Origin of the sequence: Streptomyces sp. NPDC001933 (assembly GCF_042890955.1) — a bacterium.
Taxonomy (GTDB): domain Bacteria; phylum Actinomycetota; class Actinomycetes; order Streptomycetales; family Streptomycetaceae; genus Streptomyces.
In genome coordinates, this window is sequence record NZ_JBIASS010000005.1 from 436515 (window position 1) to 524202 (window position 87688).

88 protein-coding genes and 1 pseudogene (1 of these 89 running past the window's edge) are annotated in these 87688 nt (G+C 70.3%); 51 read left to right on the forward strand and 38 right to left on the reverse strand.

The window, feature by feature from the left end; all coding sequences use genetic code 11:
* From ACFYY7_RS15870 to ACFYY7_RS15880, 3 genes are all read right to left on the reverse strand, one after another.
* Positions 1-664, reverse strand: partial view of a GNAT family N-acetyltransferase gene (locus tag ACFYY7_RS15870; protein WP_388661868.1) — the 5' portion only. The gene continues 593 nt to the left of window position 1, outside the view; the window shows 664 of its 1257 coding nt (coding positions 1-664); it begins with the start codon at positions 662-664; its stop codon lies beyond the left edge, outside the window.
* Between the two features lie 80 nt (positions 665-744).
* Complete coding sequence (locus ACFYY7_RS15875; RefSeq protein WP_388661870.1) at positions 745-1728, reverse strand: asparaginase; 984 nt, start codon at positions 1726-1728, stop codon at positions 745-747.
* Positions 1729-1774: 46 nt separating this feature from the next.
* Positions 1775-2389: an ABC transporter substrate-binding protein gene (locus ACFYY7_RS15880; RefSeq protein ID WP_351258384.1), complete on the reverse strand. Its 615-nt coding sequence runs from the start codon at positions 2387-2389 to the stop codon at positions 1775-1777.
* A gap of 117 nt (positions 2390-2506) precedes the next feature.
* Here ACFYY7_RS15880 and dtd point away from each other — a divergent pair, with 117 nt between their 5' ends.
* The gene (gene dtd / locus ACFYY7_RS15885; protein ID WP_388661872.1) at positions 2507-2956 is read left to right on the forward strand and encodes a D-aminoacyl-tRNA deacylase; all 450 of its coding nucleotides are present in this window, start codon (positions 2507-2509) and stop codon (positions 2954-2956) included.
* Between the two features lie 24 nt (positions 2957-2980).
* Here the strand turns inward: dtd and ACFYY7_RS15890 are convergent, their stop codons facing one another.
* The 6 genes from ACFYY7_RS15890 to ACFYY7_RS15915 all read right to left on the reverse strand — a co-directional run bounded on the left by ACFYY7_RS15890 (position 2981) and on the right by ACFYY7_RS15915 (position 8219).
* Positions 2981-3946, reverse strand: a complete 966-nt coding sequence (locus ACFYY7_RS15890) for a folate-binding protein (RefSeq protein ID WP_351258380.1) — start codon at positions 3944-3946, stop codon at positions 2981-2983.
* A 227-nt stretch (positions 3947-4173) separates the two neighbouring features.
* Positions 4174-4647 (reverse strand): Fur family transcriptional regulator, encoded by a 474-nt coding sequence (locus ACFYY7_RS15895; protein WP_388661874.1) that lies wholly within the window; start codon positions 4645-4647, stop codon positions 4174-4176.
* 68 nt (positions 4648-4715) lie between these two features.
* A complete protein-coding gene (locus tag ACFYY7_RS15900; protein ID WP_356083680.1) occupies positions 4716-5288 on the reverse strand; it encodes an FABP family protein in 573 nt (190 codons plus the stop codon).
* Between the two features lie 326 nt (positions 5289-5614).
* Complete coding sequence (locus ACFYY7_RS15905; RefSeq protein WP_388661877.1) at positions 5615-6598, reverse strand: hypothetical protein; 984 nt, start codon at positions 6596-6598, stop codon at positions 5615-5617.
* Positions 6595-7425 carry a hypothetical protein gene (locus ACFYY7_RS15910; RefSeq protein ID WP_388661879.1) on the reverse strand — a complete coding sequence of 277 codons (831 nt, stop codon included), beginning with the start codon at positions 7423-7425 and terminating at the stop codon, positions 6595-6597. The genes ACFYY7_RS15905 and ACFYY7_RS15910 overlap by 4 nt, the downstream gene beginning before the upstream one ends.
* On the reverse strand, positions 7422-8219 hold the full coding sequence (locus ACFYY7_RS15915) for a hypothetical protein (RefSeq protein WP_388661881.1): 798 nt from the start codon (positions 8217-8219) through the stop codon (positions 7422-7424). The genes ACFYY7_RS15910 and ACFYY7_RS15915 overlap by 4 nt, the downstream gene beginning before the upstream one ends.
* Positions 8220-8325: 106 nt before the next feature.
* Between ACFYY7_RS15915 and ACFYY7_RS15920 the strand changes: the two genes are divergently transcribed.
* On the forward strand, positions 8326-8688 hold the full coding sequence (locus ACFYY7_RS15920; protein WP_351258367.1) for a DsrE family protein: 363 nt from the start codon (positions 8326-8328) through the stop codon (positions 8686-8688).
* Positions 8689-8708: 20 nt separating this feature from the next.
* On the opposite strand, the gene ACFYY7_RS15925 is transcribed toward ACFYY7_RS15920, so the two are convergent.
* From ACFYY7_RS15925 to ACFYY7_RS15960, 8 genes are all read right to left on the reverse strand, one after another.
* Positions 8709-8966: a DUF3099 domain-containing protein gene (locus tag ACFYY7_RS15925; protein WP_266730944.1), complete on the reverse strand. Its 258-nt coding sequence runs from the start codon at positions 8964-8966 to the stop codon at positions 8709-8711.
* Positions 8967-9144: 178 nt separating this feature from the next.
* Positions 9145-9432 carry a DUF1416 domain-containing protein gene (locus ACFYY7_RS15930; protein WP_018490348.1) on the reverse strand — a complete coding sequence of 96 codons (288 nt, stop codon included), beginning with the start codon at positions 9430-9432 and terminating at the stop codon, positions 9145-9147.
* A gap of 50 nt (positions 9433-9482) precedes the next feature.
* Entirely contained in the window at positions 9483-10328 is an 846-nt protein-coding gene (locus ACFYY7_RS15935) for a sulfurtransferase (RefSeq protein ID WP_360928658.1), read from the reverse strand.
* A 160-nt stretch (positions 10329-10488) separates the two neighbouring features.
* Positions 10489-10596, reverse strand: coding sequence for a putative leader peptide (locus tag ACFYY7_RS15940; protein ID WP_350983699.1), 108 nt, complete (start codon positions 10594-10596; stop codon positions 10489-10491).
* A 250-nt stretch (positions 10597-10846) separates the two neighbouring features.
* Positions 10847-11536 (reverse strand): DUF2993 domain-containing protein, encoded by a 690-nt coding sequence (locus tag ACFYY7_RS15945; RefSeq protein ID WP_388661883.1) that lies wholly within the window; start codon positions 11534-11536, stop codon positions 10847-10849.
* A gap of 130 nt (positions 11537-11666) precedes the next feature.
* Positions 11667-13082: a hypothetical protein gene (locus ACFYY7_RS15950; protein WP_388661885.1), complete on the reverse strand. Its 1416-nt coding sequence runs from the start codon at positions 13080-13082 to the stop codon at positions 11667-11669.
* A gap of 10 nt (positions 13083-13092) precedes the next feature.
* On the reverse strand, positions 13093-13347 hold the full coding sequence (locus ACFYY7_RS15955) for a MoaD/ThiS family protein (RefSeq protein ID WP_072488004.1): 255 nt from the start codon (positions 13345-13347) through the stop codon (positions 13093-13095).
* Positions 13348-13388: 41 nt separating this feature from the next.
* The gene (locus ACFYY7_RS15960) at positions 13389-14285 is read right to left on the reverse strand and encodes an alpha/beta hydrolase family protein (protein WP_388661887.1); all 897 of its coding nucleotides are present in this window, start codon (positions 14283-14285) and stop codon (positions 13389-13391) included.
* A 276-nt stretch (positions 14286-14561) separates the two neighbouring features.
* Here ACFYY7_RS15960 and ACFYY7_RS15965 point away from each other — a divergent pair, with 276 nt between their 5' ends.
* The 6 genes from ACFYY7_RS15965 (at position 14562) to ACFYY7_RS15990 (ending at position 20195) form a co-directional block, all read left to right on the forward strand.
* Positions 14562-15365 carry a winged-helix domain-containing protein gene (locus ACFYY7_RS15965; protein WP_376305821.1) on the forward strand — a complete coding sequence of 268 codons (804 nt, stop codon included), beginning with the start codon at positions 14562-14564 and terminating at the stop codon, positions 15363-15365.
* Between the two features lie 24 nt (positions 15366-15389).
* The gene (locus ACFYY7_RS15970; RefSeq protein WP_388661889.1) at positions 15390-16427 is read left to right on the forward strand and encodes a LacI family DNA-binding transcriptional regulator; all 1038 of its coding nucleotides are present in this window, start codon (positions 15390-15392) and stop codon (positions 16425-16427) included.
* A 229-nt stretch (positions 16428-16656) separates the two neighbouring features.
* Positions 16657-17781 (forward strand): S1C family serine protease, encoded by a 1125-nt coding sequence (locus ACFYY7_RS15975; RefSeq protein ID WP_388661891.1) that lies wholly within the window; start codon positions 16657-16659, stop codon positions 17779-17781.
* Between the two features lie 30 nt (positions 17782-17811).
* Complete coding sequence (locus ACFYY7_RS15980; protein ID WP_376415178.1) at positions 17812-17982, forward strand: hypothetical protein; 171 nt, start codon at positions 17812-17814, stop codon at positions 17980-17982.
* Positions 17983-18039: 57 nt separating this feature from the next.
* Positions 18040-18771, forward strand: a complete 732-nt coding sequence (locus ACFYY7_RS15985; protein ID WP_388661893.1) for a response regulator transcription factor — start codon at positions 18040-18042, stop codon at positions 18769-18771.
* Positions 18768-20195, forward strand: coding sequence for a sensor histidine kinase (locus tag ACFYY7_RS15990; protein ID WP_388661895.1), 1428 nt, complete (start codon positions 18768-18770; stop codon positions 20193-20195). Before ACFYY7_RS15985 ends, ACFYY7_RS15990 begins: the two co-directional genes overlap by 4 nt.
* Positions 20196-20258: 63 nt before the next feature.
* Here the strand turns inward: ACFYY7_RS15990 and ACFYY7_RS15995 are convergent.
* From ACFYY7_RS15995 to ACFYY7_RS16005, 3 genes and pseudogenes are all read right to left on the reverse strand, one after another.
* A pseudogene (locus ACFYY7_RS15995) lies at positions 20259-20522 on the reverse strand (hypothetical protein); the annotation flags it as partial.
* A 31-nt stretch (positions 20523-20553) separates the two neighbouring features.
* Positions 20554-21000, reverse strand: a complete 447-nt coding sequence (locus ACFYY7_RS16000) for a helix-turn-helix domain-containing protein (RefSeq protein WP_388661897.1) — start codon at positions 20998-21000, stop codon at positions 20554-20556.
* Positions 21001-21137: 137 nt separating this feature from the next.
* Positions 21138-21728: a TetR/AcrR family transcriptional regulator gene (locus ACFYY7_RS16005; protein WP_388661898.1), complete on the reverse strand. Its 591-nt coding sequence runs from the start codon at positions 21726-21728 to the stop codon at positions 21138-21140.
* 222 nt (positions 21729-21950) lie between these two features.
* On the opposite strand from ACFYY7_RS16005, the gene ACFYY7_RS16010 reads away from it, so the two are divergent.
* Complete coding sequence (locus tag ACFYY7_RS16010; RefSeq protein ID WP_388661900.1) at positions 21951-23837, forward strand: serine/threonine-protein kinase; 1887 nt, start codon at positions 21951-21953, stop codon at positions 23835-23837.
* Positions 23838-23899: 62 nt separating this feature from the next.
* Here the strand turns inward: ACFYY7_RS16010 and ACFYY7_RS16015 are convergent, their stop codons facing one another.
* Complete coding sequence (locus ACFYY7_RS16015) at positions 23900-24793, reverse strand: phosphatidylinositol-specific phospholipase C (RefSeq protein ID WP_328512369.1); 894 nt, start codon at positions 24791-24793, stop codon at positions 23900-23902.
* A 297-nt stretch (positions 24794-25090) separates the two neighbouring features.
* Here ACFYY7_RS16015 and ACFYY7_RS16020 point away from each other — a divergent pair, with 297 nt between their 5' ends.
* Both ACFYY7_RS16020 and ACFYY7_RS16025 read left to right on the forward strand, forming a co-directional pair.
* Complete coding sequence (locus ACFYY7_RS16020) at positions 25091-25267, forward strand: hypothetical protein (protein ID WP_388661902.1); 177 nt, start codon at positions 25091-25093, stop codon at positions 25265-25267.
* Complete coding sequence (locus tag ACFYY7_RS16025) at positions 25252-25560, forward strand: hypothetical protein (RefSeq protein WP_388661904.1); 309 nt, start codon at positions 25252-25254, stop codon at positions 25558-25560. The genes ACFYY7_RS16020 and ACFYY7_RS16025 overlap by 16 nt, the downstream gene beginning before the upstream one ends.
* Here the strand turns inward: ACFYY7_RS16025 and ACFYY7_RS16030 are convergent.
* Entirely contained in the window at positions 25550-27394 is a 1845-nt protein-coding gene (locus ACFYY7_RS16030; protein ID WP_388661906.1) for a bifunctional metallophosphatase/5'-nucleotidase, read from the reverse strand. The genes ACFYY7_RS16025 and ACFYY7_RS16030 overlap by 11 nt on opposite strands.
* Positions 27395-27712: 318 nt before the next feature.
* Between ACFYY7_RS16030 and mshD the strand changes: the two genes are divergently transcribed.
* From mshD to pstB, 11 genes are all read left to right on the forward strand, one after another.
* Entirely contained in the window at positions 27713-28636 is a 924-nt protein-coding gene (gene mshD, locus ACFYY7_RS16035) for a mycothiol synthase (RefSeq protein WP_388661908.1), read from the forward strand.
* Positions 28637-28738: 102 nt separating this feature from the next.
* Positions 28739-29149 carry a GntR family transcriptional regulator gene (locus tag ACFYY7_RS16040; protein WP_388661910.1) on the forward strand — a complete coding sequence of 137 codons (411 nt, stop codon included), beginning with the start codon at positions 28739-28741 and terminating at the stop codon, positions 29147-29149.
* Positions 29146-30051, forward strand: a complete 906-nt coding sequence (locus tag ACFYY7_RS16045; RefSeq protein ID WP_388661912.1) for an ABC transporter ATP-binding protein — start codon at positions 29146-29148, stop codon at positions 30049-30051. The genes ACFYY7_RS16040 and ACFYY7_RS16045 overlap by 4 nt, the downstream gene beginning before the upstream one ends.
* A complete protein-coding gene (locus tag ACFYY7_RS16050; RefSeq protein ID WP_388661914.1) occupies positions 30048-31007 on the forward strand; it encodes an ABC transporter permease in 960 nt (319 codons plus the stop codon). The genes ACFYY7_RS16045 and ACFYY7_RS16050 overlap by 4 nt, the downstream gene beginning before the upstream one ends.
* 270 nt (positions 31008-31277) lie before the next feature.
* Entirely contained in the window at positions 31278-33533 is a 2256-nt protein-coding gene (locus ACFYY7_RS16055; protein ID WP_388661916.1) for an RNA degradosome polyphosphate kinase, read from the forward strand.
* Entirely contained in the window at positions 33520-34524 is a 1005-nt protein-coding gene (locus ACFYY7_RS16060; RefSeq protein ID WP_388661918.1) for a CHAD domain-containing protein, read from the forward strand. Before ACFYY7_RS16055 ends, ACFYY7_RS16060 begins: the two co-directional genes overlap by 14 nt.
* Positions 34521-35012, forward strand: coding sequence for an NUDIX hydrolase (locus ACFYY7_RS16065; RefSeq protein ID WP_388661920.1), 492 nt, complete (start codon positions 34521-34523; stop codon positions 35010-35012). The genes ACFYY7_RS16060 and ACFYY7_RS16065 overlap by 4 nt, the downstream gene beginning before the upstream one ends.
* 235 nt (positions 35013-35247) lie before the next feature.
* Positions 35248-36381 (forward strand): phosphate ABC transporter substrate-binding protein PstS, encoded by a 1134-nt coding sequence (pstS, locus tag ACFYY7_RS16070; protein ID WP_388661922.1) that lies wholly within the window; start codon positions 35248-35250, stop codon positions 36379-36381.
* A 182-nt stretch (positions 36382-36563) separates the two neighbouring features.
* Entirely contained in the window at positions 36564-37553 is a 990-nt protein-coding gene (pstC, locus tag ACFYY7_RS16075; RefSeq protein ID WP_388661924.1) for a phosphate ABC transporter permease subunit PstC, read from the forward strand.
* Positions 37550-38635, forward strand: coding sequence for a phosphate ABC transporter permease PstA (gene pstA, locus ACFYY7_RS16080; protein WP_388661926.1), 1086 nt, complete (start codon positions 37550-37552; stop codon positions 38633-38635). Before pstC ends, pstA begins: the two co-directional genes overlap by 4 nt.
* 27 nt (positions 38636-38662) lie before the next feature.
* Complete coding sequence (gene pstB, locus ACFYY7_RS16085) at positions 38663-39439, forward strand: phosphate ABC transporter ATP-binding protein PstB (RefSeq protein ID WP_388661928.1); 777 nt, start codon at positions 38663-38665, stop codon at positions 39437-39439.
* A gap of 258 nt (positions 39440-39697) precedes the next feature.
* Here pstB and ACFYY7_RS16090 read toward each other — a convergent pair whose 3' ends face one another.
* Both ACFYY7_RS16090 and ACFYY7_RS16095 read right to left on the reverse strand, forming a co-directional pair.
* Positions 39698-40696: an anion permease gene (locus ACFYY7_RS16090; protein ID WP_388661930.1), complete on the reverse strand. Its 999-nt coding sequence runs from the start codon at positions 40694-40696 to the stop codon at positions 39698-39700.
* Positions 40697-40701: 5 nt separating this feature from the next.
* Entirely contained in the window at positions 40702-41322 is a 621-nt protein-coding gene (locus tag ACFYY7_RS16095) for a DUF47 domain-containing protein (RefSeq protein ID WP_072488031.1), read from the reverse strand.
* A 200-nt stretch (positions 41323-41522) separates the two neighbouring features.
* Between ACFYY7_RS16095 and ACFYY7_RS16100 the strand changes: the two genes are divergently transcribed.
* Positions 41523-41873, forward strand: a complete 351-nt coding sequence (locus ACFYY7_RS16100; RefSeq protein ID WP_266730986.1) for a metal-sensitive transcriptional regulator — start codon at positions 41523-41525, stop codon at positions 41871-41873.
* A 42-nt stretch (positions 41874-41915) separates the two neighbouring features.
* Here the strand turns inward: ACFYY7_RS16100 and ACFYY7_RS16105 are convergent, their stop codons facing one another.
* Together ACFYY7_RS16105 and ACFYY7_RS16110 are read right to left on the reverse strand one after the other, a co-directional pair.
* Positions 41916-42098: a hypothetical protein gene (locus ACFYY7_RS16105; protein WP_388661933.1), complete on the reverse strand. Its 183-nt coding sequence runs from the start codon at positions 42096-42098 to the stop codon at positions 41916-41918.
* A gap of 185 nt (positions 42099-42283) precedes the next feature.
* Positions 42284-43240: a hypothetical protein gene (locus ACFYY7_RS16110; protein WP_388661935.1), complete on the reverse strand. Its 957-nt coding sequence runs from the start codon at positions 43238-43240 to the stop codon at positions 42284-42286.
* Positions 43241-43373: 133 nt separating this feature from the next.
* Between ACFYY7_RS16110 and ACFYY7_RS16115 the strand changes: the two genes are divergently transcribed.
* Positions 43374-43562, forward strand: coding sequence for a hypothetical protein (locus ACFYY7_RS16115; RefSeq protein ID WP_388661937.1), 189 nt, complete (start codon positions 43374-43376; stop codon positions 43560-43562).
* 120 nt (positions 43563-43682) lie between these two features.
* Positions 43683-45311: an FAD-binding oxidoreductase gene (locus ACFYY7_RS16120; protein ID WP_388661938.1), complete on the forward strand. Its 1629-nt coding sequence runs from the start codon at positions 43683-43685 to the stop codon at positions 45309-45311.
* A gap of 12 nt (positions 45312-45323) precedes the next feature.
* On the opposite strand, the gene ACFYY7_RS16125 is transcribed toward ACFYY7_RS16120, so the two are convergent.
* From ACFYY7_RS16125 to ACFYY7_RS16160, 8 genes are all read right to left on the reverse strand, one after another.
* Positions 45324-46055 carry a phosphatase PAP2 family protein gene (locus tag ACFYY7_RS16125; RefSeq protein WP_388661940.1) on the reverse strand — a complete coding sequence of 244 codons (732 nt, stop codon included), beginning with the start codon at positions 46053-46055 and terminating at the stop codon, positions 45324-45326.
* Positions 46056-46320: 265 nt separating this feature from the next.
* Complete coding sequence (locus ACFYY7_RS16130) at positions 46321-47331, reverse strand: NlpC/P60 family protein (RefSeq protein WP_388661942.1); 1011 nt, start codon at positions 47329-47331, stop codon at positions 46321-46323.
* 183 nt (positions 47332-47514) lie between these two features.
* Positions 47515-48120, reverse strand: coding sequence for a hypothetical protein (locus ACFYY7_RS16135; RefSeq protein ID WP_388661944.1), 606 nt, complete (start codon positions 48118-48120; stop codon positions 47515-47517).
* Positions 48117-50411 (reverse strand): alpha/beta hydrolase, encoded by a 2295-nt coding sequence (locus tag ACFYY7_RS16140; protein WP_388662030.1) that lies wholly within the window; start codon positions 50409-50411, stop codon positions 48117-48119. Before ACFYY7_RS16140 ends, ACFYY7_RS16135 begins: the two co-directional genes overlap by 4 nt.
* 264 nt (positions 50412-50675) lie before the next feature.
* A complete protein-coding gene (locus tag ACFYY7_RS16145; protein ID WP_388662032.1) occupies positions 50676-51131 on the reverse strand; it encodes a hypothetical protein in 456 nt (151 codons plus the stop codon).
* A 101-nt stretch (positions 51132-51232) separates the two neighbouring features.
* A complete protein-coding gene (locus ACFYY7_RS16150) occupies positions 51233-53020 on the reverse strand; it encodes an alpha/beta hydrolase (RefSeq protein WP_388661946.1) in 1788 nt (595 codons plus the stop codon).
* Entirely contained in the window at positions 53017-53316 is a 300-nt protein-coding gene (locus ACFYY7_RS16155; protein ID WP_388661947.1) for a hypothetical protein, read from the reverse strand. The genes ACFYY7_RS16150 and ACFYY7_RS16155 overlap by 4 nt, the downstream gene beginning before the upstream one ends.
* Positions 53317-53590: 274 nt before the next feature.
* Positions 53591-53803 carry a hypothetical protein gene (locus ACFYY7_RS16160; protein WP_388661949.1) on the reverse strand — a complete coding sequence of 71 codons (213 nt, stop codon included), beginning with the start codon at positions 53801-53803 and terminating at the stop codon, positions 53591-53593.
* Positions 53804-54007: 204 nt separating this feature from the next.
* Here ACFYY7_RS16160 and ACFYY7_RS16165 point away from each other — a divergent pair, with 204 nt between their 5' ends.
* The 8 genes from ACFYY7_RS16165 to ACFYY7_RS16200 all read left to right on the forward strand — a co-directional run bounded on the left by ACFYY7_RS16165 (position 54008) and on the right by ACFYY7_RS16200 (position 62908).
* Positions 54008-54751: a DUF4232 domain-containing protein gene (locus ACFYY7_RS16165; RefSeq protein ID WP_388661951.1), complete on the forward strand. Its 744-nt coding sequence runs from the start codon at positions 54008-54010 to the stop codon at positions 54749-54751.
* 517 nt (positions 54752-55268) lie between these two features.
* On the forward strand, positions 55269-56093 hold the full coding sequence (locus tag ACFYY7_RS16170; RefSeq protein ID WP_388662034.1) for a serine/threonine protein kinase: 825 nt from the start codon (positions 55269-55271) through the stop codon (positions 56091-56093).
* Positions 56090-57721, forward strand: a complete 1632-nt coding sequence (locus ACFYY7_RS16175; protein ID WP_388661953.1) for a serine/threonine-protein kinase — start codon at positions 56090-56092, stop codon at positions 57719-57721. The genes ACFYY7_RS16170 and ACFYY7_RS16175 overlap by 4 nt, the downstream gene beginning before the upstream one ends.
* Positions 57722-57848: 127 nt before the next feature.
* Entirely contained in the window at positions 57849-58322 is a 474-nt protein-coding gene (locus ACFYY7_RS16180; RefSeq protein WP_388661955.1) for an RICIN domain-containing protein, read from the forward strand.
* A gap of 88 nt (positions 58323-58410) precedes the next feature.
* Complete coding sequence (locus tag ACFYY7_RS16185; protein WP_388661957.1) at positions 58411-59436, forward strand: LGFP repeat-containing protein; 1026 nt, start codon at positions 58411-58413, stop codon at positions 59434-59436.
* Positions 59437-59536: 100 nt separating this feature from the next.
* On the forward strand, positions 59537-60499 hold the full coding sequence (locus ACFYY7_RS16190) for a hypothetical protein (RefSeq protein WP_388662036.1): 963 nt from the start codon (positions 59537-59539) through the stop codon (positions 60497-60499).
* Between the two features lie 68 nt (positions 60500-60567).
* Positions 60568-61557, forward strand: coding sequence for an alpha/beta hydrolase (locus ACFYY7_RS16195; RefSeq protein ID WP_388661958.1), 990 nt, complete (start codon positions 60568-60570; stop codon positions 61555-61557).
* A gap of 88 nt (positions 61558-61645) precedes the next feature.
* Positions 61646-62908: a DUF4185 domain-containing protein gene (locus ACFYY7_RS16200; RefSeq protein WP_388661960.1), complete on the forward strand. Its 1263-nt coding sequence runs from the start codon at positions 61646-61648 to the stop codon at positions 62906-62908.
* A gap of 104 nt (positions 62909-63012) precedes the next feature.
* Here the strand turns inward: ACFYY7_RS16200 and ACFYY7_RS16205 are convergent, their stop codons facing one another.
* Positions 63013-63447, reverse strand: coding sequence for an ATP-binding protein (locus ACFYY7_RS16205; RefSeq protein ID WP_388661962.1), 435 nt, complete (start codon positions 63445-63447; stop codon positions 63013-63015).
* A gap of 213 nt (positions 63448-63660) precedes the next feature.
* Between ACFYY7_RS16205 and ACFYY7_RS16210 the strand changes: the two genes are divergently transcribed.
* From ACFYY7_RS16210 to ACFYY7_RS16250, 9 genes are all read left to right on the forward strand, one after another.
* Positions 63661-64512 (forward strand): Scr1 family TA system antitoxin-like transcriptional regulator, encoded by an 852-nt coding sequence (locus ACFYY7_RS16210; RefSeq protein WP_388661963.1) that lies wholly within the window; start codon positions 63661-63663, stop codon positions 64510-64512.
* Positions 64513-64523: 11 nt separating this feature from the next.
* Complete coding sequence (locus ACFYY7_RS16215) at positions 64524-64727, forward strand: DUF397 domain-containing protein (RefSeq protein WP_388661965.1); 204 nt, start codon at positions 64524-64526, stop codon at positions 64725-64727.
* Complete coding sequence (locus ACFYY7_RS16220) at positions 64708-64914, forward strand: DUF397 domain-containing protein (protein ID WP_388661967.1); 207 nt, start codon at positions 64708-64710, stop codon at positions 64912-64914. The genes ACFYY7_RS16215 and ACFYY7_RS16220 overlap by 20 nt, the downstream gene beginning before the upstream one ends.
* Positions 64914-65933, forward strand: a complete 1020-nt coding sequence (locus ACFYY7_RS16225; RefSeq protein WP_388661969.1) for a GNAT family N-acetyltransferase — start codon at positions 64914-64916, stop codon at positions 65931-65933. The genes ACFYY7_RS16220 and ACFYY7_RS16225 overlap by 1 nt, the downstream gene beginning before the upstream one ends.
* Positions 65934-66024: 91 nt before the next feature.
* Positions 66025-66258 (forward strand): DUF397 domain-containing protein, encoded by a 234-nt coding sequence (locus ACFYY7_RS16230; protein WP_388661971.1) that lies wholly within the window; start codon positions 66025-66027, stop codon positions 66256-66258.
* A 323-nt stretch (positions 66259-66581) separates the two neighbouring features.
* Positions 66582-67007: a DUF6507 family protein gene (locus ACFYY7_RS16235; RefSeq protein WP_358949485.1), complete on the forward strand. Its 426-nt coding sequence runs from the start codon at positions 66582-66584 to the stop codon at positions 67005-67007.
* A complete protein-coding gene (locus ACFYY7_RS16240; RefSeq protein WP_388661973.1) occupies positions 67004-69889 on the forward strand; it encodes a hypothetical protein in 2886 nt (961 codons plus the stop codon). The genes ACFYY7_RS16235 and ACFYY7_RS16240 overlap by 4 nt, the downstream gene beginning before the upstream one ends.
* Positions 69886-70752: an immunity 49 family protein gene (locus ACFYY7_RS16245; RefSeq protein WP_388661975.1), complete on the forward strand. Its 867-nt coding sequence runs from the start codon at positions 69886-69888 to the stop codon at positions 70750-70752. Before ACFYY7_RS16240 ends, ACFYY7_RS16245 begins: the two co-directional genes overlap by 4 nt.
* A gap of 95 nt (positions 70753-70847) precedes the next feature.
* Positions 70848-71699: an immunity 49 family protein gene (locus ACFYY7_RS16250; protein WP_388661977.1), complete on the forward strand. Its 852-nt coding sequence runs from the start codon at positions 70848-70850 to the stop codon at positions 71697-71699.
* 146 nt (positions 71700-71845) lie between these two features.
* On the opposite strand, the gene ACFYY7_RS16255 is transcribed toward ACFYY7_RS16250, so the two are convergent.
* Positions 71846-75964, reverse strand: coding sequence for a hypothetical protein (locus ACFYY7_RS16255; RefSeq protein WP_388661979.1), 4119 nt, complete (start codon positions 75962-75964; stop codon positions 71846-71848).
* A gap of 87 nt (positions 75965-76051) precedes the next feature.
* On the opposite strand from ACFYY7_RS16255, the gene ACFYY7_RS16260 reads away from it, so the two are divergent.
* From ACFYY7_RS16260 to ACFYY7_RS16295, 8 genes are all read left to right on the forward strand, one after another.
* Positions 76052-76486, forward strand: a complete 435-nt coding sequence (locus tag ACFYY7_RS16260; protein WP_388661981.1) for a DUF6892 domain-containing protein — start codon at positions 76052-76054, stop codon at positions 76484-76486.
* 121 nt (positions 76487-76607) lie between these two features.
* On the forward strand, positions 76608-77246 hold the full coding sequence (locus tag ACFYY7_RS16265; protein ID WP_388661983.1) for a DUF402 domain-containing protein: 639 nt from the start codon (positions 76608-76610) through the stop codon (positions 77244-77246).
* A 303-nt stretch (positions 77247-77549) separates the two neighbouring features.
* A complete protein-coding gene (locus tag ACFYY7_RS16270) occupies positions 77550-77858 on the forward strand; it encodes a hypothetical protein (RefSeq protein ID WP_018101695.1) in 309 nt (102 codons plus the stop codon).
* Positions 77859-78036: 178 nt separating this feature from the next.
* Entirely contained in the window at positions 78037-78903 is an 867-nt protein-coding gene (locus ACFYY7_RS16275; protein WP_388661985.1) for a hypothetical protein, read from the forward strand.
* Positions 78893-80248 carry a hypothetical protein gene (locus ACFYY7_RS16280; RefSeq protein WP_388661986.1) on the forward strand — a complete coding sequence of 452 codons (1356 nt, stop codon included), beginning with the start codon at positions 78893-78895 and terminating at the stop codon, positions 80246-80248. Before ACFYY7_RS16275 ends, ACFYY7_RS16280 begins: the two co-directional genes overlap by 11 nt.
* Complete coding sequence (locus ACFYY7_RS16285) at positions 80245-81795, forward strand: SCO6880 family protein (RefSeq protein WP_388661988.1); 1551 nt, start codon at positions 80245-80247, stop codon at positions 81793-81795. The genes ACFYY7_RS16280 and ACFYY7_RS16285 overlap by 4 nt, the downstream gene beginning before the upstream one ends.
* A 129-nt stretch (positions 81796-81924) precedes the next feature.
* Complete coding sequence (locus ACFYY7_RS16290) at positions 81925-83343, forward strand: ATP-binding protein (protein ID WP_388661990.1); 1419 nt, start codon at positions 81925-81927, stop codon at positions 83341-83343.
* Between the two features lies 1 nt (position 83344).
* Positions 83345-85003: a type IV secretory system conjugative DNA transfer family protein gene (locus ACFYY7_RS16295; protein WP_388661992.1), complete on the forward strand. Its 1659-nt coding sequence runs from the start codon at positions 83345-83347 to the stop codon at positions 85001-85003.
* A 56-nt stretch (positions 85004-85059) separates the two neighbouring features.
* Here ACFYY7_RS16295 and ACFYY7_RS16300 read toward each other — a convergent pair whose 3' ends face one another.
* On the reverse strand, positions 85060-85707 hold the full coding sequence (locus tag ACFYY7_RS16300; protein ID WP_388661994.1) for a LuxR C-terminal-related transcriptional regulator: 648 nt from the start codon (positions 85705-85707) through the stop codon (positions 85060-85062).
* Positions 85692-86951 carry a sensor histidine kinase gene (locus tag ACFYY7_RS16305; RefSeq protein WP_388662038.1) on the reverse strand — a complete coding sequence of 420 codons (1260 nt, stop codon included), beginning with the start codon at positions 86949-86951 and terminating at the stop codon, positions 85692-85694. The genes ACFYY7_RS16300 and ACFYY7_RS16305 overlap by 16 nt, the downstream gene beginning before the upstream one ends.
* Positions 86952-87130: 179 nt before the next feature.
* On the opposite strand from ACFYY7_RS16305, the gene ACFYY7_RS16310 reads away from it, so the two are divergent.
* Positions 87131-87580, forward strand: coding sequence for a hypothetical protein (locus ACFYY7_RS16310; protein ID WP_388661995.1), 450 nt, complete (start codon positions 87131-87133; stop codon positions 87578-87580).
* The last annotated feature ends 108 nt before the right edge of the window (positions 87581-87688 follow it).

Genomic DNA, 87688 nt, shown 5'->3' on the forward strand with positions numbered 1-87688 from the left:
TGCTGTGGACCGCGTAGAAGGGCTCCGTCCAGGTCCCGGGACCCAGGTGGGCCTCTCCGGTGTTCACGGACCACCAGCGCGCGTCGCGGTCGACCACGCCGTGCTGCCGGGCGCGCAGCCGGTCGTGGAGGGCCGGGCCCAGCTTGCGTACGTCCGCGGCGCTCATCAGGTCGATCCGGCCGCCGTCCCGCTCGGACGGGCCCGACCAGCGCGGGTCGAGGCCCGCCCTCGGTACGTCGATCTCCCACTCGGTGGTCCAGGTCGCCGGGCCGAAGCCGTACCGCCCGTAGATCGGGTACTCGGCGGCGATCAGTGTGGCGACCACCTCGCCGCGCTCCTTCGCCGTCGCCAGGTCCGTGGCCATCATCCGGCTGAGCAGCCCGCGACGGCGGTGCGTGGGCGACACCGTGACGTTGGAGATCGCGTCGGCCGGTACCGCGGCGCCGCCGACGGCCGTGAGTTCCTGCGCGAACGAACGGAACGTGGCCACGCACCGTCCGCGGTCGAACGCGCCCTGCGTGCGGGAGAGATCCGTGTGCGGAAGGCGCCTTTCCGCCTCCTGCTCCGTGCCCGCGTCCGTCGCCGGTTGCAGGAAGCCGGTGTGCTTGGCGCGCAGCCAGTCGGGAAATTCGGCGGCGGTGACCGTGCGGATGTCGAGAGCCATGCGAGCCACGCTAGGCACAGGGCTCACGGGATGTCTCCCGGTTTTCCGCCGCCGTGGAGCCGACGTGGGGACGGGCCGTGTCAGAAGGCCGCCCGGATCTCGCCGACCTCCCCGCCGCCGCCCAGCAGCGGCGCGTGTCCGATCCTGGCGACCACCGGGGCGTCGATGCCGAGCAGCCGCAGCGAACGGGCCAGCACCGGCCCGAGCGCCCGCGTCGCACCGTCGTCGACCTTGAAGGCCAGCGCCCGGCCGTCCGCCAGCGCCACCGCCTGCACCGCCTCGGCACCCATCTTGGAGAGCGTGCCCGGCACCTCCCGCATCAGCCAGGTGTCGGGGCGGCGGGTCCCGGCCACGTACTCGGGGTGGGCCCGCATCGCGTCACCGACCCGGCGCTCCGCCGTCCCCGGATCCGCCATCACGAACGTACGGAAGGACCGCGCCAGGCCCACCAGGCTGATCGCCATCAGCGGCGCCCCGCACCCGTCCGTGCCGACCGCCGTGACCGGCTCGCCGGCCGCCTCCTCGACGACCCGGAGGACCAGCTGCTGGAGCGGGTGCGACGGGTCGAGGTAGGACGCCCGGTCCCAGCCGTTCAGCGCGCACACCGCGAGCATCGCCGCGTGCTTGCCGGAGCAGTTCATGGTGATCCGCTCCCGGACGTGGCCGGCGGCGAGATACGTCTCCGCCTCGACCGGGTCCAGCGGCAGATCGGGAGGGGTCTGCAGATCGTCGGGCGTCAGTCCGTGCTCGGCGAGCATCGTGCGGACGAGTTCGAGGTGGAAGCCCTCGCCGGAGTGGCTCGCGGCGGCCAGGGCCAGCCGCTCCCCGGACAGGTCCAGCCCGGCCCGCAGCACGGCCGCGGCCTGCATCGGCTTGTTGGAGGAGCGCGGGAAGACCGGCACCGTCGGATCGCCCAGGACCCGTTCCACGCTGCCGTCGGCGGCCAGCAGGACCAGCGAGCCCCGATGGTGGCCCTCCACGAAGCCGGACCGTACGACCTCGGCCAGGACGGGGCGAGCTGGGGATATGACGGACGGTGCAGCGGGGGCGGCGCTGGAGGTCATGGTGGCCTTCCGGGGACGAGCGGGGCCCGCCCCCGGAAGGATCGCTTCAGGCGAGCAGGTCGTCTACTTGTGCTTCACCATCACGGTACCTGCGGGCGATCTCCGCGCTGCAATCGTCAGTGGTGCGTTGCAGCTGGTGACGGCGGCGGGAGACCTGCTGCTCGTAGCGGACCAGGCGCCCCATCGCGGTGTGCAGCTCCTCGTCCGTACGGGCATCGAGATCGGACAGCTCGACCTCGGCGAGCGTCTCGGCGGCCAGCCGGCGGTACTCGTCGCTGCGGGGCGTGGTCAGCGTGACGTGCCGGGCGGAGGAGCGGTGCCGGGACGGAGTGTCGGCAAGGATCTCCGAGAGCCGGTCCACCACCGGTTTCTCCGGATCCAGCCGCCGGGCCAGCTCGGCCCGCAGGATGTCGATCCGGCCCTGGACGAGCCGGCGCACATAGCTGAGGTCGGCCTCGTCGCGCTGCGCGTCGCGGCGCAGCGTGCGCAGCTCCGGCAGGCGCAGGGTGCCCAGCTCGGGCTGCGGCCCGGCGGACAGGCCGTCCTCCAGACCGTGACCGGTTCGCTGGACAGGTGGCCGCATGGTGCTGGTGCTGGTACTGGCGCCGGTTCGTGTGACCGGTACGGCGCCGGGGGACTGCCCGGTTCCATAGGTACTCATGCTTGTGTCCATCCCCTCGACCGGTGCGTCGGCACACCGCCTCCCGAGCATGGTGCCACTTGGGTGGGGCCTATGTGGATGCTCTGTACCCGTTCAGCCCAAGATAGGTTGGTCTGTATGCGTGCAGTGATACAGAGGGTGGACGGCGCGAGCGTCACGGTGGCCGACGGCGCGGACGGGGCCGGCGGGCCCGAGGTGGTCGGCGAAATCGTCGGCGAAGGGCTGTGCGTGCTGGTGGGAGTCACCCACGGGGACACCCCGGAGAAGGCGGCGCAGCTCGCCCGCAAGCTCTGGTCGCTGCGCATCCTGGAGGGCGAGAAGTCCTGCTCCGATGTGAATGCACCACTTCTGGTGATTTCGCAGTTCACTCTCTACGGGGACGCCAGGAAGGGCCGCAGGCCCACCTGGAACGCGGCGGCGCCCGGCGAGGTCGCCGAACCGCTGGTCGACGAGGTGGTGAAGCAGCTGCGGGCGCTGGGCGCGCAGGTGGAGACGGGCCGGTTCGGGGCGGACATGCGGGTCTCGCTCACGAACCACGGCCCGTTCACCGTCATCGTCGAGGTCTGAACCTTCGAGGTCTGAACCGGGGCCCTACGGCTCGACGACCGTCTCCTGGGCCGCGGCCGTGTCCCCGGCGAGCAGCTCGGCGTCCACCGCGACGTTCCGCTTGACCAGGGCCAGCGCGATCGGCCCCAGCTCGTGGTGGCGGGCGGACGTGGTGATGAAGCCCAGCTGGCGCCCCTCGGCGCCGTCCGCGGCGAGCCGTACCGGGGTGCCGTGTCCGGGCAGCACCACCTCGCTGCCGTCGAGGTGCAGGAAGACCAGCCGACGCGGCGGCTTGCCCAGGTTCTGCACCCGGGCCACGGTCTCCTGGCCGCGGTAGCAGCCCTTCTGGAGGTGTACGGCGGTGCCGATCCAGCCCAGCTCGTGCGGGATGGTGCGGTGGTCGGTCTCGAAGCCGAGGCGCGGGCGGTGCGCCTCCACGCGCAGCGCCTCGTACGCCAGGATGCCGGCGACCGGGCCGTGCGCCGCCGCGTACTCCTCCAGGTCGGCGCGGGGCAGGAACAGGTCCCGGCCGTACGCCGTCTCCCGTACCGTCACGCCGTCCGGGACCTCCGCGATGGAGCCGGCCGGCAGGTACACCACGGCGAAGTCCTCGGTGCGGTCGGCGACTTCGACCCGGTAGAAGAACTTCATGGACTCCAGGTAGGCGATGAGGTCGCCCTGGGTGCCCGGTTCGGCGTGCATCCACACGGTCTCGCCGTCGTCGACGAGGTAGAGGGCGTGCTCGATGTGCCCGTTGGCGGTGAGGATCAGGGCCTCGGTGGCCTGGCCCGGGGCGAGTTCGCTGACGTGCTGGGTGAGCAGCAGGTGCAGCCAGGCCAGCCGGTCGCTGCCGGTGACCGTGACGACGGCGCGGTGCGAGAGGTCGACGAGGCCGGAGCCGTCGGCGAGGGCGCGCTGCTCGCGGAACAGGTCGCCGTAGTGCGCGGCGACGCCTTCGTCGCGGCCTTCGGCGGGGACGGCGCCGGGCAGGGACAGCAGGGGGCTCTTCATGCGACCAGCGTACGACGCGGCATGGGACGCGGTATGAACGGTATGACCGGAGAGGCCGCTGTCCTAAGGGCTGTCCCGTAATCCCTGGTGGATCAGCGTGCGGCGTCAGACGCGGTGCATCGCAAGGCGGAGGGACGCCCGAATACTGGATGTATTCGGGCGTTCCGACAACGCGGCGAGGTGCCGTGGCTGTCGTCGCACGCCCACCAGGGATTACGGGACAGCCCTTAGGCAGCGCCCTCGGAGTTCTCGGAGTTCTCGGCGCCCCCGGGGTTCTCCGCCGCCTTCGCCGTGCAGTCGGCGCAGCGGCCGAAGATCGCGAAGTGCTTCATGTCCGTCTCGAACCCGAAGCCGTCCCGGAGTTTCGCGGTGAACTCGGCGACGACGGCGACATCGGCCTCGATGACGTCGGTGCAGTCGCGGCAGACCAGATGGATGTGGTGGTGACGGTCGGCCAGGTGGTACGTGGGTGCCCCGTGCCCCAGATGGGCATGGCTGACCAGCCCGAGCTCCTCCAGGAGTTCGAGCGTCCGGTAGACGGTGGAGATGTTCACGCCGGACGCGGTCCTGCGCACCTCGGAGAGGATGTCGTCGGGTGTCGCGTGTTCCAGCGTGTCGACGGCTTCCAGGACAAGCTGCCGCTGCGGCGTCAGCCGATAGCCGCGCTGCCGGAGATCTGTCTTCCAGTCGGTGCTCACCACACGCCCAGTGTAGGACCGGGTGAGCACCTGCCCGCGGACCGTTCGAGGAAGGACTGCTCGAAGACGGACTACTTGAAGAAGGCGATGCCGTCGTCCGGGAGGTCGCCGAGGCTCTTCGCCATCGCCTCGACCTCTTCCGGGGTGACGACCTTCTTCAGGTGCGCCGACATGTACGGGCGCAGCTCCACCTCGGGGGTGGCCTTCTCGCCGACCCACATGAGGTCGCTCTTCACATAGCCGTACAGACGCTTGCCACCGCTGTACGGGCCGGAGGCCGCGGTGCGGGCCACCGCGTCGGTGACCAGGTCGATCTGCGGCTTCTTGTCGGCCAGCTCGCCGTACCAGATCTCGATGACGCCCTGGTCGCGGGACATGACGACCTCGACCTTGCGGTCCTTGTCGATGCGCCAGTAGCCGGACTCGGTCTCCAGCGGCCGGACCTTCTCGCCCTCGGCGTCGAGCACCCAGGTGTGCGAGACGTACTCCAGGAAGTCCCGGCCGTCGTGGCTGAAGGAGACCTCCTGGCCGAAGTTGCACTGCTCGGCGCCGGGGAAGTCGGAAACACCGGCGCCCGCCCAGTTGCCGAGGAGGAAGGCCAGCGGGACGAGGTCCGGGTGGAGGTCGGACGGAATCTCGATCATGAGCGGCTCAGACGATCTGTGAGGTGGGGGTGGCTGCGGACGTGACACATCGGGTGCGAGGTGTCACGTTGTCGTGACGGGTACCCGCGCGGACGGAGGCTGCGCGCAGGGTCAGCGCTGACCCTGGTACAGCTTCTTCACGGTCAGCCCGGCGAAGGCGAGCACGCCGACGCAGACCAGGACCAGCAGGGCGGAGAAGAATGCCTCAAGCACGGGAACTCCTTGCAACGAGCGTTATGGCAGCAGTACGGGGCCGGGCCCCAGCCTAATGGGTTGGGGCCCGGCCCGCCGGTTCGGGGTTTGCCCGGGGACCGCCCGGGGGCAGGTCAGCCCAGCAGCTGGTTCTGCAGGATCACCGTCTGGTGGAACGGAACGCTCCGGGTGCTCTCCTCGCCCTTGCGGGACTGGACGACGAGGGCGAGCGTGTCCCCGGCGACCACGTAGCCGTGGCGGACCCGCGCCTCGCCGTACGGCTTCGCCTCGTCGTACACGTAGGACGAGGTGCCCGCCACCTTGCCGGCACCGCTCCAGCCCTCGTCGAGAACCGTCTCGGGCGCCCCGACGAGCGACACCTCGGATCCGCTGCCGGCGATCGAGTCCATGAAGGCCTGGGCGAAGGCCGTCGAGTTGAACCGGACGAGATAGATCCGGGTCGACGTGCCGTCCGGCATGGTCCAGCCTCGGGCGGCGACGTGGCGCGGAGCCGAGTCCTTCAGCGTCTGCGCGAGATCGGGGCGACCGCTCTTCGCGTACTCGGAGAGGTACTGCTCCGTGCTCACCCAGCCGCCGTCGAGCTTCTTGTCCACGACGGCCCCGGCCGGGGCGGGCAGCAGCAGACGCCGCAGGTCGGCGTGGTGGATCTCGGCGACGTTGCCGTCGCTGTACGGGCGGGGCGAGCCGGCCGGGAGCGCGGGCAGGCTGAGCTCGGGATAGTCCCAGCGGCCGTCGCTCTCGGTGGCCAGACCGGGCACGTCGGTGCGCTCCATCGAGGTGATGCCGAAGGCCGTACCGGTACCGAGCCCCCCGAGGACCAGCGCGGCGGCGGTCCACCGGGCGACGGCCCGCAGCACCCGCCGCGGCGGCTTCGGCGACAGGGCCGGGGCCTGGTCCGGGGCCTGGTCCGGGGCCTGGTCCGGGACCTGGTCCGGGGCCTGGTCCGGGACCTGGTCCGGGACCTGGTCCGGGGCCTGGTCCGGGGCCTGGTCCGGGACCTGGGCCGGGAGGGGCTCGGGCGGCTGCGGCACGGAGGTGGCCTCGGCGGGCTCGGCGGGCTCGGTTCCGTCGGGCGCCGTCGTCGTCTGCTCGGTCATATGTACTCCCCCGGGGACGCGATGTGGTCGAGCTGGTCCTTCAGGAGTTCGGCAACGGCAGCCCGGTCGAACGGCTTGGTGCCGGACGCCGAGAGGCTGATGCTCAGCTCGCCGTCGTACGCCAGGCAGTTCATCGACGTGATGGAGTCCTCGTCCTTGCGCAGGACGTAGCACCTGGCGTTCCTCGTGTGCTCCTTGATCTTCGGCTCCGTGCGGAAGATGCCGATGGACTCGAAGAGGCCCGTCTTGAAGGCGTAGTGGTTCCGGACGGCCTTCTTGTCCTTCATCCGCATGATCTCGGTGCTGATCGACAGGGTGTTGTCGTCCCCGGTGTAGGACCGGGCGGCGATGCCCTCGATGCGGAGCTTGTCGATCCGCTTCTCGTAGGCCCGGCGCTCCTTGCCCGCGAGACCGCGGGCGTTCAGCTTCATGGCGGCGGTCGCCTTCTTGCCGCTCAGCTCACCGTCGTTGCCCAGCTCCCCGTTGTCGGGGCCGAGCCGGTAGCCGGCCGGGACCGGCAGCAGCAGCTTGCTGAGCCCGGTGGAGACCCGGCCCCGGGCCACGTCACCGGCCGGGTCCTTGCCCGGCTTGTGCGCGGGCTCCTCCCAGAGGCGGGTCCGGGCGCTGCGGTCGGCGGCGTCCACCGAGTTCTTGGTGTACACGGCCGCGCCCGCGACCGCGGCGGCCACCAGCACGACGGGAAGCGCCATGAGGATCACCCGGCGCGGGCGGCCGGATGCAACGGTCCCGGAAACGCCACCGCTCTCGTCGGCGTTCTCGTCGGCGCTCTCGTCGGGCGTGGACGCCTGTGCGGTCACGTCGTTCACAGGCGCTCCAGCTGTCTCTCGGCCAACGTCCGGATGTCCTTCTTGCTGATCGGTGCGGTGTCGTAGATGTGGATGTCGGCCGCGATGTCACCCCGGTACACGGTGGCCCTGGCGTGGTAGGACGGCAGATAGCCCGGCTTCCGGTCGACCTCGTAGAGGTAGTAGCGGCCGTTGCCGCTGCCCTTGATCGCATCGCCGCTGTTGCCCGCGCCGTTCGCGGATCCGGGCATGTAGTCGAGCTGGCCCTCGGCGAAGTCCTGGGCCCCCTGGACGGTCCCCGAGCCGAACTGCACGAGATGGATCTCAGCGGTGCGGTACTGCCCGCGCTTCCAGGCGGCGGCCGCGATCCGGCGTACGTCGTACTCCAGGAAGTACTCGTACATGGAGCCCTCCTCCTTGTACGAGGAGCGGGCGTAGACGTCCGGGTCCAGATAGCCGTCGCTCAGGCCCGGCACCGAGTTGTCGTCGTCGCTCCAGCCCGCGGGCCTGGCCACGATCAGCTTGCGCAGGTCGCCGTCCGTCCTGACCCGGCGGTCCTGGGACGCGGGCAGCGGATCGGGGGCCTTGCCCGGGGGCAGTGCCTTCGCCGGGTACGCCAGATCGGGCTGCGACAGGGCGGGCAGCGGGGTCGGGGCGCGTCCGGCCTGCACGTCGTAGCCCACGGCGGTGCCGCCCGCGATGCCGAGCACCGCGGCAGCGGCGAGAAGCAGCGCCGTACGCCCGCGCGGGCGCTTCGCGACGGGTGCGGCGACCGGTGGCGCCGACCCGTCAGAAATAGTGTCTTTCGGTTCCAATCGGGATCCCCCCACGAGACCAGAGGCGCTGATTCCGTTATCCGCGCACACACCTGACCACCGCCGGGGAGATGAGGTTGCCCGCCCGCCGATTACAGTTCGGCATATGCAGAAGAAGCTCGTGATCAAGGTGACCGCAGGTGCCGACTCCGCCGAGCGCTGCTCGCAGGCGTTCACGGTGGCCGCGGTCGCCGTCGCCAGCGGCGTGGAGGTCTCGCTCTGGCTGACCGGGGAGTCCTCGTGGTTCGCGCTGCCGGGGCGCGCCGCCGAGTTCGAACTGCCGCACGCCGCGCCGCTGCCCGATCTGATCGAGTCGATCCAGGCGGGTGGCCGGATCACCCTGTGCACGCAGTGCGCGGCCCGTCGTGACATCACCGAGCAGGATGTCCTGGAGGGCGTACGGATCGCCGGTGCCCAGGTCTTCGTCAGCGAGATCATGGCCGACGGCGTGCAGGCCCTCGTCTACTGACGCGAGAACGCCGGGGAGCGTTACCGCCGCTTCTTGCCGTCGAGTTCGTCCCACCACTCGTCGGACTTCGGGTCGCCGGACGGGTCGTCCCACCAGCGGTCGTCCGGCCCCCGCCGGTTGGCGACCATGGCCGCGATGGGCGGGATCACCATCGCGACGAGGCACATCGCTATCGCGGCGGGCATCGACCACAGCCGGACAAAGGCCCAGGCCGATACGAACAGGACGATGCAACCGCCCATCATCAGGAAATAGCCGCGACGGCGTCGGGCGTACATGTATCCAGCGTAGGCCCGCCCCCGCCGGTGGGGCAGGCCCCCGTTCATGCCCGCACGGAATGGCCCTTCGTGCCCGTGCCCGTACGAATGGCTCGAAGGGCCGTACCCCGTTTCAGGAAGGCGTCCAACCCCCTGGGGTACGGCCCTTCGGCCGATCTTTGTCGCGGCGCGGGGCGCCCTAGACGGCGATCGCGACCTCGGAGAGGCCACCGGTCTGCGCGACGACCGTGCGGTCGGCGCTGCCGCCGGGGACGAGGGCGCGCAGCGTCCACGTGCCCTCGGCCGCGTAGAAGCGGAACTGTCCGGTCGCCGAGGTCGGGACCTCGGCGGTGAACTCGCCGGTCGAGTCCAGCAGGCGGACGTAGCCGGTGACGGGCTCGCCGTCGCGGGTCACGCTGCCCTGGATGGTGGTCTCACCGGGCTTGATGGTCGAAGCGTCGGGGCCGCCGGCCTTTGCTCCACACATGTGTTTCGTCCTTCTGGGTCGGGGGTCGTGCTGGTCCGGGTCGTGCGGAGTTACTTGTTGGCGCCGAGCTCGATCGGCACGCCCACGAGGGAGCCGTACTCGGTCCACGAACCGTCGTAGTTCTTGACGTTCTCCTGGCCGAGCAGCTCGTGCAGCACGAACCAGGTGAGCGCGGAGCGCTCACCGATGCGGCAGTACGCGATGGTGTCCTTCGCCAGGTCGACCTGCTCGGCCTCGTACAGGGCCTTGAGCTCGTCGTCCGACTTGAAGGTGCCGTCGTCGTTGGCGTTCTTCGACCACGGGATGTTGCGGGCGCTCGGCACGTGGCCGGGGCGCTGGGACTGCTCCTGCGGAAGGTGCGCCGGGGCGAGCAGCTTGCCGCTGAACTCGTCGGGCGAACGCACGTCGACCAGGTTCTGGCTGCCGATCGCCTTCACGACGTCGTCGCGGTAGGCACGGATCGACTCGTCCTGCGGCTGGGCCTTGTACTCGGTGGCCGGGCGGGACGGGATGTCGTCGCCGTCGACCAGGTCGCGGGAGTCGAGCTCCCACTTCTTGCGGCCGCCGTCGAGCAGGCGGACGTCCTGGTGGCCGTAGAGCTTGAAGTACCAGAACGCGTAGGACGCGAACCAGTTGTTGTTGCCGCCGTACAGGACGACCGTGGTGTCGTTGCCGATGCCCTTCCCGGACAGCAGCTTCTCGAACCCGGCCTGGTCGATGAAGTCACGACGGACCGGGTCCTGGAGGTCCTTGGTCCAGTCGATCCGGATCGCGTTCTTGATGTGGTTCTTCTCGTACGCCGAGGTGTCCTCGTCGACCTCGACGAGAGCGACCTTCGGGTCGTCGATGTGGGCCTCGACCCAGTCGGCGTCTACCAGGACGTCACTGCGGCTCATTCTGTTCTCCTCCGGGGCAGTCTGCGGCGAGATGATGCGAGACGGTGCGTGATGCGGGTGTACGGCGGCGCGGCGTGCGGCCCACGTACAACGGCGATCGGGATGGGCCCTGACTTCGGTCGAAGGGCCGGGGGAAATGCGGGGTGCCGAAGGCTCCCGCTCAGACAGTGCGACAGAGCATGGCGGCGACGCGGCACAGGTCCACTGCCCGCCGCTTCGTGAGATCCGCCCGTCCCCGCTGCGGGAGACCGCCAATAGAGCACTGCATGGGACCGATCGTAGGGACGTACCGGCGGCCATGTCACCGCTGTTTCGTATTTTGATACGCGATCGTCCGCGATGCGGGACGGGACCGAGGGCGAGGCGCCCTTCGCACCGCCCCCGCATCGTCGCCGGGCCCCGGCCATCTACGGATCGGACAGGGCCGTCTCAATATGTGGCGCACTGTTGCGCGTCCGGGCGCGCTGGAGCGCCGCGCCGGACAGGGAGGGCGGCGCGGGGCCCAGGCCCGGGAGGCCCTAGCCGGCGAGCTGTACGTCCGTGCCGGTGACCGAGATCTCCAGGCCGTCCGCGGTCGGCTGGATCTTCTGGAGCTTCAGGCCGCTCGGCAGGCCGCCGACCTCGCGGTCGAAGTCGGTCTTCTTGCGCACCAGCCCCTCCAGCCCGGGGATGCCCTCACCCGGTACCTCGTCCGCACGCACCCGGACGGTGTGGCCGTCGACCAGGGTGACGGTGGAGAGCACGCTGCGCGAGATCGGGCGGCCGAGGACGTCGACCGTGCCGGTCACCTTCACCTTGTTCTTGCCGCCGTACTCGACCACGACGTCGTCGCTGGCGGCCTTGGTGAGGTCCTCGTACGAGATGACGGCGGTGCCCGTGGCGCGGGCGGCTGTGGCGCTGGAGTAGCCCTCGGACAGCTTCACCTCGTGCAGCGCGGCGTCCATCCTGCTGATCCGGAGCCTGCGGCCGTTGGCGTCGGTCTCGATGCCGGTGATCTCCACGTCGACCTCGTCGAGCTGATCCCCGGCGACCTGTGTCAGGAACGGGAATCCCTTGATGGAGACGTCCGTCGAACCGATCGTGGCACCGGTGACCCGGATCCGTCCCTCGGCCTCCGACTCGGCGAAGTACACCGCCGCCCGGTCCACGGCGACGAAGATCCCGCCCAGAACCACCACGATGACCAGCAGTATTCGCAGTGCACGCATGCCCGCTCTTCCCCCACCCTGCATTCCGGCCGGACCCCTGGCGCCCCGCACGTCCGTCGGACATGCACGGCGCCCCGGGTGATCGACGAGCGGGCACCCCTCTTCGGTTCCCGGGGCGGCCGGTCCGGCGTTACGAGAGTGCGCGGCCGAGCAGGTACACGGCGGGCGCGGCGGCGGTGAGCGGCAGCGCCACACCGGCGGTCATGTGGACGAAGCGCGACGGATAGTCGTAGCTCGCCACCCGCAGCCCGATCAGGGCGCAGACTCCCGCCGCGAGGCCGAGCAGCGCACCCTTCGCGCCCAGGTCGGTCAGCACCCCGGCCACGGCGCCACCGCCCGCGGCGGCCAGCAGCGCCACCACGACCGAAGCCGGTCCGGGCAGCGGCAGCGCCCGTACGAGCGCGGCGACCGCGACGGCCACCGCGCCCACCGTCACCGCGTCCGGGACCGCCGCGAGGTGTCCGGCGGCCAGGACCGAGAGCGCGGCCGAGGCGACGGTGGCCATCAGGCCCTGCATCCGCTCGTCGGCGCTCGCGTGGCTGCGCAGCTGGAGGACCACGGTGAGCAGCACCCAGACGCCGAGGGTGCCGAGGATCGCGGCCGGTCCGTTCTCCCGGCCCGCGGCGAGCAGCGCGATGTCGGCGACCAGGCCGCCCGCGAACGCGAGCGCGATGCCCTGCCGGGCCGGCCACATGCCGTTGAGCCGGAACCAGCCGGCCGCGGTCACGGCCTGGAGCAGCACCAGCGGTACGACCAGGGCGTACTGCCCGATCGCGGCGCCCAGGGCGAGCAGCAGCCCGAGCCCGGCGGTGAGCGCGGCCTGCTGCATGCCCGGCGCGATGATGGGCGAGCGGCCCTCGGCACGGGCTCGCTGGGCATCGGTGACGCGGCTGTTGCCCAGGGTGGTGGGGGCGCTGTAGCCGGCCGCGTCGTGCCCGGCGGCGGGAGCGGAAGCGGGGGCGGGCGCGGGCTCGGCCGGTGCCTCGGGCGGGAGCGGATGCCCGCCCGTGGCGCCCAGCGGCGGCAGATAAGTGGTCTCGGCGGCGGCCGGAACGGGCTGCTGCACGGGCTCCTGCACAGGCTGCGCCGGCTGGGCGGAGTGGATCACCGGCTGGTACTGGGTGTCCCAGGTCTGGCCCTCCCACGTCTGCGCGACGCCGGGGTCCTGCGGACCGTGCGCGGCAGGCGCGGCGGGCTCCTGCGGATACCCGGCCGGCCACGCCTGCCCGGGGTTCGCCTGGGGCGCCTGGTTCGGGTCGTACTGGCCCTGCGGCTGCGCCTGCCGGCCGTACGGCTGCTGCGCACCGTAGGACTGGTGGCCGTAGCCCTGATCACCGTACGACTGACCGCCGTAGGACTGCGCACCGTACGACGCCTGACCGCCGTACGCCTGATCGCCGTAGGACTGCGCACCGTACGACGCCTGATCGCCGTAGGACTGATCGCCGTGCGGCTGCGGCTGCCCGCCGTGCGACGGGTCATGGCCGGGGACGTGCCCGTAACCCTGGTCCTGCCCGTACGGATGCTGCTGATCGTTGCTGCTCATGTTCTGCGGTTCACCCTCCTGCGAACGGCGGGAGCACCTCGACCGTGCCGCCCTCGGCAAGGCGTACGGTCTCATGGCCGCGGGTGCCCACGGGGTCACCGTCGATGAGGAACGAGCACCTTTGAAGCACTCGGGTGAGCTCTCCGGGGTGCCGTTCACGCACCGCGTCGAGCGCCTCGGCGAGGGTCGCAGCCGTGTACGGCTCCTCCGCGGTCCCGGCCGCGGCCTTGGCGGCGGCCCAGTAGCGGATGGTTACCGCAGGCATGGCGCCACTCCTCTCGTCTCTCGTCAGCTGTCCATCATGGGTCACCGCGCCACCGCCCAGTCGGCGATGCGGGTGAGCAAGGTCTCGTCCGCGGCGTTCTCCGCGTGCCCCATCCCGCGCTCCAGCCACAGCTCGGCGCCGTCGCCCGCCGCGTCGGCCAGCGAACGCGGATGGTCCAGCGGGAAGTACGGGTCCCGGTCGCCGTGCACGATCAGCAGCGGCGCCGGGGCGATCAGGGCGGCGGCCTCGACCGGCGGGAGCGGCACGGGGTCCCATTCCTCGCGGTCGATCCGGGTGTGCAGGCCGTAGCGGCCGACCAGCCGGCCCAGGGGCCGGGTGACCACCCAGTGCAGCCGGCGCATCGGGGCCGTGCCCCGGTAGTACCAGCGGGCGGGGGCGCTCACGGCCACCACCGCATCCGCGTGCGCCTCCGCACGCGCTCCGGTGCGCCCCTCGCGCTCCAGGACGTCACCGGCTCCCGCGTCGCCGTCCGGCCGGACGGCGTACAGCGCACCGTGCCGCAGCACCACCGAACCGCCCATCGAGAACCCGACGGTCACCACCCGGCGGTGTCCGAGCGACCGCGCCCACTCCACCGCCGCCGCCAGGTCCAGCACCTCGCGGTCACCCACCGTCGACCGCCCGCCGGAGCCGCCGTGCCCCCGGAACGAGAAGGTGACCACGGCCGCACGCCCGGCGAACACCTCGGCGGCACGCCGCACCGCGGGCCGGTCCACCGAACCGGTGAAACCGTGCGCGAGCACGATCGCAGTACCGTCGAAGGATGATTCCGCAACGGCCCCGGCACCTGCCGTGCACGGCTCGTACACCGCCTCGATACGCACCCCGTCATCGGCACGCAATGTGGTGCGCAGGGGACCGGGCGTGATCGAGGGAACAGCGGAACTCCGAATTCGCCCCTCGGACACAGAACTCATGTGGGCTATTGTGCTGGGAAGAGGATCCGGGCAGAGCAGCCCCCGGGTCCTTTTGTGCTTTCCAGGCGTTGTTACGGCGACGTTTCCACAAGCTCAGCGGCCCCGGGGCGCGGGACCGCAGCCGTGGGACCAGCACGAAAACGTACGAAGAAGTGCCGCATACTCCCCCGGGCCCGGCCCGGGAGTGCCCCTCTCGCAGGGAACGAGGAGGACCGACGTAATGGGCGAGCGAACCGTGCACGATCATCGACCGACGACCCAGGCAGGTGGGCGGCGATGAGTTCACTGCTGCTCCTGACGAATGCCCTTCAACCGTCGACGGAGGTGCTCCCCGCCCTCGGACTCCTGCTCCACAGCGTGCGGGTGGCGCCGGCCGAAGGCCCCGCTCTCGTCGACACCCCCGGTGCCGACGTCATCCTGATCGACGGCCGCCGCGACCTCCCCCAGGTGCGGTCGCTCTGCCAGCTGCTGCGGTCCACCGGACCGGGCTGTCCGCTGATCCTCGTCGTGACGGAGGGCGGCCTCGCGGCCGTCACCGCCGACTGGGGCATCGACGACGTGCTGCTGGACACGGCGGGACCGGCCGAGGTGGAGGCCCGGCTGCGGCTGGCCACCGGACGGCAGCAGATCAGCTCCGACGACTCCCCGATGGAGATCCGCAACGGCGACCTCTCGGTCGACGAGGCCACGTACAGCGCGAAGCTGAAGGGCCGGGTCCTGGACCTGACCTTCAAGGAATTCGAACTGCTCAAGTACCTGGCGCAGCACCCGGGACGGGTCTTCACCCGCGCCCAGCTGCTCCAGGAGGTCTGGGGCTACGACTACTTCGGCGGTACGCGGACGGTCGACGTCCATGTGCGGCGGCTGCGCGCCAAGCTCGGCCCCGAGCACGAGTCGCTGATCGGCACGGTCCGCAATGTCGGCTACCGCTTCGTGGTGCCCGAGAAGGTGGAGCGCGCGGCCGAGGAGGCCAAGGACCGGGCCGCGACGAAGGCGGCCGCCGAACCCCTAACCCGTTCGGAGCAGTCGCGGGCTGCCGCGATGAGGGAAGAAGCCCCGGTCCGGCCTGCCGGGAGGTAGGTATATCCGCGTAGACTGCCGCGCGTGGCCAAGGTGACGCGGGACGATGTGGCGAGACTGGCGGGGACGTCGACCGCGGTCGTCAGCTACGTCATCAACAACGGACCGAGGCCGGTCGCCCCGGCCACGCGCGAGCGGGTGCTCGCCGCGATCAAGGAGCTGGGCTACCGGCCGGACCGGGTTGCCCAGGCGATGGCGTCGCGGCGGACCGATCTCATAGGGATGATCGTGCCGGACGCCCGGCAGCCGTTCTTCGCCGAGATGGCGCACGCGGTCGAACAGGCCGCCGCCGAGCGCGGGAAAATGGTGCTCGTCGGCAACTCCGACTACCGCGACGAGCGCGAGGTCCACTATCTGCGGGCCTTCCTCGGCATGCGGGTCTCCGGCCTGATCCTGGTCAGCCAGGGCCCCAGTGAGCGGGCGGCGGCCGAGATAGAGGCGTGGGACGCGCGGGTCGTGCTGCTGCACGAGCGGCCGGAGGCGATCGACGACGTCGCGGTCGTCACCGACGACGTCGGCGGCGCCCAGCTCGCCACCCGGCACCTGCTGGAGCACGGCAACGAGTACGTGGCGTGTCTGGGCGGCGTGGAGTCCACCCCGGCGGTCGGTGACCCGGTCGCCGACCACGTCGAGGGCTGGCGCCGGGCGATGCACGAGTCGGGGCGCTCGACGGAGGGCCGGCTCTTCCAGGCCCCGTACAACCGTTACGACGCCTATCAGGTGGCGCTGAAGCTGCTCGCCGGGCCGGACCGGCCGCCGGCGATCTTCTGCTCGACGGACGACCAGGCGATCGGGGTGCTGCGGGCCGCGCGCGAGCTGCGCATCGATGTGCCCGGGGAGCTCGCGGTGGCGGGCTTCGACGACGTGAAGGAAGCCGGGCTGACCGATCCGCCGCTGACGACGGTCTCCTCCGACCGCCCGGCGATGGCGCGGGCCGCGGTGGACCTGGTGCTCGACGACTCGTTGCGGGTGTCGGGGTCGCGGCGGGAGCGGCTGAAGCAGTTCCCGTCGGCGCTGGTGGTGCGGCGCTCGTGCGGCTGCGGGGAGCCATCGGTCAGGTAGCGGAGGGTCGGGCGGCGGACCGTCCCCTGGGCGGACCGGCCCCCGGACGGGCCGTTCCCTGTCCGGCCGGGGCCGCGCTCCTCACCGTGCCGGGGCCGCCTTCCCATCGGGCCGGGGCCGCGCCTCCAGCGGACCGGGGCCGCCTCCTTATATCGGGCATACGAGCTTCTGCCGGGCTTCTCAGCGCGTGCTCAGGCTTCTCTCATCTTCGCCCGACACGCTCATATGCATGACAGAGAGCCAGCGCCCGAGCGGCGAGTACCCGATGTACCCCTCGTACGGCAACGGCGACGCGGCCTACCCGCCGCCGCCGTCATACCAGCCCGCGCAGCCGATCGCGACGGGCCCCGGAACCACCGTGTGGCCCAGCGGGAACGACGGCAGCAGCGGCAACGGCAGCGGCGGCAACGGGGTCGGCGGACCGGACTTCCCGCCGCCCGCACCCCAGGAACCGGCCGCGCCCCGGAACCGGGCCAGGCGGCCGGTCGCCCTCCTCGCGGCCGTGGCGATCGTGGCGGCGATCGTCGGCGGCGGCACCGCCACCGTCATCGAGCAGCTCACCGGCGACAGCTCGAACAGCGCGAGCAGCGTCATCCCCGGCACCACTGTCTCGCAGAGCAGCAAGGGCACCGTCTCCGGTGTCGCCGAGGCCGTCTCGCCGATGATCGTCGAGGTCAACGCGACCTCGACGGCGGGCGAGTCCACCGGCTCCGGCGTGGTCATCACGTCCGACGGCGAGGTCGTCACCAACAACCACGTCATCTCCGGCGCCTCGTCGATCAAGGTGACGCTCAGCACCGGCAAGACGTACACCGCCGATGTCGTCGGCACCGACCCCGACAAGGACCTCGCGCTGATCAAGCTCCGGGGCGCGAGCGGGCTGAAGACGGCCACGCTGGGCGACTCCTCGGCGGTCTCGGTCGGCGACCAGGTCGTGGCGATCGGCTCGCCCGAGGGCCTCACCGGCACCGTCACCAGCGGCATCGTCTCCGCCCTCGACCGCGATGTCACCGTCGCCAAGGAGGACGGCAGCGGTCAGGGCCAGGGCGGACAGAGCGGCGGCGAGCAGTGGCCGTTCGAGTTCGGCGGCCGGCAGTTCAACGGCGACACCGGTGAATCCACCACCACGTACAAGGCCATCCAGACCGACGCCTCGCTCAACCCCGGCAACTCCGGCGGCGCGCTCATCAACATGGACGGCGAGATCATCGGCATCAACTCCGCGATGTACTCGGCGAGTTCGTCCGGCGGCTCCAGCAGTTCGAGCGCCGGCAGCGTGGGCCTCGGCTTCGCCATCCCGGTCAACACGCTCAAGGCCGACCTCGACACCCTGCGGGCCGGCAACAGCTCCTGAGACTCCTGAAGCTCCCGAGGAGACCGAAACATGCACCACCCCGCCCACACCCCCACCGGCCCGGCCGACCTGGCCCTGCCCCTCGCACTGCTCGCGACACTCGCGACGCCCTCCGGGGCGGGCCGCGCCCCGGAGGTCCGTGCCGCCGCCGCCCGCAAGCGCCGGGCCGCACGACGACGCGCCGCGGCCGTGCGAGGCTGAGAGCACAACGCCCCGGAACGCCCGGGGACGCACGGCCCGAGAAGAGGACGACGAGCGATGAGCCCCGCCGAAGACGATCCGCAGCGCATCCTGATCGTCGACGACGAGCCCGCCGTGCGCGAGGCCCTGCAGCGCAGCCTCGCATTCGAGGGCTACGGCACCGAGGTGGCCGTCGACGGCCTCGACGCCCTCGCCAAGGCGGATTCGTACGCCCCCGACCTCATCGTCCTCGACATCCAGATGCCCCGGATGGACGGCCTGACCGCCGCCCGCCGGCTCCGCTCCACGGGCACCACCACGCCCATCCTGATGCTCACCGCCCGCGACACCGTCGGCGACCGGGTCACCGGTCTCGACGCGGGCGCCGACGACTACCTGGTCAAGCCCTTCGAGCTGGACGAGCTGTTCGCCCGCATCCGGGCCCTGCTGCGCCGCAGCTCCTACGCGGCCGCGGCGGGCGGCGCCGTCCCCGACGACAATGTGCTGGCCTTCGCGGACCTGCGCATGAACCTGGCCACCCGCGAGGTCACCCGGGGCACCCGCCGGGTCGAGCTGACCCGTACCGAGTTCACCCTGCTGGAGATGTTCCTGGCCCACCCGCGCCAGGTGCTGACCCGCGAGCAGATCCTCAAGGCGGTGTGGGGCTTCGACTTCGAGCCGAGCTCCAACTCCCTGGACGTGTACGTGATGTACCTGCGCCGCAAGACGGAGGCGGGCGGCGAGCCGCGCCTCGTGCACACCGTGCGGGGTGTCGGCTACGCGCTCCGCTCCGGCGGCGGTGACGGATGACCGGCCCCCTGCGCCGGCTCCGCGCCCTGCCGCTGCGGTCCCGGCTCGCACTGCTGGTGGCGACGGCGGTGGCGGTCGCGGTCGCGGCGGTCGCGGCGGGCTGCTGGTTCGCGACGAAGGCGCAGCTGGAGAGCCAGCTGGATGCCTCGCTGCGCAATGTCACGGTCAGCGACGACTACCTGCAGAAGCTGTTCATCGCCTGCACCCACCCCGACCGGGCGACCGTCCCGCCGATCGCGGGGACGTACACCGTGCAGCTCGTCACCGTGTCCGGGAGCACCTGCACCTCCGCCGGGGCCTCACCGATCGGCGTGACGGCCGCCGACATCGCCGTGGCCGCCGGTGTGCGGGACGACGTCCTGCACACGGCCAGCACGAAGAGCGGCGAGAAGATGCGCGTGTACACGTACGCGTACGAGACCCGCAACCCGGCACCCGGCCTGGTCCCGGGAAGCTTCGCGGTCTCCATCGCCCGTCCGATGAGCGAGATCGACGACCCGCTCTCCACCCTCGCCTGGATGCTCCTGGCCGTCTCCGGCATCGGCGTCGTCGGCGCGGGCGCGGCCGGTCTCTGGGTCGCCCGCACCGGACTGCGCCCCGTCGACGAGCTCACCGAGGCCGTCGAGCACGTCGCCCGTACCGAGGACCTCACCGTCCGCATCCCGGTCGACGGCGAGGACGAGATCGCCCGGCTGTCCCGCTCCTTCAACTCGATGACCGCGTCCCTGGCCAGCTCCCGCGACCGCCAGGCCCAGCTGATCGCGGACGCCGGCCACGAGCTGCGGACCCCGCTGACGTCGCTGCGCACCAACGTCGAACTCCTCGCCCGCAGCGAGGACACCGGCCGGGCCATCCCGCCCGACGACCGCAAGGCCCTGATGAAGTCGGTCAAGGCCCAGATGACCGAGCTGGCCTCACTCATCGGCGACCTCCAGGAACTGGCCCGCCCCGACGCCCCCACCCCTGGCCCGCTCCAGGTCGTCGCGCTGCACGACATCGCGGACACCGCCCTGGAACGCGCCCGGCTGCGCGGCCCCGAGCTGACCCTCAGGGCGGACCTGACCCCCTGGTACGTACGGGCCGAGCCCGCCGCGCTGGAGCGGGCGGTGGTCAACGTCCTGGACAACGCGGTCAAGTTCAGCCCACCCCGCGGCACGATCGAGATCGCCCTGCGCGACGGCGAACTGACCGTGCGGGACCAGGGCCCCGGCATCCCCGCCGACGAACTCCCCCACGTCTTCGAACGCTTCTGGCGCTCCCCGTCCGCCCGCCAGCTCCCCGGCTCGGGCCTGGGCCTGTCGATCGTCGCCCGCACGGTCCAGCAGTCGGGCGGCGAGATCACCCTGCGCCCGGCGGCGGAGGGTCCGGGCACGATCGCCTCGATCCGCCTGCCGGGGGCGCCGCAGCCGCCGCCGGGGCTGTGAGCCCTTCACGTTCAGCGTGACGACTGCATGCGCCTGGCCCCGGACCGCTGCCGCCAGCACATGCCGGTCCTTGGGGTCGTTCGCCATGGCGGGTATGAGTGCCTCGTACCCCGACACAAGGCTGTCGGGAAATGTGCCCGCCATCGCTTCGACGATTCCCTTGGCCTTCAAGGCCCCGATACGCTCGCCGACGTTCCTGGTCAGTTCGTCCAGGATGTCGGTGGACCAGAGCGGTTCGTAGAGCTCGGCCTCGGCGAGTCTCAGCAATGCGGTCCCTGAGGTAGTTCGGGAAGAGGACACAGGTGCCCAGGACGACGCGCTGCACATCGCTCCAGTCGGCTCGGGCGGATTCAACTGATCAGTTGTCGTAGAGACCGGCGTCCTCGGTCAGTCCGACCAGTTCGTCCAGTCCTCGGCGACGCTGCGAGCGTCTCTTCTCCTTGTAGTCGAGAACGTCGGCCAAGAGCACTCTGCGGTGCCTTCCCGGCCGCGAGAAGGGGATCCCGCCCTCATCGAGGATCTTGACGAACGTCGGCCGACTGACCCCCAGGAGGTCGGCAGCCTCTTGCGTGGTCAGCGTGGTGTTCACCAGTGCGACCGTCACGGCCTTGCCCTCCGACAGGGCCCGCACCACCACCATCAGCGCCTCGTAGACCTCCGGGGGCAGCGTGCGCGTGGCGCCGTCGGGGCCGCGCAGCAGGGACGGCTCCACAGCTTGCGGGGCCTGGTCCAGGAAGGCGCAGAGCTCGGCGATCTCCGCGCGGTGCTCGGGCAGCAGAGTGCGGTCTTCAGTAGTGCCGTGCATGGCTCTGCCTCCTTTGAGAGCAGACCCAGCATCGCGCAATTCGAAAGAAACGCAAGCGCCGTGTCGGTCAGGGCGCAGATCCCCGGGTTGCGCCGAATCAGGGATTCGACCAGGCCCGACGGCGGCCCCGGGCCCGCTCACCGGCCGACGGAGCGCCAGATGTGGTCCGGGACCGTCCGTTCGGCTTCTTCCATGTCGATGTCCCCGACGGAGAGCCAGCGGCGCACGATGCCCGTCACGGGGCCCAGGATCAGCGATTCCAGTACGGGCAGGGGCAGGTCGACGAGCTGCCCCGACGCCTGATGGGCATGCAGCCAGGCCGCGATCGGGGCCAGCCGGGCTTCCTGGGCGCCCCGGAGCTGACGGGCGTGTGCGGCGATCTCGCGGTCCGCGGTGACGGAGTGCATGAGCCGTGCCGCGTCCGGGTGGAGCTGGGCGAAGCGCAGGTAGGCCCGCACCACGGCGTGGACGCCGGAACGGGCGTCGTCCGTCTGCTCCAATGCCTTGCCCAGATCGTCGAGGAGCCGGCCCAGCCAGGACTGTGCGAGCGCGAGCGCCACTCCTTGGAGGCTGCCGAAGTGGTGGTAGATGCTTCCCGCACTGACCCCGCTGGCCGAGGTGATCGCGCCGAGCGTGAGGCCGGCTTCGCCCTCCGCCGCATAGATGTCGAGTGCGCAGTCGAGCACCTGGGCGGCAGTGGCCTCACCACGTTGTTGCTTCGGGCTCATCGATGCCGTCCTCGTTCCCGGAACCGGAGGTCCCTCGTGGAGTGTCTCCGGGAACAGCGTAGTGAAGCTTCTGGAATTCTTTCCGGAAGTAGTTCCAATAGCTGCGTGTCGTACCTCAGACTGAACACCGATTGCGTCAAGTCGCAGCAGAGCACGCGGATTTCGGATGACTGAGACGGTCCCACGGGCTGCGGCGCGGGACACGCGGGGGAGCGTTCGAACATGGCCGGCGTGCACAACGACGATCACGAGAGCAGCGAGGACAACGTCGACGGCGGCATCAAGCCGCTGACCGCGAACGACCCGGCCCGCATCGGGCCCTATCTGTTGCTCGGCAGGCTCGGCGCGGGCGGTATGGGCCGGGTCTATCTCGCCCGTTCCGAGGGCGGCCGCACCGTCGCGGTCAAGGTGGTGCACGCGGAGCACGTCGCGGATCCCCAGTTCAGGGCCCGCTTCCGCCGCGAGGTCGACGCGGCGAGGCGGGTGGGCGAGCGCTACACCGCGCCCGTGCTGGACGCCGCCCCCGACGAGGAGTACCCCTGGGTGGCCACCGGCTACGTACCGGGGCTCTCCCTCGAACAGGTCGTACGGGGCCACGGCGCGCTGCCCGCCGAGGCCGTGCTCGCCCTCGCCGACGGGCTCCTGCGGGCACTCAAGGACATCCACGCGGCCGGAATCGTCCACCGCGACCTCAAGCCCTCGAACGTGATGATCACGATGGAGGGTGCCAAGGTCATCGACTTCGGCATCGCCCGTGCCGTCGAGACCTCGGTCGAATCCCTGCTCACCAGCACGGGGATGGTGATCGGGACACCGGGGTTCATGGCCCCGGAGCAGATCCTCGGCGAGAGCGCGAGCCCGAAGAGCGATGTGTTCACGCTCGGGACCGTACTGACCTACGCGGCGACCGGAACGCTTCCGTTCGGCCACGCGGCGAGCAACCAGCACGCGGTGATGTACCGCATAGTGGAGGCCGACCCCGACCTCGAACCGGTGCGCGACGAGCGTCTGCGCACCCTGATCACCCGCCTCCTGACCAAGTCGGTCAGCGAACGCCCGTCCGTGGACGAGCTGTTGGCCGAGCCGGACCGCCGACACCCCGCCCCGGCGCCGGCGTCGTGGCTGCCGGCGGAGGTGGTGGGTCACCTCGCACGGCAGTCGGCGCAGCTCCTGGACGCGGAGGCGGCGCCAGTACGGCAGGAGCGTGTGGACCGCAGCACGGTCGGCCTCCGGCCGGCGGGGCCCGCTCCCGAGGTCGTCCCCGAGGCGGTCCTCGTCGGCGGGACGACCGAGCCGAAGCGCAAGCGGGAGGGGCGCCGGAAGTGGGTCGTGTCCGTCCCCGTGGTCGTACTCCTGGCCGGGGGCGGCGGCACGGTGGCCGTTCTCCAGCCGTTCAGCAGCGACAGCGGAAACCACGCGTCCGCCCCGTCCGCCGGCGCGACTGGTCCGGCCTCCCCCACGTCGCCGTCGTCATCGTCGTCGTCATCACCGGAGGGCACCCCCTCCCCGGGGAAGAAGAGCCCCAACGCCTCCGGAGACAAGGGCAAGAAGGGCGACGACGGCAAGGACGGCCGGGACGGAAAGGACGGCCGGAACGCCCCGGACCCGGGCGGAAGTTCGGGATCCTCCGGCGCGGGCGACACGTCGTCCGCGGGCGGAACCTCGTCCGGCGGATCGTCCAGCAGCTCGTCCGGTGGCGGCGGATCGTCGTCGGGAGGCGGCACCAGCACGTCGGGCGGCGGCGGTTCGAGCGGCACCTCGGGATCCACCGGCGGCTCGGGCGGCGGGACCTCGGTCCCCTCGAAGTTCGTGGGCACCTGGAAGTACGGCGACATGTACAACTCCGGGCAGCCGAACACCATCACCATCTCCCGGGCCGGTGTGGTGCACCTGTCCGACTACCTCTACAACCAGTGCCCGTACGAGGGGAAGGTGACCTCCACGGCGAGTGGCGGCAGCCGTATCAACGTCGGCACCGCCAAGCTCGTCGGCCCCAGCGTCCCCTACTGCCGCCCGAGTCTCGCCCCGTCGTACTTCGTCATCAACGGCAGTGGCATCAAGTTCTACGTGAATTCCGCCGGCTCCGGCTACTACTACAAACGGGCCTGAGACCGGCGGCCGGGGAGGCCACGGCAGGGCCCAGGTCTGCGGCAGGGCCCCGCCCGCGCCCCTCAGACCCCTGGATTGTGCCGGATCAGCGATTCCACCAGGCCCGACCGGGTGGCGGGGAAGTCCAGCGGGACGATCCCGAGCCCGGTCCAGCCCGCCGCCTCCGAGCCGTCCAGGAACGACTGCACCTGCGGGTTGAGCCGGTCCGCGTTCCAGCGCGGCGGCATCAGGGCGGCGGTGCTGACGTAGTTCATGTACAGCTTCCCGGGCTGCTGGGCGGCCTTGCGGAACTGGGCCTCGATCTTCGAGTACTTGGCGAACGGCTCCGCCATGTAGTCGTCCTGGATGTCGAAGAGCCCCGAGTCGGCGTACCGGACACCGGGCAGCCCGCCGTTGTCGGCCAGCAGCACGACCTTGCCGCGCGCCTGACCCAGCGAGGGCAGCGCCGGATCGATACGGAACAGCGGCCGCCAGCCCCGGTTGTCGAGGTAGTCGTCGAAGATCGCCCGGAACGTCGCGTCGCTCTCCTCCGAGTACTCCTGCTTGACCCTCATCAGCACGGTCTCGGTGGGGTGGGCCGCCAGGAAGTCCCAGCAGGCGCCCAGCACATCGCCGAACATCAGGTTCTGGTACGAGGCCCCGTGATGGATCGCGAACGAGCCACCGGTGGCCCGGCACCGCACGTCCAGGAAACGGATGCCGCTGTTCAGCTGCTCCGCGATCGTGGTGTTCTGGCACTCGGTCCAGGGTCCGCCGTAGCGGGCGCCGGAGTCGTGCGAGCCGGGGATCGTGAGGCGCTGCAGCCCGGTGGCGTCGGGGACGGCGCCCATCCAGTCCTGGGTACTGAGGACTTGGCGGTCGGCTGCACCTGCGGATCCCGCGCCGATCAGGACGGTGGCGGTGGCGGCGAGTGCGCCGGCCAGGAAGTTCCGGCGAGTGGCGGTGTACGGGCTCATGCGGGAAGTGCCTCCGTCTGCCGTGGGGGGTCGACCCAGGGATTATGGCGGGTGCACGTCACGACGGGAACAGGCCCGACGGCCGTCCCGGGACCGGCAGGTCCATCGGGCCACAGGGGTGGCAGCGATCACCATGCCCCTTCCAGCAGCACCAGGAAGTTCGAACGTGACGGTTGGCCCCTGATGTGTCACGTTCTTTTGCAGGGGGTGGCACCGGGCGGTGTGCGGGATCCGGCACCGTGGACTCGGGCGAGGACCGAGCAAGGGGGCTCGGGCGGGCCGGAGGTGCCCTGGCTGGTGCGGGACGGCTCGGCGGAGGACGCCGACCTGGTGGCGGAGTGGCGGATCCTGGAACCCGCGTGGCGGACCTTCTTCCTACGCGCTCAGGTGCGTGAACTCCTCCAGATCCGCCTGCGGTTGGTCCCCGACAGGAACGAGGTCCGCGCCGTGGACCGGATGTGGCAGGTCACCTAGCGGGAGACACTCCCCGCCTGGCGCTCTCCGCCGAGGCGGCGCGCGGCCAGGTGAGCGTGAGCACGAAGAGCTGGACGCTCGGGCGCGGGGAGGACGGGGAGGACGGCCCGACGCAGACCTTCGGCGTCGACACCTCGGACCTGAAGGACCCGGTGCGCGACGCGGTGCTCGCGGCGGGCTGGACGTGGCGCGGGGTGACGTTCGGAAGCTCTGACGGCCGCGTACGCGGAAGGGCGGTGGGCCCGCCGGCCCACCGCCCCGCTCACCCGCGTACGGGAGTTACTACTGGATGACCGTGATCCGGTCCGCCGCCGGCGGGGCCAGCGGGGCCTCGGCCGTGGAGTGGGCCGACAGGTAGGCGTTGAACAGGTCCAGGTCGGAGGCGCCGACCAGCTTGTTCGTGCCCTCGCCGAGGGCGGCGAAGCCGTCGCCGCCGCCCGCCAGGAACTCGTTCATCGCGACGCGGTAGGTCTTGGCCGGGTCGATCGCCTCACCGTTGAGCTTGATGGTGTCGGTGACCACGCGGGCCGCGCCCGTCTTCGTCATGTCCAGGGTGTAGGTGAGGCCCTTGGAGACCTGGAGGATCTTCGGGCTGGCCTCGTTGGAGCCGCTGACCTGCTGCTGGAGCGCGGCGACCAGCTGGGCTCCGGTGAGGTCGACGACGTTCATCATGTTGGTGAAGGGCTGCACGGTGAAGGACTCCCCGTACGTCACCACCCCGTCGCCCTCGGCGCCGCTCGCCTTGTGCACCAGGTCCGCGCGGATGCCGCCCGGGTTCATGAGGGCGACGACCGCCCCGCCCTTGTCCGCCGGGGCCAGGCCCTCCAGCTGGGCGTCGGCGATCAGGTCGCCGAGCGGCTTCTCGGGGGCCGTGGAGCCGCGGCCGTTGATGTCGGCGGTGATGTAGCCCTGCGGCCGGTTCGCGATGGGCGCCGCGAGGGTGTTCCAGCGCGCGATCAGGGCCGTCATGTCATTGGCCTTGGGCTGGTCCCGGCTGACGATGTGGTTCGCCGAGGTGGGGTTCGAGGGGCTCGACGACTTCACCGACGTACGGACGATGTCCTTGGTGCGGCGGTCGTACGTGAGCGTCGTGTCGGTGTAGAGCTTGCCGAAGGAGGACGCCGAGGTGACCAGGCGCGGGTTGCCCGCCGGGTCCGGGATGGTGCACACGTACGCCTGGTGGGTGTGGCCCGTGACCAGGGCGTCGACCTTGGGCGTGATGCCCTTGGCGATGTCGGTGATCGGCCCGGAGATGCCGTCACCGGCGCCGGAGCTGTCGCAGTCGTAGTTGTACGAGGTGGAGGCCGGGGCCCCGCCCTCGTGGATCAGCGCGACGATGGACTTGACGCCCTGGCGGTCCAGCTTCTTGGCGTACTTGTTGATCGTCTCGATCTCGTCGTGGAACTTCAGGCCCTTGACGCCGTTGGCCGTGACGATGTTCGGCGTGCCCTCCAGGGTCACCCCGATGAAGCCGATCTTGACGCCGTTCTTCTTCCAGACCGTGTACGGCTTGAGGATCGGCTTGCCGGACTTCTCGTTCGTCACATTGGCGGCGAGGTAGGGGAAGTCGGCACCCTCGAACTTCTTGTCCTTCTCGTAGCACCCCTCGACCGGGTGACAGCCGCCGTTCTGGAGGCGGGCCAGCTCGGTGGCGCCCTCGTCGAACTCGTGGTTGCCGACGGTCGTGACATCGAGGTCGATCTTGTTGAGCGCCTCGATGGTCGGCTCGTCGTGGAAGAGACCGGACAGCAGCGGGCTCGCGCCCACCATGTCGCCGCCGGCCGCGGTGATCGAGTACGGGTGCCCCTTGCGCGCGGTGCGCAGCGAGGAGGCGAGGTACTCGACGCCGCCGGCCGGGATCGCCTTGGTCGTACCGTCCGCCTGCGTCTCGGTGACCGTGCCGGCCGAGCCGGCCGGCGGCTCCAGGTTCCCGTGCAGGTCGTTGAAGGACAGCAGCTGTACGTCGACGGTGCGGCCCGGCTTGTGGTGGCCGTGCCCGTGACCGTGGCCGTGGCGGTCCTGGGCGCCGGCCGGCATCGCGGCGACGAGCGCGCCCATGGTGGCGAGCCCGGCCGCGGCGGCGAGCACCCGCCGGGATGCGCGGTTCTTCTGCGGTGTCGCTGACATCGGTCCCCTTGTGAGTTCAGCGGGAGGTCGAAAGTGGTGACGAGTCTGGAGACTTCGTGCGCAGCCTAGGGTCAACGCGCGTAGCGCGACAGGTTTCCGCGGTTACGAACTGGTTGCCATGCGGTGAGGCACCGAGGTCGCCGCCTGCCGTCGGCACGCATGCCGGGCTGCCCGACCGGGTGCGCGAGCTGCTGCCGAGCGCCGGAGATCTCTCCCGTATCGCCGACGGTGTGCTGAACACACCGCAGACCGCCGACCGAGTCCCGAAGCGCCCGCACACCACCCCGGTATGCACCCCGCCCCCTTAGGCTCGTAGACATGACGACTGACGCACCCCTCCCCGCTCCCGGACGCGAGATCCGGACGCTCGACGAGCTCTCCCCCGAGCAGGCGGACGCCGTGTCCGATCTGCTCGCCGAGGCGGCCCGGTCCGACGGCAGGCAGGCCGTCTCCGAGCAGGGGCGGTTGCAGCTTCGGGGCGGGCAGCGGGAGGGGGTCCGGCACCTGCTGCTGACCAGCGGGCCGGTCCTGGTCGGGTACGCACAGCTGGAGGACACCGACCCCGTCGAGGCTCCGGCCGCCGAGCTGGTCGTGCATCCGGCGTACCGGGGGCAGGGCCACGGGCGGGCGCTGGGCGCGGCGCTGCTCGCCGTGACCGGGAAGCGGCTGCGGGTGTGGGCGCACGGCGGGAAGTCCGCGGCGCGGCATCTCGCGCAGGTCCTCGGCCTCTCGCTCTTCCGTGAACTGCGCCAGCTGCGCCGCCCGTTGGCCCCGCTGGACATCGCGGAGCCGGTGCTGCCGCCCGGCGTCACCATCCGCACCTTCGTGCCCGGCGAGGACGACGCCGCCTGGCTCGCGGTGAACCGCGCCGCCTTCGCGCACCACCCGGAGCAGGGTTCGCTGACCCAGCGCGACCTGGACGACCGCAAGGCGGAGCCGTGGTTCGACCCGAAGGGGTTCTTCCTGGCCGAGCGCGACGGCGAGCTGATCGGCTTCCACTGGACGAAGGTGCACGCCGAGGAGCAGCTCGGCGAGGTGTACGTCGTCGGCATCCGGCCCGACGCGCAGGGCGGCGGGCTCGGCAAGGCGCTCACCGCGATCGGGCTGCGCCATCTGGCCGCCGAGGCACTGCCGACCGCGATGCTCTACGTGGACGCGGACAACAAGGCGGCGCTGGCCGTCTACGAGCGGATGGGCTTCGCGACACACGAGGTGGACCTGATGTACCGCACGGAGTCCTGAGGCAAGGGCCTACGGGCCCAACTCCCCCCAGGGGCGGCGTCGCTTGACGCCGCCCCTTCTTTGCGCCACCCTTTCACTACTCAATTAGTGAAAGGGGTGAACATGGCAGAGTCCGCAGCGGTCGAGTACCGCATCGACCGGCGCAGCGGCGTCGCCACGTACCTCCAGATCGTCCAGCAGACCAAGCAAGCGCTCCGTCTCGGTCTGCTGGAGCCCGGCGACCGGCTGCCCACCGCGCGCGAGGTCGTCGAAGCCACCGCCATCAACCCGAACACCGTGCTCAAGGCCTACCGGGAGCTGGAGCGCGAGGGCCTGGTCGAGGCCCGGCGCGGGCTCGGCACCTTCGTCACCCGGACCCTCGGCGGCGCGGCGGCCGCCGACGACGCACCGCTGCGCGCCGAACTCGCCGACTGGACCCGCCGGGCCCGCGCGGCCGGGCTGGAGAAGGACGACGTGAGCGCGCTCTTCACCGCCGTACTGGACAGGACTTTCAAGGGGGATCAAGCCGGATGACAGGCGCTGCGATCGAGGCCACCGGCCTCGGCATGAAGTACCGGGGCAGAGGCAGGGGGTGGGCGCTGCGCGACTGCTCCTTCCGGCTGCCCGCCGGGCGGGTGTGTGCCCTCGTCGGACCCAACGGCGCGGGCAAGTCCACCCTGCTGGCCCTCGCGGCCGGCTTCCTGCGGCCGTCGGAGGGGATGGTGCGGGTACTGGGCACGGCTCCCGGCCAGGCCCGTGCCCGGATGGCCTTCGTGGCCCAGGACAAGCCGCTGTACCCGCAGTTGACGGTCGCCGCGACGCTCTGGGCGGGCGACGAGCTGAACCCCGCCACCTGGGACCAGGACACCGCCGAACGCATCGCCGGGGAGCTCCCGCGCGACGCCCGGGTCCGTGACCTCTCCGGCGGCCAGCGCACCCGGCTCGCCCTGGCCCTCGCGCTGGGCAAGCGGCCCGAACTGCTGCTGCTGGACGAGCCGATGGCCGACCTCGACCCGCTCGCCCGCCACCAGCTGATGGGCGCCCTGATGGCGGAGGCCGCCGAGCACTCCACCACGATCGTGATGTCCTCGCACATCCTCACCGAGCTGGAGGGCGCCTGCGACTACCTCCTGCTCGTCGACGGCGGCCGGATCCGCCTCGGCGGCGAGACGGAGGACCTCCTCGCCGCGCACACCCTGCTCACCGGCCCGGTACGGGACACCGCACCGCACACCGTCGTCGAGTCCCGCACCGCGGGACGGCTGCAGACCGCACTCGTACGGAGGCAGGGACCCGTGGACACCGACGTCTGGGAGGCCACCGAGCCTTCCCTGGAGGAACTGCTGCTGGCGCATCTGCGGTCGCCGGAGGCCCCGGCGCTGCTGACGCCGAGCGCGGCGGCCGGCAAGGCCGGCCAGGAGGTGGCTGCGGTATGAGCGCGATCACTCTGCGCGGCCCGGTACGGGTCGTCGTACGCCAGCACCGCCGTGCTCTGTGGGCGACGGCCGCACTGCTGCTGCTCGGAATCGGCACCGTGGTCGCGTTGCGGATATGGATCGCGAACAGCGACGAGCTGTGTGCCGACGGCGACACCACCACATGCGGGGACGACTTCTACCTGCCGTCCTACGCGCGGACCACCGCGGAGACGTTCATGTCGAACGGCGGCACGATCATGGTGCTGCTCGGCCTGCTCGTCGGAGTCTTCGTGGCGGGCCCGCTGATCGCCCGGGAGCTGGAGAGCGGAACATTCAGGCTGGCCTGGGCCCAGTCCGCCTCACCTGCGCAGTGGCTGGCGGCGCGGCTCGCGGTTCCCGCCGCCCTGGCGGTCTCCGGGACCACCGTCCTGGCCCTCGCCTACGGCTGGGGCAGGTCCTACCTGCTGCAGAGCCAGAACTCCTCCGGGCTCGGCTGGTACGAAACCAGCGTCAATCCCGCCCTCGGAACGACCGCGGCCGCCTTCGCCCTGCTGGCAGTGGCCGTCGGAGCCCTGTGCGCCCTGCTCCTACGCCGTACCGTCCTGGCCATGGGCGTCACCGTCGTCCTCCTCGGCACGGTCGCGGTGGGCCTCGGCAGGGTCCGTCAGTCTCTCTGGCCGACCCTCCGCGCCGTCGGAGAGCAACCGGACAGCGGCTCCTGGTACCTCGAATCGGGCATGCTCACCGCCTCCGGCGAGGCGATTTACTGGAAGGACTGCTTCAAGTCCGGCAGGACGGTCCCGGAGGACCCCGCGAGCTGCGTGCGCGACCAGGGCGGTGTCACCGGCTTCTCCGACTACCACCCCGCCTCGCACTTCTGGCCCCTCCAGCTCGTCGAGACCGGCATCCTGCTCGCCCTGGCCGCCCTAGCCGTCGCCGTCGCCTTCCGGGTACTGCGCCGCCGGCACGGCTGACGTCCGTACGTTCCGGGCCCCTCGCCGGGGGTCCGGAACCGGTTCGTATGACCAATCCGCGCACGCGACACCGCTTCCTGCACGTCATGTCGCCGTTACCAGCCATTCAGAAGCGCTTGCCACCCTTTCAGGATGCAGCCAGCCGTGCCGACCTCCCGCAACGGGAGAAAACCCGGCGGAGACCGCACGAACGACGTCAACCGTGCGTTCCCCGCGATCTCCGCCCCCTCCGGCGCGCCTCCTGAGCCATTCGCGCGGAAGAATAGGGCCATGAGCCAGCAGCCCAGCTCCGAGGTACCGGTCCAGCCCACCGTGCAGCCGTCGGTCGGCTCACTCGCCGCGCACCGGCCGCGCGCCGTCGCCACCGCCGCCTCCAACGGCGCCGCGCTGTCCACCGCCGCCGATCTGGATCCCGACATCGACGCCGACGTCGACGCGTACGAACCCGATGTCGACGGCGACGAGCTGCCACAGGGCCGTTTCCTGGACCGCGAGCGCAGTTGGCTCGCGTTCAACGAACGGGTGCTCGAACTGGCCGAGGACCCCGCGACCCCCCTCCTCGAACGGGCTAATTTCCTCGCCATCTTCGCCTCGAACCTGGACGAGTTCTTCATGGTCCGGGTGGCCGGACTGAAGCGCCGTATCGCCACCGGCGTCGCCACCCGTTCCGCCTCCGGACTCCAGCCCCGCGAGGTCCTGGACCTGATCTGGACCCGCTCGCGCGAGCTCATGGCCCGGCACGCCGCCTGCTACCAGCAGGACGTCGCCCCCGCCCTGTCCGACGAGGGCATACAGCTGATCCGCTGGCCCGAGCTGAACGAGAAGGAGCAGGCCCGCCTGTTCACCTTCTTCCGGCAGCGCGTCTTCCCCGTGCTGACCCCGCTCGCCGTCGACCCGGCGCACCCCTTCCCGTACATCTCGGGGCTCTCGCTCAACCTCGCCGTCGTCGTACGCAACCCGGTCAGCGGCCACCGCCACTTCGCCCGGGTCAAGGTGCCGCCGCTGCTGACCCGCTTCCTGGAGGCGTCGCCGCAGCGGTACGTGCCCATAGAGGACGTCATCGCGGCCCACCTCGAAGAGCTCTTCCCGGGCATGGAGGTCCTCGCCCACCACATGTTCCGGGTCACCAGGAACGAGGACCTGGAGGTCGAGGAGGACGACGCCGAGAACCTCCTCAAGGCCCTGGAGAAGGAGCTCATGCGGCGCCGGTTCGGCCCGCCGGTCCGGCTGGAGGTCGAGGAGTCCATCGACCCGTACGTGCTGGACCTGCTGGTGCGCGAGCTGAAGGTGTCCGACGCCGAGGTCTACCCGCTGCCCGGACCGCTCGATCTGACCGGGCTCTTCGGCATAGCGTCCCTGGACCGGCCCGAGCTGAAGTTCCCCAAGTTCATCGCCGGCACCCACCGCGACCTCTCCGAGGTCGAATCCGCCTCCGCGCCCGACGTCTTCGCCGCGCTGCGCGAACGCGACGTGCTCCTGCACCACCCGTACGACTCCTTCTCCACCTCCGTACAGGCGTTCCTGGAGCAGGCCGCGAGCGACCCCGACGTCCTCGCCATCAAGCAGACCCTGTACCGGACCTCGGGCGACTCGCCGATAGTGGACGCCCTCATCGACGCCGCCGAGTCCGGCAAGCAGGTCCTGGTGCTCGTGGAGATCAAGGCCCGCTTCGACGAGCAGGCCAACATCAAGTGGGCGCGGAAGCTGGAGGAGTCCGGCTGCCACGTCGTCTACGGCCTCGTCGGACTGAAGACCCACTGCAAGCTGTCGCTCGTGGTCCGCCAGGAGGGCGACACGCTGCGCCGCTACTCGCACGTCGGGACCGGCAACTACCACCCCAAGACGGCACGGCTGTACGAGGACCTCGGCCTGCTGACGGCGGACCCGCAGGTCGGCGCGGACCTCTCCGACCTCTTCAACCGGCTCTCCGGCTACTCCCGCCGCGAGACCTACCGCCGTCTCCTGGTCGCCCCGAAATCCCTGCGGGACGGGCTGATCACCCGGATCAACAAGGAGATCACCCACCAGCGGGCCGGGCGGACCGCCTACGTCCGCATCAAGGTCAACTCGATGGTCGATGAAGCGATCATCGACGCCTGCTACCGGGCCGCGGCCGCCGGCGTACCGGTCGACATATGGGTACGCGGCATCTGCGCGATCCGCCCCGGCGTCACCGGTCTCTCCGAGAACATCCGGGTCCGCTCGATACTGGGCCGCTTCCTCGAACACTCCCGGGTCTTCGCCTTCGGCAACGGCGGCGAACCCGAAGTGTGGTTCGGCAGCGCCGACATGATGCACCGCAACCTCGACCGCCGGATCGAAGCACTGGTCCGGGTCACCGACCCCGCCCACCGCGCCGCGCTCAGCCGTCTCCTGGAGACCGGCATGGCCGACACCACCTCCTCCTGGCACCTGGGTTCCGACGGGAACTGGACCCGGCACTCCACGGACGCGGACGGCCAGCCGCTGCGGCACGTACAGGAAATGCTCATTGACGCCCGGAGGCGCCGGCGTGCGACGCCATGACCACCAGACGACGCAGGCGGACCTCGCGGACCTTACGGCGGGCGCGGTACTCGCGCCCTACCTTCAGGAACAGGCCGCCGAATTCCTCCGCAGCCTGCGCCTGCACCGCGAGAACAGCGCCCCCACGGACGCCGGGACCCACGGAGCCGAGGAGGCCGCCGGCGCGCTGCGCCGCTCCTCGCGCCGGATCGGCGGCACGCTGCACACCTTCCGGGCGGCGCTGGACGCCACCTGGGCCGAGCAGCTCCGTACCGAACTGGCCTGGCTGTCGGGCACCCTGGCCAGGGAACACGCCTACGCGACCCGGCTGCACCGGCTCCTCGAAGCCCTGCACGCCCTGTCCGGCACCTCGCTGCCCACCGCCCGCAACGGGTCCGGCTCCGACAGCGCCGCCGACAAGGAGCGCGCCGCCCTCGGTGTCGGCGCAGCCCGCGCCGGAGCGCTCCTCGACCGGCAGCTGACCCTCGCCAGGACCCGTGCCCACTCCGCCGCCCTCCAGGCGCTCGGCTCCTCCCGCTTCCACGCGGTGGCCGACTCCGTCGCGCTGCTCGCCTCGGAGGTCCCGCTCGCCCCGGCGGCCGCGGCCCCGGCCGAGGAGATGCTGCACGGGCCCGCCGACCGGGCCGAACAGCAGTTGCTCGGCGCGGTGGCGGCGCTCCCCTCCGGCCAGGCGGTCGAGCCGTACAACGAGGCGCAGGACGCGCCCTGGCACCGGGCCCGGCTGCTGCTGCGGCTGCACCGGTACGCCCACGAGGTGGTGCGGGGCGCCCCCGATCCGGTCCTGACCGCGCCGGGGCGCGCGCTCGATCTGCACCGGGATGCCTCGGAGGCGGCCGCGGCGGCGTCGTCGGCGGCCCGTACGCCCCGCATCGCGCCCGCGACCGCGTACGCCCTGGGCGTGCTCCACGCCGACCAGCGCCATGAGGTGGAGGCCGCCCGCGGCGTGTTCCGGGCGAGCTGGCCGTACGCCGCGGCCGTGACCGCGCCATGAGCGGGACGGTGGGCGCCCGCGGTGCCGGGCGCGCCGGGCGCGCCGGGCGCGCCGGGAGCCCCGGTGCCAAGCGCACCGGGAACGGGCCGGTGCTCGCCGCCGGGTGCGTGCTGTGGCGGCGGTCGGAGCGCTCCGGCATGCTGGAGATCTGTCTGGTCCACCGGCCCCGTTACGACGACTGGTCGCACCCCAAGGGGAAGCTGAAGCGCGGCGAGCCCGCGCTGGACGCCGCCCGGCGCGAGGTCCTGGAGGAGACCGGCCACCACTGCGCCCCCGGGGCCGCGCTCCCCACGATCCGCTATCTCGCGAACGGCCGGCCCAAAGAGGTCGCCTACTGGGCGGCAGAGGCGACCGGCGGCTCCTTCGTGCCCGGCACCGAGGTCGACCGGGTGAGCTGGCTCTCCCCGGCGGCGGCCCGTACCCGTCTCACCCAGGACCGCGACCGGGAGCTGCTGGACGCCCTGCTCGCGACGCTGCCGGAGCACTGACGCCGCCGGGCCCGGCCCCACCGTGCCGCTGACTTCCACCGGGCCCCGGCCAAGGGCCAGAACCACACCGTCCGACACGGTTCACCTTCCGTTCACTCTCCCCCGTAGGCCGCTTCACCTGTTCTGCCTAACTTCGGCAGTGCACGGGGCACGGCGCAACGCCGGAGCACCCACCACATCGCACGCCGTCGTAGAACGAAAAGACCTCGGCGGCTCCTGGAAGGAACACCCGAAAGTGAAGCTTCAGCGCAAGAACCTGCTTCGTGCCACCGCGCTCGGTGCCCTTGCCGTCTCCGGCGCCCTGGTCCTCACGGCGTGCGGCTCGGACGACAACAGCGGCACGACCGGCGGCAACGGCGGGAAGACCAGCGCCGCGTCGAACATCAAGTGCGACGACGCCAAGGGCCAGCTGCCCGCCTCCGGCTCCAGCGCGCAGAAGAACGCCATGGACCTCTGGGCCAAGAACTACATGGCCGGCTGCTCCGGCGTCGAGATCAACTACAAGTCCTCCTCCTCCGGCGAGGGCATCGTCGCCTTCAACCAGGGCACCGTCGGCTTCGCCGGTTCCGACTCGGCGCTGAAGCCCGAAGAGGTCGCCGAATCGAAGAAGATCTGCAAGGGCGGCCAGGGCATCAACCTCCCGATGGTCGGCGGCCCGGTCGCCATCGGCTTCCACCTGGAGGGTGTCGACAGCCTCACGCTGGACGCCCCCACCCTCGCCAAGATCTTCGACGGCAAGATCAAGAAGTGGAACGACGAGGCGATCGCCAAGCTCAACACCGGCGCGAAGCTCCCGGACAAGCCGATCCAGGCCTTCCACCGCTCCGAGGACTCCGGCACCACGCAGAACCTCGGCAAGTACCTCGGCGCTGCCGCCCCGAGCGACTGGAAGTACGAGGCCGAGAAGAAGTGGCCGGCCCCCGGTGGCCAGGCCGCGTCCGGCTCCTCCGGTGTCGCCGCCCAGGTGAAGCAGGTCGACGGCTCGATCGGCTACTTCGAGCTCAGCTACGCCACCTCGCAGTCGATCTCCACCGTGGACATCGACACCGGTGGCTCCGCCCCGGTCAAGGCCACCTCGGAGAATGCCTCCAAGGCCATCGCCGCCGCCAAGATCAAGGGCACCGGCAAGGACCTGGCGCTGGACCTCGACTACACCACCAAGGCCGAGGGCGCCTACCCGATCGTCCTGGTGACGTACGAGATCGTCTGCGACAAGGGCAACAAGCCCGAGACCCTCTCCACGGTCAAGTCCTTCCTCAACTACACCGCCGGTGACGAGGGCCAGAAGCTCCTCACCGAGGCCGGTTACGCGCCGATCCCGACCGAGATCAACAGCAAGGTCCGCGAGACCATCGCCTCCCTCTCGTAACCGGGACGGGCAGGCAACGCCCGTAACGCCTTCAGCAGAACCAGCACACCAGCAACACCAGTAACAACAGCAACATCCGGCAGACCGGTCCGGTGCACCCCTCCGGACCGGTCCGCCACCACCCATCCGGTGCACCGCCGCCAGGGGAGCCAGACCGCTCCCCCACACAGACCGGAAAGACCATGGCTTCCACCACACCGATAGAAAATCCGCCGGCACCGCCGGTGGTGCGCAAGCGCGTCGGCTCCGGCCGCTTGGGCGACAAGGTCTTCCTGGGCCTCTCCAGGGGCTCGGGCATTCTGCTGCTCGTGATCATGGCGTCGATCGCCGTGTTCCTGACCTACCGCGCCTCGATCGCCGTCTCCAAGAACGAAGGCAACTTCTTCACCACCTTCGACTGGAACCCGGCCGGTGACCCGCCGGTGTTCGGCATCGCGGTCCTCCTCTTCGGCACGGTCGTCAGCTCGATCATCGCGATGGCCATCGCCGTCCCGGTCGCTGTCGGCATCGCCCTGTTCATCTCGCACTACGCGCCGCGCAAGCTGGCCGCGCCCCTCGCGTACGTCGTCGACCTGCTCGCCGCAGTACCGAGCATCGTGTACGGCATCTGGGGCGCCCTCGTCCTGGTCCCGTACCTGGAGGGCCTGAACCTCTGGCTCGACCAGTTCTTCGGCTGGACGTACATCTTCGAGAAGACCGAGGTCGGCGTCGCCCGCTCGCTCTTCACCGTCGGCATCCTGCTCGCGATCATGATCCTGCCGATCGTGACCAGCGTCAGCCGCGAGGTCTTCCTCCAGGTCCCGAAGATGAACGAGGAGGCCGCCCTCGCACTCGGCGCCACCCGCTGGGAAGTCATCCGCCTCTCGGTGCTCCCCTTCGGCCGCTCCGGCGTGATCTCCGCCTCGATGCTGGGCCTGGGCCGCGCGCTCGGCGAGACGATGGCCGTCGCCACGGTCCTGTCGCCGAGCTTCGTCATCTCCGGGCACCTGCTCAACCCCGGCGGCGGCACCTTCGCCCAGAACATCGCCGCGAAGTTCGACGAGGCCGACGAGTTCGGGCGCGACGCCCTGATCGCCTCGGGCCTCGTGCTCTTCGTCCTCACCCTGCTGGTCAACGGCGCGGCCCGGCTGATCATCGCCCGCCGCAAGGAATACTCGGGGGCCAACGCATGAGCCAGGCAGCCAACACGGGCATACAGGAGCGTCCCGCCGCGACGGCGCCCAAGCGCTCGACGAGCCTGAGCAGCCGGGCACTGCCCCGCTGGGCCCCGTTCGCCTTCGCCGCCGTGGCGCTCGCGCTGGGCGTGGGCACCGGTGCCGCGGCCGGCTGGCAGAGCCGCACCCAGTGGGGGCTGTTCTCCGCCCTCCTCTTCGTCGTCATCTCGTACATCGCGACCTCGGTCGTGGAGAACCGGCGCCAGGCCAAGGACCGGCTCGCGACCAGCATCGTCTGGGTGTGCTTCCTGCTGGCCGTCGTGCCGCTCGCCTCGCTGCTGTGGACGACGATCAGCCGGGGCGCGGAGCGCCTGGACGGGTACTTCCTGACCCACTCGATGGCCGGCGTGCTCGGCTCCGAGCCGACCGGCGGTGTCTACCACGCGCTGATCGGGACGCTGGAGCAGGTCGGCATCGCCACCGTGATCTCCGCCCCGATCGGCATGCTGACCGCCGTCTACCTGGTGGAGTACGGCAGGGGCGCACTGGCCAAGGCCGTGACCTTCTTCGTCGACGTCATGACGGGCATCCCGTCCATCGTCGCCGGTCTCTTCATCCTCTCGATCATGCTGATGACGAAGACCCAGCCGTCCGGCCTGATGGGCGCGCTGGCGCTCACGATCCTGATGATCCCGGTCGTGGTCCGCTCCACCGAGGAGATGCTCAAGCTCGTCCCGAACGAGCTCCGCGAGGCATCGCTCGCCCTCGGCGTCCCGAAGTGGCGCACGATCCTGAAGGTGGTCCTGCCGACCGCGATCGGCGGCATCACCACCGGTGTGATGCTCGCGATCGCCCGCATCGCCGGTGAGACCGCGCCGATCATGCTGCTGGTCTTCGGCAGCCAGCTGATCAACCCCAACCCGTTCCAGGGTGCACAGTCCTCGCTCCCCTTCTACATCTGGGAGCAGTACCGGGTCGGTACCGACCAGTCGTACGACCGTGCCTGGGCCGCCGCGCTGGTCCTGATCGCCTTCGTCATGATCCTCAACCTGGTGGCCCGCGGCATCGCCCGCTGGAAGGCCCCGAAGACCGGCCGCTGACGCGGCACGAAAGAAGCAGTGATTCAGATGGCCAAGCGCATCGACGTCAGCGGTCTGTCCGCCTACTACGGCTCCCACCTCGCCATCGAGGACATCTCGATGACCGTGGAGCCCCGCTCCGTGACCGCCTTCATCGGCCCGTCCGGCTGCGGCAAGTCCACCTTCCTGCGCACCCTGAACCGCATGCACGAGGTCACCCCCGGTGGCCGCGTCGAGGGCAAGGTGCTGCTGGACGACGAGAACCTGTACGGGGCGAACGTCGACCCGGTCACCGTGCGCCGCACGGTCGGCATGGTCTTCCAGCGCCCGAACCCGTTCCCGACGATGTCGATCTTCGACAACGTCGCGGCCGGCCTCAAGCTGAACGGCTCGTACAAGAAGAGCCAGCTGCCCGAGATCGTCGAGAAGTCGCTGCGCGGCGCCAACCTCTGGAACGAGGTCAAGGACCGGCTGAACAAGCCCGGCTCCGGTCTCTCCGGCGGTCAGCAGCAGCGTCTGTGCATCGCCCGCGCGATCGCGGTCGAGCCGGACGTGCTGCTGATGGACGAGCCGTGCTCCGCCCTGGACCCGATCTCCACCCTCGCCATCGAGGACCTGATCGGCGAGCTGAAGGAGCGCTTCACGATCGTCATCGTGACGCACAACATGCAGCAGGCGGCCCGCGTCTCGGACCGCACGGCGTTCTTCAACCTCGCGGCGGTCGGCAAGCCCGGCAAGCTCATCGAGATCGACGAGACGGAACGCATCTTCTCCAACCCGTCCGTCCAGGCCACCGAGGACTACATCTCGGGACGCTTCGGATAGACAGGTCACCCGGCAACGGAGCCGGCGTGGGCCGGGGACGTGGGTGGTTACGCCCGGTGGTGGGTTTCCACCGGCGAACCGCCTCACCCCTCCGGCGAACCGGCCTCGTCCCCAGACTGCCTTGGGGTGCTGCATGGCGGTGCCACCACAAGGCGAAGGGGCCGCCCCCACTCCCGCGAAGGGAGTGGGGGCGGCCCCATTTCCGTACGTACGTACCGCCGTGTCCCAGCGGATGACGGCCATCAGCCGCCCCAGCCGTCAGCCGAAGAACAGGACCACGACCCCGTAGCTCGCCGCGGCGACCAGTCCCGCGGCCGGCATCGTGATGAACCAGCCCAGGATGATGTTCTTGGCGACGCCCCAGCGGACGGCGTTCACCCGCTTCGTGGCGCCCACACCCATGATCGCGGAGGTGATCACATGCGTCGTGGAGATCGGCGCGTGGAACAGGAACGCCGATCCGAACATGATCGAGGCGCCCGTGGTCTCCGCCGCGAACCCCTGCGGCGGGTCCAGCTCGATGATCTTCCGGCCGAGCGTCCGCATGATGCGCCAGCCACCCGCGTACGTACCCAGCGAGAGCATCAGCGCGCAGACCAGCTTCACCCAGACCGGGATCGGGTCGCTCGGGCTCTCGACGTCGGCGATGACCAGGGCCATCACCACGATGCCCATGGTCTTCTGCGCGTCCTGGAGACCGTGGCCGAGCGCCATGCCCGCGGCCGAGACCGTCTGCGCGATCCGGAAGCCGCGCTTGGCCTTGTGCGGGTTGGACTTCCGGAACATCCACATGATCGCGACCATCACCAGATAGCCGACGACCAGACCTATGACCGGCGAGACGAACATCGGGATGACGACCTTGTCGAGCACCCCGTCCCAGTGCACCAGTGTCCCGCCGGCCAGCGCCGCACCGACCATGCCGCCGAACAGGGCGTGCGAGGACGAGGACGGCAGGCCGTAGTACCAGGTGACGAGGTTCCAGATGATCGCGCCGACGAGCGCGGCGAAGAGGATTCCCATCCCCTTGGCGCCCTCGGGAGTGGCGATCAGGCCCTCGCTGACAGTCTTGGCGACACCGCTGCCGAGGAACGCACCGGCCAGGTTCATCACCGCGGCCATCGCGAGCGCCGCGCGGGGGGTGAGCGCACGGGTGGAGACGGACGTGGCGATGGCGTTCGCCGAGTCGTGGAAGCCGTTCGTATACGTGAAGCCGAGCGCGACACCGATGGTCACGATCAGCGCAAAGGTGTCCACGTGGTTCAGGACTCCTTGACCGCGATGGTCTCCACCGTGTTGGCGACGTGCTCGAACGCGTCGGCCGCCTCTTCCAGCACGTCCACGATCTGCTTGAGCTTCAGCACCTCTATGGCGTCGTACTTGCCGTTGAAGAGATGAGCGAGCAGCTTGCGGTGGATCTGGTCGGCCTGGTTCTCCAGGCGGTTGACCTCGATCCAGTACTCGGTGAGATTGTCCATCGTGCGCAGCCCCGGCATCGCCTCGGCGGTCAGCTCGGCCGCGCGGGCCAGCACCTCGATCTGCTGGGCAATGCCGTTGGGGAGTTCCTCGACCTGGTAGAGCACGACCAGGTCGACGGCCTCCTCCATGAAGTCCATGATGTCGTCGAGCGACGAAGCGAGGTTGTAAATGTCCTCGCGGTCGAACGGCGTAATGAAAGAGGAGTTCAGCTGGTGGAAGATCGCGTGGGTGGCATCGTCCCCCGCGTGCTCCGCTGCCCGCATGCGCTCCGCGATCTCGACTCGGGAGGCAGAGTCCGCCCCGAGCAGTTCCATCAGGAGTTTCGAGCCCGTGACGATGTTGTCCGCGGACGCGGAGAACATGTCGTAGAAGCTCGTCTCCCTGGGGGTCAGACGAAAGCGCACGTGGGGTCCTCGGGGTGCTTTGGATTCGGTCAGGCTGATGCTAGGCGCATCATCCGGCCACGGCTAACCGGCGTTCTTCAGTGTCGCGCATCAGGCACTGTGATCAGCACGGGCCCCCGGTCACGTTTCAGATGAATTCGTTAGGATATACCCACCAGGGGTATATAAACGGCAGGGTAAAGGGAAAACGGGAGGCAGTAATGACCACCACCGAGGCCGCCGGGACCGCCACGGAGACGGAATCCGCCATCACCGATCACGACCGGGGCATACACGGTTATCACCACCAGAAGGCCGAACACCTCAAGCGGCTGCGCCGGATCGAGGGCCAGATCCGCGGCCTCCAGCGCATGGTCGACGAGGACGTCTACTGCATCGACATACTGACCCAGGTATCGGCGTCCACGAAGGCGCTCCAGTCGTTCGCGCTCCAGCTGCTGGAGGAGCACCTGCGGCACTGCGTCGCGGACGCGGCGGTCAAGGGCGGCGAGGAGATCGACGCCAAGGTCGAGGAAGCCACGAAGGCGATCGCCCGGCTGCTCCGCACCTGATGGCGGGGGCTCGGGCCGCAGACGCCGCGCTCACCCCCGGCGCTATCCCTGCCGGGGGACGGTGGCCCGCTCGGTGATCACGCGGACGTTGAGCACCTCGTCGATACGGTCCGCGCTGAGCCGTTCCCCGATCGCGGCCGACGCGGCGATCATCAGCTCACCGCAGAGCTCGATCTCGGCGAGGGCCACATGGTCGGATACGGTCCGCGCGCTGAGCGTCACCACGTCACTCGCCTCTCACTGCCGTCACCGGCTTCCTAGCGTAGGGAGCGGACCACGCGCCGCGCATGGCACGGACGGACCATTTCGCCGGCGCCGGCATACCTACGTCACGCCCGCCTCCCCGCCCGCATCCTGACCGGCATCCCCGCCCGCGTCCTGGCTCGCACCCCCGCCCGTCCACCGCTCGGCTATTCCTGCCGGATCTGCCCGGTGTAGATGTCACGGCCGTCCGGCAGCCGTACGGAGACCGGCACCCCGAACCCGTACAGCAGTGTGGTCGACACCACCTCCACCGCCGGCCCCTTGTTGGCGAAGCTGAACCGGTGGCGCACCTTGCGCAGCCGCCCCTGCTCGTCGAGGTACGCGTCGAACGGCACCGTGACCTTGCTGAACCCTTTCGCTGCCGCGGCCAGCGCCCCGCGCGATCCGGGCGCGGCCTCGCGCGCGGCCAGCCCGATGTCCGCCGTCCCCCGGTAGTGCCGCACGGGGACCCCGGCGAGCACGGTCTTCTCCACGTACGTCACCTGCCGCGCCCCGCGCAGCAGTTCGGCGGCGGCCATCGGATCGGTCACCCCGCCGGTGACGAGGTTGCCGTCCTCCAGGGTCGTCGTGTCCACCCTGACCCATTTGTCGACGGGCACTCCGGCGCCGCGGTTCATCATGTAGAGCGCGCCGGGGGCCAGCAGTTCGGTGATGGGGCGGTGCTCGTCCTCACCGGCGGCGTCCTCGGGCAGCACGACGGTGAGCCGGCCGGTCCGGTTGCGGAAGTCGTACGTGCCCCGGCCCCGGATGGTCACCCGCGTCCCGCCCGACGCGGTCTCCATCGACGTCAGCACCTCGGCGGTCCCGGCGACGGCCCCGGAGCCCGGGGAGGCCGAGGAACCGGCGGCTGCCGAGGGACCAGGGGAGGCCGAGGGACCAGGGGAGGCCACCGCCGCCGTTCCCGTCCCGCTCACCGTCCCCGCGAGCACCGCGGCCGCGCGGTGGACCGCGTCGAGGGAGTCGGCCCCGCCCCGTTCGTCGGCCACGGCCGGGTCACCGCCTCCGCCCGCCGAGCAACCGGCGGTCGCCGCCATCACGCCCACCACGGCAAGGGCGCAGACAGCACGCGCCCCGCCCTTGGACCTGTGCTGCCGCACCACCATCGCCTGCCAACCCCCAACGCCGTAACGCCTGCCCGAGAGGCCCGTCCGTTCCGCATAACGACGACCCGTGTCCCCCGTCACGCCGCCCCCGCCGGGCACACCGCCGGGTGGCCGTGGCCAGTACCGTGGACGGGTGTATGACCGACGCACCGACAAGGTCCCGCCGACCGCCCCCACCGCCACGTCCGCCGGGCACGAACCCACGACCGTGGAGCGCGGTTCCTTCTGCACCGCACGCTGCGCCTGCGGCTGGTCCGGCCCGGCCCGCCGCTCCAGGGACCGGGCACGTACGGATGCCGCGGAGCACCGCGCGGCACCCTGATCTCTCTCCCCCCCGGCCCTTCCGCCGTCCCCGACCTCCACCTCTGCAGCCGATCCCCCCACGCCCGGCCTCCCCCAGCCACCGCCGGCCGGCCCATGAGCGCCAAGACTCGGAGATCCGATGAACCTGCCGCCCCTGCCCGCCCGGCGCACCCTCCTCACCGCGGGCGCCGCCGCGCTCGTCGGCGTCACCGCCACCGCCTGCAGCGGCACTTCCGGCGGCTCCACGGCCCCGTCCGACGCCGCCGGCACCTCCGACGGCTCCGGTACCTCGGGCAGCACGGCTGCCTCGTCCGCCCCACCGGCCCCGTCGAAGTCCACCCCCACCGGACCAGCTGGCTTCTCGGCCCTGGCCAAGAGCCTCGACGGCGGCCTCGTACAACCCCAGGACGCCTCGTATCCGACCGCCCGTCAGCTCTACAACACCCGCTTCGACGGCCTGAAGCCCGCCGCCGTCGCCTATGTCCGGCACGAGGCGGACGTCCGCGAGTGCCTGGCCTTCGCCCGCCGCACGGGCACCCCCGTCTCCATCCGCAGCGGCGGCCACTCGTACGCGGGCTGGTCGAGCGGGAACGGACGGCTCGTCATCGACGTCTCGTCGCTGTCCCGCGTCGGGACGGACGGCACGATCGGCGCGGGCGCCAAGCTCATCGACGTCTACCAGGGCCTCGCCCGCAGCGGACTGACGATCCCCGGCGGCTCCTGCCCCACCGTCGGCGTCTCCGGCCTCACCCTCGGCGGCGGCCACGGCGTCGCCTCCCGCGCGTACGGCCTGACCTGCGACAGCCTGACCGCGGCGACGCTCGTCACGGCCGACGGCAAGACCCTCACCGTGGACGCCGGGCACCAGCCGGACCTCTTCTGGGCGCTGCGCGGCGCGGGCAACGGCAACTTCGGCGTGGTCACCGAGCTGACGTTCCGCACCCGCCCGGTCCCGCAGACCGTCACCGCCTACATGTCGTGGCCGTGGTCACGCGCCCGGTCCGTCGTCTCGGCCTGGCAGGAGTGGGGTCCGGACCAGCCCGACGAGATCTGGTCCTCCGCACACCTCGCCGCCGGCCCCGGGGGCGGCAACCCGACCGTCTCGGTCGCCGCGTTCAGCCTCGGTACGTACGGCGACCTGCAGAACGCCGTCGACCGCCTGGCCGACCGGATCGGCGCCTCGGCCTCCTCCGTGTCGCTGCGCCGCCGCAGCTACCAGGAGTCGATGCTCGTGTACGCGGGCTGCTCGGGCATCACCGACGCCCAGTGCCATCTGCCGGGGACGACGCCCGGCCGCACCACGCAGGGCACGCTCCGGCGCGAGACGTACGCCGCCGCGTCCGACTTCTACGACCGCTCGCTGTCCCCGGCGGGCGTGCAGGCCCTGCTCGACCGGACCGAGGCGTTCACCCGGATTCCGGTGACACAGTCCGGGGGCGGCGGCTCCATCGCGCTCACCGCGCTCGGCGGGGCGATCAACCGGGTCTCCCCACAGTCGACGGCGTTCGTCCACCGGGGCTCGCGGGTGCTCGCGCAGTACATCGGTTCCTGGAGCCCCGGTACGACGGGCACCGCCCAGCAGGACTGGCTGAAAAACACTCATGCGGCGATGCGCCGTCACGCGTCGGGAGCGGCGTACCAGAACTACACCGACCCGACGCTGACCGACTGGCGCCGGGCCTACTACGGCTCGGCGGCCGACCGCCTCGCCGGTCTGAGGAAGCAGTACGACCCCGACCGCCTCTTCGCCTTCCCGCAGGCGCTCTGAGGGCGCCGGCCCTTATGCCGCGAGGTCCTTCTCGCCGTCGCCGCCGCCCGTGCCCGGCCGCGGCTCGGGGATTCCGAACGCCCCGGCCGGGCCTCCGGCCGCCGCCACCGGCACCGGCCGGCGCGACCGTACGAGCCACCCGAACCGGTCCGACCGCGAGACCGCCGCCACCAGCGGGGTCAGCAGCATCATCGCCAGCGGGGCGAGCAGCAGGGCGACCGCGGTGCCGAGCGCGAATCCGCCGATGACGTCGGTCGGGTAGTGGACGCCCATGTAGATCCGGCAGAAGCCCTCCAGGAGGGCGAGCGCGATCGCGGCGATGCCGAACTTCCGGTTGGCCACGAAGATCCCGACGGCCAGGGCCATCGCCATCGTGGCGTGGTCGCTGACGAAGGAGAAGTCGTTCTTCCCCGCCACCAGGACGTCCAGCCCCTGGTGGTCCCTGAACGGGCGGGGCCGGTGCACGAATCCGCGGATCGGGATGTTGATCAGGAGCGCGATCCCGGCGGCGAGCGGCGCCCAGACGAGCCCGGAGACCGCGGTCGCCGAGTCGTCGGCCGTGCCGCGCCGGCGCACGCTCCACCAGCACCACAGGACCACGAGGACCATGCCGAGCATGATTCCGTACTCACCGACGAACTCCATGACCCGGTCGAACCAGGTGGGAGCGGACTTCGCCAGTCCGTTGATGTCGTAAAGCAGGCTGACGTCGGGGTTCGACCCATCCAGTGCGAGTCCAGCCATCTGCTGCGGCCCCTTGCCTTGTCTGCTGCCGCGGGCACACCCGTGTGCACCGCTTTGACGAACCCCCGTGTCGGTTCGATCACTGCGTAATTCAGTGCTTCACGAACCGGTGCGCAGTCGCTCCGGTCCACTCAGGGAACGACGCCCCCTGTGTCCGCGTTCCACTCTCCACCGAATGATCACCATGACGTTATCGAAGAGTGACTCGTCGTCGCAGCTCAGGGCCCAGGCTTCACAGAGAGTTCCGGCCACCGCCGCCGCTGCGTCATGCCGCCGGCCGGTCCGTCGGAAGGGCGGCGGCCCCGTCCTTGGTCACGCGCGTCGCGCCGAAGTAGTCGGGCGCGTCGATCTTGTCGAACCGGATCACGGCCCCGGTGTACGGAGCGTTGATCATGTACCCGCCGCCGACATAGATCCCCACGTGGTGGATGGCCCGCGAGTTGCCCAGGTCGTTCGAGAAGAAGACCAGGTCGCCGGGGAGCAGCTCGTCCCGGGAGGGGTGCGGCCCGGCGTTGTACTGATCGTTCGCCACCCGGGGCAGCTCGATGTCCACGGTCCGGTACGCGGCCTGGGTCAGCCCCGAGCAGTCGAACCGCCCGTTCTGCTCGGGCGTGCCGTTCCCGCCCCAGAGGTACGGCGTACCGAGCTTCTTCTGCGCGAAGTAGATCGCCCCGGCCGCCTGCTCCGAGGGCTGTACACGCCCGACGGGCTTGGCGAAGCTCTTCTCCAGGGAACGGATGATGGTGACGTAGTTCTGGGTCTCCGAGATGTCCGGGATCCCACCGGCCCGGATCACCCGGTACGCGCCGGCGTTGTACGCGGCCAGCATGTTGTCCGTCTGATCCCCCGGCACCTTCTTCACGTACCCGGCGAGTTCGCAGTCGTACGAGGCGGCGGACGGGATCGCGTCGGCCGGATCCCATACGTCCCGGTCGCCGTCCTTGTCCCCGTCGATCCCGTGGCCGGCCCAGGTGCCGGGGATGAACTGGGCGATGCCCTGCGCGGCGGCGGGACTCTCGGCCCGGGGGTTCCACCCGCTCTCCTGGTAGAGCTGGGCGGCGAGCAGGGCCGGGTTGATGGCGGAGCAGAGGTTGCCCCACTTCTGCACCAGCGACTGGTACTTCGCGGGCACGGCCCCCTTGGCCAGCGCAACGGCTCCGCCGCCACCGGAACCTGCGAGTCCGGCGGCGGCGGAGTACGTGCCGACGACGAGCAGCGCCACGAAGCACATGGCCATGCCTACACCGATGCCACCGACCACCCAGAATTTCCGCACCCCTCAACCATCCCCCATCGGGGACGTGTTCATGGCCGTTTTCGAGGGTGTGTGCGAGTCTTCCGGGTCACCGGGGCTCACAGGCCGGCCAATCCGGCGCACGGAACCGTCCGCCCGGCGCACCGGGTGCACCGGCCGGATCGACCGGCGCACCCACTGAACGACCGAGTGACCGAGTGACCGTCAGGAGGCTCCGGCGGACCAGAAGTCGGAGCGCACGTTGGGGCTCGGCAGCGGGTAGACGCCCTTGTAGGCCGGCCCGTTCGGCTTCGACGTGGAGTCGGCGACCTTCGACTCCTTCACACAGGGGCTGTCCGCCTCGAAGAATGCCTGCCCCTTGGCCCGGATGCTCACGCTGATGCCGAATCCGTCCTTCGACACCGCGTAGACCGCCGGGAACTGCTCGTCCTTGTTCTTCGCCTTGATGCGGTAGTCGCCGGCGCGCCAGAACTTCTCGATCTGGTCCAGGAAGCCCTGCCGCCGGTCCGCAGAGACGATGGTCATCACGGTGCGCCTGCGCGTCACATCGCAGCTGCCCTTCGTCGTCGGGCCGTGGGCCCACTGCACCTCGGGGTCGATCGCCTTCAGTGTGTCGTCGAGCATGCCGTCGGCCCGGTCGGCGGCCTCCTGCATGTCCATGCTGTTCCCCTTGGTGCTCTTGTCGCTCTTGGCGCTCTTGGTGGCCGTGGTGCTCGTGTCCGCACCCGGCTGCGCCTTCTCGCTGCCGCAGGCGGACAGCGCGAAACCTACGGCCAGAGCCACCGCGACGATCTGGAACCTTCGGCTCATCGGTACTCCTCAATCTTGAGCCGGTCGGCGTGTCCCGACACGATAAGGGCGATGCTGTCGGCGGACACGGCGTCCCGTGACGGGGTGAAGTAATTGGAGTGCGAGTCGAAGCTCATGGGCTTGCCCGGATCCACCGGGAACCGCCTGGCCCCGAACGCCGCGCTCGCCGGGTCCTTGCCGAACCAGAGGTCGTCGTCGCCCGGGTCCGCGAGGTCCCCTGCGGCGTACGCCCCGGCCGGACCGCCCAGGATCATCCCGATCCCACCCACGACGACCTGTGTCTTGGACGGGAGCTTGGTCACCGGGTCGTTGGCCGCGGCGCCGACGAAGACGTGCCCGGCACCGACCCCGAGGTCCACGGCCCGGTCCACGCCCACCCCGGGGCTGCCGACCAGGATGATGTCGTCCACCCCCGGGATCCCCCCGAGCTTCTGGGTCGCGGCGCCGACGGTGCGCGAGCCGTAGGAGTGCCCGATGGCCGTGATGTGCGGGTCCTTGTTCTGGTTGGTCGCGACGATGCCGCTCATGAAGTCGTTGTACGCCGCGCCGCCCTTCTCCGCCCGCCCGGTACCGGCGACCGCCAGGCTCTGCAGCCCGTCCGGCGTCTGCGGGGCGTCGTACCCGAGCCAGATGATCGCCGCGCTGGACGGGTCGTAGCCCTGGGCGCCGATCGCCGTGTCATGGGCCCGCTTGAGGCCGCTCTTCGCGAACTCCTCGTCGAGGGCGGTGTTCAGCCCCGGCACGTAGGCCGACACGTTCTTCGAGGTGTCGGGGTTCCCGTAGGAGACGATCGCCCGGCCGTTGCCCTCATCGCTGATGCCGATGAGGTACATCGGGGGCTGGCTGCCCTCCTTCAGCTGCCGGTCGATCTCGCGCAGCCCGGCCAGCTGCTCCTTCGACTTCTTGTCGGTCTTGCCCTCCAGCTTCGAGATCAGGTTCGGCAGGTTGCGGCGGTTGGCCGTGTCCCGGTCCGCCACCGGAATCCCGTCCAGGCTGCCGATCTGGTCCGGGAGGAGCTCCAGGTAGCGGTCGCGCTGTTCCTGCGTCAGCCCGTTCCACCAGTGCTCGCGGCCGGCCGCGGTGCCGCCGCGCGGGATGCGGTCGTTGAGGTACTGCCGCTCCCCGTCCCTTACCGCGGACTCGACGCGGGTACCGGACCCGGGCAGCCCGGTGAGCGCGCTGCCGCCTCCGCCGGAACCCTTGGTCACGTCCCAGGCGGCCTGGATGTACTTGCCCGTGTCCCACTTGTCGCCGGCCTTGTTCGCGGCCTGCGCGTACTGGTCGACGACGCCCTTGGCGGTGTCGACGGGGTGCGCGATCGTGTCGATGGCCCCGGTGACGTCGCCCAGCAGACCGTCGTCGCCCACGACTCCGGTGAGGAAGCCGCCCTTGGATTCGTCGGTGGAACCGGGGACCGGGGTTTGTCTACCCGCGTTGACTTCTGTAGAAGAACCACCGTTTCCATCCGAACCACCAGCGCCACCAGCACCGCTGGCGCCACCTGCGCCACCTGCGCCACCCGAGGCATCGCCCCCACCGGAGCCACTACCGCCGGAGCCACTGCCCCCCGAGCCGCTGCCGCCGGTCGCGTCCGACCCTCCGGAGCCCGTTCCACCGGTCACGGTCGCGCCTTCGGTCCCGGCACCACCGCCGCTGCCGTTCCCGCCCCCGTTGCCGTTGCCGTTCCCGTTGCTGCCGTCGGCGATGGCACCGGGCGGCGGGCAGGCGCTTCCGGTCAGCTGGCAGATGGCGTTGCGGAGTTGACCGGACACCTGCCCGCCAATTCCCGTGGCCACCAGCCCGCCGATGAGGGCCACGACCACGAGGATCATGCCCAGGTACTCCATCGCGGTCTGACCGTTGTCCCGACGCGCCTTGAGCATCCGCCGTACGACGCTGAACGACCGGTGCTCGACGCGCTGTTCGGGGGCGAGCCTGAACCATGCGCGGGAGCTGGACCGGGACAGCAGGACGAGGATGACGACGGGCAGCACCAGTTGCGTCACGCCCCGGCCGTTCTCCGCGTCGTTCAGCGTCGCCAGCGCACCGAGCAGGAGCCAGGCGCTCACGGCCAGGAGCCCGCGCCGGATCCAGACGCCACCGGTCCGCATGTACAGCGACAACACGAACCCGGCGATGCCGGGCAGCGACGCGTACAGCACCATCCCCAGCAGCCGGCCGTCCACCGCATCGACGGACGAGGCCACGACCAGTGCGTCGAACGCGCCCACGACCGTGAGAACGAAGAGCAATCGGACGAGAATCAGTACCGCCTGCAAGGGGCGCGACAGTGGCTGCCTGCCCGGAGGGACCTCGGCGGTGCTCAAGTCAGCACCACCCGGTACCGCTAGTTCTCGTATGCCAGACACGGCGAGTCTCCCCAGCTTTGTGAGTGGGCGCAGCGACAGTTCCCCCCGGTATCCGTATGCGACCACAGCAGCGCAGACCCGGCATGGGCCCCAGGACCCAATGCCGGGCTCAACGTCGCACCCGCGACCCATCCCGTACTGCCACCGACCGGTCCGTTACGGGTCATTGGGGGCAGTGATGGAGCGTCAGGGTGCTCCGGCGGACCAGAAGGGGGAGCGGACGTTGGGGCGGGGAAGGGGGTAGACGCCGTCGTAGCCGGGACCGTTCGGCGGCGTGGTGGACTCAGCGACCTCCGACTCCTTCACGCAGGGGCTGTCCACCTCGAAGAATGCCTGTCCCTCGCCACCGATGCTGAGGCTGACTCCGAAGCCGTCCTTCGTCTGCGCATAGATCGCCGGAACATCCGCATTCTTGTTGACGGCCTTGATCCTGTACCCGCTCCGGCGCCAGAAGCGGTCCACCACACCGAGGAAGCTGCCTCTCCGCCCTTCGGACACGACGGTCATGACCACGCGCATACGAGACACGTCGCAGCTGCCCGTACTGGTCGGCCCGTGCGCCCACTGAACTTCCGGCCTGATCTCCCCCAGTACGGCATCAAGCAGTTGATCGGCCCGATTCGCCGCGTCCTGCATGTCCATCTTCTCCAGCCCTCCCGGACCTGTTGAGGCAATTTCCCCTGCGCAACCAGAAAGCGTCAGGCACAACACCACCGCTGCGCCAAGGGCCCGAAACCGGGACTTCACCGGGGTTCCTCCAGCTGGATATCGCGAGATCTTCCAGCAGCGATCAGCGCAATGCTGTCTGCGGACACGTAATCCTTCTTCGGGCTGAAGTACTGGGAGTGCGCATCGAGCGAGAGGCCGTGCAGACCGACCAGAGGAGGGCCCTCATTCGCGGGAAATCGCCGGGCGCCGAATGCTTCGCTCGCCGGATCCTTGCCGAACCAGATGTCGTCGTCCCCCTGGTCGGCCATGTCCCCCGCCAGATACCCGACCACCGGACCGGCAGCGATCGTTCCCAGTGCGCCGACCAGGCTCTCCTGCCCGGACGGAACCTTGGTCACCACGTCGTGTTCGGCCGCACCGACGAATACATGGTCCTTGCCGACTCCGAGGTCCTCCGCGCGATCGACGCCTACCCCCGGGCTGCCGACCAGGACGATGTCATCAACCCCCGGGATGCCACCGTCGTGCTGCGTCGCGGCTCCCACGGTGCGCGAGCCGTAGGAGTGCCCGATCGCCGTGAGGTGCGGGTCCCCGGTCTCGTTGGTGGCCGACAGCCCTGCCATGAAGCCATTGAAGGCGACGCCGCCCTCCTCGGCTCTTTTCGTTCCCGCCACCGAGAGGCTGGACATGCCATCCGGCGATTGCGGCGCGTCATATCCGAGCCAGGTGATGGCCGCACTGGAATGGTCGTACTTGTGAGCGCCCTTGGCAGTGTCCCAAGCGCGCTTGATGTCACCTGTCGCGAATTCCTTGTCCAAGGAAGTGTTCAATCCGGGGACGTACGCCGCCACGTTCCTCGCCGCATCCGGATTCCCGAAGGAGACGATCGCCCGCCCGTTCCCCTCGTCCCCGATGCCGAGCAGGTACATCGGAGGGCGGCTGCCCGCCCGCAGCTGCCGGTCGATCTCCCGCAGCGCCGCCAGCTGCGTCTGCGACTTCGCATCGTCCCGCCCCTCCAGCTTCCCCATCAGCAGCTGGAGGTTGTCCCGGTTCGCCGCATCCCGTACCAGCGCCGGAATGCCGTCCAGGTTGCCGATCCGGTCCGGGTACACCGCGAGGTACTCCTCGCGCTGTTCGTCCGTCAGGGCGGACCACCAGGACTTCCGCTCGGCCGGGGACGCGTCGTACGGGATCGCGTCCTTCAGGTAGCCGCGTGCCGCGTCGCGTACCGCTGCCGCGTCACCCGCCGCGTCCTTCCACGTCGAGTCCGGGACCTTCAGGCCCTCTTCGGCCTTCAGCCTCCGCAGGATCCGGGCGTACCGCCAGTCGATCTCGGCCGCCGTCCGCACGGCCTTCGCGACCCGGTCCGCGATGTCCTGCGCCTTCGCCACGTTCGGGTTGGGGGCGACCAGGCCCGAAGGTGCGTGCAGGCCTGGCGCCACGGCCGCCGCCGTTGCCGTGCCGCCCGGCAGCGGCCTGCCGTCGATCAGGCCCTCGCCCGCCGCCGGATACGTCACCGAACCGTCCCCGTGCACGGTGAACTTCAGGGCCTCCGCTTCATCCAGCGCCTGCCGCAACGCCCGCTGCTGAATGCGCAGCTCATGGGCCAGGCTGTTCAGCGTCGTACGGAGCAGGCCGCACTCCGTGTAGAGGTATCCCAGGTTCCGGCTCATCTGCCGCAGCCGTCCGACCGCCGCCTTCGCCGCCTCGCCGCGCTGCGTGTCGCGCAACCCGCTCAGCAGCTGCGTCTCGATCCGGTCCCGGCCCGCGTCGGCACGGTTGCTCGCCTTCCCCCACCCGTCGGCCGCGCCCTCCAGTTCGCCGCACTTGAGATCCCGTAACTGTGCCCAGGTCAGCGTCATCGCGCCTCGTCCCGACCCGACGACGGCGACGACGACGGCAGCGACAGCAACGGCTCCGGTGACACCGAGGCCAAGGCTGACTTCACGGTCTCGTCCGTCTCGCCCTGGATCCGCGCGACGGCCCGTAGTTTCCCGGCCAGCGCCCGGCACTCCCCGCGCGCCGCCTCGAACCTCCGCGTCCATGACTCCCGTACTGCGCCCAGTTCCGCCATCGCGGTCAGTCCGCCGGTCCCGGCGATGAGGCCCTCGTGCGCGGTCTCCAGCTCCGACTTCACCGGACCGAGGTGCGTACACATCACTTCCGCACCACCGGCCGCCCGCAACCAGGCACCGCCGCTGTGCTTCAGTACGTCCCCACCACCGCTCGGCTCCTGTCGGCCTGCCGGTTGTCCCACCACTGCCACTGCGCCCACCCGCCCGTTCTCGATCGCGGAGCGGCACTGTGCCAAATCAGGCGGGGGCGACACGCCACGTGCCCGGGCGCAGGTCGGCGGAGCGGCCCGTGGTTACCGGGCCTCCCGACGTGCCGCCCCCGGAGCGGATCACCCGAACGGTGGACGGTCGCCCGCCCTACCGGACACCGCCGTCCCCTCCGTACGTCCTCGGGTCCACCGTGGCGAGGCGCTGGAGCGCGGCGGCGGCCAGGTCCTCGGGGGCGGTCCCGTACTCCGGGATGTGCCACATGACGTCCTGCCAGGGGGCCTCCGCCTCCCCGTCCTGCCCGGGGGCCGGCCTCGTACGGCATCTGCGCGGAGTCTGGCAGGCACCCCTTCCACGCACCACCAGATTTCCTTGTCCGCCATTTCGTGGACGTCAGCTTCGTGGGTGTCCACTCCGTGGACGTCCATTCGAGGACGTCAGCAGGACGTCAGTGAGGCGTCAGCGGAACGTGAGCGACCCACAGGATGCTTATGTTGTCAAGAGGTCAGAGAGAGCGGTTCGCCGCAGGATCCGGGCCTTGCCTCACCCTCATCCTGGGAGATTTCGATGCGTACGTTCCGCAGCCGCAAGCACACCGCTACCCTCGGCGCCGTCACCGCGGTCCTGGCTCTGGCCCTCACCGCCTGCAACGGCGACGAGACCGGTACGAAGTCCGCCGGCCCGGCCGACAACACCGCGTCGGTCTCCTCCTCCCAGCCCTCGACCGACGCCACGACCACGGACGACAAGAAGGCCGGCGACGCCGCGCAGAACACCGGAGCCACGAAGACGGGCACCTCGAAGACCGGCTCCTCCGGCGGCGGCAGCACGTCGGGCGGCAACACCAGCGACAGCTACGCCTACAAGCACCCGTGCCAGAGCGGGGACCTGTCGGTGCGCGTGTACCCCCTGGAGGGTTCGGCCACCCAGCACGTGATCGAGGTCAACAACACCGGCGCGAACTCCTGCGGCCTGAGCTACTTCCCGCGGGTCAGCCTGGGCGCCTCGAAGGCCTCGGACCACAGCGGCGACATCACGCCGGCGGTTCCCGGCGGCCTGGGCGGCGCGCCCGCGTACCCGGTCAAGCCCAAGACGGCCGCCATCGCGGTGATCGACCTCAACCCGGGCGGCAAGGGCGGCGTGACCTGGGTCAACGAGATGAACGTGCTGGCCGACGGCGACCACATGCCCAACGCGGACACGCAGAACTTCGAGCTCGGCCCGGACGTCAAGGTCGGCGACCCGAAGCTCGGCCTGTACCGGAGCACGGTCGCCGACGCGGTGAGCTCCATGAAGACGGCGGGCAACTGACCTGCTGACCGAGGGCGACGAGCTCCGCGGGACGCGGTTCCTCCCCTCCCCCCTCGTCGTACGCACCGCACACGCAACATACGCCGCAGAGGGCCTGGACCATCCTGGATCCGGGCCCTCTGCGGCGTTCTCGTCCCCTCCCCGCGCCAGGGACGATCGGCGACTCCACCGGACTAGCCGATCCACTCAACGGATGCGCCAAATCCAGCCAGTTCGTCAGAGCGGGCTAAGTCGTGTTCCACGGTGAGTACCCCTTCCCTCACGCCGAGTTGAACGCGGAGTCCGTCGGGCTCGGGTGCTCACCCCTTCGCAAGAACCTGAAGCTGGGCGCCCGGCACGAGCCCCGCCGACACCCGTTCCCGGGCCGGCACCGCCTCGCGGCGGACGGTCCGGAGGCGGCTCCGCGGCCGTCCGGAAGCAGTCCGAAAACGACCAGAATCCGGGCGGGGACGGCTCAGCCGGATGGGTAACGTACGGCCGGAGTGGGAGTCACCGACACGGGGGCGAGGTGGGTGCACTGAGCGGGATCGTGGTCTATCTGCCGCGAAGGAGCGACGACGGCGGAGGGGTACCTTCCGGTGCCCCGGCCGATCCGGTGACGTTGCGGCTGGGTCCGGGGGAAGTGGCGCGTTTCGGGCGGGGCTCCGCGACGACCCCGGTCGAACTGCGCCTCGACGACGAGGCCATCTCCCGGCTGGCCGGCGAGATCCGGGTGACGGACGACCACTGGCAGCTGAGCAACCACAGCACGACCCAGAGCTACCTGGTGGAGAACCCGGAAGGCGCGGGAGAGTATCTGCGGGTCCCGCCCCGGCGGGCCGGCGCCCCCATCCCCTTCGAGTTCTCCCGGGTCGTGCTGCCCACCCGCCGCAACACCACCGTCTCCTTCCAGGTGTTCGCGCCCGACCACGTCTATCTGGACCCCTGCCCGGGCCCCGACGGCGCCGCGGGCCAGTGGGGCAGCCGCACCGTCATGGCGTACTCGCTGGACGAGACGGCCCTCTACTTCCTGATCCTGGTCGCACTCTGCGAACCCCGGCTGCGCGACGAGTCGCCGGTCGCGGTGCCGACCACTCCGCAGATCGTCGAACGGCTCAAGGGGCACGCCTCGTGCGGCCAGTTGAAGGCGCGGGCGGTCAGCTCGCACATCGACTACCTCGCCGAGGAGAAGATGCGGATCAGCGCTCCTGCCGAGCAGGGATCCGGAGGGGCGCGCCGCAACGGAAAGCGGGAGGCCCTCGTCGGGGTCGCGCTGCGGTTCGGGCTCGTACGGGAGGAACACCTGGCGCTGCTGCCGCCCCGTACCACCACGCGCGTCCGGGGGCGGGAGACGGACAGTTGAGCGGCAGGCCCACCGAGGGCCGCGGCCCCCGGGCGGGAAGTGAACGTACGGAGCTGCTTCCGCGCGGCTACCGGGTCGGCGGCTGGGAGGTCACCGAGCCGATCGCGTCCGGCGGCTGGGCAACGGTGTACGCGGGCCGCCCGGTCGACCGCTCACCACAGCGACCGGAGGCGGGACCGGGGTCGGATTCGGGACCGGGTTCGGGGTCGGAGTCGGGGTCGGAGTCGGGGTCGGGGTCGGGGTCGGAACAACGCCTGAACCCCGGGTCGGGGCCGCAATCGCGGCCGGCGGAGGTCGCGCTCAAGTTCCTGCCGACCGCGGGCCTCGCACCGCGTCAGGCCCGCAAGGTCGCGGAGACCGCCCGGCGGGAGGTCGAACTCGGCCACCGGGCCGGCCATCCGAGGCTGATCCGTCTGCTGGACTCCCTCGTGATCAGCGACCCGGACCGGCCGTTCCTGGACGGTGCGATCGTGCTGGTGATGGAGCGGGCCGAACGCAGTCTGCGTGACCTGTTCGATGCCGGGGGTGCCGAAGCGGACGCCGCCCGGCTGTTCGCCGAGATCTGCGAAGGCCTGGCCCATCTGCACCGCAGCGGCTGGGTGCACGGCGACCTCAAGCCGGAGAACATCCTGCTGATGGCCGACGGTGCGCTCAAGCTGTCGGACTTCGGGCTCGCCACCGAACTGACCGGCACCCACGGCACCCACGGGTACGCGCCGCCCATGGGCACCCTGGACTACCTCCCGCCCGAACGCTGGCAGGCCCCGCTCGGCGAGCACGGCGTGGAGGTCCGGCCCAGTGCCGACATCTGGGCCCTGGGCATCATGGTCCACGAGGTGTTCGCCTCCGGTGCCTCGCCGTTCCCCGGCGCGACGCCGGTGGCGCGCGGTGCGGCGGTGCAGGAGTACGCCGACGGGCGCGCACCGCTGCGGCTCGCCGGTGCGCTGCCGCCGTTCTGGCGCGCCCTGGCCGCCGACTGCCTGGCCCCGACCCACGCCGACCGCGCCGAGCACAGCGCCGAGAGCCTCCTCGCGCGCATCACCGCCCGGTCGCCGGCGCCCCGTCCCGCACGCCGCCGGTGGAGGTCCCGCGCCGCCCTGGTGACCGTCGCCGTGTGCTCGGTGGCCGCGACGGTCTGGTCGCACGCCGTCGGGGCCGTCGGCGACGGCGCCTCGGGTGCGAGGAGCGGACCACCGGCCCGGCTCAGGGTGTTCAACGCCGACGACGGGTGCCGGGTACGTACGGACCGGAACCCGCAGTGCAGCCTCGGCCTGGCGATCGACCCGCTTCAGCCGTACACCGTCGACAACGTTGTACCGGTACGGGTGTGGCACGGCGACGTCCTCGCCGTCGACTGCCGCCTCGCCCGGGGGATCCCCATCATCGACGAGTCGGACGCGAGCTCCACCGAGTGGTACCGCGTCCGCCTGCCGGCCGGCTCGACCGCTTCGTCGGCCTCCGCCTCCTCCGCCGCTGCCTCCGCCGTCACCATCGCCTGGCTGCCGGCCGTGCGTACGGCGGACCACCCCCAAGTCCCCGACTGCCCGCGCCCCACGGGCACCCCCGCGCCCACGCCCGTACCCGCGCAAGTACCCACCTCCGTACCCGCGTCCGTGCCTGTCCGTTGAGTTTCGGCGTTCGCGTCGCGGGCTGTCACTCCGGATCGTTCCGGATGTGCGGCCCGGCACCCCGCCACTACTTTCCGGACCGTCGCCAACTCGCCCGAGAACCAACGGACGGAAGAGGAAACAGCCCATGCGTGGCACGCGCTCGCTCCTGCTCGGCGGGGTCTTCGCCCTCGCCTCCCTGGCCGCACCTTCCGGCGCCCTGGCCGCCGAGAACGGCTCGCCGTCCCCCGCGCGGGCCGACGACGCCATCCAGAGTTTCCGCAATCAGGCCACGGGCCGCTGCATGGACGACACCGACAACGGCTTCCGCACGTGGAGCTGCAACGGAAGCAGCCCGCAGCTGTGGACCGTACACACCTGGGACGACGGAACACGCCAGCTGCGCAACATCAACACGGGCCGCTGCATCGAGGACACGGACAACGGGTTCCGTACCGTCGGCACGTGCAGCTCCAGCCCGGAGCAGAGCTGGTGGGTCAAGGTCTGGGCCGACGGCACCGTCCGCTTCCAGAACCAGGCCACCCTGCGGTGCATCGACGACAGCTCGCTGGGCTTCCGCACCTGGGCGTGCAACGACACCCCGTACCAGAGCTGGTCCTGACACCGGCGCCCGGAACTCCACGAGTTCCCGGGTCCCCTCAGTCCCTCCCGTTCTCCTCCAGGCTTTTCCGACACGAAGGAGCAGGCACGTGCGTGGCTCTACCGAACGACGCGCGATACGGAGATCAGCGGTCCTGCTGGTCGCACTGGCCGCCGTGACCGGCCTCGGCAACCCGGCATTCGCGCAGAGCGCGAGCGATGTGCCGGGCCCCCTCGGGCACGCCGCACCGGCCACGCTGTACTGCGACATCCCGGCGGACCGGGACATCGCCGTGACCCGCAAGGTGTACGAGGTCGGGCAGCGCCGCGGCGTGTCCGACAAGGTGATGCTCGCCGGCTTCGAGACGGGCTGGGTCGAGTCCCGGATGAACAACCTGGCGTGCGGGGACCGGGATTCCCTCGGTGTCTTCCAGCAGCGGCCCTCGCAGGGCTGGTGCGAACCCGCCCAGTGCCTCGACGTCGACTACGCGGCGAACAAGTTCTTCGAGGTGGCCCAGCAGATGGAGCCCGACTGGGACACCGCGGGCGAGCTGGCCCAGGCCGTCCAGCGCTCCGCGTACCCCGAGCGCTACCCGCAGGCGGAGGGCTACGCCCGGGAGTTGATGGCCGAGGCGTTCCAGCCGTACGGCACGATCGGCGTGAAGTACGCCGCCCTCGGCGGCCCCAATGGTCCGCTGGGCCGGCCGGTCCGGGCCGAGGAGGACTCCTCGCTCGGCGGGCGGTTCCAGCTCTTCCAGAACGGGATCGTCATCTGGCACCCGGACGAGGCCCACGCGATCTACGGGGACATCCTCACGAAGTTCTGGGACACCGACGCCGAACGCCGCTGGGGCTTCCCGACCACCGACGAAGCCGACGCCGCACAAGCACCCGACGGCACCAAGGGCCGCTACCAGTTCTTCGAACGAGGACTCTTCCTCTGGTCCCCCCAGACCGGCGCCCACACCGTCCACGGCGCCATCTACGACGCCTTCCACGCCGCCGGACACGAAACCGCACTCGGCTACCCCCTCACCGACGAAACCGACGAAGCAGGCGGCGGCAAAGCCCAGAAATTCCAGAAGGCCACCATCCACTGGACCGCCGAAAAGGGCACCTGGATCACCACCAACTGACGGGGAGGCAGTAATGAGATCGATCAGCTCCGTGAGATCGCCCGGATCGCTGGACTTCCGACTGACTCTCCGGCGTGCGCTCGGTGCGGTGACACTGGTCATGGCGGCCCTCGCGGTCATGTTCACCACGGCACCGGCCGCGACCGCGTCGGAGCCGGGCGGGCCGATCGGGCGCGGCGAGGCGATGGACCGCGCGTGGTCGTGGATCGCCGAGCAGGTGCCGTACAGCCAGAGCGGCTGCCACCAGAACCAGTTCGGCTGCTACCGGCCGGACTGCTCGGGCTATGTGTCGATGGCCTGGAACCTCGGTACGTCCCTGACCACGTGGGGCCTGTGGGACGTCACCTTCGACATCCCGGCGAGCGACCTGCAGCCCGGTGACGCCCTGCTGCGCGACTCGGGCGGCACGGACCACGTGGCGCTGTTCCTCCGCTGGGCGGACCCCGCCCACACCCAGCCGGTGGTGCGCGAGGAGTACGACTTCGGGCACGTCGCCGAGGAGCGGGTGTGGGGCGACGGGCTCAGGGGCTTCACGCCCCGCCGGTACAACAACCTGGACGACCTGATCCCGTACGGCACCATCGCGACGAAGTACGACAGCACGGGCGGCCCCAATGGTCCGCTGGGCCGGCCGATCACGGGTGAGCGCGACTCCTCGCTCGGCGGGCGCTTCCAGCAGTTCCAGAACGGGATCGTCATCTGGCACCCGGACGAGGCCCACGCGATCTACGGGGACATCCTCACGAAGTTCTGGGACACCGACGCCGAACGCCGCTGGGGCTTCCCCACCACCGACGAAGCCGACGCCGCACAAGCACCCGACGGCACCAAGGGCCGCTACCAGTTCTTCGAACGAGGACTCTTCCTCTGGTCCCCCCAGACCGGCGCCCACACCGTCCACGGCGCCATCTACGACGCCTTCCACGCCGCCGGACACGAAACCGCACTCGGCTACCCCCTCACCGACGAAACCGACGAAGCAGGCGGCGGCAAAGCCCAGAAATTCCAGAAGGCCACCATCCACTGGACCGCCGAAAAGGGCACCTGGATCACCACCAACTGACCGACGGCCGACCGAGAACCAACTGACCGAGAACCGACCGAGAACCGACCGAGAACTAGGAGATCGCGTTGAGCGAGCAGCACCCCACCCGCCGGAACGTCCTGAAGACCGCCGGCGGGCTCTCCGCGGCACTGGCGCTCGGCGCCGGGGGCGTTCTGGCCACGGCCACGACGGCGAGCGCGGCCAGTGACGGCTTCGGGCTGCACATCGTGAACCACGACGAGCGCGACCGGCGCATGAAGTACTACCGGTTCCAGACCGGCGCGATCGGCTGGAACCCCGGCGTCAACGTCCTGCTCCCCGACGACTACGACACCAGCGGCCGCACCTACCCGGTGCTCTACCTCTTCCACGGCGGCGGCCTCACCTCGGACTTCATCGAGTTCGACCGCGCGGGCGTCCGCGACTGGACCGCCGGGAAGCCGATCATCGTCGTGATGCCCGACGGCGGCCACGCCGGCTGGTACTCCAACCCGGTCAGCTCCAACACCGGCCCCCGGAACTGGGAGACCTTCCACATCGCCCAGCTGCTCCCGTGGATCGACGCGAACTTCCGTACGTACGCCGAGTACGACGGCCGCGCCGTCGCCGGGTTCTCGATGGGCGGCTTCGGCGCGCTGAAGTACGCCGCGAAGTACTACGGCCACTTCGCCTCGGTCAGCGCCCACTCCGGCCCGGCCAGCCTGCGCCGCAATCTCGGCGCGGTCACGCACTGGGCCAATGTGTCCTCCGCCGCCGCGGACCTGGCGGGCGGCACGGTCTACGGCGCTCCGCTGTGGGACGAGGCCCGGGTCAGCGCCGACAACCCGGTCGAGCGCATCGAGAGCTACCGCAACAAGCGGGTCTTCCTGGTCGCCGGGACCGGTGGCCAGGCCGTGCCCTGGTTCAGCCAGATCACCGAGGACAACGTGCTCCAGGGCCAGCGGGAGTTCCGCGGCCTCCTCGACGGGGCCGGCATCCCGTACGAGGCGCACGAGGAGCCCGGCAGCCATGAGTTCCGCGTACCGCTGTTCCTCCGCGACCTCGACGGCATCATCGGGCGCCTCCGCAAGGCCTGACACGGACAACTGCCGTACCCCCGCTTCCCCGTAACCCCGTACCTCACTCTTCGCCCCTCCCCACCCTCAGACACACGGAGAGCCGAACATGCCCACCCCTTCACAGCCCCCACAGCCCTCGCAGCCCTCGCAGCCGGCCCATCGAGCCGCCGCCACCCGCCGGTCGGCGCTCAAGGCAGGCATGGGCTTCGCCCTGGGCGCCGGCCTGCTGGGGGCCGCCCCCGGCGTGGCGGCCGCCGACGACCGGTCCGCCCGGACGGCGGCCGGGCGCCCGGCCGCCCGGCTGCTCCAGACCGGCACCCCGCTGTGCGAGCAGCCCGGTGACTCGGCGAGCGCGCAGGGGCTCGGCTCGGGGGACCTGGCGATCCCGTACTACCGGGAGCACGACAACACCTGGGGCTACGTGTTCGGCGACGCGTTCGGCGGGATCGCCCAGGCCGACCCCTACCTGGGTTCCCCGGTGATCCTGAACCAGGCGAACTTCGACGCCTCCGGCGCGTCCCCGATCTCGTTCTCCTGGGCGATGCCGACCGGGGGCGCCGCCAATCAGTGCTTCGACTACGCGCACTGGGCGGACAACGGGCACGGCTTCGAGATCTCCCGCATCCCCAACGACTGCATCGAATTCGGGGGCCGTACCTACATCCAGTACACGTCCGTGGCCCTGTGGGAGAACATCCCGGCCGGGTACGACGGTTCGCTGATGTCGGGCGTCGCGTACTCGGACGACTACGGCGTGACCTGGCAGGACTACCCGTACCACTGGGCCGGCGACACCCAGGGGACCAACCAGTCCATGTACGGGATGTGGTCGTTCGCGGGCATCGACCCCGACGGCTGGCTGTACATCTTCTCCAAGCACTGGAACGGCACGCACGCGAACACCGCCGACGGCGGAGCGATCCAGCTGTTCCGCATCTGGCCCGACGAGTTCCGCGCGGGCAACTTCGGGGCCCAGGAGAACTGGGCCTTCCTGGACGGCCGTTGGCAGTGGACGAGGGCGGTGGGGCCGTCGGTCATGCTGTCCGGGAACAAGATCGGCGAGTTCTCCGTCAAGCGGATCGGCAACACGTACTGCATGAGCTACTTCGACGTGGACGACTACTCGATCTGCACCCGCACCGCACCCCGCCCGGACGCCGCCTGGACCGCCCCCAAGCCCCAGATCGTCGGCGACGGCCTCCCGCCCCACCACTGGGGCAAGCCCCAACTCCCGTTTCTCTACGGCGGATACATCCACCCCGGCAGCGCGAGCGCCACATCCCTGACCCTGATCGCCTCGCAGTGGCAGTCCGTGAACCACGGCAAGACGCCGTACCGCGTCCTCCAGTACGACGGCATCCGGCCCTGACGCGCAGGGAGCCGCACACGTAACGGCCACACCAGTTCGCCAGGCACATTGGGGCGTCACCGAGCACCACGGTGGCGCCCCGAGCCATGTGCCACCTCCGCCCGCTACGCCTTCGCCGCGCATTCCACCCAGAGCAGCTTCCCGCCCTGCCCCGGCAGCCCGCCCCGCATGGGGTACGCGCCCCAGCACTCCGCGTACAACGTGACGAGGTACAACCCCCGCCCCCGCTCGGCCAGTTCCTCCGGCGCCTGGGCACCCCACCGGAACGGTGCCGGGATGTGCGTATCGCTGTCCCACACACTCATCCGTACGCGGCTGCGCCCGGCGTCGCGCAGCCGGAGCGAGTACGGCCCCGAGGAGTACAGGTACGCGTTGGTGACCAGCTCGCTCGCCAACAGCTCGGCGATCTCGGTGAGTTCGCGCATGCCGTGCACGCGCAGGACGTTGCGGAGGGTGGCACGGGCGACGCCTGGGGCGCGGGGATCCTGCGGAAGTTGGAGGGTGTATGTCCAGGGCGGGGATACCGTGGCACTGACCATGGAAGTCTCCGTTCACGGAGGGAAGTCGGATGGTGCGCTTCGGATTGCCCGGTGACGAGGCCGCTCCGTCGAGCGGGGTACTTCCGGGCGGGTGGCCTGAGACACAGACTAGATTTCCGCAAGGATTGTTTTCACTCAATGACCGGAATCCTTGAGCTGAACCACTCGTGTGAGTGACCGACCGCCTCAGCCTCATTCCAGGAAGGGTTCGAGATGGCAGGCAGGGCCGCCCCTACCGCACGCCGCATCCGGCTCGGTGTCGAGTTGCGCAAGCTGCGGGAACGCGCCGGGATGACCACGACGCAAGCAGCCGACCTTCTCGGCACGAGCTCGGGGCAGCTCAGCAACATAGAGGTGGCGCGCTTCGGCGTGAGCGCCGACCGCGTACGGGTCGCGGCCCACACGTACTCCTGTACCGACCAATCCCTGATCGATGCGCTCGTTGCCATGACAGGCGACCGCAAGCGCGGCTGGTGGGAGGAGTACCGGGAGATTCTGCCGCCCAAGCTGCTCGACCTGGCCGAGATCGAACACCACGGCACCGGACTGCATGCGGCGCATAGCATCCACATTCCCGGACTACTCCAGACCGTTGATCACGCCAGGGAGATCTACCGGCAGGCCGTTCCCGAGCTTTCGCCGCCGGAGATCGAGCACCGCGTCTCGTACCGCGTCAAACGCCAGGAAGTGCTCTACCGGACGAGCCCCATCTCCTACCGAGCCGTTATCCACGAAGCTGCTCTCCGCATGAAGTTCGGCGGGCCGGACATCGCACGGGTCCAACTCCGGCACCTGCTCAAGATGAGCGAACTGCCCCACGCGACCATTCGCGTAATCCCGTTCGAGGCCACGTACTACCCGGGCTCAGGGCAGTCCGTGTACTACGTGCACGGACCGGTGCCCGCGCTCGACACCGCGCAACTCGACCAGTCACACGGACCTGTGTTCATCGATGCAGAGGCCCAGCTAGCCCAGTACCGCCTGCTTCTCGCACGACTCGACGCCGCAGCTCTGGACGCCGGGCAGTCCCAAGAACTCATCCACAAGGTCGCCAGAGACCTGTGAAAGGAGCCGAGATGTCTGCGTACGTCTGGCAGAAGTCGTCCTACTGCGCACAAGGCGAGGCATGCATACACGTAGCTGCCCCCACCCCCGGCACGGTCGACCTCACCGAGTCCGCCGACCCCACCGGAGCGATTCTCCACACCACACCCACCGCCTGGTCCGCCCTCGTACGAACCATCAAGGAGGACCGCACACGTGAGACATCCAGCTCTTGAATGGCAGAAGTCGTCCTACTGCGGCGAGGGTGAGTCCTGCATACACGTAGCCATCCCCACCCCCGGCACAGTCGACCTCACCGAATCCGGCGACCCCACGGGAGCGATACTCCACACCACCCCCGCCGCCTGGTCCGCCCTCGTACGCACCATCAAGGAGGACCGCACCCGTGGCAGAGTGCTGTGATGACCACGGTGACGGTTGAGCCTTTCCTGCCACGGCACGCGTCCGCAGCCGACCTCGCGGCCTGGTGTGCGGTGTTCAGCGACGGCTACAGGGATTCGTCCGGAAGCACGGTCTCGCAATCTGCTCTGGCCGAACGGCTCCTGACCGAGGAGCCACCGGCGATGCGCTGGGCCGCTCGCATCGGTTCCGGCGACGCGGTCAGCGGGGTCGCTCAGCTGCGACCGCAGCCGCACCAGCCGGGTACTGGATTCCTCCGCCTGTTCGTTGCGCCGTCGGCCCGCCGCAACGGCATCGGCTCCGTGTTGCTCCTCGAAGCCGTGCGAGCTGCCGAGGATGCCGGGATGGACCGGCTGCAAAGCACGGTGCTGGCCGGTACTGGTTCCACCGGGGAGTCCTTCGCTCGCACCGTTCCCGGCCTGCGCGTTGTGCTGAACCTCGAACTTCAAGAACAACGGCTCGACCAGGAGTGGGTGCTGGCACGCTGCCGGGAACTGGTGGCGTGCCGGCCTCCCGCCTACCGGCTGGAGCACTGGATCAGATCAGCACCCGAGCAGCTGACCACCTCTTTCGGGCGCGTGATGGGCCATGTACTGGATGCCCCGGGCGCCGCGCTCCAGATGCGGTCCCGGACGTGGGACACCGCTGCGGTACGCGCGTGGGAGGCGACGATGACCGTAGCTGGTGACCAACTGATGGTGAGCGCCGCCGTTCACTCGGCCTCCGGCGAGGTCGTCGCCGCCACAGTGGCCACCGTCCCACCGAGTGGCGGCCCCGTGGCCGACCAGCACGACACCGCCGTCCTCCCCGAACACCGCCGTCAAGGACTGGCCCGATGGATCAAGGCTGAACAAGCCATCCGGCTCCACGAACACTTCCCCGGAGTCCGCGCCGTCACCTCGACCGTCAACCAGGAGAACCTGCCCGTGACAGCGCTGAACCGATCACTGGGATACCGGCCGGTCTCCGGAAGACTGCTGGTGGAAGCACCGGTGGCGGCTGGACATCCAGCCCACGAATAGCAGAAGTCGTCCTACCTGCCTGTCTGCGCCCAGGGCAACTCCTGCGTACGCGTAGCCGACCTGGTAGGCACCACCAAGGAGAACCCCACCCGTGACTGACGCCCCCCGCATCCCGACCGACCTGACCTGGGTCCGCGCCGCCCCCGAAGGCTCGGAGGGCCCCGGCCCCTGGATCGAGATCGCCTTCGGGCCGAATGAGCTCGTCTACCTCCGCGAGACCAGCGACCCCGCCAACATCGTCACGACCACCCGAACGAAATGGGTGGCCTTCACCAAGGGTGTCGTGGCGGGCGAGTTCGACCACTTCGCCGAACCCGCCGGTTAGAGCCGGGCCCTCACCGCCGAAGCGGAGATCCGACCTCTGCCCACGCACGGGCGAACCGCTCGCGGGCGGGCAGAGGACTCCGCGCACATCCATAGCTGCAAACACCTCTCCCGACACCGGCAAGGCTGCGATCAGTACGCATCACCAAGTCATGAGTGAGCCAGTGTTGGCCAATTGCCGATTTGCTGATTGCGCTAGCGACGCCCTGGTTGATAGGGGTGATCAAGCGAACAACCGTTCGCACCGCCCAGGTCAGCTGCATGCGTCCTTGAAGCGGGCCATCGGCCGGATTCAGCAGGACGCAACAATGAGGGGGCCTCCCCATGGTGGGGTGGGATATCAGGCCGCAGGGTGTGCAGGGCCAGTTGAGGGTGGTCGGTACGCATGCGGGTGATCTGGCGAAGGCCCTGACGGCGCTCACGGCGACAGTGTCGGAGGCTGCGCAGGCGGCGGGTACGGCGGTGCCGGGTGCGCAGGCGGTCACGCCTTTGCAGGGCCCGGTGGCTCCGGGGCAGGCTCCGCTGTCGCGTACGGCGATGGGGCCGGTGGCCGCGGCGCTGGGTGAGTATCTGAAGGAGCGCGAAAAGGACTTCCGGTCGATGTCCGAGCGCACCGAGGCCTCGGTTCTGGGTGCGGTGGACGCCACGAACGCGTACTGCCGGGGTGATCTGGAGGCCGCCGAGCACGCCCAGAACGCGGCCAGGGCCGTGCGTCTGGATCTCCTGCGCCACACCGGGGACCGGCGGTGAGCGGCCCCGGGCCGGTCGATCCGGTCGGCATACCGGTCTTCACCGGTGATCTGGCGCTGCTCGACACGAAAGTGACGGCGCTGTCCGGCCATGGCACCGCGATCGTGACGGCTGCCGGTGACGTGCACCGCAGTTTCGGCGGGCTGAGTGCCTTCTACAAGGCGCCCGAGGCGGAGCAGTTGTTCGCGACGACCGCCCCGGTCGCGGCGACCGGGCTGTCTCTGAGTTCGGACCTGTGCGTCATCGCCGGTGCGCTGAGCACCTACTCGGACGACGCGTTCCCTTTGGTGGAGAAGCTCAAGGAGCTGAAGCGGGATGCCGTCGCCTTCCGGGTGAAGGTGGACGGGGACGACAAGTGGCGCGAGGACGGCGACCTGGTCGAGGAGAACAACCAACGCCGCAATGAGATAGCCGAGGTCTGGGCCGCGTTCCAGGAGGTGGAACGGGCCTGTCACGCCAAGATCGTCGCCCTGGTCGGCGGTACGGCCCTGAAAACCGGTGACGGCTCCGGCAAGCAGGGCACCTACGGGTACGACGCCGAGGCCCTCAAGCAAGCGGAGAGCCTGCCCTGGGGCGAAGCCGTCGAGGAGTCGACACCCTGGTGGCAGGTGTGGGAGCACGCCTACGACTTCGGCAAGGGCTTCCTCGTCGACGGGGTCTGGGGCACGATCAAGGGCCTGGGGACCCTGGTCGGTGTCGAGGGCGGGGACGCAGCTGGAGAGGCCTGGACCGGTCTGGCCAAACTCGCCACCGGGCTCTCCCCCGTCGCCCAGCTCGTCCTGCACACCCTGCCCGGCGACAAATACTCGGCCTGGATACAGGACTCCCGCAAGGCGGTGAGGGAGACCGGCAAGGCCCTGGTGGCCTGGGACCAGTGGGGCAGCAACCCCTCCCGCGCCGCCGGAGCGGTCACCTTCAACGTCCTGACCACCGTCTTCACCGGCGGCACCGGCGGCGCAGCAGCAGGCGCGGGCAAAGCCGGCCTGGCAGCCAAGGCCCTCTCCCTCACCAGCAAGACCGCCCGCGCCGTGGACCCCATGACCTACGTCTTCAAGGGCGCGGGCGCCGGGCTGACCCGCATCGGCGACGTGATGGCCGGCCTCAAGGGCCTGGGACGCATCGAACTCCCCCCGCTCCCCGACCATGTCATCACCCTCCCCGAAGGCACCCTCCGCCTCCCTGGCAACACCTTCCACCTCCCCGAAGGCGCCACCGTCCCCGAAGGCGCCACCGTCCTCACCAACGACACCATCCGCCTCCCCGAAGGCGCCGTAGCACTCCCCGAAGGCACCGTCAGGCTGCCCACTGGCCCCGGCGAACCAATCCGTTACTTCGACAACGAGCACAACCTCCTCGACGAGAACGGCAATGTTCTGCAGAAGGCCGAGGACATCCAACGCGAAGGCTCCCCGGACAACCGCCCAACCACGACCAGTTCGGGTGCTCCCCGCGTCGGCTCCCCCAGCAGGCAGCCCGTTCTCGCCGGTGCGGGCGGGCAAACGGCCGACAGTTCCATCAAGTTGGGTAGCAGCGTCGGCAATAACCTCGGAGACGCAGGCCGCGTTGAAGATGGCCTCAACAGCCCCACGGCACACGTCGGCGACCACTTCTCCGGAGGCCACGCGGACGACCTCGACTACGGTCCCTCGGGCAGCCACGAGCCGTCCGCCGAGGCCGGCCACGGCAACGGCCCTGGCAGGGGTGCTGCAGGTGACCAAGGCGATGGCCACAGGGCGAGCGGACTCGATGGCCCCTCCGGCGGGCACAACGAAGGCACAAGCAGAGGCCGCGAAGCGCCCACGGGCGGCAACGGGCCTGCCCACCACACCCGGACGCCGGGCACTGGCCCCGCCATCGGCAGCGATCTGCCCACCGGCTCCGGCTACGCCGGCCCTCCAGGCACCGGTAGCCACAGCGGCGCCCCCCACATCGGCGACGGCGCGATCCCACCGCAACGCCAGCCCGTGCCACGCCCCAACTTCATGCACGACGGCGCCAACCCCTACAGTTCGCGTCGTCCGCTCACGCTGGAGCAGATCGAGGAAATCCAGGTCTACCGGGCCAACGAAGAGCCTGGGTACTTCGATCGTTACTACAGGAAAGACGGAACCCGCGTAAGGGTGGAGAGGCGCGACCTGAGCGGGTTCGCTCCACCTCAGCTCACTCGCCTGTCGGAAAATAGCCCATGGATCCGCGCCAAGGATGTTCCTCCTCCTCCCGCCCCTCACTACCTGGATGACGGATATATTTCCGTAAATGCGGACACAGTCACAAGCAAGATCAGATCAAGGATCCTGGAAGAGTCCGCGCAGAAGCGCCACTTCGCCATCCAGTGGGACAACCTGGTAACAGACTGGAAGGCAGATGCGGCCAAGGCCCACAAAATTCATGGAACGCATGAAACGGCCGGACTCTGGGGGGAAGCGAAAGGCACATACAAAGAATCCCATACCCGGATGGGAAATGCCACCGAGGAATTCGGGGAAACGGTAGCAGAGCACCATTACATGGCCGAGCAACATCCGGGGTTTCAGAAAGAAGAACTCCTTGGCCCGAAGAACGGAAACGACCAGTTCGATCAAGTGTGGACACACGAAGATGGCCGTGTCGTAGTCATCGAGGCCAAGAGCAGTACGACGACCGACCTCGGAAGAAGGACCCTGCCCAACGGTAAGCAAGTTTCCCAAGGAAGCCGCGAGTACTTCCTTGACATCATCGAGAGAATGAAGGAGCGAGGCGAGTACGAGACCGTTGAGGCCCTGGAGAATGCAATGAAATATCGCAAGCTAGAGTATGTTGCCGTCAAGGGTGCGAAAAATTCGGGTATATACAATGGCTATTATTACCGGCGATTCGACATCAGCAAGGAGTCCCTTCCGTGACCGTAGCCTTTGCCCGACATGACATGCCTGGCGGCCCCGAAGCCGAGCGGTTCACGGAGCGAACGGACAATTACCTGTTCAGAAGCATCAACCGTCTCGAAGAGTCGACGGACGTGATCGACTCCGTGCTCGGCACGGCCGTCCTGTCCCTGCGTGCCCATTGCGTCGTCGACCCGAGGGCGGCAGCAGTGGAGACCTGGGAGGCCACGGTCAACGCCATGCAGGTGAGCTCGGCACTCTTCGCCGTGACAGGGATGAACGAAGGAACCGTCGAATGCCGCATCAACCGGAAACTGCGTAACCTCCCGGCAGCCGTGGGCCCGCGGTCGTCCGCCGACGCGGGCAACTGGCTGATGGCGTTCTGGCTCGCCGTCATCTGCCGCGAGCAGCAACGGATGACGCAACTGTGCGAGATTCCTCTGGAGCGGCTACGTGCTCCGGAAGGGGCGTACGACGAGTACATCTATCACTGGGTCGACACACTTCAGACCTACTGGCTGCGGCGACCAGGGCTGGTAGAGAAGCTCACCGCCGCGATCCAGATGTCGGACCCCTCAGTCGCACGAATCGCCCCGCTCGACCTTCTGCAAGGTCAGCTGTATCCGCCGATCAACCTCTTCTACCACTTCGTCACCAGGGACACCGAAGGCTTCACCCCCGCCCTCATCGAAGCCCTGAAACTGCACCAGGCGTACTGGACTCTGACCGAAGAACGGACAACCGACATCAAGGGCGCCATCGCCCTCGGGCCGCTGGCCATCGCCTGTCTCGCCTACGACGGAAAATTCCCCATCGGCGTCGAATCCGACTACCTTCCCAAGCACCTTCTCCAGCACAGCTGGCTCGGCGAATTCCCCACCTGAGACCCCCGGCGACGCCGTAGTACCACCGGAAGACACGGTCAGTTCTTCGCCCCGGTCAAGCAATCTGCATAAATCAGCACAGGAGAAGAAACGCGTTGGTCTCGATCATTCTCCGCCACCCCTTCCCCGCGGAGCACGCGGAAGGGGGCATCTCTGTTCTCCAGGAGAGCGCTGACAGGTGGATCGACGGGCTGGAGACGGACTCCACCGGCCTGGGCGAGGCCCTCGACACCTGCCTCATGGTGGCCAAAGGACACTGCCTGCTGAACCCGCGAGGATCGCTCTTTCCCACCTGGAACGCCTGGGTGAACGCGATGCAGCTCGGCTCCGCCGTGTTCGCCGCCGCGACCACGACCGAGGGCCACGTCCAGTGCCGCATCGCGCACAAGGACCGCATCCTCCAGGCCACCGGCCCGCAGCCGTACGTGGGTCCGAGCACCTGGCTCATCGCCTTCTACCTCGCCGTGGTGTGCCGGGAACGGGACAGGATCACGACCCTGTGCCGAGTGCCCCTGTCTCTGCTGCGGGAGAACGGTGCACACTACGAGGAGTTCGAGTACGCCTGGATCGACGCTCTCCAGACCTACTGGCTCGGCGGCGACGACCTCGGCTCAAAACTGGTGGCCGCCATCGGCGGCGCGGACTCGGACACCAGCGCCGACCAGGAGGTGGTGGGCAAGCTCCTCTACCCGCCGATGGAGATGTTCCACCGGATCGTCCGCAATGACCACGTGGGCTTCAACCGCGCTCTCGCCGCCGCCCTCCAGTGGCACAAGGAGTACTGGTCCCACGAGGACCGGGCCAACCTGGTCACGGGCCTCGTCGCGCTCGCGCCGCTGGCCATGGCCTGCTTCGCCCACGACGCGGGCATCCCCATCGAAGTCGAGTCCGAGTACCTGCCCGCCACCCTTCTGGGACGCAATTGGTGCGGCGAATTCCCCACGTAAGGCCCACATGACCACCGCCGTTCCCCGCCACGCGTTCCATACGGACAACACGGCCAAGGACATGGCGCGCGGCCTCAACGCCCCGCTGCGCGCACGCAAGTTGCCCGGCGACATCTGGCGTTGACGGTGACGGCGCCGGGCGGGCCTCACCGCCGAGAGGAGCCGATGTCCGCCCAGACGCCGGCGAACCGTTCGTGCACGGGTGGTGGGACGGCGGCGGACGGAGTCGTCGGGGCGGGGAAAGGTACTGGGCGCGGGGCCTTCGCGGCGGTGAGTTCCTTTCGGACGGCGCGGTGGTGGTCGAGGGTCCAGGCGTTCCAGCGGCGTACGGTGCGGTCGGCCGGGCGGTCGAGGGCATGCAGCTGGAGATGGAGGGCCGCCGCGTCGCGGCTGACGCCCAGGGACGCGGCCACCTCGTCCACCAGGGCCGGGACGCCGAAGAGCGGGTTGGACTCGTACTGGCCGGGCGGGACCGGGGTGACCGTCGAGCGGTCGGCCAGGGCGCGCAGGGCGGTGAGGTGGCCGGCGGGGAAGGCGTCCGCGAGGTGGTCGAGGAGGGCGCGGGCGCCCGCTGCGGCCGGGTCGCCGACCGGACGCTCGGTGAACGCCCAGGTGAGGGCGGTGACGGCGGCCCGTATCCCGTCGGCGTCCAGTGGGGACGGGGATTCCGCCAGGCGGCCGGCGAGCAGGGCGGTGGCCCAGGGCGCGGGCAGGTCGTGGTCCTTGGCCAGCGCGGCGGCATGGCTGCCGTCGTCGGCGTACGGGGTGACCGCGACCCGTTCGGACCACTCGGTGGCCATCCGGTCCGCGGCTGCGGTCATCCCGCCGGGCTCCCAGAGGTCCGCCGGGTCGACGGGGACCGCGGCGGCAAGCACGGCACGCCGGCCCTCCGGGCCGAGGTTCATCCGCGCGACGTCGTACGCGTGCGCCAGGGTCCGGTCGGCCTTGTACGGCTTGGCGCGGCAGAGCTTGAGGTGGACCGCGTAGTCGTCGCTGCCGGCGAAGCCGTCGAGGACCAGGGCGGCGATCGCGCGCGGCACCCCCGTACGCCACCTGAACAGGTCCACGGCCTCCTCGGGCACCGGCAGCGGGCCGCGTTCGGCAAGCAGGGCCAGCAGGCGGGGCAGCCTCGTGGTGTCGTCGCCCGCGATGGTGCGGGTCTCGGACTCCTCGGCACCGGCGGGCGCCGGGTCGGCGGCCGGCTGGAGGAAGGGGACGAGGTCGCTGCGGACCGGGCCGGAGGCCACCGGGGCGCCGGACGAGCGGAGTTCGGCGATCCCGGACTCCGGGGCGCGGCCGGTGCGCCAGGTGGTGCCCGGCTCCGCGAACGGCTGGCGGCTCCACACGCCGAGCAGCGCGGTCAGTGCCCGCCGGTGCTCGTCGGGGGTGGCGGCGACAGCGGCCCGCCAGGCCACGGCGTCGATCCGGCCGGTCAGTACCGCCCATTCGGTCGGAGGGGCGGGCAGGGCCAGCACCCGTACCTCGTCGTCGATCTCGCCGCGCAGATAGCGGCCGTCGGCGGCGACCGCGGTGAGGAGGGCGGGCTGCGGCTGCGGCGGCCGTTCCTCGTACCCCCGGAACTGGGCCAGCAGGCCGTGCAGGGCCGGGACGAGCCGGGTGTCGGGCTCCGGATCGGGCAGTTCGACGACCGGTCCGGAGCGCATGACGGCCACCCGGTGCGACAGCTCGCGGCGGCGGCGCAGCACATCGGCGGCGAGCCGCACGGCGCGGGCCACGCCCTGCCGGATCCGGGGGTCGGTCACCCCGGCCGGTGCGTCCCCGGAGCCGGACGGCGACAGCAGTTCGCGGACGGCCTCCTCGGTGACCGCGCGCAGCGCACGGGAGGAGGGCTCGTCGCGCGGGGTGAGGAAGTGCCAGAAGGCGGGCGGCGGTACGGGACCGGCCTGCTCGCCGAGGGTGGGCCGGATCCGCCCGGTGCGGTGGCTGCCGGGGAAGCCCCGGACCTGCCAGAGCAGCGAGTTGTCCTCGGCGGCGTGGCAGCGGACGGTGGTGCTGCCGACCACGACGGCGTCCTCACCGCCGGCCGGGAGGCCGAGGATGCCCCACGGGCGGCGGCCCCAGGTGGCGGTGCGGTAGGACGCGGTGCGGCCGTCGATGGACTCCAGCTCGAACTCGCGGGGCGAGGGACCGGCGTACGGCGTGCGGTAGTTGACCCGGCAGCCGGTGAGCCGGCCGTCCTGGCCGAGGGGGGACTGCGGGGCGCCGGGCGGCAGTTCGGCGAGGATGCGATGGTCGGGGAAGGGCCTGGTGCCGTCCGGGAGCGAGTCGGGGGTGTGGAAGCCGGGCAGGGTGTGGTCGGTGGCGGGCGCGCCGGTGGCGGGGTCCGTCCGGAGCCATCCGCCGCGGCGGTCCTCGCTGAACACCTCGGTGCTCCAGAAGTGCCGGCCGTCGTACATCTGGTAGTCGTGGTGGCCGGCTCCCGTGGTGTCGCCGGGCCGCAGGATCTTCTCGCCGTCGAACCGGCCGCCGCCGTCCGGGGTCTGGAACTGGTAGCCGAGGCCGCCCCGGATGCTGCCGCCGTAGGGGCGCAGCCCGTAGGAGTCTTCCGGTACGAACGTGTCGGCGGGGCTGCCCGACCAGTACGCCGTGCAGATGCCGTGCTCGTCGCCCGAGCCGGTCCAGGCGACGAGGAACTGGCCGCCGACCCAGTGCACCGTGGGGTGGTGGGCGCCTTCCGGCAGCTCAAGGGTGTGCTCGCCGCGCCGGCCCGCGTGGTCGACGGCGAACGCGCGGGTCTCCCCGTACAGCGTGAGCACCGGCCAGGTGGAGGTGACGTGCACCGTCTCGTCCGGCCGGAATTGGGCGAGGGCCTCCTCCAGGGCGGTCCAGCCCAGCTCCTCGGGCAGCCCGGCGCGCAGGGCGCGGGCCAGCGGGCCGGTGAGGTCCAGCGCGTCGAGGGCCTCCTCGATGCCGTCAAGGGCGATGGCGGTGGGCCGGTCGAGGAGGCCGTGCAGCTCGTCCACGGCTTCGTCGGCCGCGGCGAGCCCGCCGCCGCGCAGGCTGTCGAGCAGCTTCTCGACCCGGCCGTGCACCTCGGCCGCGATGCCCGGATTGTGCGGGAGCCGGCTGATGGCGGTGCCTCCCCGGGACCGGAGCCCGGCGTGCACCGTGCCTTCGAGCCGGGAGCCGAACACGGGGTCGGCGGCGAGGGCCCTGAGATCGCGCCTCGCGTCCTCGTCCCAGAACTCCAGGGAAATCGTGGGGCCCGGGTCGTGGACGGGGATGCCCTCGGCGAGGCAGACGTCGAGCAGGTCGGCGTCCAGGTGCGGCCACCGGTAGCGGTCCTCGTGGAGCCGGACCGGGGTGCCGTCCTGCTTCAGCAGCGGCGCGAACCGGGCCACCAGATCGAAGAGTTCGACGGGCATGGCCTGGCGGGTCACCCCGCCACCGGCGACGGTCCGGTGGGAGTACCGGGTGGCGTACCGCCGCAGCCACTCGCCGAGGCCGCCCTCCGGGGTGATCCGGCCGGCCGCGGCGGCGTCGGCGGCGCCGCAGCCGATGAGCAGCCGCAGCCAGGCGGCCGCGTCGTTCTTCGACTCGGGGAACAGATCGAGCAGGGCGGCGGCCCGGTCGTCGGCCGGCGGGTGGGCGGAGAGCGGGCCGAGCGCCGCGTCGAGCAGCCGGTCCGGCACGGCCTTGCCGGCAGCGGACGCGAGCACCTCGCCCAGCACCCGCGCCTCCTCGTCGGCTCCGAGCCCCGCCGCGCGCACGGAATCCCGGACCCGGCGGGCCAGATCGGCGGGCAGCTCGCCCGGTGACGCCGCCCAGGTGGTCAGCAGCCGCATGAACTCGCGGTGCGCGTCGCCCGGCTCGAACACCTCGGCCAGCCAGGCCGGGGCGCCGCTGAGTTCGGTGGCGGGAAGCGCGCCGAAGCGGGCGAACAACTGAAGGTTCGCCAGCCGCCAGTCCGGGTCGACGGGCAGCCCGTGGGTGCGCTCCGCGGTGCGCGCGTTCCCGTACGCACGCGCGGCGGACCGGCGGTGCGTATCCAGCATCCAGTGCCCGATGGTGTCCCAGAACCAGGGCAGATGGGCGGCCGGCAGGCCCCGCGCCAGGCGCTCCGTCTCGTCCATGAACCGTCCGGGCTTCTCCCAGGCCCGGTGCCGGCCGCTGTCCGCCCGCTCCAGCACTTCACGGGCACCGGCCTCGGCACCGGGAACCCGGGCGCGCGCCCAGTCGGCGTACGTCTCGGAGATGCGGTGATTGGCCGGGAGCGGGACGGGAGTTCCGGTGCTGCTGGTCATGTGTACGAGTCTGGCAGGCGGTACTGACAACGGCCCCCGGCGCCTGCCCCGGACACCGGGACCACGGGCCTTTTGCAGGGTCCCGCCATGCCTGACTTCCGCGACTTCAACTTCAAGCTGCCGGTCATCGAGAAACTCATGTACGGGGACAGGACACTCACCCCGGCCTTCAGCATCGACGAGTGCCTGCGGGCCAAAGGGATCCCCGACCCGCAGCTCTACGCGTTCGACAACGATCTCGCCCACACGGTGCTCGACGAGGCCCACGCCCACTTCGAGGCACTGGAGATCAGCGAGGAACTGCTTGCGACGCTGGACACCCTCGTCATCGACGGCGGGCTCCAGGTGTACTACGAGTGCTCCCCGGTCTGGGACGGCGAGGACGACCTGTTCGACGTGGGCTCGCTCGACGACCTCGACCTGCTGCCGAACCTGCGGCGGATCAGCGGCGCCCGGGACTGCGGGCTGGGCATCCCGTTCAAGGAGGAGATCCTCGCGGCCCGGGACATCGTCTCCGACTGACGCACCGTCTCGGGGAGGCGTACGCCCTTTCGATGGCACGGCACGGCATGGCATGGCATGGCATGGCATCAGGTAATCGGACCACGTGTTCGGCCCCCGTGGCGCGGGCATGATCAACGGCATGAACGACGGCATGAACGACGAGCCGGGCCGGATCCTCCGCTGGAACTTCTTCATCGGCGGCCACCTGAGTGCGTCGGTCCCCGTACGCCTCGTCGAGCGCACCGACCGGGGCCAGCTGGTGTGGATGGAGACCGGCACCCCTATGTGGCGTACGGAACTTCCGAACGGGGCGCACCTGCGGGACATCGCGCCCGACGACCGCCCGCCCGGCGGCTACCCGGTGGTCGCCGACCGCTGGCCGATGGGCAGCGCGCTCTTCTACCAGCCGGCCGGCGCGGCGCACTCGGTGCTCTGGCTGTTCGGCCGCAGACGGAAGTTCCGTGGCTGGTACGTGAACCTGGAGCGCCGGATCCATCGCGGTGACGACATCGACATCACCGACCACGAACTCGACATCAACGTCGCGCCGGACCGGAGCTGGCGATGGAAGGACGAGGAGTCCTTCGCCGAGAAGACCGGTCACCCCGTCTACTGGTCGGCTGACGAGGCCTCGGCGATCCGGGACGAGGGCGCCTCGGTGGCCCGGCTCGCCGAGGCCGGAACGTTTCCCTTCGACGGCACCTGGTGCGATTTCCGGCCGCCGTCCTCCTGGACCACGCCGCCCCGGCCGCCCGTCCCACGCCATCCGCTTCTCTGACCGGCCCCTGCTCCGACCGGATCCGGGGCGTTGACCAGGGCGTGTGCAAAATTCTCGGCCAGGGTGGCGGGATGGCAATCATTGCCCGGGGTCACACCCCGTGATACACAGAGTAACCATACGTATTCGGTCATACATCGATTCGATCCGCAGGTCAGGGTGGTCGGACCGGTCAAATGTGCGGGATCCGGGTAAAGAGAGCCGCCAAGCCGTCGTGCGAGAGCAGTTTCATCAGCGAAGATAGAGAGCGACCCGTGCCGTGTGGCAGGGGCAATGAACTACCCAACAGGGGCGGTGACTTACATGATCCTGGCAGCTGAAAAGGGCGACATCACCACCATCATCGGCGGAATCGCCCCGAACTGGGGGCCGTTCGGGACCTTGGGCAACGAGGCCCGCGTAATGATCGAGGTCGTGATGGCCATCGCCATCCTGCTCTGCCTCGGCATCGCGGTCTGGGGTGCGGCGAAACAGCGCATCGGTGCGACGGCACTGCGCGACACGTTCAGCGCCGAGCAGGGCAAGGGGCTGATCGTTGCTGGTCTGACCGGTGTGTTCATCATCGGATCGCTCGGAACCCTGTTCACCATCGTCTACGGAATGGCCGTCTGACCGGCTGTCATTCCACGCCAGGGGCAGTCCCGCCCACCCCCACACCACCCGTCCGTCGTGCCCACCGGCAGAGGTTGCGTCCCCTGATGTCGAGTCACCACACCGCGTCCGCGCGGCATCCCGCACGGCTACCGTCGTACTACCCGGTTCAGGCAACGGTTGAGGGGGCGTACGCGGCATGAGCCACGGCGATGAGAACGGCTACGACTCGGGCCGTACGGATGATGCATACAGCACCATCGGCGGGACACGCCAGACCCGTACCCGCCTGCCCGACGGCGAGGGCGGCGACGGCTACAACGCCCCCCGCCGCCCAGCACGCGCTTCCCGCTCGCTCATCACGATGGCCGGAGTGGTCGTCCTCCTGATCGCGGCCATCGCTTTCGCCAACATCGGCGGGGGCCGCGGGGACGGCAACGACGGCGATTCGGGAAGCGCGGGGAGCAAGCCGGAGGCGGCGTCCACAGCTGCCACGGGGACCAAGCCGGTCACGGGGAAGAACGGCACGATTCCGTCGGGGTTCGCGCATGACGAGCAGGGGGCGCAGAGCGCGGCGTCCAACTATGCGGTGGCGCTGGGTTCCGTCGGGATGTTCAACGCGGACACCCGACGAAGCATCATTGAGACCACCCACGACCCGGCTGTCGTGGAGAACCTGCTGACCGCCCTGACGAAGGCCTACTCTCCGGGCTTCCTCAAGAACGTCGGCCTCAACGAGGACGGCACCACCCCCAGTGGCCTGACGTTCGTTTCCCGGACCATCCCCGTCGGCACGAAGGTGATCGAGCGAAGCGGCGACACAGCCACAGTCGAGGTCTGGTGCACGGGGCTCGTGGGAATGGCCGGACAGGGCTCCACCAAGCCCGTCACAGCGACCTGGTTCACCATCTCCGAGAAGCTCAAGTGGGTCGGAGGCGACTGGCGAATCGAGTCGTCGAGCCAGAAGGAAGGCCCCACGCCCGTAAACGGCGACAACAGAGCATCGACTGCAGACGAAATCGCTGGTGCGGTCGAGGGATACGGAGGCTTCACCTATGCCCGATAGCCGCCGCCCGAGCGCGCGTTCCCTCCTAGCAGTCCTGGGAAGCCTGCCGGCCACCGTGATCCTGCTGGCTTCGCAGGCAGCCGCAGCCCCTTCACCATCGCCCACGCCGTCGCCCAGCAAGAGCAACGACGCATGCGACCTCATCGTCGGGCTTGCCAAGGACTACTGCGAAAAAGGCGACGCAGCCCCCAAGACCAACGTCCCCTCCACCGTCGACAACTCCCTCGACCCCCTCTCCTCCCTCGCCCGCGGCTGCGCCGACGCCGCCGCATGGATCGTCGGCAAGCTCAGCGAGGCCGTGAAGAGCACCGCCAACGTCGACTTCACGAACACCAAGTTCCTCCAGCAGTACGCGATCGTCTTCGCCGCCTCCACCGTCCTGACGCTCGTCCTGTGGCTGCTCGCCGTCGCCAAGCGGGCAATCCGTGGCGTGCCGCTGACCACTGCGATCTCCGAGGCCATCGGGTTCCTGTGGCTGACGGTGCTCGCCTCCGCGTTCACCCCGCTGATCCTCTACACGGTCGTCTCCGCGACCGACGGCGTCACCGATGTCATCGCCTCGTCCTCCGGCGGGCAGACCGACGTCTTCTTCGGGTCGTTCGCCGAGGCGCTCAAGAAGGGCTCCGACATCGGCGGCGGGCCGATCATGCTGATCGTCGTCTCGCTCGTCTCGATCCTCGCCGCGGGCGTCCTCTGGCTGGAGCTGGTGATCCGGGCCGCCCTGCTCTACGTAGGCGCCCTGCTCGGCACCGTCGTCTACGCCGGGCTCGTCGACAAGAACATGTGGGGCCACGTCCGGCGCTGGGCGGGCATCATGGTCGCGGTGATCATGGTGAAGCCGGTCATCGTCGTCGTGCTCGGGCTCGCCGGTGCGCTCTCCCAGAACGACGGGCCGAACGCGTTCTCCGCCGTCGTGTCCGGTCTCGCCATCATCCTGCTGGCGATCTTCGCCTCCGCGATGATCTACCGCTTCGTCCCCGGCTTCGGCGACGAGATCCAGGGCGCCCGCACCAACCGCAAGCAGGCCACCGACGGCTCCCAGGCCGCCGCGCTGATCAGCTCCCCCGCCGCCCTCGTCTCCCAGGGCATCAAGACCCACAGCAGCCGCAGCGGCCAGAACAGCGGCGACAGCGGCAGCGGTGGCGGCCGGCCGGCCAACGCGGTCAGCGGCGGAGTCGCCGCGCACAGCTCCCGCAACCCCGGCGGAAGCGGAGTCGGCGGCGTCACACCTCCGCCGCGCAGCGGATCCGGGCCGACCTCCGGCACCCCGCACGGCAGCCGCTCCCACCGAGGTGGCGGATCAGGCAGTTCAGGTAACAACAGCACGGGAGGTGGAGGGCGTTGACGACTCCGTCCCATACGATCGCGCCCCGCCGTACGTATCTCATCGGCCGGGCCCGGCCGAACGCGATCGTCGGCAAGAACCGCGAGACCGGCGAGATCGCCCTGATCATCGCTGGCGCGTTCCTCGGCATGATGAGCGGGCTGATCGTCCCGATCCTGTCCCTGCGGATCGTGCTGCTCACGGGCTTCCCCCTCCTCGCCCTGGCGATCGTGTACCTCCCGTACAAGCACCGCACCTTCTACAAATGGTTCGAGATCAACCGCAGCTACAAGCGCTCCCTGCGCCGCGGTACGACCTACCGCTCCGCCGCCATGGAGGCGGGCGTCGGCGCCGACGGGCGTGAGGTCGAGATCGGACCGCCCCCCGGCATCGGCCGGATCAACTGGCTCGCGGCCCCCTTCGGCCCGGACGAGATCGCCGTACTCCTGCACGCCGACCGCCGCACCGTCACCGCCGCGATCGAGATCGAGGGCCCCGGCGTCGGGCTCCGCGACAGCGAGGACCAGGAAGCGCTCGTCGACCGGTTCGGCACCCTGCTGAAGCACGTCGCCAACGGCGACGGCTTCGTGACCCGCATCCAGATGCTGGCCCGTACGCTCCCCGCCGACCCCGACGCGCATGCCAAGGACGTCGCCCAGCGCGGCGACAAGACGTCCCCGGGCTGGCTCCAGGATTCCTACGACCAGCTCCAGTCCATGGTCTCCACCTCCAGCGAGCAGCACCGCGCCTACCTCGTGGCCTGCATGCACTACACCCGCGAACTGGCCGCCGAGGCCAACGCCATGGCCCGCGCCGCCCGCCCCCAGTCCGGCCGCAGGCTCGACAGGGACGCGGGCCTCGCCGTCGTCATGGCGCGCGAGCTCACCGACATCTGCGCCCGCCTCGCCGAGGCCGACATCCGGGTCCGCCAGCCGCTCGGCCAGAGCCGGCTCGCCTCCCTGGTGCACTCGATGTACGACCCCGACCACCCCATCGACCACATCCAGGCCATGACCAAGCGCAATGCCTGGCCGGCCGAACTGGACGCGGTCGAGCCGACGTTCCTCCAGGCCAAGACCCGCGAGTCGGTCACCCGTGCCCCCTGGTGCCACTCCACGGCCTGGGTGAAGGAGTGGCCGATGACCCCCGTCGGCGTCAACTTCCTGGCCCCGCTCCTCGTCCACACCCCCGATGTGATCCGTACGGTCGCGGTCTGCATGGACCTGGAACCCACCGAGGTCGCCATCGAACGGATGCTCACCGAGAAGACGAACGACGAGGCGGAAGCCAGCCGCCAGGCCAAGATGAACCGCACCGTGGACCCCCGCGACATCGCCGCGCACGGCCGCCTCGACCAGCGGGGTGAAGATCTCGCGAGCGGCGCGGCCGGGGTGAACCTGGTGGGGTACATCACCGTGTCGTCACGCTCGCCCGAGGCTCTGGCCCGCGACAAGCGCACGATCCGGGCCTCGGCCGGCAAGTCCTATCTCAAGCTGGAGTGGTGCGACCGCGAGCACCACCGCGCCTTCGTGAACACCCTGCCGTTCGCCACCGGCATCCGCCGCTAGCCGTACGACAACCCGTAAGCACCTCGTACAACAACCCGTACAGCACCCCGCACAACAGCCCGTACGACTACGACAACCCGCACAGCAACCGGGACAACCGAGAGAAACGAAAGGGAGGTCGGTCACGCCATGCGAGATCCGCTGTCCGCGCTGTCGGACGCCTTCACCGCCTTCCTCTTCGGGAAGGTGGAGACGACCAGGCTGCCCGTCCGCACATCGACCGGACAGGCCCAGGCCGTCTATCTGCCCACCGCGGCCCCCGGCCTCGGCGACTCCGGCGTGATCATCGGCCGCGAGGTCTACTCCGGCAAGGGCTACATCTACGACCCCTTCCAGCTGTACGGACAGCAGCTGCCCGCCCCGCACTGGCTGGTGCTCGGCGAGTCCGGCAACGGCAAGTCCGCGCTGGAGAAGACGTACGTGCTCCGCCAGCTCCGCTTCCGCGACCGCCAGGTCGTCGTCCTGGACGCCCAGGGCGAGGACGGCGTCGGCGAGTGGAACCTCATCGCCCAGGAGCTCGGCCTCACCCCGATCCGCCTCGACCCGACCGCCGCCCTCAACGGCGGCATCCGGCTCAACCCGCTCGACCCCTCGATCACCACCACCGGCCAGCTCGCCCTGCTCCGTACGATCATCGAGGTCGCGATGGGGCACGGCCTGGACGAGCGGTCCGGCTTCGCGCTGAAGGTCGCCCACGCCTACGTCAACGAGACGATCACCGACCGGCAGCCGGTCCTGACCGACATCGTCGACCAGCTCCGCCACCCGGAGCCCGAGTCCGCCGAGGCGATGAACGTCGACATAGACGATGTACGGGCCTGGGGCCTGGACGTCGCCCTCGTCCTGGACCGGCTGGTCGACGGTGACCTGCGCGGCATGTTCGACGGGCCGACGAGCGTCGGCATCGACCTCGACGCCCCGCTGATCGTCTTCGACCTCTCGCACATCGACCGGAACTCGATCGCGATGCCGATCCTGATGGCGATCGTCGGCGTCTGGCTGGAGCACACCTGGATCAGGCCCGACCGGAAGAAGCGCATCTTCCTGGTGGAAGAGGCCTGGCACATCATCAACTCGCCTTTCGTGGCCCAGCTCTTCCAGCGACTGCTGAAGTTCGGGCGCCGCCTCGGCCTGTCGTTCGTGGCCGTCGTCCACCACCTCAGCGACGTCGTCGACGGAGCGGCGGCCCGCGAGGCCGCGGCGATCCTCAAGATGGCGTCGACCCGCACGATCTACGCCCAGAAGGCCGACGAGGCCAGAGCGACGGGACGCGTGCTCGGCCTGCCCCGGTGGGCGGTCGAGATCATCCCGACCCTCACCCCCGGCATCGCCGTCTGGGACGTCAACGGCAACGTCCAGGTGGTCAAGCACCTGATCACCGAAGCGGAACGTCCCCTGGTCTTCACCGACCGCGCCATGACCGAGTCCTCCGCCGTCGAACTCCTCCCCGAGGACGTACGCGCCGCGGACCTGGAGGCGGAGCAGCGCGCGGCACGGATCGAGCACCAGCAACGGCTGAACGATTCGTCCGAGTCAACGGTGGCATGACATGGCGGGGCGCGCTGAGCAACGTAACGGCGGCAGCGGCAGTGGAAGCAGCAGCGGCGGCATCCCGGACGGCCTGCTGATCGGCCTGCTGGCCTTCCTGCTCGGGCTGACGCTACTGGCGTGGACGGCCACCGGGCTGGCCGGACTGTTCGCGCACGGCGCCTGGCCGGAGGGCGTCACGCTCGCCGAGACCCCCTTGTCGTTGCGCCGGCTCGTCACCGCACCGCACGACCTCCCGGCCGCCTGGCCGAACACCCCGGCGGGCGAGCTCTCCGGGTACGGGCTCTTCTGGGGCCTGTTCATCGGCGAACTGATGGTGCTGCTGGTACTGACGGTGTTCGTGCTGGGCGTGGTGGCCCGCTGGCGGGCGGTACGGGCGCGGCAGCGGAGCGAGCGGTACGGGGGCGGCGAAAGGCACGAGTACGGGAACGAGCACGGAAACAAGTACGGGAACGAGTACGAGGACGAGTACGAGGACGAGCCCGTACGGTCGCGGCAACAGCAGAAAACCCGGCGCCGGGCACAGCCACCCACAGCCGCTTCTGCCTCCGCCTCTGTCCCTGCCCCCGCTGCCGTCCCCATGGAACACGCCCTGGCCGACACCACCCTTCTCACCGGAGTCGGCGCCGAAGCCGAAGCCGAAGCCGAATCCGAATCCGGTGCCGGTGCCGGTGCCAGTACCGAAACCGGTGCCGGTACCGAACCCGGAACCCCCGCCCCCGGTCTCCCCCCGCTCCCCTCCCCCCGCGCCCCCGTCGTCTACGGACCGGCCTCGGCGCGTCGTCCCACCGCCGTCCAGGCCATCAACGAAGCCGACGGCCCAGCGCTCGTCGTCACCTCCGACCCCAGCGTCTGGGCCGAGACGAAGGACGCCCGCGCCAAGCTCGGCCCGGTCCTCGTCTACGACCCGGGCCACCTCTGCGACACCCCGGCCCGCCTGCACTGGTCCCCCACCGCAGGCTGCGAACAGCCCGAGACGGCCGCCGCCCGCTCCGCCGCGCTGCTGGCCCCGGTCCGGCCGCAGGCCCGTATCGACGCGGCGACCGCCGACACTGCGGAAACGCTCCTGCAGTGCTGGCTGCACGCCGCCGCCATAGACGGCCGGCCCTTCCGCCAGGTCCACCGCTGGGCCCTCGGCGGCAGCGCCCACGAACCGGTGCGCCTGCTCCGTACCCACCCCAAAGCGGCGTCCGGACTCGCCGGTCTGCTGGAGTCGGCGCTGACCGCCCACCCCGAACGACGCGAGATGGCCCAGGAGTTGACGGTGCGGGCGTTCGGCGCGCTCTCGTCGGTGCACATCCGCGAGGCCTGCACGCCGAACCGGTCCGATTCGATCGCGCTGGAATCATTCGCGGGCGAGGGGGGCACCCTCTATGTGGTGGGTGAGCCGATCGAGGACCCCCGCTCGGGGCCGGGAGCAATGCCCCTGCTCACGGCGCTCGCCTCGCACGTGGTCGAGCACGGCCGCCGCATGGCCGCACGGTCATCCGACGGTCGGCTCGACCCACCAATGACGCTCGTGCTCGACGACATCGCCGCGGTGGCACCCCTCCCCCGGCTCCCGGAACTGCTGGCGAACGGCCGGGGGATGGGACTGCCGACCCTGGCCCTCCTCCGCTCCCGGGAACAGGCACGCTCCCGCTGGCCCCAGGGGGTATGACTCCTCGCGAGGCCCGCCAGGGGCTGTTCAGGCAGGCAAGGGGCCGTTGAGGCAGGTCAGGGATTGTTCAGGTAGGTGAGGACCGCCAGGACGCGACGGTTGCTGTCGTCGTCATCGGTGATGCCGAGCTTGCCGAACATGGAGGTGGTGTACTTGCCGATGGCACTCTCGCTGAGGAAGAGCCGCCTGCCGATGGCCTGGTTGGACAGTCCTTCGGCCATGAGACCGAGCACGGAGTGTTCGCGTTCGGTGAGCCCTTCCAGCCGTCGGTCAGAGGGCCCGCTGGAGAGCAGTTTGGCGATGACGGCGGGGTCCATCGCGGTCCCGCCACCGGCTACGCGTTCCAGAGCGTCGACGAACTGGTCGGCGTCGAACACGCTCTCCTTGAGGAAGTAGCCGATGCCGCCGGCTCCGTCGGCCAACAGCTCGCGGGCATAGAGCTGTTCGACGTACTGGGAGAGGATCAGGACCGGCAGTCCGGGCAGTTCGCGGCGCGCGGCAAGGGCCGCCCGCAAGCCCTCGTCCGACTGGGTCGGCGGCATACGGATGTCGACAACGGCGACGTCCGTATGCCACTTCAGCAGCGCGTCCAGCGTCTCGGGTCCGGTGGTCGCCGTCGCCACCACCTCGTGCCCGTACGCCTCGATGAGACGGACCATCCCGTCCCGCAGGAGGTAGAGATCCTCGGCTACAACGATTCGCATGGCACCACTATCCTCGCGCGGGTCGGACCGCCTGCCGGGCCGACGATCTCCAGGGTGCCGTCGAAGACCGCGAGCCGTTGGCGCAGCCCCGCCAGTCCACCACCGGCGCGCACTGTCGCTCCGCCCCGGCCGTCGTCCTCGACATCGACGACCAGGCGGGCACCTTCCCCGGTGATCGAGATCTGCGCCCGGGTCGCACGGGCGTGCTTCACCGTGTTCGTCACCAGCTCGACGATCCCGAAGTAGAGGGCGGACTCGATCGGCGGTTCCAGTCGCAGCCGGACGTCGGCGGTGACGGCCACTTCGAGCGGGCTGTCCAGGGCGAACGCGCGGACGGCCTCGACGAGCCCCCGGTCACTCAGCACCGGCGGGCTGATTCCCCTCACCAGTTCGCGGAGCTCGGTCAGTGACGTGGCGGCACCGGACCGCGCCGCCCGCATCAGCTCCCTGGCCCGGTCGGGATCGGTTTCCATCAGCTTCTCCGCCGTCGCCAGGGAGAGCCCGAGCGCGACCAGCCTGGCCTGCGCCCCGTCGTGCAGATCCCGCTCGATCCGGCGGATCTCGGCGGCCTGCGCGACAGTCGTGTCCGCACGCTGGGCCGTCAGCTCCGCCACCCGGTCCGCCAGCACCATCGCGTGCGACGCCCGCAGGAAGCGGACGGCCACCGGCTCGATGCACCGCCAGGCGTACGGGGCACCGGCGACCGCCACCGCCAGGCCGAGCACCCCGACGACACGCGCCACGGCCCCAGAACGGCCGAGCCCGACGGCCGCCGCGGCCAGCCCGGCCGGCGGGAGCGACGCGACCACGCCCGCGGTGAACGGCACGACGGCCAGAAAGCGCAGGTCGCGCCAGTTGGCGGGGTCCTTCCAACGGACCCGCCACTTCTGGTCCATGAGGGCGTCACGCCTGCTGCGCTCGTAACCGAAGCCGTTCCACCAGTACCCGGTGGACAGCTGTGTCACCGATCCGGCCTGCCGGTATCCGGCCGGAACGACGGTGCCGGTCCATCGCGCGACGAGGAAGCGCACCGTCCGACACACCGGGCGGGAGAGGCCGAGCGTTCCCACGCACACCAGGACGACCGGCAGCACCCACGACCACGGGTTCGCCGCACCCCACCGGATCCCCAGCGCCACCGCGGCGGCCCACACCGCCGGAACCAGCATGCTGACCACCGCCACGACACACGCCTGTACGAAACCCACGCCGACGCGCACCGGCCACGAACCCGGCTGCCTCACAGCTCTCACGGATCTCACGGATCTCACTGGCTCTCCCTCCGCTACCCGTTCGGTGCTCCCACTGTGCACCGCGCGGAACCCGCCGGCGCCCGGGCCAGTCGGGTAGTGGGTCCAGCCCCACCCACCCGTGGGTCCAGACGCATACCGCGCCGGCCGGGCGCTTCGTAGCGTCGCTGAACATGGAAACCGAGAAGCACAGCACGACCACCGCCACCGGACCGGCCCTCCTCGACGCTCCCCGCACCCAGGAAGCCTTCGGCGCGGTGAAGAACAGTCTCAAGGTCTACGGCGCACTCGGCGCCCTCGCCCTCCTGGCGATCACCGCGGTATCGGCCGGCGGTCACACGGTGAACACCTTCATGTGGGTCCGGGCGGTCCTGCTTCCCCTGATCGCCGTGCTGGTCCACCGGCTGGCCGTGGCCGCATCCCGGGGATCCCGAAGGGCCTTCGAGCGCGTGAGCGCCGTCGCCGTAATAATGCCGATCGCGATCATCGCCGTCGATCTGATTCCGGGGGTCTGCCCGCTGTGGTACGCCGTGACTCAGGCCGTCTGCATGGTGCCGGTCATCCAGGTCGCATTCATCACCCGGGGCTCCGCACTGCGCGCCGTCTTCCCCAGGCCGCGCTGACAAAGGAAAAGGCCGTAGAACGCAGAAAAGCCCCGTGTCCACAAGGACACGGGGCTTTCCCGTAAAAGGAGTTCGGCGGCGTCCTACTCTCCCACAGGGTCCCCCCTG

Coding starts and splice junctions, on each gene's coding strand:
- pstC (WP_388661924.1), top strand. CDS start 36,564: ATGGCTTCCACCACACCGATAGAAAATCCGCCGGCACCGCCGGTGGTG.
- ACFYY7_RS16200 (WP_388661960.1), top strand. CDS start 61,646: ATGCCCACCCCTTCACAGCCCCCACAGCCCTCGCAGCCCTCGCAGCCG.
- ACFYY7_RS15945 (WP_388661883.1), bottom strand. CDS start 11,536: ATGCGTGCACTGCGAATACTGCTGGTCATCGTGGTGGTTCTGGGCGGG.
- ACFYY7_RS15920 (WP_351258367.1), top strand. CDS start 8,326: ATGCAGAAGAAGCTCGTGATCAAGGTGACCGCAGGTGCCGACTCCGCC.
- ACFYY7_RS16215 (WP_388661965.1), top strand. CDS start 64,524: ATGTCTGCGTACGTCTGGCAGAAGTCGTCCTACTGCGCACAAGGCGAG.
- ACFYY7_RS16015 (WP_328512369.1), bottom strand. CDS start 24,793: ATGAGCCCGTACACCGCCACTCGCCGGAACTTCCTGGCCGGCGCACTC.
- ACFYY7_RS16145 (WP_388662032.1), bottom strand. CDS start 51,131: ATGGACATGCAGGACGCGGCGAATCGGGCCGATCAACTGCTTGATGCC.
- ACFYY7_RS16000 (WP_388661897.1), bottom strand. CDS start 21,000: ATGCACGGCACTACTGAAGACCGCACTCTGCTGCCCGAGCACCGCGCG.
- ACFYY7_RS16260 (WP_388661981.1), top strand. CDS start 76,052: ATGCCTGACTTCCGCGACTTCAACTTCAAGCTGCCGGTCATCGAGAAA.
- pstA (WP_388661926.1), top strand. CDS start 37,550: ATGAGCCAGGCAGCCAACACGGGCATACAGGAGCGTCCCGCCGCGACG.
- ACFYY7_RS15930 (WP_018490348.1), bottom strand. CDS start 9,432: ATGTGTGGAGCAAAGGCCGGCGGCCCCGACGCTTCGACCATCAAGCCC.
- ACFYY7_RS15960 (WP_388661887.1), bottom strand. CDS start 14,285: ATGAGTTCTGTGTCCGAGGGGCGAATTCGGAGTTCCGCTGTTCCCTCG.
- ACFYY7_RS16165 (WP_388661951.1), top strand. CDS start 54,008: ATGCGTACGTTCCGCAGCCGCAAGCACACCGCTACCCTCGGCGCCGTC.
- ACFYY7_RS16125 (WP_388661940.1), bottom strand. CDS start 46,055: ATGGCTGGACTCGCACTGGATGGGTCGAACCCCGACGTCAGCCTGCTT.
- ACFYY7_RS16120 (WP_388661938.1), top strand. CDS start 43,683: ATGAACCTGCCGCCCCTGCCCGCCCGGCGCACCCTCCTCACCGCGGGC.
- ACFYY7_RS16180 (WP_388661955.1), top strand. CDS start 57,849: ATGCGTGGCACGCGCTCGCTCCTGCTCGGCGGGGTCTTCGCCCTCGCC.
- ACFYY7_RS16310 (WP_388661995.1), top strand. CDS start 87,131: ATGGAAACCGAGAAGCACAGCACGACCACCGCCACCGGACCGGCCCTC.
- ACFYY7_RS15985 (WP_388661893.1), top strand. CDS start 18,040: ATGAGCCCCGCCGAAGACGATCCGCAGCGCATCCTGATCGTCGACGAC.
- ACFYY7_RS16050 (WP_388661914.1), top strand. CDS start 30,048: ATGAGCGCGATCACTCTGCGCGGCCCGGTACGGGTCGTCGTACGCCAG.
- ACFYY7_RS16270 (WP_018101695.1), top strand. CDS start 77,550: ATGATCCTGGCAGCTGAAAAGGGCGACATCACCACCATCATCGGCGGA.
- ACFYY7_RS15925 (WP_266730944.1), bottom strand. CDS start 8,966: ATGTACGCCCGACGCCGTCGCGGCTATTTCCTGATGATGGGCGGTTGC.
- ACFYY7_RS16100 (WP_266730986.1), top strand. CDS start 41,523: ATGACCACCACCGAGGCCGCCGGGACCGCCACGGAGACGGAATCCGCC.
- ACFYY7_RS16265 (WP_388661983.1), top strand. CDS start 76,608: ATGAACGACGGCATGAACGACGAGCCGGGCCGGATCCTCCGCTGGAAC.
- ACFYY7_RS16150 (WP_388661946.1), bottom strand. CDS start 53,020: ATGACGCTGACCTGGGCACAGTTACGGGATCTCAAGTGCGGCGAACTG.
- ACFYY7_RS15950 (WP_388661885.1), bottom strand. CDS start 13,082: ATGAGCAGCAACGATCAGCAGCATCCGTACGGGCAGGACCAGGGTTAC.
- ACFYY7_RS16040 (WP_388661910.1), top strand. CDS start 28,739: ATGGCAGAGTCCGCAGCGGTCGAGTACCGCATCGACCGGCGCAGCGGC.
- ACFYY7_RS16055 (WP_388661916.1), top strand. CDS start 31,278: ATGAGCCAGCAGCCCAGCTCCGAGGTACCGGTCCAGCCCACCGTGCAG.
- ACFYY7_RS15965 (WP_376305821.1), top strand. CDS start 14,562: ATGAGTTCACTGCTGCTCCTGACGAATGCCCTTCAACCGTCGACGGAG.
- ACFYY7_RS16030 (WP_388661906.1), bottom strand. CDS start 27,394: ATGTCAGCGACACCGCAGAAGAACCGCGCATCCCGGCGGGTGCTCGCC.
- ACFYY7_RS16010 (WP_388661900.1), top strand. CDS start 21,951: ATGGCCGGCGTGCACAACGACGATCACGAGAGCAGCGAGGACAACGTC.
- ACFYY7_RS16045 (WP_388661912.1), top strand. CDS start 29,146: ATGACAGGCGCTGCGATCGAGGCCACCGGCCTCGGCATGAAGTACCGG.
- ACFYY7_RS16235 (WP_358949485.1), top strand. CDS start 66,582: ATGGTGGGGTGGGATATCAGGCCGCAGGGTGTGCAGGGCCAGTTGAGG.
- ACFYY7_RS15990 (WP_388661895.1), top strand. CDS start 18,768: ATGACCGGCCCCCTGCGCCGGCTCCGCGCCCTGCCGCTGCGGTCCCGG.
- ACFYY7_RS15940 (WP_350983699.1), bottom strand. CDS start 10,596: ATGCAGTGCTCTATTGGCGGTCTCCCGCAGCGGGGACGGGCGGATCTC.
- ACFYY7_RS16290 (WP_388661990.1), top strand. CDS start 81,925: ATGCGAGATCCGCTGTCCGCGCTGTCGGACGCCTTCACCGCCTTCCTC.
- ACFYY7_RS15935 (WP_360928658.1), bottom strand. CDS start 10,328: ATGAGCCGCAGTGACGTCCTGGTAGACGCCGACTGGGTCGAGGCCCAC.
- ACFYY7_RS15980 (WP_376415178.1), top strand. CDS start 17,812: ATGCACCACCCCGCCCACACCCCCACCGGCCCGGCCGACCTGGCCCTG.
- ACFYY7_RS16110 (WP_388661935.1), bottom strand. CDS start 43,240: ATGGTGGTGCGGCAGCACAGGTCCAAGGGCGGGGCGCGTGCTGTCTGC.
- ACFYY7_RS16190 (WP_388662036.1), top strand. CDS start 59,537: ATGGCGGCCCTCGCGGTCATGTTCACCACGGCACCGGCCGCGACCGCG.
- ACFYY7_RS15975 (WP_388661891.1), top strand. CDS start 16,657: ATGACAGAGAGCCAGCGCCCGAGCGGCGAGTACCCGATGTACCCCTCG.
- ACFYY7_RS16255 (WP_388661979.1), bottom strand. CDS start 75,964: ATGACCAGCAGCACCGGAACTCCCGTCCCGCTCCCGGCCAATCACCGC.
- ACFYY7_RS15890 (WP_351258380.1), bottom strand. CDS start 3,946: ATGAAGAGCCCCCTGCTGTCCCTGCCCGGCGCCGTCCCCGCCGAAGGC.
- ACFYY7_RS16135 (WP_388661944.1), bottom strand. CDS start 48,120: ATGAGCCGAAGGTTCCAGATCGTCGCGGTGGCTCTGGCCGTAGGTTTC.
- ACFYY7_RS16300 (WP_388661994.1), bottom strand. CDS start 85,707: ATGCGAATCGTTGTAGCCGAGGATCTCTACCTCCTGCGGGACGGGATG.
- ACFYY7_RS16225 (WP_388661969.1), top strand. CDS start 64,914: ATGACCACGGTGACGGTTGAGCCTTTCCTGCCACGGCACGCGTCCGCA.
- ACFYY7_RS16005 (WP_388661898.1), bottom strand. CDS start 21,728: ATGAGCCCGAAGCAACAACGTGGTGAGGCCACTGCCGCCCAGGTGCTC.
- ACFYY7_RS15955 (WP_072488004.1), bottom strand. CDS start 13,347: ATGCCTGCGGTAACCATCCGCTACTGGGCCGCCGCCAAGGCCGCGGCC.
- ACFYY7_RS15900 (WP_356083680.1), bottom strand. CDS start 5,288: ATGATCGAGATTCCGTCCGACCTCCACCCGGACCTCGTCCCGCTGGCC.
- ACFYY7_RS15905 (WP_388661877.1), bottom strand. CDS start 6,598: ATGACCGAGCAGACGACGACGGCGCCCGACGGAACCGAGCCCGCCGAG.
- ACFYY7_RS16065 (WP_388661920.1), top strand. CDS start 34,521: ATGAGCGGGACGGTGGGCGCCCGCGGTGCCGGGCGCGCCGGGCGCGCC.
- mshD (WP_388661908.1), top strand. CDS start 27,713: ATGACGACTGACGCACCCCTCCCCGCTCCCGGACGCGAGATCCGGACG.
- ACFYY7_RS16210 (WP_388661963.1), top strand. CDS start 63,661: ATGGCAGGCAGGGCCGCCCCTACCGCACGCCGCATCCGGCTCGGTGTC.
- ACFYY7_RS16155 (WP_388661947.1), bottom strand. CDS start 53,316: ATGTGTACGCACCTCGGTCCGGTGAAGTCGGAGCTGGAGACCGCGCAC.
- pstB (WP_388661928.1), top strand. CDS start 38,663: ATGGCCAAGCGCATCGACGTCAGCGGTCTGTCCGCCTACTACGGCTCC.
- ACFYY7_RS15880 (WP_351258384.1), bottom strand. CDS start 2,389: ATGAGTACCTATGGAACCGGGCAGTCCCCCGGCGCCGTACCGGTCACA.
- ACFYY7_RS16280 (WP_388661986.1), top strand. CDS start 78,893: ATGCCCGATAGCCGCCGCCCGAGCGCGCGTTCCCTCCTAGCAGTCCTG.
- ACFYY7_RS16205 (WP_388661962.1), bottom strand. CDS start 63,447: ATGGTCAGTGCCACGGTATCCCCGCCCTGGACATACACCCTCCAACTT.
- dtd (WP_388661872.1), top strand. CDS start 2,507: ATGCGTGCAGTGATACAGAGGGTGGACGGCGCGAGCGTCACGGTGGCC.
- ACFYY7_RS16295 (WP_388661992.1), top strand. CDS start 83,345: ATGGCGGGGCGCGCTGAGCAACGTAACGGCGGCAGCGGCAGTGGAAGC.
- ACFYY7_RS16275 (WP_388661985.1), top strand. CDS start 78,037: ATGAGCCACGGCGATGAGAACGGCTACGACTCGGGCCGTACGGATGAT.
- ACFYY7_RS15875 (WP_388661870.1), bottom strand. CDS start 1,728: ATGACCTCCAGCGCCGCCCCCGCTGCACCGTCCGTCATATCCCCAGCT.